The 115,343-nt window shown below is 55.1% G+C and carries 95 protein-coding genes and 2 tRNA genes (1 of these 97 running past the window's edge); 44 read left to right on the forward strand and 53 right to left on the reverse strand.

Annotated elements, in window-relative coordinates:
* Positions 1-1,476, reverse strand: a 1,476-nt coding sequence (locus tag H8E27_04625; GenBank protein ID MBC8324891.1) for a hypothetical protein, incomplete at its 3' end; no start/stop codon positions are given.
* 174 nt (positions 1,477-1,650) lie between these two features.
* On the opposite strand from H8E27_04625, the gene H8E27_04630 reads away from it, so the two are divergent.
* Positions 1,651-1,742: transfer RNA gene (locus H8E27_04630), tRNA-Ser, on the forward strand.
* Between the two features lie 24 nt (positions 1,743-1,766).
* A complete protein-coding gene (locus tag H8E27_04635) occupies positions 1,767-2,741 on the forward strand; it encodes an amidohydrolase family protein (protein MBC8324892.1) in 975 nt (324 codons plus the stop codon).
* Here the strand turns inward: H8E27_04635 and H8E27_04640 are convergent.
* Positions 2,738-3,847, reverse strand: coding sequence for an alanine--glyoxylate aminotransferase family protein (locus tag H8E27_04640; GenBank protein ID MBC8324893.1), 1,110 nt, complete (start codon positions 3,845-3,847; stop codon positions 2,738-2,740). The genes H8E27_04635 and H8E27_04640 overlap by 4 nt on opposite strands.
* A gap of 62 nt (positions 3,848-3,909) precedes the next feature.
* On the opposite strand from H8E27_04640, the gene H8E27_04645 reads away from it, so the two are divergent.
* Genes H8E27_04645 through H8E27_04655 form a run of 3 tightly spaced genes read left to right on the forward strand, consistent with a single transcriptional unit; the run spans position 3,910 to position 7,474 of the window.
* Entirely contained in the window at positions 3,910-5,343 is a 1,434-nt protein-coding gene (locus H8E27_04645; GenBank protein MBC8324894.1) for an FAD-binding protein, read from the forward strand.
* Positions 5,340-6,239 (forward strand): FAD-binding oxidoreductase, encoded by a 900-nt coding sequence (locus H8E27_04650; protein ID MBC8324895.1) that lies wholly within the window; start codon positions 5,340-5,342, stop codon positions 6,237-6,239. Before H8E27_04645 ends, H8E27_04650 begins: the two co-directional genes overlap by 4 nt.
* Entirely contained in the window at positions 6,236-7,474 is a 1,239-nt protein-coding gene (locus tag H8E27_04655; GenBank protein ID MBC8324896.1) for a (Fe-S)-binding protein, read from the forward strand. Before H8E27_04650 ends, H8E27_04655 begins: the two co-directional genes overlap by 4 nt.
* Here the strand turns inward: H8E27_04655 and H8E27_04660 are convergent.
* The 5 genes from H8E27_04660 to H8E27_04680 form a co-directional block, all read right to left on the reverse strand.
* The gene (locus H8E27_04660; GenBank protein MBC8324897.1) at positions 7,455-9,014 is read right to left on the reverse strand and encodes a D-aminoacylase; all 1,560 of its coding nucleotides are present in this window, start codon (positions 9,012-9,014) and stop codon (positions 7,455-7,457) included. The two genes, H8E27_04655 and H8E27_04660, sit on opposite strands and share 20 nt — an antisense overlap.
* 1 nt (position 9,015) lies before the next feature.
* Positions 9,016-9,402, reverse strand: coding sequence for a glycine cleavage system protein GcvH (gene gcvH, locus H8E27_04665; protein ID MBC8324898.1), 387 nt, complete (start codon positions 9,400-9,402; stop codon positions 9,016-9,018).
* Complete coding sequence (gene gcvT / locus H8E27_04670) at positions 9,399-10,583, reverse strand: glycine cleavage system aminomethyltransferase GcvT (protein ID MBC8324899.1); 1,185 nt, start codon at positions 10,581-10,583, stop codon at positions 9,399-9,401. The genes gcvH and gcvT overlap by 4 nt, the downstream gene beginning before the upstream one ends.
* A 19-nt stretch (positions 10,584-10,602) precedes the next feature.
* The gene (locus tag H8E27_04675; protein MBC8324900.1) at positions 10,603-11,322 is read right to left on the reverse strand and encodes a hypothetical protein; all 720 of its coding nucleotides are present in this window, start codon (positions 11,320-11,322) and stop codon (positions 10,603-10,605) included.
* A gap of 105 nt (positions 11,323-11,427) precedes the next feature.
* Complete coding sequence (locus H8E27_04680; GenBank protein MBC8324901.1) at positions 11,428-12,282, reverse strand: ParA family protein; 855 nt, start codon at positions 12,280-12,282, stop codon at positions 11,428-11,430.
* Between the two features lie 157 nt (positions 12,283-12,439).
* On the opposite strand from H8E27_04680, the gene H8E27_04685 reads away from it, so the two are divergent.
* Positions 12,440-12,634, forward strand: coding sequence for a hypothetical protein (locus H8E27_04685; protein ID MBC8324902.1), 195 nt, complete (start codon positions 12,440-12,442; stop codon positions 12,632-12,634).
* Positions 12,635-12,759: 125 nt separating this feature from the next.
* Here the strand turns inward: H8E27_04685 and H8E27_04690 are convergent, their stop codons facing one another.
* Positions 12,760-13,917, reverse strand: coding sequence for a tetratricopeptide repeat protein (locus tag H8E27_04690; protein MBC8324903.1), 1,158 nt, complete (start codon positions 13,915-13,917; stop codon positions 12,760-12,762).
* A gap of 181 nt (positions 13,918-14,098) precedes the next feature.
* On the opposite strand from H8E27_04690, the gene thiH reads away from it, so the two are divergent.
* The 7 genes from thiH (at position 14,099) to infA (ending at position 20,347) form a co-directional block, all read left to right on the forward strand.
* Positions 14,099-15,286 carry a 2-iminoacetate synthase ThiH gene (gene thiH / locus H8E27_04695; protein ID MBC8324904.1) on the forward strand — a complete coding sequence of 396 codons (1,188 nt, stop codon included), beginning with the start codon at positions 14,099-14,101 and terminating at the stop codon, positions 15,284-15,286.
* A 30-nt stretch (positions 15,287-15,316) separates the two neighbouring features.
* Positions 15,317-16,204 carry a phosphodiesterase YaeI gene (gene yaeI, locus H8E27_04700; GenBank protein MBC8324905.1) on the forward strand — a complete coding sequence of 296 codons (888 nt, stop codon included), beginning with the start codon at positions 15,317-15,319 and terminating at the stop codon, positions 16,202-16,204.
* A complete protein-coding gene (gene thiS / locus H8E27_04705; protein MBC8324906.1) occupies positions 16,204-16,410 on the forward strand; it encodes a sulfur carrier protein ThiS in 207 nt (68 codons plus the stop codon). Before yaeI ends, thiS begins: the two co-directional genes overlap by 1 nt.
* Positions 16,411-16,484: 74 nt before the next feature.
* Entirely contained in the window at positions 16,485-17,825 is a 1,341-nt protein-coding gene (gene mgtE, locus H8E27_04710) for a magnesium transporter (protein ID MBC8324907.1), read from the forward strand.
* Between the two features lie 32 nt (positions 17,826-17,857).
* Entirely contained in the window at positions 17,858-19,114 is a 1,257-nt protein-coding gene (locus tag H8E27_04715) for a mechanosensitive ion channel family protein (protein ID MBC8324908.1), read from the forward strand.
* A 92-nt stretch (positions 19,115-19,206) separates the two neighbouring features.
* The gene (locus H8E27_04720) at positions 19,207-20,010 is read left to right on the forward strand and encodes a TlpA family protein disulfide reductase (GenBank protein ID MBC8324909.1); all 804 of its coding nucleotides are present in this window, start codon (positions 19,207-19,209) and stop codon (positions 20,008-20,010) included.
* Positions 20,011-20,128: 118 nt separating this feature from the next.
* Positions 20,129-20,347, forward strand: a complete 219-nt coding sequence (gene infA, locus H8E27_04725) for a translation initiation factor IF-1 (protein MBC8324910.1) — start codon at positions 20,129-20,131, stop codon at positions 20,345-20,347.
* A gap of 9 nt (positions 20,348-20,356) precedes the next feature.
* Here the strand turns inward: infA and H8E27_04730 are convergent, their stop codons facing one another.
* Positions 20,357-20,716, reverse strand: a complete 360-nt coding sequence (locus tag H8E27_04730; protein ID MBC8324911.1) for an ApaG domain — start codon at positions 20,714-20,716, stop codon at positions 20,357-20,359.
* Between the two features lie 180 nt (positions 20,717-20,896).
* On the opposite strand from H8E27_04730, the gene H8E27_04735 reads away from it, so the two are divergent.
* From H8E27_04735 to H8E27_04750, 4 genes are all read left to right on the forward strand, one after another.
* Complete coding sequence (locus H8E27_04735; GenBank protein MBC8324912.1) at positions 20,897-22,252, forward strand: MBL fold metallo-hydrolase; 1,356 nt, start codon at positions 20,897-20,899, stop codon at positions 22,250-22,252.
* Between the two features lie 119 nt (positions 22,253-22,371).
* On the forward strand, positions 22,372-23,367 hold the full coding sequence (locus tag H8E27_04740; GenBank protein MBC8324913.1) for a hypothetical protein: 996 nt from the start codon (positions 22,372-22,374) through the stop codon (positions 23,365-23,367).
* A 134-nt stretch (positions 23,368-23,501) separates the two neighbouring features.
* A complete protein-coding gene (locus H8E27_04745) occupies positions 23,502-24,101 on the forward strand; it encodes a MotA/TolQ/ExbB proton channel family protein (GenBank protein MBC8324914.1) in 600 nt (199 codons plus the stop codon).
* Entirely contained in the window at positions 24,101-24,517 is a 417-nt protein-coding gene (locus H8E27_04750) for a biopolymer transporter ExbD (GenBank protein ID MBC8324915.1), read from the forward strand. Before H8E27_04745 ends, H8E27_04750 begins: the two co-directional genes overlap by 1 nt.
* Positions 24,518-24,560: 43 nt before the next feature.
* On the opposite strand, the gene H8E27_04755 is transcribed toward H8E27_04750, so the two are convergent.
* Both H8E27_04755 and H8E27_04760 read right to left on the reverse strand, forming a co-directional pair.
* Complete coding sequence (locus tag H8E27_04755; protein ID MBC8324916.1) at positions 24,561-25,793, reverse strand: argininosuccinate synthase; 1,233 nt, start codon at positions 25,791-25,793, stop codon at positions 24,561-24,563.
* 16 nt (positions 25,794-25,809) lie between these two features.
* Positions 25,810-27,021 carry a DUF1015 domain-containing protein gene (locus H8E27_04760; GenBank protein ID MBC8324917.1) on the reverse strand — a complete coding sequence of 404 codons (1,212 nt, stop codon included), beginning with the start codon at positions 27,019-27,021 and terminating at the stop codon, positions 25,810-25,812.
* A gap of 161 nt (positions 27,022-27,182) precedes the next feature.
* On the opposite strand from H8E27_04760, the gene H8E27_04765 reads away from it, so the two are divergent.
* Positions 27,183-27,905: a translation initiation factor IF-3 gene (locus H8E27_04765; GenBank protein ID MBC8324918.1), complete on the forward strand. Its 723-nt coding sequence runs from the start codon at positions 27,183-27,185 to the stop codon at positions 27,903-27,905.
* A 3-nt stretch (positions 27,906-27,908) separates the two neighbouring features.
* On the opposite strand, the gene H8E27_04770 is transcribed toward H8E27_04765, so the two are convergent.
* Positions 27,909-29,825, reverse strand: coding sequence for an Hsp70 family protein (locus H8E27_04770; GenBank protein MBC8324919.1), 1,917 nt, complete (start codon positions 29,823-29,825; stop codon positions 27,909-27,911).
* Between the two features lie 32 nt (positions 29,826-29,857).
* On the opposite strand from H8E27_04770, the gene H8E27_04775 reads away from it, so the two are divergent.
* A complete protein-coding gene (locus tag H8E27_04775) occupies positions 29,858-30,466 on the forward strand; it encodes a DNA/pantothenate metabolism flavoprotein domain protein (protein MBC8324920.1) in 609 nt (202 codons plus the stop codon).
* Positions 30,467-30,538: 72 nt separating this feature from the next.
* On the opposite strand, the gene H8E27_04780 is transcribed toward H8E27_04775, so the two are convergent.
* The 4 genes from H8E27_04780 to H8E27_04795 all read right to left on the reverse strand — a co-directional run bounded on the left by H8E27_04780 (position 30,539) and on the right by H8E27_04795 (position 33,724).
* Positions 30,539-30,754, reverse strand: a complete 216-nt coding sequence (locus H8E27_04780; protein ID MBC8324921.1) for a hypothetical protein — start codon at positions 30,752-30,754, stop codon at positions 30,539-30,541.
* Between the two features lie 80 nt (positions 30,755-30,834).
* The gene (gene argS, locus H8E27_04785) at positions 30,835-32,541 is read right to left on the reverse strand and encodes an arginine--tRNA ligase (GenBank protein ID MBC8324922.1); all 1,707 of its coding nucleotides are present in this window, start codon (positions 32,539-32,541) and stop codon (positions 30,835-30,837) included.
* Between the two features lie 21 nt (positions 32,542-32,562).
* Positions 32,563-33,027 carry a PTS sugar transporter subunit IIA gene (locus H8E27_04790; protein ID MBC8324923.1) on the reverse strand — a complete coding sequence of 155 codons (465 nt, stop codon included), beginning with the start codon at positions 33,025-33,027 and terminating at the stop codon, positions 32,563-32,565.
* 34 nt (positions 33,028-33,061) lie between these two features.
* On the reverse strand, positions 33,062-33,724 hold the full coding sequence (locus H8E27_04795) for a M50 family metallopeptidase (GenBank protein MBC8324924.1): 663 nt from the start codon (positions 33,722-33,724) through the stop codon (positions 33,062-33,064).
* 119 nt (positions 33,725-33,843) lie between these two features.
* Between H8E27_04795 and H8E27_04800 the strand changes: the two genes are divergently transcribed.
* The 15 genes from H8E27_04800 to fdhD all read left to right on the forward strand — a co-directional run bounded on the left by H8E27_04800 (position 33,844) and on the right by fdhD (position 53,094).
* Complete coding sequence (locus H8E27_04800) at positions 33,844-34,413, forward strand: orotate phosphoribosyltransferase (protein ID MBC8324925.1); 570 nt, start codon at positions 33,844-33,846, stop codon at positions 34,411-34,413.
* An 86-nt stretch (positions 34,414-34,499) separates the two neighbouring features.
* Complete coding sequence (gene msrA / locus H8E27_04805) at positions 34,500-35,063, forward strand: peptide-methionine (S)-S-oxide reductase MsrA (GenBank protein ID MBC8324926.1); 564 nt, start codon at positions 34,500-34,502, stop codon at positions 35,061-35,063.
* Between the two features lie 56 nt (positions 35,064-35,119).
* Positions 35,120-36,790: a hypothetical protein gene (locus tag H8E27_04810; GenBank protein MBC8324927.1), complete on the forward strand. Its 1,671-nt coding sequence runs from the start codon at positions 35,120-35,122 to the stop codon at positions 36,788-36,790.
* 29 nt (positions 36,791-36,819) lie between these two features.
* A complete protein-coding gene (locus tag H8E27_04815; protein ID MBC8324928.1) occupies positions 36,820-38,403 on the forward strand; it encodes a hypothetical protein in 1,584 nt (527 codons plus the stop codon).
* Between the two features lie 90 nt (positions 38,404-38,493).
* Entirely contained in the window at positions 38,494-40,011 is a 1,518-nt protein-coding gene (locus tag H8E27_04820) for a menaquinone biosynthesis decarboxylase (protein ID MBC8324929.1), read from the forward strand.
* Between the two features lie 10 nt (positions 40,012-40,021).
* Positions 40,022-41,356, forward strand: a complete 1,335-nt coding sequence (locus H8E27_04825) for a sulfatase-like hydrolase/transferase (GenBank protein MBC8324930.1) — start codon at positions 40,022-40,024, stop codon at positions 41,354-41,356.
* A 70-nt stretch (positions 41,357-41,426) separates the two neighbouring features.
* Positions 41,427-42,467 (forward strand): hypothetical protein, encoded by a 1,041-nt coding sequence (locus tag H8E27_04830; GenBank protein MBC8324931.1) that lies wholly within the window; start codon positions 41,427-41,429, stop codon positions 42,465-42,467.
* 4 nt (positions 42,468-42,471) lie between these two features.
* Complete coding sequence (locus H8E27_04835) at positions 42,472-43,833, forward strand: hypothetical protein (protein ID MBC8324932.1); 1,362 nt, start codon at positions 42,472-42,474, stop codon at positions 43,831-43,833.
* A 4-nt stretch (positions 43,834-43,837) separates the two neighbouring features.
* Positions 43,838-44,200 (forward strand): 6-carboxytetrahydropterin synthase QueD, encoded by a 363-nt coding sequence (gene queD / locus H8E27_04840; protein ID MBC8324933.1) that lies wholly within the window; start codon positions 43,838-43,840, stop codon positions 44,198-44,200.
* Positions 44,201-44,212: 12 nt separating this feature from the next.
* Entirely contained in the window at positions 44,213-44,680 is a 468-nt protein-coding gene (locus H8E27_04845) for a VOC family protein (protein ID MBC8324934.1), read from the forward strand.
* A gap of 46 nt (positions 44,681-44,726) precedes the next feature.
* Positions 44,727-47,888: a PD40 domain-containing protein gene (locus H8E27_04850; protein MBC8324935.1), complete on the forward strand. Its 3,162-nt coding sequence runs from the start codon at positions 44,727-44,729 to the stop codon at positions 47,886-47,888.
* Positions 47,885-49,558: an NAD(P)H-dependent oxidoreductase subunit E gene (locus tag H8E27_04855; protein MBC8324936.1), complete on the forward strand. Its 1,674-nt coding sequence runs from the start codon at positions 47,885-47,887 to the stop codon at positions 49,556-49,558. Before H8E27_04850 ends, H8E27_04855 begins: the two co-directional genes overlap by 4 nt.
* A gap of 14 nt (positions 49,559-49,572) precedes the next feature.
* Entirely contained in the window at positions 49,573-50,658 is a 1,086-nt protein-coding gene (locus H8E27_04860; GenBank protein MBC8324937.1) for a (2Fe-2S)-binding protein, read from the forward strand.
* Between the two features lie 48 nt (positions 50,659-50,706).
* Complete coding sequence (locus H8E27_04865; protein ID MBC8324938.1) at positions 50,707-52,284, forward strand: molybdopterin-dependent oxidoreductase; 1,578 nt, start codon at positions 50,707-50,709, stop codon at positions 52,282-52,284.
* Positions 52,285-52,287: 3 nt separating this feature from the next.
* On the forward strand, positions 52,288-53,094 hold the full coding sequence (fdhD, locus tag H8E27_04870; GenBank protein MBC8324939.1) for a formate dehydrogenase accessory sulfurtransferase FdhD: 807 nt from the start codon (positions 52,288-52,290) through the stop codon (positions 53,092-53,094).
* Positions 53,095-53,138: 44 nt separating this feature from the next.
* On the opposite strand, the gene H8E27_04875 is transcribed toward fdhD, so the two are convergent.
* Both H8E27_04875 and H8E27_04880 read right to left on the reverse strand, forming a co-directional pair.
* On the reverse strand, positions 53,139-54,554 hold the full coding sequence (locus tag H8E27_04875; protein MBC8324940.1) for an excinuclease ABC subunit UvrC: 1,416 nt from the start codon (positions 54,552-54,554) through the stop codon (positions 53,139-53,141).
* Between the two features lie 148 nt (positions 54,555-54,702).
* Entirely contained in the window at positions 54,703-55,272 is a 570-nt protein-coding gene (locus tag H8E27_04880) for an SIS domain-containing protein (protein MBC8324941.1), read from the reverse strand.
* Positions 55,273-55,454: 182 nt separating this feature from the next.
* Between H8E27_04880 and H8E27_04885 the strand changes: the two genes are divergently transcribed.
* The gene (locus tag H8E27_04885; protein MBC8324942.1) at positions 55,455-57,245 is read left to right on the forward strand and encodes a threonine--tRNA ligase; all 1,791 of its coding nucleotides are present in this window, start codon (positions 55,455-55,457) and stop codon (positions 57,243-57,245) included.
* Between the two features lie 79 nt (positions 57,246-57,324).
* Positions 57,325-57,591: a 50S ribosomal protein L28 gene (gene rpmB, locus H8E27_04890; protein ID MBC8324943.1), complete on the forward strand. Its 267-nt coding sequence runs from the start codon at positions 57,325-57,327 to the stop codon at positions 57,589-57,591.
* Positions 57,592-57,653: 62 nt separating this feature from the next.
* Here rpmB and smpB read toward each other — a convergent pair whose 3' ends face one another.
* Entirely contained in the window at positions 57,654-58,130 is a 477-nt protein-coding gene (smpB, locus tag H8E27_04895; GenBank protein MBC8324944.1) for an SsrA-binding protein SmpB, read from the reverse strand.
* Positions 58,131-58,175: 45 nt separating this feature from the next.
* Entirely contained in the window at positions 58,176-58,418 is a 243-nt protein-coding gene (locus H8E27_04900) for a DNA-directed RNA polymerase subunit omega (protein MBC8324945.1), read from the reverse strand.
* A gap of 90 nt (positions 58,419-58,508) precedes the next feature.
* On the opposite strand from H8E27_04900, the gene H8E27_04905 reads away from it, so the two are divergent.
* The gene (locus tag H8E27_04905; protein MBC8324946.1) at positions 58,509-59,408 is read left to right on the forward strand and encodes a polyprenyl synthetase family protein; all 900 of its coding nucleotides are present in this window, start codon (positions 58,509-58,511) and stop codon (positions 59,406-59,408) included.
* On the opposite strand, the gene H8E27_04910 is transcribed toward H8E27_04905, so the two are convergent.
* The 8 genes from H8E27_04910 to H8E27_04945 all read right to left on the reverse strand — a co-directional run bounded on the left by H8E27_04910 (position 59,405) and on the right by H8E27_04945 (position 72,874).
* Positions 59,405-60,739, reverse strand: coding sequence for an adenylosuccinate lyase (locus tag H8E27_04910; protein ID MBC8324947.1), 1,335 nt, complete (start codon positions 60,737-60,739; stop codon positions 59,405-59,407). The genes H8E27_04905 and H8E27_04910 overlap by 4 nt on opposite strands.
* Before the next feature lie 49 nt (positions 60,740-60,788).
* Complete coding sequence (locus H8E27_04915) at positions 60,789-61,688, reverse strand: rhomboid family intramembrane serine protease (protein ID MBC8324948.1); 900 nt, start codon at positions 61,686-61,688, stop codon at positions 60,789-60,791.
* Between the two features lie 3 nt (positions 61,689-61,691).
* The gene (locus H8E27_04920) at positions 61,692-63,422 is read right to left on the reverse strand and encodes a M3 family oligoendopeptidase (protein MBC8324949.1); all 1,731 of its coding nucleotides are present in this window, start codon (positions 63,420-63,422) and stop codon (positions 61,692-61,694) included.
* Between the two features lie 43 nt (positions 63,423-63,465).
* Positions 63,466-64,278 carry a hypothetical protein gene (locus tag H8E27_04925; GenBank protein MBC8324950.1) on the reverse strand — a complete coding sequence of 271 codons (813 nt, stop codon included), beginning with the start codon at positions 64,276-64,278 and terminating at the stop codon, positions 63,466-63,468.
* 81 nt (positions 64,279-64,359) lie between these two features.
* Positions 64,360-65,961, reverse strand: a complete 1,602-nt coding sequence (locus tag H8E27_04930) for a DUF885 domain-containing protein (protein ID MBC8324951.1) — start codon at positions 65,959-65,961, stop codon at positions 64,360-64,362.
* A complete protein-coding gene (locus tag H8E27_04935; GenBank protein ID MBC8324952.1) occupies positions 65,951-70,174 on the reverse strand; it encodes a glycogen debranching enzyme N-terminal domain-containing protein in 4,224 nt (1,407 codons plus the stop codon). The genes H8E27_04930 and H8E27_04935 overlap by 11 nt, the downstream gene beginning before the upstream one ends.
* 75 nt (positions 70,175-70,249) lie before the next feature.
* A complete protein-coding gene (locus H8E27_04940) occupies positions 70,250-71,692 on the reverse strand; it encodes an adenosylhomocysteinase (GenBank protein MBC8324953.1) in 1,443 nt (480 codons plus the stop codon).
* Between the two features lie 9 nt (positions 71,693-71,701).
* On the reverse strand, positions 71,702-72,874 hold the full coding sequence (locus H8E27_04945) for a methionine adenosyltransferase (protein ID MBC8324954.1): 1,173 nt from the start codon (positions 72,872-72,874) through the stop codon (positions 71,702-71,704).
* 99 nt (positions 72,875-72,973) lie between these two features.
* Between H8E27_04945 and H8E27_04950 the strand changes: the two genes are divergently transcribed.
* Positions 72,974-73,903 (forward strand): metalloregulator ArsR/SmtB family transcription factor, encoded by a 930-nt coding sequence (locus H8E27_04950; protein MBC8324955.1) that lies wholly within the window; start codon positions 72,974-72,976, stop codon positions 73,901-73,903.
* Between the two features lie 4 nt (positions 73,904-73,907).
* On the opposite strand, the gene H8E27_04955 is transcribed toward H8E27_04950, so the two are convergent.
* The 7 genes from H8E27_04955 to H8E27_04985 form a co-directional block, all read right to left on the reverse strand.
* A complete protein-coding gene (locus H8E27_04955) occupies positions 73,908-75,251 on the reverse strand; it encodes a DUF1552 domain-containing protein (protein MBC8324956.1) in 1,344 nt (447 codons plus the stop codon).
* Between the two features lie 109 nt (positions 75,252-75,360).
* The gene (locus H8E27_04960; protein MBC8324957.1) at positions 75,361-77,220 is read right to left on the reverse strand and encodes a DUF1592 domain-containing protein; all 1,860 of its coding nucleotides are present in this window, start codon (positions 77,218-77,220) and stop codon (positions 75,361-75,363) included.
* Positions 77,221-77,303: 83 nt separating this feature from the next.
* Positions 77,304-78,596: a DUF1501 domain-containing protein gene (locus tag H8E27_04965; protein MBC8324958.1), complete on the reverse strand. Its 1,293-nt coding sequence runs from the start codon at positions 78,594-78,596 to the stop codon at positions 77,304-77,306.
* Positions 78,597-78,696: 100 nt separating this feature from the next.
* Complete coding sequence (locus tag H8E27_04970; protein MBC8324959.1) at positions 78,697-82,008, reverse strand: DUF1553 domain-containing protein; 3,312 nt, start codon at positions 82,006-82,008, stop codon at positions 78,697-78,699.
* Between the two features lie 70 nt (positions 82,009-82,078).
* Positions 82,079-83,071, reverse strand: a complete 993-nt coding sequence (locus H8E27_04975) for a DUF3500 domain-containing protein (protein MBC8324960.1) — start codon at positions 83,069-83,071, stop codon at positions 82,079-82,081.
* Positions 83,072-83,107: 36 nt separating this feature from the next.
* Positions 83,108-86,038, reverse strand: coding sequence for a M28 family peptidase (locus H8E27_04980; GenBank protein ID MBC8324961.1), 2,931 nt, complete (start codon positions 86,036-86,038; stop codon positions 83,108-83,110).
* Positions 86,039-86,093: 55 nt separating this feature from the next.
* A complete protein-coding gene (locus H8E27_04985) occupies positions 86,094-86,543 on the reverse strand; it encodes a hypothetical protein (GenBank protein ID MBC8324962.1) in 450 nt (149 codons plus the stop codon).
* A 226-nt stretch (positions 86,544-86,769) separates the two neighbouring features.
* Here H8E27_04985 and H8E27_04990 point away from each other — a divergent pair, with 226 nt between their 5' ends.
* Together H8E27_04990 and H8E27_04995 are read left to right on the forward strand one after the other, a co-directional pair.
* Positions 86,770-87,840, forward strand: a complete 1,071-nt coding sequence (locus H8E27_04990; protein ID MBC8324963.1) for a PQQ-like beta-propeller repeat protein — start codon at positions 86,770-86,772, stop codon at positions 87,838-87,840.
* A gap of 2 nt (positions 87,841-87,842) precedes the next feature.
* Complete coding sequence (locus H8E27_04995) at positions 87,843-88,739, forward strand: sugar phosphate isomerase/epimerase (GenBank protein ID MBC8324964.1); 897 nt, start codon at positions 87,843-87,845, stop codon at positions 88,737-88,739.
* 37 nt (positions 88,740-88,776) lie between these two features.
* Here H8E27_04995 and H8E27_05000 read toward each other — a convergent pair.
* Positions 88,777-88,852: transfer RNA gene (locus tag H8E27_05000), tRNA-Ala, on the reverse strand.
* Positions 88,853-88,896: 44 nt separating this feature from the next.
* Positions 88,897-89,424, reverse strand: a complete 528-nt coding sequence (locus tag H8E27_05005) for a DUF59 domain-containing protein (protein ID MBC8324965.1) — start codon at positions 89,422-89,424, stop codon at positions 88,897-88,899.
* Positions 89,425-89,479: 55 nt separating this feature from the next.
* Here H8E27_05005 and H8E27_05010 point away from each other — a divergent pair, with 55 nt between their 5' ends.
* Both H8E27_05010 and H8E27_05015 read left to right on the forward strand, forming a co-directional pair.
* Positions 89,480-90,388, forward strand: a complete 909-nt coding sequence (locus tag H8E27_05010) for an ATP-binding cassette domain-containing protein (GenBank protein MBC8324966.1) — start codon at positions 89,480-89,482, stop codon at positions 90,386-90,388.
* On the forward strand, positions 90,385-91,695 hold the full coding sequence (locus H8E27_05015) for an ABC transporter permease (GenBank protein ID MBC8324967.1): 1,311 nt from the start codon (positions 90,385-90,387) through the stop codon (positions 91,693-91,695). Before H8E27_05010 ends, H8E27_05015 begins: the two co-directional genes overlap by 4 nt.
* 1 nt (position 91,696) lies before the next feature.
* Here the strand turns inward: H8E27_05015 and H8E27_05020 are convergent, their stop codons facing one another.
* The 6 genes from H8E27_05020 to H8E27_05045 form a co-directional block, all read right to left on the reverse strand.
* A complete protein-coding gene (locus tag H8E27_05020; GenBank protein ID MBC8324968.1) occupies positions 91,697-93,109 on the reverse strand; it encodes a DUF1501 domain-containing protein in 1,413 nt (470 codons plus the stop codon).
* Positions 93,110-93,147: 38 nt separating this feature from the next.
* Entirely contained in the window at positions 93,148-93,795 is a 648-nt protein-coding gene (locus H8E27_05025) for a redox-sensing transcriptional repressor Rex (GenBank protein MBC8324969.1), read from the reverse strand.
* A 69-nt stretch (positions 93,796-93,864) separates the two neighbouring features.
* The gene (locus tag H8E27_05030) at positions 93,865-96,258 is read right to left on the reverse strand and encodes a DUF1553 domain-containing protein (GenBank protein MBC8324970.1); all 2,394 of its coding nucleotides are present in this window, start codon (positions 96,256-96,258) and stop codon (positions 93,865-93,867) included.
* Complete coding sequence (locus tag H8E27_05035; protein ID MBC8324971.1) at positions 96,228-98,198, reverse strand: PQQ-dependent sugar dehydrogenase; 1,971 nt, start codon at positions 98,196-98,198, stop codon at positions 96,228-96,230. The genes H8E27_05030 and H8E27_05035 overlap by 31 nt, the downstream gene beginning before the upstream one ends.
* A gap of 220 nt (positions 98,199-98,418) precedes the next feature.
* A complete protein-coding gene (lpxB, locus tag H8E27_05040; GenBank protein ID MBC8324972.1) occupies positions 98,419-99,552 on the reverse strand; it encodes a lipid-A-disaccharide synthase in 1,134 nt (377 codons plus the stop codon).
* Entirely contained in the window at positions 99,549-100,574 is a 1,026-nt protein-coding gene (locus H8E27_05045) for a Gfo/Idh/MocA family oxidoreductase (GenBank protein ID MBC8324973.1), read from the reverse strand. Before H8E27_05045 ends, lpxB begins: the two co-directional genes overlap by 4 nt.
* A gap of 105 nt (positions 100,575-100,679) precedes the next feature.
* Between H8E27_05045 and H8E27_05050 the strand changes: the two genes are divergently transcribed.
* On the forward strand, positions 100,680-101,651 hold the full coding sequence (locus H8E27_05050; GenBank protein ID MBC8324974.1) for an NAD(P)-dependent glycerol-3-phosphate dehydrogenase: 972 nt from the start codon (positions 100,680-100,682) through the stop codon (positions 101,649-101,651).
* Positions 101,652-101,659: 8 nt separating this feature from the next.
* Here H8E27_05050 and thrH read toward each other — a convergent pair whose 3' ends face one another.
* The 6 genes from thrH to H8E27_05080 form a co-directional block, all read right to left on the reverse strand.
* On the reverse strand, positions 101,660-102,256 hold the full coding sequence (gene thrH / locus H8E27_05055; protein MBC8324975.1) for a bifunctional phosphoserine phosphatase/homoserine phosphotransferase ThrH: 597 nt from the start codon (positions 102,254-102,256) through the stop codon (positions 101,660-101,662).
* Between the two features lie 187 nt (positions 102,257-102,443).
* Positions 102,444-102,782: a P-II family nitrogen regulator gene (locus H8E27_05060; GenBank protein MBC8324976.1), complete on the reverse strand. Its 339-nt coding sequence runs from the start codon at positions 102,780-102,782 to the stop codon at positions 102,444-102,446.
* Positions 102,783-102,817: 35 nt separating this feature from the next.
* Entirely contained in the window at positions 102,818-104,221 is a 1,404-nt protein-coding gene (gene amt, locus H8E27_05065) for an ammonium transporter (GenBank protein MBC8324977.1), read from the reverse strand.
* Positions 104,222-104,682: 461 nt separating this feature from the next.
* Positions 104,683-105,699, reverse strand: coding sequence for a glutamine synthetase beta-grasp domain-containing protein (locus H8E27_05070; protein ID MBC8324978.1), 1,017 nt, complete (start codon positions 105,697-105,699; stop codon positions 104,683-104,685).
* A gap of 54 nt (positions 105,700-105,753) precedes the next feature.
* On the reverse strand, positions 105,754-107,196 hold the full coding sequence (locus H8E27_05075) for an ammonium transporter (protein MBC8324979.1): 1,443 nt from the start codon (positions 107,194-107,196) through the stop codon (positions 105,754-105,756).
* Positions 107,197-107,221: 25 nt separating this feature from the next.
* Positions 107,222-107,560 carry a P-II family nitrogen regulator gene (locus H8E27_05080; protein MBC8324980.1) on the reverse strand — a complete coding sequence of 113 codons (339 nt, stop codon included), beginning with the start codon at positions 107,558-107,560 and terminating at the stop codon, positions 107,222-107,224.
* A 300-nt stretch (positions 107,561-107,860) separates the two neighbouring features.
* Here H8E27_05080 and H8E27_05085 point away from each other — a divergent pair, with 300 nt between their 5' ends.
* Positions 107,861-112,603: a DUF2723 domain-containing protein gene (locus H8E27_05085; GenBank protein ID MBC8324981.1), complete on the forward strand. Its 4,743-nt coding sequence runs from the start codon at positions 107,861-107,863 to the stop codon at positions 112,601-112,603.
* On the opposite strand, the gene H8E27_05090 is transcribed toward H8E27_05085, so the two are convergent.
* The 4 genes in view from H8E27_05090 to aspS are tightly spaced (each overlapping or abutting the next) and all read right to left on the reverse strand, a layout consistent with a single transcriptional unit that may run on beyond the window.
* Positions 112,600-113,361 (reverse strand): 16S rRNA (uracil(1498)-N(3))-methyltransferase, encoded by a 762-nt coding sequence (locus H8E27_05090; protein ID MBC8324982.1) that lies wholly within the window; start codon positions 113,359-113,361, stop codon positions 112,600-112,602. The two genes, H8E27_05085 and H8E27_05090, sit on opposite strands and share 4 nt — an antisense overlap.
* The gene (gene dnaJ / locus H8E27_05095) at positions 113,361-114,503 is read right to left on the reverse strand and encodes a molecular chaperone DnaJ (GenBank protein MBC8324983.1); all 1,143 of its coding nucleotides are present in this window, start codon (positions 114,501-114,503) and stop codon (positions 113,361-113,363) included. The genes H8E27_05090 and dnaJ overlap by 1 nt, the downstream gene beginning before the upstream one ends.
* Positions 114,503-115,108, reverse strand: a complete 606-nt coding sequence (gene grpE, locus H8E27_05100) for a nucleotide exchange factor GrpE (protein MBC8324984.1) — start codon at positions 115,106-115,108, stop codon at positions 114,503-114,505. Before grpE ends, dnaJ begins: the two co-directional genes overlap by 1 nt.
* A protein-coding gene (gene aspS, locus H8E27_05105; GenBank protein MBC8324985.1) for an aspartate--tRNA ligase crosses the window boundary here: on the reverse strand, positions 115,105-115,343 show its 3' portion. Its footprint extends 1,564 nt past the window's final position; the window shows 239 of its 1,803 coding nt (coding positions 1,565-1,803); the start codon falls outside the window, past its right edge; its stop codon occupies positions 115,105-115,107. The genes grpE and aspS overlap by 4 nt, the downstream gene beginning before the upstream one ends.

Genomic DNA, 115,343 nt, shown 5'->3' on the forward strand with positions numbered 1-115,343 from the left:
CTCGAGGCCTTCTTCTCCCATGCCTTCTCCCATTCCCTCGAGACCTTCTTCACCAAAACCTTCGCCCATTCCCTCCATTCCTTCAAGGCCTTCACCGAATCCTTCCATGCCTTCACCCATGCCTTCACCGAACCCTTCCATGCCTTCACCGCCGCTCATACCTTCGCCGAAGCCCTCCATGCCTTCGAGGCCTTCTTCGCCCATACCTTCCCCCATTCCTTCAAGGCCTTCTTCGCCCATTCCTTCCCCCATTCCTTCCTCAAAACCTTCCATTCCTTCACCAAATCCTTCTAGGCCTTCTTCGCCCATACCTTCTCCCATACCTTCTTCCATTCCACCTTCACCAAATCCTTCCATACCTTCCCCCATTCCCTCGAGGCCTTCTTCTCCCATGCCTTCTCCCATTCCCTCGAGACCTTCTTCACCATAACCTTCTCCCATTCCCTCGAGACCTTCTTCACCATAACCTTCTCCCATTTCTTCCCCGAACCCTTCCATGCCCTCACCCATACCTTCGAGACCTTCTTCGCCCATGCCTTCTCCCATGCCTTCGAGGCCTTCTTCGCCCATACCTTCCCCCATTCCTTCAAGGCCTTCTTCGCCCATTCCTTCCCCCATTCCTTCCTCAAAACCTTCCATTCCTTCACCAAATCCTTCTAGGCCTTCTTCGCCCATACCTTCTCCCATACCTTCTTCCATTCCACCTTCACCAAATCCTTCCATACCTTCCCCCATTCCCTCGAGGCCTTCTTCTCCCATGCCTTCTCCCATTCCCTCGAGACCTTCTTCACCAAAACCTTCGCCCATTCCCTCCATTCCTTCAAGGCCTTCACCGAATCCTTCCATGCCTTCACCCATGCCTTCACCGAACCCTTCCATGCCTTCACCGCCGCTCATACCTTCGCCGAAGCCCTCCATGCCTTCGCCGTAGCCCTCCATGCCTTCGCCGTAGCCCTCCATACCTTCGCCGAAGCCTTCCATGCCTTCCATCCCTTCGCCGCCGCCCATTTCCCCTAAACCTTCGCCCATGCCTTCGCCATAACCGCTCATTCCGCTTTCGTTTGTGCCAACTCCACCGTAGCCGCCGGTGCCTTCTTCAATTGTCGTTTGAAATTCTCCGGTGACTTCGCCGGTCAGGGTGTTCAGCCGACGATAGCCGGGAACAAATGAAGGGACTAATACAGTGGAACTTCCTGGGCCTGACACCGTTTCGGTGCCTTCGTGACCATTCGCTGCCGTGCCTGCCGTTACTGGAACTTCCTGCATCCAAGGCGGGAGTAGTACGCCGCCGCCGTAGGGTTGGCGCATTGTGGCCCGCACTCCGGTTCCGCTTACTTCATTGACATTGGGATCGGTGTTTTCGCCGCCGCCTTCGAGTCCGGGAATGGTTACCGGACCTTCCTGAGCATGCAGATTTATGACCGAAATGACGAAGATGGCGAGAGTCGCGAGAAGTGTGCGGGCTGAATTTTTCATAACCGTGTTTAGATTAGGTGGGCAGGACCATCCTGTCCACATAATTTAGGACGTTTCACTAAGTATTCCTGGTTACAATTGATACGGCATTTTTTGAAAAAAATGATACTGACGGGTTGAGGCGATGAATCGGATTGAGTCCGCTAACACCCTCGCCTACACTGCGCCCCGCGCGGAAGGGTGGCTGAGTCCGGTCGAAGGCGCTCGATTCGAAATCGAGTGAACGGGGAACCGTTCCGTGGGTTCGAATCCCACCCCTTCCGCCATTTGCCATTTTCGCCCTGTTTTCAATGAAAACCATCGATATGCACGTCCATATGGTAGGCAATGAAGCCAGTGGAAATGGCTGTTGGATTCGTGTGACGCCGGGCAAATACCCCCTCTACGCGCTGATGTTGCACAAGTTGGGCGTACCGGTGCGGGCGCTGCGGGCGGCTGATTTTGATGATTTGTACCGCGACCGGCTGCTCCATTATATACGGGATTCGGCCGTGGATGCCGTTTGCCTTTTAGCACAAGAAGCAGTTTATGACACAAAAGGCAGTTTGCTAAAAAACCACGGGAGCGCATTTGTGCCCAATGACGTCGTTTTGCGACTGGCCAAGGAGCATCCGGAATTTCTCCCCGCCGTGTCCATCCACCCTGCTCGGCCCGACGCGATGGATGAACTGAATCGCTGCCTCGACGCCGGCGCGGTGATGATGAAGTGCCTGCCCAATTGCCAGAACATTGATTGCAACAATCCGCGCTTCAAACCGTTTTGGGATCGAATGGCCGAAGCGGGATTGCCTTTTTTGGCGCACACCGGCGGCGAGCACACGCTCGAAGTGATCAATGCCGAATACGCCAACCCCAAAACTTTGCGGCTGCCACTCGAGTGCGGCGTCAACGTCATCGCCGCCCACGCCGCCACCGGCAGCGGGCCGTTTGATCCGAACTACCTTCCCACCCTCGTGCAAATGATGCGCGACCACAAAAATTTGTATGCCGATTCCAGCGCCCTCAACGTCCCCACCCGAAGCCACGGCCTGCGCCCTTGTTTGGAAAACGAACTCCTCGCTTCACGCACCGTGCACGGCAGCGATTACCCCGTGCCCACTTCTCCATCCTGGGCGTGGCTGCGGGGCCTCATCGACAGCGATCAACTCGCCACCCTCCGCAACATCCAAAACCCCATCGAGCAGGATTACCAAACCAAAGTCGCAATGGGTTTCCCAGCCGAACACTTCACGCGCATCAACCCGTTGTTGCGAACGACCGGCTAAAGCAATTCCTTCAACGCCGCCAAAACGCGGTTGACATTTGCTTCGCTGGAGGAATGGCCCATCAGGCCGATGCGCCAAACTTTTCCGGCAAGAGGCCCAAGGCCGGGGCCGATTTCGATGCCATGATCGTTGAGCAATGCTGCGCGCACGGCAGCTTCGTCAGTGCCATTGGGGATGGTCACGGCGTTGAGTTGCCAAAGTTGATGGCCTTCCTGCGAGGCGATGCCAAGGCCCATCTCGGCGAGGCCAACCCGAAGCGAATTGTGGTTGCTCTCGTGACGGGCCCAGCGGCGTTCAAGGCCTTCTTCAAGCACCAGGCGAAGGGATTCGTGCAGCGCGTAGTTCATTGAAATGGGCGCGGTATGGTGATATGCGCGTGCGCCTTCACCCCAATAATTAGCCAAAAGATTGACGTCGAGATACCAGCTTTGTACGCCTTGCGAACGCGCGCGGATGGTGTCCATCGCAGCTTCACTGAAGGAAACCGGCGAAAGTCCGGGCGGACAACTGAGGCATTTTTGGGTGCCGCTATAAATGGCGTCTACTTGCCAGTCGTCTACGCGCACAGGGCAACCGCCGAGTGAGGTGACTGCATCGAGCAACAGCAACGCGCCGGTGTCGTGCACGATTTTTGAAATGTCTTCTATGGGCGTCAGCGCGCCGGTCGAGGTCTCGGCGTGGACGATGGCGACAAGTTTGGGTTTTGTGGTTTCCAGCACAGCGGCGATCTGCGCGGGTTCAATGATCCGACCCCATTCGGATTCCACGCGGGTGACTTTCGCACCGCAGCGTTCGGCCACATCCGCCATTCGCGTTCCGAATACGCCGTTGATACCGACGACCACTTCATCGTCCGGCTCAATTAGGTTCACAAAACAAAACTCCATCCCCGCGCTGCCGGTGCCACTCACGGGAAAGGTCATTTCATTTTCCGTAAGCATCACCGCGCGCAGCATCGATTTGATTTCCTCCATCATCAAAATGAACGATGGATCAAGATGCCCCACCAACGGCCGGCCCATCGCCTCCAAAACGGACGGCGCCACATCACTGGGGCCCGGGCCAAGAAGGGTACGGGCGGGTGGAAAAAATTGTTCAACATTCATGCGCGCGCACCGTAGCCGTCCGCCTCGACACCCGCAATGGTTTTTGGCACGGTGCCTCGGCTATGGCGCACACGAACCTCATCGGCGAACTGCAATCCATCGTTGGCGTGGAGGCCGTGTTGTCCGCCGAGGAAGAATTGCTGGTGTACGAATGCGATGCGTACACTTTGGAGAAAAATTTACCCACCGCCGTGGTTTTGCCGAGTAGTACCAAGGAAATCGTGGCCATCGTAAAACTCTGCAACCGGCTGAAGCTTCCCATCATTCCGCGCGGCGCGGGCACCAGCCTCAGCGGCACGGTGTTGGCGGTGGATGGCGGTGTGATGATCGCCCTCACGCGAATGAACCGCGTGCTCAACGTCGATGCCCGAAACCGGCGCGCGCTCGTCGAAGCCGGCTGTGTCAACGCGTGGATCACCCGCGATGCCGCGCCGCACGGACTCTTCTTCGCGCCCGATCCTTCCAGCCAATCCGCCTGCACCATCGGCGGCAACGTGGCCACCAACTCCGGCGGCCCGCACACGCTCAAGAATGGCGTCACCACCAATCACGTGCTCGGATACGAAATGGTATTGGCCGACGGCACGGTGGAATGGCTCGGCACCGAGCCGGATGGCGGCGAGAAATTGGACGGCTACGATTTGCGTGGCGCGGCGATTGGCTGCGAGGGAATGTTCGGCGTGGTCACGCGCGTGCTCGTGCGGCTGATGAAAACGCCGCCTGCGTTCAAAACGTTCCTCGGAGTATTTGAAAGTGTGGATGACGCCAGCCAGGCCGTCAGCGACATCATCCGTGCAGGCATCGTGCCCGGAGCGTTGGAGATGATGGATCAGCTCATCACTCAAGCTGTGGAGGAGGCGTATCACTTCGGTTTCCCGCTTGATGCCGGCGCGGTGCTCATCGTGGAACTCGATGGCTTACGCGACGGCATTGAGGCGCAAGGCAAACAGGTCGAAAAAATTTGCCACCAACACAACGCGCGCGAAATCCGCGTGGCCAAGGATGACACTGAGCGCGCCGCAATCTGGAAATGCCGTAAACGCGCCTTTGGTGCCATTGGCCGGCTCAGCCCAAACTACGTCACGCAAGACGGCGTGGTGCCGCGCAGCAAACTGCCGGAGATTATGCGCTTTATCCGCGCCACCAGCGAAAAGCATGGCCTGCGGATCCCGAATGTTTTCCACGCGGGCGACGGAAACATTCATCCATTAATTTTATATGATGAACGCAAGCCGGGCGAAACCAAACGCGCGTTGGCCGCGGGTCACGATATTTTGGAAAAGTGCATCGCGCTCGGCGGCAGCGTCACCGGCGAGCACGGCATCGGCGCGGAGAAAATTGATTTCATGCCCAAACAGTTTTCGGCCGACGACCTCGACGCCATGAAAATGCTGCGCCACGCCTTCGACCCCGGCCAACGCTGCAACCCGCACAAAATATTCCCGGGCGGCAAACGCTGCGCAGAATTCGCACCCCGCAAACAAGCCCACGCATGACCCTTACCCCGAACAACATCGAGCAACTTCGGGAACAACTTCCGAATGCAACGGCGGTGAAGGCCTTCGACTTGTCAGCCATTGGCGAGTTGATTAAGCACGTGCCGGAAGATATGACGGCGACGGTGCAAGCGGGAATGAACTTGAGCGATTTCCAAACACAACTGGCGCTGCAAAACCAATGGCTGCCGGTGGATCCGCCCTGCCCAAACACGCTCTCCATTGGTGCACTACTCGCGGGCAACGCCACCGGCCCGCGCCGGTTTGGCTTTGGCTCCGTGCGCGATTGGCTGATTGGCATCGCGGTAGTGTTACCCGATGGACGGCTGGTTCGCAATGGCGGCAAGGTGGTCAAAAATGTCGCGGGCTTTGATTTGTGCAAACTGTTCGTCGGCAGCCGCGGCACGCTCGGGGTGATTGTGGAGGCCACATTCAAATTACTTCCCAAACCCGAAGCGGAAGTGTTTCTCAAAAAAGAATGTGCCTCGCTCGATGACGCGGAGGATTTACTGCAGAAACTTTGGGAATCGGATTTACAACCGCACGTGCTCGACCTCCATCGTCTCGATGGGCACCCCGTCAACTTGGTGACCGGCTTTGCAGGCGCGCGCGCGGATGTTGAGGCACAAACAAAAGCCGCCAGCAATCTCGGCCTGCTCAAGGAAACCAATCTGGATTACGACACAGCATTCCAGCTCACCGCGCACGGGACCGAGTCGGTCGCACCCGCCGATACAATCAGTTTCCTCCGTTCAATACCCAACTGCGATTTTGCCGCGCGCGCGGGCAATGGAGTGGTTCATTTGCGTGGCCGGCGCAGCGAACACGAGCCATCCGCTTTGGAGCGACGCATCAAAGACACCTTCGATCCCAAAGGCATTTTGCCCACGCTATGATCGAGCCTTTCATCGACGAAGATAAGTCGCTCGCTTGCGTGCACTGCGGCCTGTGCCTTTCGGCCTGCCCCACGTATTTGGAAACCGGCAATGAAAACGATTCGCCGCGCGGCCGCATTTATCTGATGCGCGCCCTACAATCCGGTCGCCTGCCAATGGAGGCCACCACCGTCCGATCCATCGACCGCTGCCTCGGCTGCCGCGCTTGCGAAAGCGCGTGCCCCAGCGGCGTGGAATACGGCTACCTCCTCGAGCACACCCGCGATCACATCGAGCACCACCACCGGCGCGGGTGGTTCCAAACCCTTCTGCGCCGCATCGCCATCGAACAAGTGCTCCCCTTCCCCAACCGGTTAAAACTGGCATTGTTCTTCGGCAGGCTAATGAAGCGGCGACCCTTCATTTGGTTCGCTCCCCGAATGGCGCGCGAGGCGTTGGAATTGGTTCCCGAACATTCTCCCGCATCGAGAACCCCAAAACAAAACCCCGCCACCGCCCAACCCGCGAGTGGGCAAGTCGGCTTCATCGAGGGCTGCGTGATGCAGGTGATGTTTGCCCGCACCAACGAAGCCACCGTGCAATTGCTCAATCAAGATGGCTGGGACGTGCACTGCCCCGAAGGCCAAGCTTGCTGCGGCGCGCTCTACGCGCACTGCGGCCAGCTCGCCAAAGCCCGCGCTTGCGCCCGCCGCAACATCGCCGCCTTTGAATCGCAAAACCTCAAGGCCATCATCATCAACGCCGCAGGCTGCGGCAGCACCTTAAAAGAATACGGCCAGCTCCTCGCCGACGATCCTGAATGGGCCGAACGCGCCACTGCCTTTAGCGCCAAGGTCAAAGATTTGACCGAGTGGATTTCCCAAGAGACAGGAAACAAGAATCAGAAACTGGAATGCAAAGTCACGTATCACGATGCGTGTCACTTGGCGCATCCACAAGGGATCACACTTGAACCACGAGCACTCGTCCAAGCCGTGGCGGGAGCAAACTTTGTCGAATTAAACGAAGCGGATGTGTGCTGCGGCAGCGCCGGAAGTTACAACCTCACCGAACCGGAAATGGCCGCGCGCCTGCAGAAACGAAAAACCAAAAACATCCTCGCCACCGGCGCCGACATCGTGGTCACCACCAACCCCGGCTGCCTCCTCCAAATCCAAGCCGGCCTAAAAAAAGCCAACCCAAAAATCCGCGTGATGCACATTGCGGATTTTCTGTCTAATTCCCTCGCCGAATAACCTGACCGGGACCGGCGGCATTGTGGCGATCATTTTCGACCACTGCTTTTCCATTCACCAAAACTAAGCGGAAGCCGGTGGCGTATTGGTGGGGGGCTTTGAAGGTGGCGTTGTCTTTTATTTTGGCGGGATTGAAAACGACGATGTCAGCGGCGAAGCCTTTGCGGAGTTCGCCTCTGCCTTTGAGTTGGAAGGTGCGGGCGGGGAGGCTTGTGAGTTTGCGAATGGCTTCTTCGAGCTTGAGTTGTTTTTGGTCGCGCGCGTAGCGGGCGAGGAAGCGGGCGGCGTTGCCGTAGCCGCGCGGGTGTGGCACGCCGACTTCAAAGGCGCGCACGCTGCTGTCGCTGGCGAACATCGTGTGCGGATGACGCAGGAACGCGCGCGCGTCGTCCTCGTGCATTCCATGGAAGACCGCGCTTGCGCCGCCGTTCATTTCCACTTCAAAGATGAGTGAGATTTGGTGATCAAGGTCATGGTTGTCGTAGCGCAGCTTGGCGGCTTCTTTGACATTGAGGCCGTTGAGGCGTTGATCTTTTTTGTAATAAGCAATGACGGCGTATGCGTAATCCTCGCGTTGGCGATGACGCAGGCGGTCTTTCATCCAAGCAACAGTTTCGCTGTGAATTTTGGCGTTGGTGATGCGTTGAGAAAATGCTTTTGCCCCTCCGACGATCAATGCGTCGGGCAGCAACTGGTGGAGGCTCGTGCTCGATGCGGTGTAGGCGTATTGATCGTGTGTGAGGCGGATGCCTTCGGTGCGAGCGCGATCGAGGCGGGCGAGCAGTTGCGGATGCTTGCCCCACATTGGACGACCGGCGAGTTTGAGATGCGAAATGTGCGCGGGCAATTTGGCTTGCGCGGCGATGGTGCAGACCTCGTCGATGGCATTGAAAATATTGGTGCCTTCACTGCGTATATGGCTCGCGTAAATTCCACCGTGAGCGGCGACGGTTTTGGAGAGGGCAACCAGTTCATCGGTTTTAGCAAAAACACCGGGCAGATAAATGAGACCGGTGGACATTCCCAACGCCCCGTCTTCCATTGCCTTGGCGATGTGTTTTTGCATCACGGCCAATTCCGTCGCATTGGGCGGGCGGCGGATTGAGCCACCCATCACCTGGCCGCGCACGGTTCCGTGGCCGATGAGACTGGCGATGTTGGGGGAGAATCCATTCTTCTCAAGCTTGGCATAAAACTCGCCGAGGTTGAGCTTCGATGAGCCGCAGTTGCCGAGCACCAAAGTCGTGACGCCCATTCGCAGAAAGTTTTCCGCCTTCGGATGGTAGACGATGTTCTCGGCGTGGGTGTGGACGTCGATGAAACCGGGGGCGATCGCGAGCCCGTTGACGTCGATGATTTTTCGCGGGCCACCGGCGCGGGCTACATTGCCGATGGCGATGATGCGACCGTTTTGGATGGCGACATCGCCTTTGAATGGCGCGCGTCCGGTGCCGTCGTAAACCAAGCCGTTGCGCAGGACGAGATCCGGCGCGGCGTTTACGCTAAACGCAAAACAAAGAGTGGCGAGAAGCACCCGCATTTTAGGCCTCGCCGATTTGGGCGGCGTAGCCGGCCGCATCGAGGAGGTGGGCGGTGTCGGGTTCGCCGTTGAGTTGCAGTTTGAAAAACCAACCCTCATCGAAGGGGCTGTCGTTGGCGAGCTCGGGGGTGTCCGCGAGTGCGGCGTTAATTTCCAGCACGGTGCCGCCCACCGGCGCGTAAAGGTCGCTGGCGGTTTTTACGGATTCCACCACGGCGCAGTTGTCGCCCGTGGCAAGCACGCGACCGGCCTCGGGCAGCTCCACGAAGACCACATCGGTCAGCTCGGCTTGCGCGTGGTCGGTGATGCCGATGGTGGCGGTGTCGCCCTCGATGCGAATCCATTCGTGGCTCTTGGCGTATTTCAGGTTGTCGGGAATGTTGCTCATTGTTTTTTGTATAAAGGTTTTTTGCAAACGGTCGCGGGGTAACGTTTCCCGCGAATGGAAATATCAATGACGGTGCCTTCCCGCGCGCGGTCGATGTGCACTTGCGCCATCCCGATGCCGCAGCCGAGCGAGGGGCTTTGCGTGCCACTGGTGACCACGCCGATGACCGGATCCGTTTCCTGCGGCTTAAGTCCAGCGTGGGCGACGGACCACACTTCTTTTCTGGCTTCGAGATTATTGTACACTTCGTAACCCTGACGCGGAGGCGGAGAATTGCCGTTCATTTTGAAGGCCACGATTTTCTTTTTTGGGCGCTCGTCTTTTTGTTTCATCAACGCGCTGCGGCCGGTGAATTTGCCTTTGTCCACCTTCACAAAATAACCGCATCCCGCCTCGATGGGCGAAAGCGATTCGCTAAGTTCGTGCCCGTAAAGCGGATAACCCATCTCCAGCCGCAACGTATCGCGCGCGCCCAATCCGGCGGGCACAATGCCGTGGGGTCGACCGACTTCCAGCACTTGATCCCACAACGCCGCAAGCTGTTCATTGGGCGCGATGATTTCAAAGCCTTCTTCGCCGGTGTACCCTGTGCGCGCCACATACACTTCCCCCGAACCAAATCGCCATGCATCCACTTGATTTTTCACAAGATCGCCTGGCCGCGCTGCGCTGATGAGTCCATCGCCGTGGAAGAGTTCGTCGATAAACAAAAGCGCCGCCGGGCCTTGCACGGCAACGGCGCCGATTTGAGCCGATTGATCTTCCACCTTCACCCTACGATCCTCGCCGCGATTGCTCGCCTGAAATTCCAGCCAATGAAGATCGGCGCTGATCCGCGTGGCGTTCACCATCAACAGAAACGCCTCGCTCGCGATGCGGTAAACGTAAAGGTCATCAACCACCCCGCCGCTCTCGTTGCACATCAACGTGTACTGGCCTTCGCCCACGGCGAGCAGCCCGATGTCATTGGTTAGCGCTTGGTTTAGAAACTCAGACGCGTGTGCGCCGCCCACCCAGATTTCGCCCATGTGCGAAATATCAAACACGCCCGCCGCCGCGCGCACCGCCTGATGCTCGGCCACGATGCCAGCGTATTGCACCGGCATTTCCCAGCCGCCAAAATCAATGCAGCGCGCGCCCAGCTCGAGGTGTTGCTGATAGAGTGGCGTACGCTTTGGCATGACAATTTAACCCGCGGGATTATCCCCACTTCTCGATCATCATTTGCTCTTTGCCTACGCCAAGGCCATCCCGCACCAGGTTGGTGGCGAAATCCACGAGCGCGTTCGGGCCACACGCGTAGAAAATTGTGTTCTCCAAATCACCGACTTGCTCCTTCACCCAAGCCGAATCAATACGCCCGCGACGGCCTTCCCACGGATCGTTATCGGCAAGGCGAGTGCAGGTGACGAGGAATTCAAAATTGGGGTTCTCCTTTTCCAGCTGACGAAATTCCTCATCAAAAATCACATCGTGCGTTGTACGCACGGAATAAAGCACTGTGATTTTTGTAGCCAACTTCAACTGCGTGGCTTCGCGCACAAACGCGCGGAACGGCGTCACGCCCGAACCACCAGCAACGCAAATCAAATGTTTATCCGGCGGGTCAAGCACCGGCAGAAATTTACCCGTCGGCTCGATGACCCACAGAGAATCGCCCTCCTCCGCCCAGTCCACGAGGCTGGTGCCCATTTTACCATCGCGTTTGATGGTAATTTCGAAATGGCCGCGGTCCAGCGCACTGCTCGAGAGCGAATACGCGCGTTTATACTTTTGCTTGTGCGGCCAATAAACGGTGATGAACTGCCCCGTCAAAAAATCCACCTCGTAACCCTCCGGCCATTTCAGGCGCAGAGTTTTTGTGTCAGGCAACTCCATCGTTGCCCGTTCTATCTCCATTTCTACTCGTAGCTTGGCCATTTAAAAAAGTTTAGACAAATAAACACACCCCACCGACGGTTAATCAATTATGGATTCACCAGCCCGTGAAGCGCGGGCGGAGTGTCGGCAAACGCGCGGCGCGCTTCAAGCCTGATTTTGTAGTGGCTCAGGATTTTGCAGCGTAGCTGCCTCCACCACATTCGCCGGTGGAGCCTCAGCCTCGGCAGCTTTGAGGCGTTGCGCCACCTCCGCAGCGAGCACATCATATGCCGCCGTGCCTAAGCCATCCGGATCGTAATACAATGCAGGTTTGCCGTGACTCGGCGCTTCCGCCAAACGCGTGGCGCGCGGGATGGTGGTATCGAAAATCAATTCTGAAAAATGCTCGCGCACTTCCTCCAACACCTGTTGCGAAAGGCGCGTGCGACCGTCGTACATCGTCATCACGATGCCCAGAATGTGCAGCCCCGGATTATCGCCCGTGTCGTGCATTTGTTTGATCAGGCGCGTTACCATCGAGATGCCTTCCAGCGCGTAGTACTCGCACTGTAGCGGAACCAAAACACTATCCGCCGCCGCAAACGAATTCAGCGTTAACGACCCAAGCGAAGGTGGGCAATCGATTAAAATCACGTCATACACATTTGCCATTTTCACCGAATCCAACGCGCCCTGCAGTCGGTGCAAATGATCTTCCATTCGCGGCAGATCAATCTCCGCCCCGCATAAATCCACCTCACTGGGAATCACCGAAAGATTAGGAAACTCCGTGCGCACGATTTGATCCGTCAGCAACGCATCGCCGACGAGCACTGGATACGCACTGCCGCCTTCGCGTTTTTCCACACCCACGCCACTGGTTGCATTCGCCTGCGGATCCAAATCCAAAAGCAGCACGCGCTGTCCTTGATTTGCCAAACACGCGGCAAGGTTGATTGATGTTGTGGTTTTCCCAACCCCTCCCTTTTGGTTGGCCACGGCAATAATATGAGTCGCCATACCCGAAGGGTAAAAACCCCGCCCCCATTCACCGAGTAAAACTTATGCACGGCATATTTGGTAGAGACACGCAGAATCACATCCCTGCCATCATCCCAACTTATCCACAAACGCGAATAACCCATCCGTTGGCACGTGTTTTGCTCAAACGGTCGCCATGAACGATAACATCGATTTACAGGGGGAAAATGACGGAATTATTCAAAACCCGCGTGAACTTCACGCGGGCAGCGCAGAATCCACACAAGCCACCCAAGCCCCATCCAGCAAGCGCTTCGAGATGATGCTCGCCGGCGCCGCCTCCCTCACCCTCGTCGCCTTCCTCCTCGCCCTCTGGAAAATCATCGCTTAAAGCACGGTTAGGCAAAGGAAAATACACAAGAAAGCAGGATGTTCAGGATTTTTTTGATCCTATCCATCATAAACATCGTTGCTCAATAGCGCCCCATCTTCATTTCATCTGGGACCCAGCTTAAATCACTCCCCCATTTTCGCCAGCACGGCTTTGGATTGAAGCAGATGAGGATGGGTGGGCAGCAGGGTTCGGATTTGAATTGCGTGGGCGCGATGGAAGAGGCGTTTGGCTTCCGCCACCTGCCCGAGGCCTTGGCGGGCTTCGCCCATTAGGTATTGCGTACGTGCGAGGTTGGGATGATTGGTTGCAATTCCCAGCTTCAATATTTCGGCCATGTGCTCTTCGTGCATGCGCAATGCTTTCTGATATTGCTTCTCCGCCAACAATAAGTTTCCGCAAACGCGAAGGAAATTAGAACGGTGATTGCCAAATTGCTTACCAGTTGGATCATCTGTTTTCAGAATGGCTTCGGCACGGGCAAGCAGTGCGTTGGCTTCCTTCAAATCCGGCTCGGGCCGCTGGATGCAGAGCTTAGCCGTATTGCAAAAGATCAGGCTCATCTGCAAGTGCTGTTCCCCGTAAATTTTGATCCCCAACGCCATTGATTTCTCCATAAACTCCATCGCCTTGCGATGCTCCCCTTGTTTGGCGAGGGCTTGGGCAAGGTTATTATACACCAACGGGATGCCTACCCCTTCGGCACCCTGCAACACCAAAACGATGCCAAGTTGTGTTTGAAAATAGGCGAAAGCCCGTTTGAAATTTCCAATATCCGAATACGAAGCGCCTAATTCTCCATAAGCTGTGAGCACCGGATTGGAGGTTGGTCCAAAATGTTGAAGCCAAATGGGCAGCGCGGCCAATAGATGTTTTTGGCGGGCCGCAAAATCACCGCGTCGACTGGATTCATGCGCAAGTTGCGTATAGCCGTCCGCGATGTTGGGATGGTGTGGGCCGAGATGACGCAACCAAATAACCAGCACCGCCTCCAAATGTTTAGACGCCGCCTCGTGGCGACCCATTTTCCGCAAGGTCCGGCTCAGCCCATACCGAATGTATGCCACCTGCCGCCAGCGTGGTTTGGGCAATGCCTCTTCCTTCGACAATGCTTCAGCAAAGAATTCCTGCGCCTGCTTGTACCGGCCACTGTCATAGGCGGTTTTGGCTTTGAACATCCCAAAACTCATCTCCGGCGTAGGATCAGCTTTGGGATCCGGATTAATGATTGGCAGCGCGAGTGTTGCGGGCGGAGCTGTGGTTAAGGTTTTAGCGGGATTCAAGGGGCGCGGAGCACCACACCCGGCCAAGCCACCGGCAAGAAAGGGAATTAGGATTAGAGCATTTGCTTTCATCGCCCCCACCTTAACACGACCAGCCGGAATTAGCCCCATTGATTATTTCGGGTTGTTCATTGATGGAATCAATATTGCCCGCGACTGGACAGCTGAAGCGCTTTGCCTTATGGCTCGGTGCGTGACTTTTTTGGATGAGTTTAATGAGCTGGATGTGGCGGGGCTGCGGATGGTGGCTTTGGAGGCGGAGGAGCCGGTGGTTTTGGATAGTGTGCACACGGGACGACCGACGTTGCGGGATTTTGCGCATTTGATTTCGCCGACGGGGGCGAGCCATTTAGAGGCGCTGGCGGGAAGGTCACGCAGTATTACGCAGCAGCGGTTTGGGAAAACGATTCGGTTGTTTGCGCCGCTTTATCTTTCCAATGAGTGCATCAATAATTGCAGCTACTGCGGGTTCTCGCGCGATAACGCGATCTTGCGCGTAACGCTTTCGCTGGAGGAAGTGCGGCGCGAGGCGGCGGCGCTGGCAGCGCAGGGGTTTCGCAATGTACTGCTGGTGGCGGGCGAGCACCCGAAGTTTATCTCCAATGGTTACCTGCGGGAATGCGTGGGGGCACTGCACGAATCGGTGCCAAGCTTGTCGCTGGAATTGGGGCCAATGGAAGAGGACGAATACCGTCCATTGGCCGCCGCGGGTGCGGAGGGTTTGGTGGTCTATCAGGAAACGTACGACCGTGCGGCGTACGCGGAATTTCACACGTCGGGGCCCAAGCGCGATTTCGATTGGCGGCTGGCCACGGCGGAGCGCGCGTATGCGGGGGGCTTCCGGCGGCTGGGCATCGGCGCGCTGTTCGGCCTAAGCGATTGGCGCGCGGAAGCGCTCGCGCTGGCCGCCCACGCGCAGTGGTTGCTGCGGCATTGCTGGAAGGCGCAAGTGACGTTGTCGCTACCGCGCCTGCGCCCCTGCGCAGGAAGTTTTGAATCCCGCGAATCGTTAAGTGACCGCGAGCTGACGCAGTTGATTTGCGCGCTGCGGATTTTCCTGCCCGACGTGGGGCTCGTGCTATCGACCCGCGAACCGGCAGCCCTGCGCGACGGGCTGATCCCGCTGGGGATCACAATGATGAGCGCGGGCAGCCATACGGAACCGGGCGGCTACACCGGCGCGGGTCGCGAAAATTTACATCACACCGAACGCGGTCGCATTGTGGAATTGGCCGAGGGTTCCAGCGAATGGGCCACGCAACAATTTGAAATCGCCGATGAACGCAGCCCCAAAGCGGTGGCCAAACAAATCAGCGCGCTGGGTTATGAGCCAGTTTGGAAAGATTGGGACACGGCCTTGACGGTTTAGATCTTGAGTGTATCATCCCTCCTCCCGCCGATGATTAAGCGCTTTCGCCAATATTGGAAAAACCGTACCACACGTCGACGGTTTTTGCTGGGCACCGCCGGCGGCGGTATGACGGCAATGGGCTCAGGCTACGCCTACATGCGCCTGTGGGAAAGCGGCTGGCTTGAGGTCAACCGCCGCGAGGTGAAACTCAACCCACCGCACGCGCTGGAAACGCCCATTAAGGTTTTGCATCTCTCAGATTTGCACGCCTCCAAAGTGGTGAGCCTCGCGTACCTGCGCCGCGCGCTGAAGATGGGGCTGGAATTGCAACCGGATTTAATTTGCATCACGGGCGACTTCATCACGTGGAAATTCAAACGCTACGCGGAATACGCCGAAGTGCTCTCGCAACTCTCGACCGCCGCGCCCACGTTTGCCTGCCTTGGCAATCACGATGGCGGCCCGTGGGCATCCGGCAAAATGAAACTCGGGAACGACGACGCGGGCGAAGTACGCGAACTGCTCACTGCTTCCAACATCAAACTCCTCCACAACACACACACCACGGCAACCATTCACGGGCAGGAAATCAATCTCGTTGGCGTGGGGGATTTATGGAACCGCGAGTGCGAACCGGAACCCGCCTTTGCCGGCCTAAATACCACCCGCCCCACCCTTTTACTTTCGCATAACCCCGACACCAAAGATCAGCTCGCCGCGTTCCCGTGGCAACTGATGCTGAGCGGCCACACCCACGGCGGCCAGCTTTACCTGCCGGGACTGGGTGCACCGTTGGCACCGGTGAAGAATAAAAAATTCGTGCGCGGCCTGCACCGGCTTGATACCCGCTGGCTGCACATCAGCAAAGGCGTGGGCAATCTCCACGGTGTGCGCTTCAATTGCCGCCCCGAAGTGACGTTGCTCACCGTGGCCTAATGGCGGGCCCCCTCATCGCCAACGGCCGCGAGGTGTCGGTGGAGCTCCCCTGCACGCTGGAGCAGTTTCTCGTTTCGCAAAACCAAGCACCCCGGAGCGTTGTCGTGGAGCTAAACGGCGAGGCCGTGTCGCCCTCCAATTTCGCCACACGCGAACTCGCGCCAAATGACCGACTGGAAATCGTCCGCATCGTCGCGGGTGGTTAAATCAAAACGCGAATACTCGCGCCTTGTATTTAGGCAATTTTCCGCTACCATCAACGCCCTGCGGAGCTAAAAGTATGCCTGACACCACTCCAGTTTACCTTGAGGAATTCCTCGCGCTGCACCCGGCGGATTTAGCCGACCGGTTACAACGTATGGAAGCCAAAGAGGCGCGCCATATTCTGCAGGAGTTGCCGGTGAAAAACGCCTCCGCCGCACTCACGGAACTGGAGGACGAAATTCTAGCCGGTCTGCTTGAGGAATTTCCCCCGACCAAACTCGTGCCATTGCTCAACGCAATGTACGCTGAAGAAGCGGCCGACGTGTTGGGTGAGATCGAGGAAACCACGCGCGCGAGACTGCTCCGCAAGATGGGCGCCAAAGAGGCTGCCGCCGCCAAAACGCTGCTAAAGTATCCCGAAGACAGCGCGGGCGGCATCATGAATGACCGGTTCATCACGCTGCGCTCGCACCAAACCGTCGGCGAAGGCCACCGGCGCATTCGCCAAAAACACCGCGAGCAAAAACCTTCCGACATCAATTACCTGTTTGTCACCGACAAGGAAAATAAACTCGTCGGCGTGGTCTCCATCCGTGACCTGATTTTCTCTGATGACGAAGTGAAAATTTCGGACATCATGGATCGCGAAGTCAAATACGTTCGCGTGAGCGATGATCAGGAAGAAGTGGTGCGCCGGTTCGAGCACTATCATTTCCTCGGCCTGCCGGTGCTCGATGAGGAAGGTCGCATGGCCGGCATCATCGCGGGTGACGACGTGCTCTCCATCGCCATCGACGAACAAACCGAGGACATGCAAAAGATGGTTGGCCTCGACGGTGAAGAGCGCACGCTCACGCCGTGGACGCAATCCTTCAAACGACGGCTGCCGTGGCTGTTTGTGAACCTGCTGACCGCGTGCCTCGCCGGCGCAGTGGTGGGCGTGTTCGAAGGCACGATAAAAGAATTTGTCGTGCTCGCTGTCTTCCTGCCCATCATCGCCAGCCAAGGCGGCAATGCCGGGATGCAAACGGTGACCGTCATCGTGCGCGACATGGCGCTGGGTGAATTGTCGCCCGGCGACGGCCGCAAGGCGTTATTCAAAGAACTTCTTTTGGGGTTATTGATCGGCACCATCATCGGACTAATTGTGGGATTGGTGAGTTATTTAATTGCGCCCAAGTTTGGTATCACGTCGGAAATGGGCGCGATCCTCGGCCTCGTCGTCGGCGCGGCGATGGTGCTGAATTTGCTTTCGGCCGCGCTCTTTGGCGTGCTCATCCCATTTGCGCTTAAATTTTTCCGGCTCGACCCCGCGCTGGGGTCAAGCATCCTCATCACCACCGTCACCGATGTTGCGGGCTTCTTTTTCCTGCTCACGCTGGCGAAGTGGATTCTCACGGGTTCGGCTCAGGCTTGACCCGCAAATCGATAACTGCACACTCTCCCGCCATGAACGATTGGCTCTCACGAATCGCTGTTTTGGCGTTGCTGTTCACCTTCGCCATCAGCCCCATTGCCGCCCCCACAGCCACAAACACAAACGATGTGGCCACGCAAAAAAGCGAAAGCTATAAAAAAGCCCTGGGCGAATCAGAATGGGTGCAAGCCCTTGAGGATAATCTCGGCCAAAAAATCCTCGGCATTTCCGCCTGGCAATTTATTGCGGCATTTCTCGCCATCCTTGCCGGATTGGTTCTCAAACGCATCGTCATCAAATTCATTGAGAAAAAAATCGCCGCCTTTGTAGAAAAAACCGAAGCCGAATGGGACGACCTTTTATTCGAAGCCATCATCAAACCGGTGAATATCTTCGTGATGATTGGCGCGATCCACTTGGCGGCATTTCTGCTGGTGTTCAACCTTGCCAATTTCCCCACGGCCATCATCGGCAAAAGCTACACAATCTTTCTCGGCATCGTTTTGATTTGGGGTGTGTATCGCCTCGTGGATGTGGTGGCGCATTACCTCGACGAATTGGTTTCACACAAAGACGCCGGGCTGAAAGGTCAGTTTGTGCCGCTCATCAAAAAAGCGCTGCGCATTTTGGTCATCGTCGTCGGTGGCCTCACGGTGTTGGCAACCATTGGCGTGAACATCACCGGCCTTGCGGCGTTACTCAGTGTCGGTGCATTGGCGTTTTCGATGGGCGCCAAGGATTCCGTGGCCAACCTCGTGGGCACGGTCAACATCCTTTCCGATCGCCCCTATAAAGTGGGCGACTGGATTTCTGTGGGCAGCGGCATTGATGGCGACGTGGAGGAGATCGGCTTCCGAAGCACCAAAATTCGGATGTTTGACAAGACGGTGATGACCGTCCCTAACGGAACGCTCGCCACCGAGACCATCAAAAACTGGTCACAAATGCCCAAGCGCCGCATTAAGATGACTATCGGCCTCACATACGATACCAAGCCCGACCAAATGCGCGACTTCCTCAAGCGCGTGGAAACACTGTTGCAGGAAGACGAAGGCGTAGATCAGGATTATATGCTCGTGCAGTTCACCGATTTTGGCCCCAGCTCGCTGGATGTGTTTCTGTATTACTTCGCGGCCACGACCGTATGGAAGGACTACTTGGAAACCCGCCAGCGCGTGAATTTGAAAATCATGGAACTCGTCGAAGAAATGGGGCTTGAGTTCGCCTACCCCACACAGACTTTGCATCTCAAGGGTGATGGACTCGAAACCCTCAATGACTCGGACTAAAAAAGTGCCCGCAACGCCCGCAATGCATTGAAAATAATCTGGCCATTCGCCATAATTGAGATAGGCTCGCCCTTTACCAATAAGGTTTAACTATGAAAAACACAATCCAAACCATCCTGCGCCTCGCCTTCGTGGCGATGCTTGCATTCAGCCTCAACATTTCTGCTGAGGACAAAAAACAGACGTTTAAAGACGCCGCCCAAGAATTGATCGCAAAAATCCGCCCGATGATGGCGAAAGACCGCGATGGAGCCATGAAAGCCTACCTCAAGGGTGCCCGTGAACTCACCAAGCAATTCCCGGATGAACTCAGCCCCCGCGCTATGATGCTGGAAGCCGCAACGATGAGTTCGGACGAGAAGCTCAAAAAATCTGTCATCACTGAACTCGCCGGCTTGAAGGATGAAAAATTCGCCCGCATCACTGATCGCGCTAAATCCGAACTGAAAAAAATGAACGCCCTCGGCAACCCGGTGGCCATCAAGTTCACCGCCGTGGACGGCCGCAAGGTCGACCTCTCTAAAATGAAGGGCAAAGTCGTGCTCATCGATTTCTGGGCCACTTGGTGTGGACCATGCGTCGCGGAAATTCCCAACGTCAAAAAAACCTACGCCAAACTCCACAAAAAAGGCTTCGAGATTGTTGGCATTTCCCTCGACAGCAAGGAAGATAAACTCAATGAGTTCGTGGCCGAAAAGGGCATGGCTTGGCCGCAACACTTTGACGGCAAAGGCTGGAGCAACACTATCGCCAAAGAGTTTGGCATCCGGAGCATCCCCGCAATGTGGCTGATCGACACCAATGGAAATTTGGTGGACATGAACGCGCGCCATAATCTGGAAGAGAAAGTGGAGAAACTACTGGCGGCGGGCAAAGATGCTGCGAGCGAAAAGTAACCCCAACCCACAACGCAATTCAGAACCGGCCCTTCGCGGGGTCGGTTTTTTTGTGCACTTTGTGGGTGGGTTTGGCTTGCTTTCACTTGGCCTCAACGGCAAAGTCCGCCCTTCCCGCATGGCGAAAGAAGAACCCATACAACTTGAAGGCGTTATCTCAAAGGTAATGCCCGGCACTATGTTCATGGTGAAACTGGCCAATGGCCACGAAGTGCTCGCGCATATATCCGGCAAAATGCGCAAGCATTGGATCCGCATCAGCGTTGGCGACAAAGTAACAGTGGAAATGTCGCCCTACGATTTAAGCAAAGCCCGCATCATTTTTCGGCAACGCTAACTAGGCCAATTAGGCGTAGCCAATTTCCGGATTGCCCGCCTCAGCCGGCACCACCATTTCAAAAGCGGGAATCACCGCCAACACGCGCCGACCGGTTTCGTCCAACCCAATGTAGCTGCCACTGGCCATCGCACGCCGCGAGTGGATGACGTGAAAACTGTTGTAGCTGAATGAGCCGCCCGGCCCGAGCGTGGGCATCTCCCCCACGAGCCCGTCACCCTCCACCGCCGTCACTTCACCGCTGGATTCTTTCACCACCCATTTGCGGCCTTTCAATGTGATGGTGCAATCAGTCTGGTTAGTGATGGTGATATAATAAGCAAAACAATGCGGCCGGTCCGGCGCGGTGAGCACTTGCGGTTGGTACACCAATTCATCCACCGAAACGCTTAACCCATCCAAGCTCTCGAATTCATTGCCGTCCATCGGCCCACTCAAGCCTTTGGGCGGCGCCTTGTCCATTCCATTCTCGACTAATGTGCTGCTATTTTGTAATGTGCGCGGATGGAAGTGCAGTTCTGCGGGGCAACTCGAACGACCACCGGGTCCATGTTTGTGCTCAACGTAAACGGACAGAAAATTCTGCTCGAATGCGGCCTCTATCAGGGGCGCCGAGATGAGTCAAACGATCGCAACCGCAATTTCTCATTCGATCCAGCCAGCATTGATGTGGCGGTGCTGAGCCATTCGCACATTGATCATTGCGGGAATTTCCCCAACCTCGTCAGGCAGGGCTATCGAGGAAATATTTTCAGCACGCACGCCGCACGCGATTTAGCGTCCATTATGCTCGCCGATTCTGCGCGCATCCAGGAACACGACGCCGAATACATTTCTCGCAAACGCGCCAAGAAAAACCTGCCGCCCGTGGAAGCACTTTACAGCGTGGAAGATGCCGAACGCGCAGGGCGCCAGTTTGTTTCGCTCAATTACGAACGCCCCATGCTCATCGCCGATGGCGTGACACTTACCTTTTACGACGCCGGCCATATTCTTGGCTCCGCGCAGGTGGTGCTCGATATTCGCGAAGAGGACAAAGAATTCCGCTACCTCTTCACCGGCGACGTGGGCCGCGGCGGACACGCGATTTTACGCGATCCCGTGCCGGTGGAAAATGTGGACGTGTTACACATCGAAAGCACGTATGGCAATCGGCTACACGGCGACCGCGAAATGTCTGTGGTCGAGATCGCCAAGGCCATTCGCGAGACCGCCCATCGCGGCGGCAAAATCATTATCCCCGCTTTTTCCGTGGGCCGCACACAACTCGTGGTTTACACACTCCATCAACTTGCCGAGAGCGGGGATTTGCCGGACATCCCTATCTTCGTCGACAGCCCGCTCAGCGTCAACGCCACCGAAGTATTCCGACTGCACCCCGAATGTTTCAATGAATCGATCTACCAATTCCTGCGCGAAAAACAGAATCCATTCGGCATGGAAAACCTCCAATATATTCGGCAAGTTTCACGTTCCATTCAGCTCAACCAACTCAACGGCCCGGCCATCATCATCAGTTCATCAGGAATGTGCGAAGGCGGCCGCATTCGGCATCATCTGAAAAACAACATCGAGGACCCCAAAAACCTCGTACTCTTCGTCGGCTATTGCGCCCAACACACGCTTGGCTCGCGTATTGCAAACGGCGATTCGCCGGTGAATATCTTTGGCGAAAAATATGAGGTCAAAGCGCAGGTGGCGCGCCACGACGCATTTTCCGGCCACGCGGACCGTGACGAACTCATCGCCCACGTGGAGAGTTGCACCGGTAATATCAGTGATATTTATGTCGTCCATGGCGAAGAAGAAAGCGCTCTCGCCTTTGGCGAATCCCTCGGCAAACTAAAGCCCAACGCTCGGGTCACCGTGCCCGTACGCGACCAGAAACTCACAGCCCAACATTAACTCAGCATTGCCACGCGCCCAAGATTGGGCGATATTGAGCCCCGAGGATGTCAAGCCACCCCCAACATCCATTGCCGCGAACTGAATCGAGCCACTTTACACTGGCCGCTTTGGTAACATTGGCCATACATTTCGCAGTCGTTGCGGGCGTTATTTGGGGCAAGTGGCTTGAGACACCTCCAATTTTTCATGCCACAAAACCTAAGGAACGGCTTGCCACCGTCCGCCTGTTGGCCGCACCCAAAACCGAAACCGACCCTGAGGTAAAAGATATCGCCCAAATCTTTGTCCCCGTCGACCCCAACATCGCCACCGAGCAGGCGCCCAAGGAAACGGAAAATTATTCCAATGCCAACAGCCTCGCCGCCAATCCAAAAACCGGCACAACGCAAATACCCAACCTCAAGGGCGAACAAACCATTGAACGCCGCGCCCACGCCGATGACGCCAGCGCTGCCTCCCAACAATTGGCCAACAAACCCGCCCCCGCAAAACCGCAGTCTGCACGCCCCCTGGTCGCGCCCATCATCAAACCCAAAAAACCAACACCGCGCCGCACCACGCCCCCCTCCATTGCACAGTCCGGCGAGGCGGGCTCACTCGCTCCGCTGCAGCCTTTTAATCCGCCGGATTTTTCCAGCAGCATTCCACAACCCAACCCAAAATTAAATGAACGCCGCCCACCATCTCTTGCCGAGGCGCAGTCAAAACTGGGCAATGGCACGATCGCCGGACGGCCATCGACCTTTGATGGCGGCGTGCAACGGAAAGGGCCGCACGCACTTGATGTGCGCCTCACCGGTTTTGGTGAATACGATGCGCGCTTCATCGCCACCATCAAAGCCAAATGGTACAAGCTGCTTGAAACGCGCAAACTGCGTTATCCCGGCACGGTGATAGTTGATTTTGTTTTGCACGCAGATGGCCGTATCACGGATATGAAAGTGCGCCAAAATACCATCACCAACACTGCGGCCAGCGGCATACAGGAATATTGCTGCCGCCAATCCATTCGTGGTTCAGCGCTCTTCGAAAGCTGGCCCGATGTGATGCGGCGAAAATTAAAAACCGATTCCCGCAATTGCCGAATTACTTTTAGTTATCTCATTCAATGAACCCACTCCGCGTGCGCCTCGCCCCTCTCCTTTGTCTTCTTTGCCTTACATGCGCCGTGCCAGCCACGTCTGCGCAAACAGCGGCACCTGAACCGGCTACCGAACAAACTGAGCCGCCGAAATCCAAAATGGAAATGGGCATTATCGGTATTTTAATTTTCCTTTCAGTCGTCAGCCTCGGCCTCATTGTGGAACGCGGATTGGCATTGCGGCGCGAAACAGTCATTCCATCGCCGCTCGCCAAGACCGCCAACCACTGCCGCACGCCCGAAGAACTTCTCGCCCTCCGCGCCGCGTGCAACGAGCGCCCTTCCCCGCACGGGCGATTGCTCATCGCCAGCATTGAGCACCTTGATTTGCCGCGCGAAGAAAATGCTGAACTCCTACAAACCCGCGCTCGGGCGGAAGTGGCCAAGCTGGAACGCGGCGTAGTGGTGTTAGAAATCATCACCGGCATCGGGCCGCTGCTCGGATTGGTCGGCACACTTTTCGGACTCATCACCCTTTTCCACGGAATGGGCATTGAAGGCACCGCACAGCAAACACCCATCTTCGCCCAGGGCATCAGCATCGCCCTCAACGCAACGCTGCTCGGCCTCGTGGTGGCCATCCCTTCGTTGGTGGCGTGGAGTTATTTCAATCGCCGCATCGAAACGCTCGCCATCGAAATGGAATCGCTTTGCGACGAATTCCTCCGGTCCCAATATCAACGCAACCAGCACATCGAAGGCTAATGCAATTCCGCCCACGCCAACGCCGTTCCGCGCCACCGGTGATTATCATTTCACTGATTGATGTGTTAATGGTGGTGTTAATTTTTCTCGTGGTGAGCACCACCTTCAAAGATCGCCTGCCCGCCATCGACCTTGCCCTGCCCGATTCGCGCACGCAAGACCTCACCGCCACCGGCGACGGTCCGCTCACCATCCAAATCAAAGCCAAGCCGCCGCACTGGGAGATTAACGGCAAAGTGGTGACTTCCTTTGAAATGGAACGCATTTTCCGCGCGCGTGCCGCTGAGAAGCCGGATGTGATGCTCATTATCCAATCCGACAAAGCCGCTCCCTTTGGCGCAGTTGTTACCGCCCGAGACACCGCCCGCATCGCCGGCATCACAAACGTAAGCGCTCAGGTGAAATTGCCGCAGTAATATAGCCCGGACCGGGGGTCCGGGTCCGGGCCAACGGCCCGGGCTACAAACGCCGACGCGTCTTCTGCACTTTGGCGCGAACTTTTAATCGCAACGCATTCAAATTGATAAATCCCGTTGCATCATCCTGATTATACGCTTCAGTGGGATCGGCTTCCATTGTGGCGATGTCAGGATTGTACAAGCTCACGGGCGATTGGCGCGCGGCGGTCATTAGATTGCCTTTGTAGAGCTTCAGCTTCACCGTGCCGGAGACGTTTCGCTGGCTTTCGGTAATGAGGGCTTGCAACATCTCGCGTTCGGGGGCGTACCAAAACCCGTTGTAAACAAGCTCGCTGTATTTTGGGATAAGCGAATCCCGGATGTGCATCACCTCGCGGTCGAGTGTGATGGTCTCAATTTGGCGATGAGCGAAATGCAGAATGGCGCCGCCGGGCGTTTCATACACACCGCGGCTTTTCATTCCCACGAACCGGTTCTCCACAAGATCCACGCGGCCGATACCGTGTTTGCCGCCGACCTTGTTGAGCTTGCGCATCACACCAAGCGGTGAGAGTGCTTTGCCGTTCACGGCGATGCAGTTTCCTTGTTCGAATTCAAGCGTAACGTGCTCGGGTTTGTTCGGCGCGTCCTCGGGCGACACGGAGAGTTTGAACATTCCTTTGTTTTTCGGTGCGAAGGCGTCAAACTCAATGTCCTCCAAAATGCCCGCCTCGTACGAAATGTGCAGTAAATTGCGATCCATTGAATACGGCTTTTTCGCGCTGGCCTCGACATCGATTTTGTGTTTGCGGCAATAATCGATCATCTCCTTGCGGCCAGGAAATTCGGCGCGGAAATCGGCCATCCGCCACGGGGCGATGATGTTGAGATCGGGCGCGAGTGCAGCGGTTGTTAATTCGAAGCGAACTTGATCGTTGCCTTTGCCCGTCGCGCCGTGGGCGATGGCGTGGGCTTTTTCTTTGCGGGCAATCTCAACCATCCGTTTGGCGATGAGCGGACGCGCAATGCTGGTGCCGAGGAAATATTGATCCTCATAAATCGCCCCGGCCTGCAACATTGGGTAAATAAAATCGCGGGCAAACTCTTCCTGTAAATTGTCGATGTACATTTTCGATGCACCGGTTCGCTTGGCCTTTCGGGTGAGGCCGCGCAGTTCTTCTTCCTGGCCTACATCGGCGCAGAATGCGATGATCTCTGCGTTGTATTTTTCCTTGAGCCACGTGAGCAACACCGAGGTGTCGAGCCCTCCGGAATAAGCGAGTACAATTTTCATAGTCGTTAAATCAAAATCAGATCATGTGACAAAACAGGCCGTCACGCAACTTCGGTTCAAACCAGGTACTTTTGGGCGGCATCAAACCATCAGCATCGGCGATGGCCATTAAATCTTCAATGCTCGTCGGGAACATCGAAAACGCGCAACCCGCGCCGGCATCCACGAGCCGTTCCAATTCGGCAGTGCCGCGAATGCCGCCGATGAAATCAAGGCGATCGCTCGTGCGTTGGTCTTCAATGCCGAGCAACGGCGCAAGTACGTGATTTTGCAGCAACGCGACGTCGAGTTCGTCCATCGGCGTTTCCGCGGTGGCGTGGGTGGGCTTAAAGGTGAGCTTGCGCCATTGGCCATCAAGGTAAAGGCCGAGTTCGTTTTTGCAAGTGCACTCACCCGCACCGCCATCTTGGATGTCAAAGATGATCCCCAATGCCGCCAAAAAATCTGCTGAGGATTGACCGTTCAAATCTTTGATCACGCGATTGTAGGCCAGGATTTGCATTTGATTATGCGGGAAAACAACGGTCAAAAAACGGCCACTTTCTCCCGCGCCATTGCGGGTGGCGCACACGCGCGAGGCGGCGGCGCTGCGATGATGGCCGTCGGCGATGTACAGAAAATCAATGGCGGCAAATTGCGCTTCAATTGAGGCGATATCATCGGCGTTGTCGATTACCCACGCGGTGTGCTGCACGCCGTCATCGGCGGTGAGGTGAATGGCCGGTTCGTTGGCGGTGAGGCGTTCGGCGAGGGCATCGAGATCTGCCGTGGCACGATAGGTCAGAAAGACGGGGCCGGTTTGTGAACTGAGCGCTTCCAAATGGCGCACGCGGTCATCCTCTTTGGCGGGACGGGTGAGTTCGTGTTTTTTGATGATGCCGGCGTCATATTCAGCACAACTGGCGGCGGCGACGAGACCGGTTTGGGTGTGGCCGTCCATCACTTGGCGGTAGAGGTAAAAACATGGTTGCGCATCTTGCACGAGTGCACCTTGCCCCTGGAGGAGCCCGAAGTTTTCTGCGCCCTTGGCATAGACGGGGGGGGAATACACATTGATGTTCAATTCAAGGTCAATCTCCGGTTTGCTGACGTGCAGAAAACTGAAGGGGTTGTCCTTCGCAATGGCGCGGGCTTCGGCGCTGTTCATCACATCATAGGGCAGCTCGCAGATTTTTGCGGCTAAATCGGATTTCGGACGCAGTGCGGCAAATGGTTTTAAAGTCGCCATAAAGGGCGGGACGCTAGCGGACGGACGGCACGGACGCACGCTAAAAGCAAACTTGGGTAAAATTTTCCCTTGCCACGGGCGTCTAAATGGCTAGAAAGAAAACGCATCGGCGCATTTGACCGGCCAGTTTATATGATTAACACACAACTTCAGGAACTACTTTGAGTCGTCCGTTAAAAGGCAGAGGACGGCGCTGGGAACCCCGCACGCGGGTAAACGAACGAATACGCGTACGCGAAGTGCGTGTGGTAGGAGCCGACGGCGTACAAGTCGGCGTGCTGGAAACGCGCGAGGCCATTGCGCTGGCCAAACGGCACGGGCTGGATCTCGTGGAGGTGGCGCCCAACGCCCGCCCGCCGGTGTGCCGCGTATGTGATTTCGGCAAGTACAAGTACGAAGAATCCAAAAAGAAAAAGGAGAATAAAAAGACTGCCCAAACCAATAAGGTTAAGGAAGTCCAACTCCGTCCGCGCTGCGAAAAGCACGATTTTGATTTCAAACTCACTCGCGCCATTGATTTTTTGTGTGCGGATATGAAGGTGAAAATTTACCTGCGCTTCCGCGGCCGGGAGAATGCGCACAAAGAATTTGGCTTCGACGCCGTGAAGCGTTTTGTGAAAGAATTGCAACCTTTCGGCAAAACCGACACCGCCCCACGTTTGGTTGGGCGTGGCATCACGGTTTTAGTCAACCCGCTACCGCCCAAACAACGCGCGGAGAATCCCCACCGCAAACACGGCGAGGAAATTTCAATGGACGATGAAATCCATTACGACGACGAAGAAGATACCGGCGAAGAGGAGTCCAGCGAGCCCGCCGGCGACAATCTGAACAACGCGTTCGAAAACTTGGAAGCACCTGGCAAAAAACAGGCCGAAGCCTGATCGTCAACTGAGCATCCCGCGCTGGCGCAGCACCGTTTCCATCGCGCGATCCATCATCAAATCCGCCAGCGGCAAAGTCGCTTCATCGAGCTTTGCCACGGCGGTTTTGAGCGCAGGCAAATCGCCATCCGTTTTCAGCGCGACCTCCACTGCTTCCAATCCGGAAGCGATCGATTCGGCATTATTCAATTCACCGGCAAACTCTTCCAAACCAACGCGCGCGGCTTTCACCGCCTCGCGCGCTTTGAGCGCGGCCTCGATCCACTTGCGCGCGTCCATATCTTCAAAGGCGTGCTCCACGGATTCTTCCACCATTTTTTGAACCGCCGTATCATCCACGTCCACGGCGGATTTCATTTCAAGAACTTTTTCGTATCCCGTCGCGGTGTCGCGCGCGAGCACGTGGAGAATGCCGTCCGCATCAATTTCAAACTGCACCCCCACCCGCGCCGCGCCGCGTTTGGCTGATTCAAATTCTAAATCAAATTGCCCGAGACTCCAATTGTCCACCGCCTTTTCGCGTTCGCCTTGCAACACGTGCACCAACATTTGGCGTTGACCATCCACGGCATTGGTGAACATCTCACCCGCTTTGGTCGGCACCGTCGTATTGCGCGGGATCACAACATTCATCAAGCCGCCAAATGTTTCCAGCCCAAGCGACAGCGGCGTGACATCCAGCAAAACCATATCCGTGATGTCGCCCGACAAAATTGCCCCTTGAATCGCCGCACCCAACGCCACCGCTTCGTCGGGATTTTGCGAGGTGTTCAACGTCGGCCCATCCGCTTCGTGAAACGACTCACCCAGCCGGATGTCGCCGCGCGTTTCCGCGTAATCCGCGCACTCGAACCATTCCGACACACTACGACGCACTAACGGCATTCGCGTTTGGCCACCCACCAAAATCACTTGATTCAACTCCACCGCCTTCACGCCCGCATCGGCTAACGCTTGCCGACAATGCGCGCGCGTTTGGTCAATCACCGGCGCGGCCAACGCCTCAAGCTTTTCCCGCGTGAGCACGCATTCAAAATTGGTGTCACCGGAAACAAACGGCAATTGAATCGTCGCCTCCGTTTCCGTGGAGAGCGCCACTTTCGCAGCCTCCGCCGCCTCGCGCACGCGCGCACGCAGCGTCTCATCCGCGTCGGCATCAATGTGTTCCAGCAACCAATCGACAATGCGTTGATCAATGTCATCCCCGCCGAGCCGCGTATTGCCGTGCGTAGACAGCACTTGGAAGATGCCCTCACGCAATTCCAAAACCGAAAGATCAAATGTGCCCCCGCCTAAATCATAAACCGCCACCCGCGCTTGTTCGGGCAACTTTTCCAATCCGCACGCCAGCGCGGCCGCGGTAGGTTCGTTGAGGATGCGTTCCACTGTGAAACCCGCCGCCACGCCCGCGCGCTGGGTGGCCTGCCGTTGAGCGTCATTGAAGTACGCCGGCACGGTGATGACCGCCCGCGTGATTTCAGTTTCCAAAACCGACTCGGCACGGGTCTTCAACGATTTCAAAATCTCCGCCGACACCGTTTCGGGCGACACGCTGTCTTCACCCAACTTCACCGCGAGCGGATTTCCGGTTATCGTGTAATCAACGTGCCGTTCAGTTTCCGGCACGTCGGCGGCGCGTTGGCCGATGAAGCGTTTGATGGAATAAATCGTGCGCGCGGGATCGAGCGCACGCTGTCGTTGCGCAGGCCAACCGGCGATAGGCACGCCGTCTTTCGGATAATGTACCACCGAAGGCAATAGCCGTTGACCGTCAGCATCGGCCAATAAACCCGCCATCCCCGCTTCCACCACGGCAATGGCGGAACGCGTGGTGCCAAGGTCAATGCCCACAATCGTGCTCACGCGCGGAGAGTAACGACTGGAATGATGAAATACGATTTTAGAATTCAGATTGGACATTGCGTCTCGGGCATCAGACATTCCTCAATTCAATGCACTGTCTTGTCACCGCCGGCCCCACCGTGGAGCCCATCGATGCTGTGCGCCGGTTGACCAATCACTCAACCGGCCGCCTTGGTTGCGGCCTGGCCGATGCACTTGCGCGCGCAGGGCATCGCGTCACGCTTCTACTTTCCGAAACAGCAGTGCACGCGCCTAAATGCAAAAAGGTCCATATCGTGCGCTTCAACACCACAGCCGACCTCCGCGAACAACTCGAGGCCGCTGCGGCGTTGCGCGTGAAGAGGGTGTTTCACGTGGCCGCCGTTTCCGATTTCACCGTGAAACGCCCGCGCAAAGGCAAGATTCCCACCACCGCAACATTAATGCTCGAGCTAAAGCCAACGCCGAAGCTGATTCATTCCCTTCGCAAATGGTTTCCCGATGCGTTTCTCGTGGGCTGGAAATATGAAGTCGAAGGCGGCAAAAAATCAACCGTGACCGCCGCCCGCGCCCAAATCAAAAAATGCAACACCAACGCCTGCGTAGCCAATGGCCCGGCGTATGGCGAGGGGTTTGGGGTGGTGGCCGATGAGGTAACGCATTGTGCGGATGACGCGGAGCTGTTCCGATGGGCGGGGGGAATAACCAAGGCCCAATGACCAAACCCCCAAGGAACTCCCAATTTCCAAAACCATTGTGACTTGGGCCTTGGTCATTGGCCTTGGGAATTCTTACCTCGCCTCAACCGTGTTTACAATTTGAGTCACATGCTCGGGATCCACCAATGCATGCCCATTCATTCCACCAAACCAAAAAATTAGCAACCGTGTCTCCGGCGGCGTCATCACCCAATCCAAATGCTTGACGTGATGCTTCTTTCCGTCGGCAGCATGAATTTCGCAGGGGCTGTGGCCGCGTACGGCCCCGATGACTTCTTCGTGTGTCATTAAGAACACAGTGCCACACGCTGGCCGTTTTGCCTATTTTAGAGGCACGGATTTATTTATTTATGGAATCCGTGTCAAAACTACATTATTTCGGTGACCTCGATCCCCAGCCCATCCAATCCGGTTTTCAAAACGCGGCCGGTTAATTCGCACAAGGCGATGCGGCTTTCGCGTTCAGATTCTTCGTTGGCTTTGAGGACAGGGCACGCTTCGTAAAAGCGACTGAAATGGCCGGCGAGTTCAAAGAGGTAATTGCACAGGAAATTCGGGCGATAATCGTCGGCAACCATTTCGAGGGTTTGGCCGAAATTGATTAGATGCTTGGCGAGCGCCAATTCTTCAGGCGCTTGGGCAGCGATGGTGACGTTATTGAAATCGGGCGCATCGATTTTGCGAAAAATACTGCGCACGCGCGTGTAGGCGTATTGGAGATACGGCGCGGTGTTGCCTTGAAGGGCGAGCATTTTGTCCCAGTCAAAAATATAATCGGTTTGGCGGTTATTCGAAAGGTCGGCGTACTTCAATGCGCCGAGGCCGACTACGCGGGCGATTTCGTGCCGTTGTGTTTCATCGAGGTCGGGGTTCTTTTCGCTAACCACCGCAAAGGCGCGCTCTTGCGCTTCATCAAGCAAATCAGCAAGGCGCACCACTTCGCCGCTGCGGGTTTTGAATGGCTTGCCATCGGGGCCGAGAATGGAGCCGAACCACACATGCTCTAGGCGCGCGGTGACGTCGGGCTGCCAACGCCGGAAGATTTTAAACAGTTGTTGGAAATGCAGTTGCTGGCGGCCATCGGTAACGTACACGATTTCTTGCGGCGCCCATTCAGTGAGCCGATGCTGCAGTGTGGCGAGGTCGGTGGTGGTGTAGTTTGCGGCGCCATCGCTTTTTTGCACGATCGCCGGCTTGTCAGCGAGTTGCGCGTCATCGGGGAAAAAAACCGCCATCGCGCCTTCGCTTTCTTCGGCAATTTTTTTGGAAACCAAATCCTCCACCACACCGGCGAGTTCGGGATTGTAAAAACTTTCGCCCAGCGTTTCGTCAAATTTGATGTCGAGCCGCGAGTAGACCTGATCGAACTGGACTTGCGAGAGCTCTATCATCCGTTGCCAAATGCCAAGATTTTCCGCGTCGCCGTTTTGTAATTTCACCAATTCCGCGCGCGCATCATCGCGCAGCGACTCTTCGCTATTGATGAATTTGTAAATGCGTTCGAGTTCAGCGATGGGATCGGCTTCAAGCGCGGCTTCATCGAGTTGAGTTTTCCAACCAAGCAACAGCATTCCAAATTGTGTGCCCCAATCGCCGATGTGATTATCGGTCACTACGCGATGACCGAGAAGGCGCAACACACGGGCGAGACTGTCGCCAAGAATGGTGGAGCGAATGTGACCCACGTGCATTGGCTTCGCGACGTTGGGCGAGCTAAAGTCCACCACCACCGTGCGCGGCGTGGTGGCGGGTGCAATGAATGGCAAGTCACTGGCGAGGGCGGCTTGTAATGCGGTATTCACCGCATCAGTCCGCAAACGGAAATTCAGAAAGCCCGGCCCGGCAATTTCCACTGGCTCGCACCATTCGGCCACATCGAGCCGGGTCACCACGTCGGTGGCGAGTTGGCGTGGATTCATCTGCCGTTGCTTGGCAAGTGCCATCAAGGCATTACTTTGGAAATCACCGTGCTTGGCATCCGCGCACACACGCACGAGCACGCGACTGACGTCGGCTACGGGCAGCACAGCGGCGGCAGCGGCTTGCAGGCGGGATTCAATTTGCCGCTGAATCACTTGGTTGCCTTTATCGGGGCGCTATTGTTTCGCCGGTTGGCTGATGATTTTAACAATCGCCTCTGCATCGCCTGCTTGTTCGAGTGATTGACGGAAGTCTTTATTGTGGAGCAGCTTGGCAATATTCGCCAGTGTGTGCAGGTGCTTTTGAAACTGACCTTGCGGCACGAGAAACAGCACCACTAAATTTACCGGCTGATTATCGAGCGCCTCAAAATCAATTCCCTCGCCTGAGCGCCCCAATGCACCGACCACTTCATCAATGAGATCCGTGGAGGCGTGCGGAATGCCGATGCCGAAGCCGATGCCGGTGCTCATTGAGTTTTCGCGTTTTTTGACCGCATCGATGATGGCCTCGCGATCTTTGGCTGCGATGGCACCACTGGACACGAGTTGATCGACCAATTCATCAATTGCCTCCCAGCGATTGGTGGCCTGCAGCGATGGCACGATGTGTTCGGCTTGGACTATTTCGCTTAGCGTCATATTACGTCGCGCGCATTCGGCACCAAGCGGGCGGCTAATTCAAGGCTGAATTGCAAGCATCCCAAGCCCGGACCGCTAGCGCAGCCAATTCACGAAACGTGTCCAACGTCCCTGCACCGGCCATTTTGACCGCATCCAGCGTATCAGGTCCCTCAATCAAATGCGGCAAACCCAGCAACAGCACCAGTGCATTGCCCAAAAAAATAATGACCGCCGAGAACAAATACCCCTGAGAAGTGAGGTCCGACTGCCGGGTATGTAAAATATGCCAAGTGAGCAGCACGTGAAATGCGTACGCCAATCCCAACATCCAGTAAAACAATCCCCACGCCCATGGCCCGTTCCAACCCCAAATCGCGCGTCCGCCCACGAACACCGCCAGCACTAGCACCACATACAACGGCACAAAATACGGCGCGAGGCTGACAAAAAAATTATCTTTTGTGACCAACACGTGGCCGCCATCGCTGGTGACTTTCATTCCTTTCACACGCCCGCCGCAAGCCATCGTGGCGGCGGCATGGGTGAATTCGTGGCCGAACACATAAATCCACATCGGCTTCGGCGCGTAATGATATAAGAGAAACATGCACCCCACCCCCGCCGTAAGCGGCGCCACCGTGGTGTCGAGCATTCCCGATTGGGAGATGAGTTGGCCCAAGGCACGCCCCACGCCCACGCACAATGGCAGCAGCAAAATCGCTGCGAATAATTTACGCCTCCTCGGCACGGAAAAACTACACCACAAAACGCCGCTTCAATCGAGACGAAAACATTGGATTGCCTCCGCCGGCTTCGCGCCGTTACCTTCCGCGGATGACACAGGAGGAAGCACTACAAATTTTCCGTGATACTGGCGCACTACTCGACGGCCATTTTATACTACGCAGCGGACTCCACAGCCGGCAGTTTTTTCAATGCGCCCAGGCGCTGCAACAAATGCCGGTGGTGGAAAAACTTGGCGCGGCCTTGGCCGATCGCGTGCGGGATGAAGCCATCGAAACCGTCGTGGCCCCCGCGATGGGGGGGTTGGTGATTGGCCAGGAAGTGGCGCGGCAACTCGGCGTGCGGTTTGTTTTTGTGGAAAAAGATGATAACGGCTCACTCGTGATGCGCCGCGGTTTCTCTTTGGCCCCCGATGAAAAAGTGCTCATTGTCGAAGATGTCATCACCCGTGGCGGACGGCTGCAGGAAACCATCGACATCGTCCGCGCCCAATCCGCCGACCTCCGCGCTGTCACCATCGTGGTCGATCGCAGCAACGGCAATTATAAATCCGATGTACCGCTGCACAGTTTGCTGGCGATGGAAGTGGAAACATTTGAGCCGGATCATTTACCGGAAGATTTGCAAGCGACCCGAGCGGTGAAGCCCGGGAGTAAATAGAGATTGCCAAAGAGCCTCCCGCATCGGAGAATTTTTGCATGAGAGCGGCGGCATTCATCACATTTTTGTTTTGCACGGGAATTTCAATGAGCGCGGATAAAGCAACGAAGCCAACCAAAACGGAAGTGGCTACATTGGGGGGCGGATGTTTCTGGTGTTTGGAGGCGGTGTTCGAGCGGTTGCCGGGGGTGAGCAAGGTGGAGAGTGGGTATGCGGGCGGAAAGACGCTGAACCCCACGTACCGGGAAGTCTGCAATGGCACTACGGGTCATGCCGAGGTGGTGCAAATTTATTTCGACCCTAAAAAGATTGGATACGACCAAATCCTCTCCGTGTTTTGGCAGTGCCATGACCCGACCACGCTAAACCGACAAGGCAATGATCTTGGCACACAATATCGCTCCACCATTATGCCGCACAATAAACAACAAACGATTATTGCGGAACAAAGCCGCAAGGAGTGGGCCAAGGAATTCAAGGAGCCGATTGTCACCACGCTAGAGCCGCTTGAGAAATTTTATACCGCGGAGGTGAATCATCAGGATTATTTCCGGCTTAATCCTGGGAATCCATATTGCGCGTTCCTGATCGAGCCTAAACTTAAGGCGCTCGAAAGCAAAAAAATCATTCCGGGGCGCCCAAATAAATAACCAAAAAACACGTTGTTTACTTGGCAAACACCGTCTAATCGGGTTGTATGAGGCCTATGAAACGCGTGATTCCGGTTTTTGCTCTGGTTCTTTCAATCTGGTTGGTCGAAGCCGTTCCGCCACCACGCCTGATTAAGGGCCCCGTGCCGCTGCCGGTGCCCCAGATTGCTATCGCCAGACAACAAATTAAACTCGGCTTCATCAACCCGGCCCAAGGAATTCCTGGCACGGTGAAAATCCCCTCCAATAATCCCCGCCGAGCGATCCCGGAGGAGCACCTGTTGACACACAATGGCGAAACATTTCGAGGAACTTTCCTTGGGTTTGATCCCGCCGAAGGGCTCAAATGGTCACACCCGGATTTCCAGCCAAGCGTGATTCATTTCCTGCCCGATCGAGTGAGTCGCCTTAATTTGAAAGTGGCCCCCTTGCCTGTACACGCAAAACACCATTCCTGCCGAGTTGAATTGTCCAACGGCGACACCGTCGCAGGTGATTTGGTAAGTATGAACAACGGGAAACTTACATTGGATACATGGTACGCCGGCAAACTTGCTATCAACACCGCGCACATCAAATCGATCAAACCCGGCGCCTCCATCTCAAAAGTTTTTTTCGAAGGACCAAAAGACAATCAAAACTGGTCTTTTAATAATCAACAAAACGGTGCGTTACCACAACAAATACTGCCCCAATTACCGATTGAGCAGCAGAAACTAATTAAAGAACGCGCTGCACAAGCGGCCAATGGGCCAACTTGGAAATTTGCCAACGGCACGTTTGAATCCACCACCAGCAATTCCATGGTGGGGCGTAAGATGAAAGAAATGCCCAAGCGCTCCAGCATTGAATTTAATGTCGACTGGACCAGCAGCCTAAGTTTGTACATCAATTTTCTCACCGACTCGCTGGCCAGCTACAGCCAGTGTAATGGATATTGTCTGCGGCTCACTCAAAGTTATATTTACCTGTACCGATACAACTTTAATAACGGCGCCGGTCGAGGCGGACGCCTAGGCAATAATGTGCGAGTAAGCCTCGCCAATTTGAAGGGCAATGCACATGTGGCACTCAAGACCGACGAAACGAAAAACACCATTGCGCTCTTCATCAATGGCACTTTGATTCAAAAGTGGGAAAACGTCGGCGAATTCCCCGAAGGCGCCAAAGGGTTGCTCTTCACTTCGCGCACCACCAACCGCATGAAGCTCAGTCGCATCCGTGTAACCGATTGGAACGGAAGCCTTCCCGACCCCAATGCCAGCCCAAAATCGATGCCGGAAGAAGATTACGTGCTATTAAAAAATGCCGACCAAATCACCGGGGATGTGCTCGGCATTGCCGCCGGCAAACTTCAATTTAAATCTGATTTTGGTGAAATGGCGATTGCGCTTGATAAAGTGGGGATCATCCATCGCGCCACAGAACGGGTAAAACCACTGCCCATAGCACCCGGAATGGAGCGGGCCATCTTCAAAGACGGAGGCAGCATGACCATGAAAATTACCGGCTGGAAGGACGGCAAAGTTACCACCACCAGCCCGATCTTCAGCGAAGCGGAGTTCGATGCCGCAGTATTTCAATCCATCGATTTCAACGATTTAACGACTAAACCGACAACCGCTGTTTCACCCCAACTTAATCCCTCACCGATGGTACCGCCAAACATTCTGGTCCCCCGCCAATTACAACAACGAGTTTTGCCTGCGCCCCGGGCCAACCCCTAAATAACTATAATACAAATTCAACTTTCACCATGAAACGAATTATATTTTTACCGGTCATCTCACTTTGCGTTGGCACCCTATTTAGCCAACCCCTGCTCAATCGGCCGCCATCGCTCCCCCCCGCACCTGCTCAACCCACCAGCACCTTCGTTGCCAGCAGCCAGACAGACCAACTGCAACTGATTCGTGGCAACGCGATGCTCGGCAAATTTCTTGGCTTTGACCCTGAAAAAGGACTCCAGTGGAATCATCCGGATATTAAACCCGATTTACTCACCATTCCCACAGACCGAATCAGTCGTATTGATTTTGCCACCAAACCGGTCCCAGCCAACTCCAAATCCCATGATGGAATCATCGAGTTTGCAAATGGAGACCGGCTCATCGGTGATGTTCTGGGAATGGAAGGCACCAAACTCCGCATCAACACTTGGTACGCGGGCGAGCTGGCGGTGGACCGCAGCGCTATCAGAACCCTTTCGCCAGGCATCATCGCTGGGTCCTCATTGTATTCGGTGCCTGTCTCGGTCAAGGATTGGAAGGAAACGCGCACCGGTTCATTAGGGTGGAAATTCGCCAATGGCGGCTTTGATTCCACGGCGAGCGGCCCGGTGATCGGCCGCAGCTTCCCCAAAATGCCCGCCAAGGCACGGGTAGAATTCGATCTTGAGTGGAAACGCGGTAGCCCGAGCGTTTACATCGGTTTCATGACCGACACCCTCACTTCGTACAGCGGGGGCAATTGCTACAGCATCCGCCTTACCGGCAGTTCAGTTTATATTTATCGGTACGCAAAGGTGAACGGCGGAACCCGAAGCCAACGCCTGCAACCCTCCAGCCGAAGTTACAGCTTCGGCAGCGGCCCCAAGAAAGTACGCATAGGCCTTTGCCACGATGCTTCGAAACGGACAGTCGCCGTAATCGTCAACGGAAAACTTGTGGGTGAATGGAGAGACACGCTGGCCGGTGCGCCACCCTTAAGTAACGGCCTGAACTTTTCCTCGCGGACCAGCAACCCGATGCGGATCAGCCGCCTCACCATCAGCCCATGGAGCGGCAACCTACCGGGAACCGGCAACGTCGCCGCCGCGGCCGGCGCAAAAGAAGATTTTGTCATGTTCGCTAACGACGACAGCATCACCGGGAAACTACAATCCATTGACAAAGAAATAATGAAATTTAAGTCCACCGCCTTTGGCGATGTAAATATCCCGCTAACAAAAGTGGGGTCGATCTATTTCGCACGCGATACGATTGTTACTCCTCCAGTCCCTGTGGATTCGGTGCGCGCCACGCTAATGGGCAGTAGCCGCATCACTGGCATCATCAAGGCGTGGAAAGGCAAACAAGTTACTCTGACTAGTCCCATCTTTGGCGAAGCCACGTTTGATGCGAGCATTTTCCGGCAGGTGCAATTCAATCTCGGTAAACCTCGAAGCGCATCCACAAACCCAAGCAAACCCAGCATCAGTTTCAACCAGATTCCAGAGGGCGATGTAGATCCGATTGGAATCGACGCCATCCAACTCAACCGCCGTGAAGTGCCGCCGGATGTCATCAGACGCCTGAAGGAAGTGCAAGGCCTCCAACGCGCCTTTCCGCGCAGGCGATAATTCCATTGATGGGTCTCCACCCCTGCCCGAATTAATCCCTGACGTCGATCGCTTCCCTCTCCCGCTTCTATTTGCTAGACTGTCTTCAGCATGGCATTTGATTCGTTTCGTGATTTTGTAAATCGGTTGGAAGCTGAAGGGGAGTTGCGGCGCATTTCCGCGCCCGTGGCCACGGAATTAGAAATCACCGAGGTGGCCGATCGCGAGATGAAAAGGCCCGGCGGCGGTCAGGCGCTCCTCTTTGAACACCCCACCGTCAATGGCAAGCCAAGCCCCATCCCGCTGGCCATCAATACGTACGGCAGCGAAAAACGTATGGCGATGGTGCTCGGTCGCGATAGCGTTGAAGATGCCGCCGCCGAACTCAACAAGCTGGTCAAAGCCAAGCCCCCCACCTCTTTCGGCGAAACATTCAACCTCCTCGGCACCGCCCTGGATCTCCGCCACGCTAAACCAACGAATGTAAAAAGTGGCCCGTGCAAAGAGGTCATTCATAAATTTGAGGACTCAGAAGACAGGAGGCAAAATCCCTCAACTCTCAACGCTCAACTTTCAACTCTCCTAAATTTCCCAATTCAACAATGCTGGCCCAAAGACGCCGGACGCTTCCTCACCCTTCCCTGCGTTGTCACCCACGACCCTGATACCGGCGATCGCAATCTCGGGATGTATCGCATGCAGGTTTTTGACGACCAAACCACTGCCCTCCATTGGCAGTTGCAAAAAGTCGCCGCCCGCCACGGTCGCCGCTATTATGAAAAAGGCGAACGCATGCCCGTCAGTGTTTTCCTTGGCGGCGATCCCGTTTACGCCTTCTGCGCCAGTGCGCCGTTGCCCGATGGGCTGGATGAATTGCTGCTCGCTGGTTGGCTGCGCAAGAAATCCGTGCCATTGATCAAATGCGAAACCAACGACCTCAAGGTGCCCGCCGATGCGGATATCGTCCTCGAAGGCTACGTGGACCCCACCGAACCTCTTCGCGACGAAGGCCCCTTTGGCGATCACACCGGCTACTACACCTTGCCCGAGCCTTACCCCGCCTTTCACCTCACCGCCATCACCCATCGCAAGGATGCCATTTATCCGAGCACCATCGTTGGCCAACCGCCGATGGAGGATTTCCATCTCGGCGGTGCCAGCGTCCGGCTATTCCTGCCGATTCTAAAAATGAATTTCCCGGAGTTGGTCGACCTTGCCCTCCCCGCCGAAGGCGTCTTTCACAACCTCGTTTTCGTCAGCATCAAAAAAACCTATCCGATGCAGGCCTATAAAATCATGCACGGCCTTTGGGGCGCGGGCCAAATGATGTTTGCCAAATACATTATCGTAGTTGATGAAGACGTGAACGTGCACGACACCAGCGAAGTCCTCTTCCGCCTCGGCGCCTGCACCGACCCCCAACGTGACGCTCTCTTTTCCCGCGGGCCCGCTGACGTCCTTGACCATGCGACTACTGAAATGGCCATCGGCAGCAAATTGGGCCTCGACGCCACGCATAAACTTCCCGGCGAATCCGGTTTCCACCGCGAATGGCCACCAATTATCACGATGGACGAGGCCGTGAAGAAAAACGTCGATTCCATTTTGAACAACCAACAAAACAAATAAATCCATCCGTATGCGAAAACTACTCATCACCACCCTGTTGTTGTTCACCGCATGGAATTCGCATGCCGCAAAACCCAACATTCTCATTATCCTTGTTGACGATCTCGGCTACGGCGACCTCTCCAGCTACGGCGCGACCGACCTCAAATCGCCCGCAATTGATTCGCTGATGGCCGCCGGGATGCGCTTCGATTCCTTTTACGCAAACTGCCCCGTGTGCAGCCCCACGCGCGCGGCATTGCTCAGTGGCACGTACCCGGATCTTGTTGGCGTGCCGGGCGTCATTCGCACGCACCCGGTAAACAACTGGGGTTGGCTCTCACCCAAAGCCGTGTTGCTCCCCAAGCCGCTCAAAACTGCCGGCTATCACACCGCCATCGTCGGCAAATGGCATCTTGGCCTTGAATCGCCTAATCGCCCCAATGAACGCGGTTTCGATTATTTCAAGGGGTTCCTCTGTGACATGATTGATGACTATTACAAACACCGCCGCCACGGCATAAATTATTTCCGCGAAAACGAAAAGGAAATCGACCCGCCCGGTCACGCCACCGATCTCTTCACCGAATGGGCCATTGATTATCTCAACCATCAAAAAGGAGGGAAGAAACCCTTCTTCCTCTACCTCGCTTATAACGCACCGCACACGCCCATCCAGCCTCCAGCTGATTGGTTGGCCAAAGTTAAGGCACGCGAAAAAAACATCACCGACCCACGCGCCAAACTCGTGGCACTCATTGAACACATGGATGATGGCATCGGCAAAGTGGTGGCCGCACTCAAAGCAAACGGCCAATACGAAAACACGCTCATCATGTTCAGCAGTGACAACGGCGGCCAGCTCAACGTCGGTGCCCAATGCGGCAACCATCGTGGCGGCAAACAGGACATGTACGAAGGCGGCCTCAAAGTCCCCGCCTGTGCCGTCTGGCCGGGGCGCATCCAACCCGGCTCGCGCAGTCAATTGCCCGCGCTTTCGATGGATCTTTATCCCACTGCCTGTGTGGTAGCCGGAGCGAAAGTGCCCGACTATGTTGAAGGCGTAAGCATCCTCCCGACATTCCTTGGCAAACCCCAAACATTGAAACGTGATATGATTTTTGTACGGCGCGAGGGTGGGCGTTTATATAACGGTCAGGATTATCATGCCTTGCGAAGAGGAGATTGGAAACTGGTCCACAACCGACCCGACGAACCCCTTCAGCTCTACAATCTTGCCACCGATCCGCTGGAGAAAAATAATTTGGCCGCCACCGAGCCTCAAAAATACAACGAACTTAAAAACACGCTCCGGGAACATTTTCAGCGTGCCGGTCAAGTGCCTTGGCAAAGGCCGTCCAAGTAAGGTAAACTCCCTGTCCGGCTGTTGCGGAAAACCAGCCGACTACGGGGTGAACGGGCAAAGCAAAACCGCAATGAAATTTTCAACATTTAACGACGCCACCGATGCGGTGAGGCAAATGATTCGCAGTGGCGAAGGCGATTTCAATCAATTGGCACTGGCGCTATTTGCACTCCAAAAAGAACACGTACCGGCCTATCGCGACCTCTGCCAAACAAAGCCAGTTACCGCAACCCATTGGAGAGAGATCCCGACCGTGCCGACCACCGCGTTTCGGGACTTAGAAATCACCAGCCTTTCTCCCGAAACACGCACAACGGTGTTTCATTCAAGCGGCACCACCGGCGCAGCCCATAGCCGTCACTGGCACAACGCATTATCGTTGGCCGTTTATGAAACATCATTGCGGATTGGGATTGAAAAATATTTAAGGCCAAAAGATTGCCAAATCCTGACGCTCACCCCTCCGCCCAATGAGGCGCCGCATTCATCGCTTTCACACATGGCTGCCACGGTGCACCCAAGCGTGATCTTCGGCGGATGCATCACGGACACCGGATGGTCCATCAATCACGAGAACACCCAACGCACTTGCAAAAAAGCAATCCAAACCCAAACCCCACTACTGATCATAGGCCCGGCATTTTCATTTGTGCATTGGCTGGATCAATTGGATTCGCCCATTGCATTGCCCACAGGCTCGCGCGTGATGGAAACAGGCGGATACAAAGGCCGCTCACGGGAACTATCAAAAACTGAATTACATGAATTGATTTCCAATAACCTCGGCGTAACCCACAATCACATCGTTTGTGAATACGGAATGTGCGAATTGAGCTCCCAAGCTTATGATCGAATTGTGGGGGAGCAAACCGCCCGCACCTTCACCTTCCCCGCCTGGGCTCGCTCTCGCGTAATTTCCAGTGAAACAGGATCCGAGGTGGATGACGGCAACACCGGATTGCTGCAAGTTTTTGACCTAGCCAACATCCGCTCCGTGCTAGCCATCCAAACCGGTGACATAGCAGTACGTCGCGGCGAAGGATTTGAACTTATTGGGCGTGCAACTCAATCCGATCCGCGCGGCTGTTCGCTGGCGTTGGCAGAAAGCTAACCTGATGGATCTGCCAAACTATTTCATCATCGACACCCAACCGGAGGCGCCTCTTTCACCGCAGTTGATCACCGAAGCGTGCCGCCAACTCAAACGCAACCGAATTCAATATTTGCGAGACTTCCCAACCGCGCACACCATTACATTGCTTGCTCAACTAGCAGAAAACTGGCAGGACGCGCTTTACCCATTCCGTATAAAGGCACTAAAAGCCGGGCAACAATCCACCGGTTTTTCTCCCGAGAGTTTAGCCCGCGGATTGGATGAATTTTTTGCGCGCATTACCGAAGACAGTTTACACAATCTTGTTACACAGGAACTCGGCGACCCGCGGCGGCTCGATGCTCCCCTGAGCACCTCCGAAGAACGCTCTGAAAATCGATCCGCCTTTGCCCGCGGTCCGGAGCTGATCGGCCACATCACCGCCGGCAATCTCCCCTGCCCTACTTTAATGAGCCTGATCCACGGACTACTGGTTGGCTCGGCACAGTTCGTAAAATGTGCAGAAAACGCGGGCTTTATCCCGCGCCTTTTTGCTCATTCAATTTACCACACTCACGCCAAGCTCGGCTCATGCATTGAGCTCGCACGTTGGTCAGGCGGGGATGATCCATTAGAAAAAGCGCTCTTCGATGAGGCCGATTGCGTGATGGCCGTGGGCCGCGATGAGACACTTGAGGCCATCCGCACGCGCCTCCCCAATGGAAAACAATTTCTCAGCCACGGCCACCGTGTCAGCTTCGGATACATCCACAAACATTGCCTTTCGCGCGCGATGGCCCGCGAGCTGGCAGCCAATGCGGCGCGCGACGTGGCGGCGTGGAACCAGCTCGGCTGCCTGTCGCCTCATGTATTTTATGTGGAATGCGATGGAGCGGTTCGGCCGGAACAGTTCGCCGAAATGTTGTCCGAGGCAATTTGCCAACTGGAGCAAACCGAACCGCGCGGTGCAATCAGCGAAGCCGAAGCAGGTGACATTGCCCATCGACGCTCCTGTTATGAAATCCGTGAAGCCCACACCGGCGATGTGCGCCAATGGAAAAGTGAAGACACCACGGCATGGACGGTGGTCTTTGAAGAGGAACCTCAATTCTCAGCATCCTGTATGAACCGTTTCGTTCACGTGAAAAGCACCTCTGATATTGATGCAACCCTCCGCGCGGCCGAGATGGTTCGCGGACAGGCTTCCACCGTCGGCCTCGCCGCACCCAAAAACGAAGCGGAAGAAATCGTGATCAAACTCGCTCACTGGGGCGTGACCCGCGTGTGCCCGATCGGCCAAATGCAAAACCCACCCGTTGGCTGGCGTCACGATGGTCGGCCGACATTGGGCGATTTGGTCACGTGGACTGATTGGGAAATGTAAATTTATGATTATGGAATTACGAAAAACATTTCAGTTCGAAGCAGCCCACTCGCTGCCCAATCTCCCGCCAGAACACAAATGCGCCCGGCTGCACGGGCACAGTTTTAAGGTGGAAATCATTGTCACCGGCGAATGCGACCCCAAATTCGGATGGGTAATGGACTACGCTGACATCAGCGGCGCATTCGATCCAATCTGGAAGCAACTCGACCACTTTCATCTCAATGAAATCAATGGCCTTGAAAACCCAACCAGTGAAAACATCGCGATATGGATCTGGGACCACCTCAAACCTCGATTGCCGTTACTCACCGGCATCGAAGTAGCAGAAACCTGCAATGCGCGTTGTGTTTATCGTGGCAAATAATTAAACTCCGTCATGGCCACGCGGTATGCTCACGTAAACATCATCGCCAATGACTGGCGCATGCTAAGTCATTTTTACGAAACGGTGTTCGACTGTGAGCCGTGGAGCAGCGAACGCGATCATCACGGGCCACATATTGATGCACTCACCGGTATGCCGGGAGCCCGGGTTCAGGGGCGGCATTTGCGTGTGCCCGGGCATGGCGAAAATGGCCCCACGATTGAAATTTTTACCTTCGCCGACAATGGCGAAAATTATCCGAAACCCCTCAACCGCCCCGGGTTGGCACACCTCGCTTTTGAAGTGGATGATGTGGAGGCCACGCGCGCACAAATCAAATCATTGGGAGGAAGGGATTACGGCGAACTCGTCACCATTGACATTCCTGGTGCCGGCCGCCTCACGTTGCTTTACATGACCGATCCGGAAGGCAACATCGTTGAATTGCAAAAATGGCATCACGACCCAGACTCCGCCTAATCCGCATTGCCCCACTGCTGGTTTTACTGTAAAACCTCCCGACCGAATGAAGACTCCCTTTTTCCTTTTGGCCATGGTGCTGATCACCACCACCGTTACGTCCAGCGCGCAATTGCCGCCACCCAATCCAAAACCCATTTCCGGCGCACGACATCCGGCCCTGAGCCCGGATGGCAAGCGGTTAGCTTTTGTCTATCGCGGCGATATTTGGATTTCAAACTCCACCGGCGGAAGAGCGATCCCGGTCACCTCCCATCTCGCCCTCGACGCCTATCCCGTGTTCTCCCCCGATGGAAACTGGATTGCATTCGGCAGCCGTCGTCACGGGCAATGGGACGTCTTTGTAATTCCCTCGCTCGGCGGCACCGCACGGCAATTGACGTGGCACAGCGGAAACGAGCTTCCCTTCGGTTGGAACAGCGACAGCAGTCGCATTTGCTTCACCGCCCGACGTGATGACATGAGATACGGAATCTACACTGTGGACGTCTCCACTTTTCGTTCTGAATTGCTCTGCGAAGATTACGCCCCGATGCAATACCCGCGGTGGTCGCCCAACGGCAAAACGATGGTCTACGGCCGCTACGGCATGCCCTGGTATCGCGCACGCTATACGGGTTCCGCCGCAGCAGAAATTTGGGTGTTGAATCTTGCAACCCAAGAGCGCAAAAAAATTCGCGGGAACGGGCATCAACATTTATATACACAATTCCTCCCGGATGGCCGACTGCTCACGGTGACCACCGGCGAAGCCACCCCTTCCGCGCCCAAGCTCAATGAACAACTTGGCAAATTTACGGACAATGATAAACGCACCCCTAATCTTTGGACGGTCGATGCAAATGGAAAAGCAACACAACTCACTCACTTCATCGGCGATGGCGTCCGTTACCCATCGGTGTCCATGAATACGGGAGATGTTGCATTCGAATACGGTCACCAAATTTGGCTGCTCAAAAAAGGCCAGGCAAACGCCAAACCAATTTCAATAATCGCCCTCACTGATCACAAGCAAAGCCCGCGGCGGCGCGAAACCCTTAAAGACGGCGTCACAGAAGCCGAACCGGCACCCGATGGCAAGAGCATGATTTTCGGCCTCAAAGGTGACATTTGGCAAATCCCCATCGCCAAGCCCACCGGGGTCGCTCGCGGTACTGCAGAGCAAGCCCGACGACTCACGCGCTGGCCGGGTGATGACTCCGATTTTTCGTGGGGTAAAGACAGTAAAAAAATCTACTTCACCTCCGACCGCGAAAACAACACACGCATTTATGAACTCAATTTAGAAACCCAAAAACTGCGACCCTTATGGAACCGCAAGGAGGACGTGGTTCGCTTACGAGTTGCCCCCGACGGCAAGCATCTTTTCTTTTGGATGGCCGGCCCCGAAGGCGGGCTGCAGCGCCTAACGCTCGCCGATGAAAAACTCAAAACCATCGTCAAACTCCCCGGCACTCACGTCCGCGGTCGCGGCGGGATTGAATATGAATGGTCACCGGACAACCAGTGGATTGCGTACACCACCCGCACCGGCGACAGCTCATACAACATTTGGATCGTGCCCGCCGATGGCGGCGAAGCGGTTAATGTTACCCGCCTTAATGCGTTCCACAGCGACCCGACCTGGTCGAAAGACGGAAAATATTTGTACTTTCAAAGCGATCGTGATGGGGAAGGACTCTACCGGCTCGCGTTGAAACCGGATGCTTTTCGAATTTCAGATGTCGACATGAAATTCCAAAAACCATCCAAACCTGTAAACGTTGATATCGATTTCGATGGCATCCACCGGCGCATCATCAAGATGTCCTCTCAGAACCCGAGCTCCGATCTCATCGCCGCCAATGACGGGAAAATATATTTTTTGGCACGAGGTGACATTTACAGCGTGTCATATGATGGCCGTGAAACCAAGAAAATCACCACCGGCGGACAACGCGTTGCCTTTCGTGTTATGAAGGATGGCCGCAAGACCACCTTTATGAAGAGCGGTGAAATGTTTATCGGAAGAATTGATGGCGGGCCAGAATCCAAAATCACCTTCAAGGCCGACTGGGTGAACGATATTAATGCCGAACGCATGGCGGCATTCAATGCGTTTTGGAAAACATTTCACCATCGGTTTTACGATGCTAACTTTCACGGTCGTGACTGGGATGCGCTACGCATTAAATATCTCAAACGCATGGGAAGCGTGGATACTCCGATGGAGTTTTCCACCCTATTGCAAATGATGGTCGGCGAATTGGAGGCATCCCACACAGAAGTCAGTGCGCCCCCGGAATCCGCTAAGCCCAGCACGCCCCATCTCGGATTCACCATTGATCACACCCACCGCGGTTTGGGGTTAAAAATAAAAACAGTTCCGAAGGGCGCACCGGGTTCGTTTGAAAAAACCAGGATCAAACCTGATGAATATGTCATTTCAATTGACGGCTCCATGGTGGACGCCAATGAACGCTTGTACAGCCTTCTTAACGCACGGGGGAATCGTATCGTCGAGTTTTTAGTAAACGACAAGCCACACAAAAGCGGCGCGCGCAAAGTACGCTACCAACTAATGTCGCAAACGGAATGGACTGATTTAAATTATAAAAACCGTGTATCCGCTACCCGCCGCAAAGTGGAAACCGCCAGCAAGGGCAAGATTGGGTATCTACATATCGCCGCGATGAGCTCCACAGATAAAACCCGGTTTGAGCGTGAAGCCTACGAATACATCCTTGGCAAGGACGCAATGATTTTGGATGTGCGCAACAATCGCGGCGGCAACATTTCCGACACCCTGATTGACTGGCTCGAACGCAAGCCGCATGGCATTTATCAATCACGCGATCTATCTCCCGAAGTAGCACCCTACCGTGTCTGGAATAAACGCGTCATCGTTCTGATGAACGAGCACAGCTATTCAAACGGTGAAATGTTCCCGTACGCCATGCGCCAACGCGGCCTTACTGAAAAGATAGTAGGCATCGCCACCCCGGGCTATGTGATTTGGACTTCAGGATTCTCATTGCCCGGCGGTTTCAAAGCCCGCATCCCGGGCAAAGCCGTTTATCGTATGGATGGCTCCAATATGGAAAATAACGGCGAGAAACCGGACGTGCGCGTGTGGATCACACCCGACGAATGGGCTGCCGGAAAAGACCCTCAACTGGTAAAAGCGCTGGAATTGCTTGAACCCAAGCCCGCCACAATAAAACCGTGAACCAGCCAACGGACACGGAACTCATCCGGCTATGGCGCGATGAGCCCGCGCCGTTGCTGCCTTTGCTGCACGCATTTCAGAATCGTGATGGATGGCTGAGCGAGAATTCATTGCGCAGTATTTCCGAGGGCCTGAAAATTCCACTAGCGGAGTTGTTCGGTACCGTCACGTTTTATCATCACTTTTCCCGGAAAGAAAACGGGCAAAACAAACCGCGCGTGTGCGATGGGCCGGTATGCCGTTTTCGAGGGACGCAAAATATACTGGAATCATTAGACGCCAAACCCATGCCCTGCGCTGGTCGGTGCGATGGGCCGATCCCTGTTCTCAAAGGAAATCAAGTGCTTATCGGTTGCGAAGCGAATGACTTGAACCTGTTACCCTCGCCTTTACCGCCGCCCAATCCCAGCGGGATTGAGGAATGCGTATTCGCGCACATTCGCGAGGAGGGCCGCGCCACGATTGAGGGCTATCAAAAAACCGGCGGATACGAAGCACTCGAAAAAACATTGACCGATTCGCCTGAATCTTTAGTGGCACTCATCACTGAAAGCAAACTCGCCGGCCGTGGCGGCGCGGGATTTCCTACGGGTAAAAAATGGGAAATGGTCGCTCAAGCGGAAGGCCATCCAAAGACCATCGTTTGTAACGCGGATGAAGGTGAGCCAGGCTGCTTTAAAGATCGCGCGTTGCTGGACTACGACCCGCACGCCACCTTGGAAGGAATGATTCTCGCCGCGTACGCCACCGGCGCAACGCGCGGTTTCATTTACTTGCGCTACGAATATCCCGACACGATGGGCACCCTCGAGCGCGCCATCGCGGAAGCAAAAACCGCTGGATTGCTCGGCCAAAACATCGCCGGCAAAGAGGGATTTGATTTTGAAATTCATATTCGACGCGGGGCGGGTGCTTATATTTGCGGCGAGGAAGGTTCGCTGCTCAACAGCCTCGAAGGCAAACATCCCTTCCCGCGCAATCGCCCGCCCTTCCCCGTCACACACGGCTTTGAAAATTTACCCACGGCGGTTAACAACGTGGAAACTTTTTCCGCCGTGCCACCCATCGTAAACCACGGCGCGAATTGGTATCAATCGCTCGGCCTCGGCGGGCACGCCGGCACCAAAGCCATCAGCCTTTCCGGTGACATTCAACGTCCCGGCAATTACGAAATACCCTTTGGTCTACCTCTCAAAACACTCCTGTACGATTGGGCTGGCGGACCGCTCGCGAGGCAATCCATCCAAGCCGTGAGTATGGCCGGATTGTCCGGCGGATTTCTCGGCGGCAGCGATCTCGACGAAGTCACGCTCGACGAACCCTCCATCCGCTCCAAAGGCGCATTTCTTGGCGCAGCGGGCATAATGGTTTTTGATGACCGCCGCAACATGGTCGATGTCGCCCACAATGCAATGGCCTTTTTTGCGGAAGAATCCTGCGGCAAATGTTTTCCCTGCCGCATCGGCACCCAACGCCTCACCGAACGCCTCAATGGTTCCGCCAGTGCTGCCACGGAGATCGAATGGCACAGCGAGGTTGATGACATCGGCGACACAATGATGGCCACCAGCGCGTGTGGCCTCGGGATGGCTGCGCCCAACATTACGCGCAGTTTGCAAAAATATTTTCCCGATCAAGTCTCCACACACTTGCAATCAGTTTCCCAATAACGACAATCCGCAAAATGAACGCAACGGCTGAAATCAAAACACAAACGCTGACACTCGATGGAGACGAAGTGCCATTTCGTGAAGGCGAAACGATTTACGAAGTCGCCCAACGCGCCGGACGCGAAGTCCCGACTTTGTGTTATGATGCACGCCTCGAAGCTTTCGGAGCGTGCCGATTATGCGTCGTACAATTAGAAGGCGCGCGCAACCCCGTCGCCTCCTGCACCACACCCGCCGAGGCCGGAATGGTGGTGCACACTTCCACCGAGGCGATAGAGAAACACCGACGCACGCTTCTGGAATTGGTCGCCTCAGAAAACCCTGATTCCACCATCGACCCACTGCGCGGATTTGCTTCACAGGAATTGAACGTGTTGCTCGATCGACACGAAGTACAGCCCGGTCGTTTTACGGGGGAGCATTCAGGCACAACCAGTGGCGACGACAATCCGTTTATCCTGCGCGATTATGATCATTGCATTTCCTGCTACCGTTGCGTGCGCGTGTGCGCAGAGCAGGAGGGCGACCACGCGATCACGATGATGAATCGTGGATTTGATAAACAAATCACCGCCGAGTTCAACAACCGCCTCAAGGAAAGCGCCTGCACCTTCTGCGGCCAATGCGTGCAAACCTGCCCCACCGGCGCGCTGGGCGACCGCAAAGCAATGCGCGCGGAATCCCTGCCAGGTAAGCTGGAAAAGACGCGCAGCGTGTGCCCGTACTGCGGGGTTGGATGCCAAGTGGATTTGCTTTCTAAAGAAGACAAATTGGTTGGGATTCAACCCGCGATGGATGGCCCCGCCAACGAAGGCGCGCTCTGCATCAAAGGCCAATTCGCATTCGATTTCGTGCAGCACGACGATCGCCTCACGAAACCACTCGTGCGCGGCGACGATGGCGAACTTCACGAAGTGGATTGGAACACCGCACTGGATCGCGCCGCCGAGGGCTTCCGCAAAGCGCTCGAGGAACACGGCCGCCACGCGATTTACGGTGTGGCTTCTGGCCGCGCACCCAGTGAGGCCGCGTATACGATGCAGAAATTTATCCGCGCTGGGTTTGGTACGAATCAGATTGATAATTGTAGTCGTGCTTGACACGCCCCCACGGTCGCCGGTCTGGCGGCCACCATCGGGCGCGGAGCTATGTCCAACCCCCTCGCGGACATGGACAAACCGGACGTAATTTTCTGCATCGGCACCAATATGACCGAGTGCCATCCGGTCGCTGCCACGCGCATTAAAAAAGCCCTCAAGCGCGGCGCAAAAATGATCGTCGCCGATCCCCGCAAAATCCCGCTCGCGGGAATGGCGCACCTGTATTTGCCTTTACGTGTGGGCTCGGATGTCGCGTTGCTGCTCGGCATGGCGCACGTAATTTCCCGAGAAAATTTGACGGATAAAACGTTCATCGCCGAACGCACAAAAGGCGCCAATGAATTTCTTGAGCACCTGAAAAACTTTACTCCCGAATGGGCCGCCGAAATCACCGGGCTCAACCCCACTGACATCGAGGAAGCCGCACGGTTGTACGGCGGCGCGGATCGCGGTGCGATCTTTTACACACTCGGCATCACCGAGCACATTTGCGGCGTGGATAATGTGCAGAGCCTTTGTAATCTTGCGTTGATGACCGGGAACCTCGGACGCGAAGGCACAGGCATCAATCCCATGCGCGGGCAAAACAACATTCAAGGCGCAGGTGATTCCGGCGCGGTGCCGGCTAATTATCCCGGCTTTCAACCAGTGAATGATCCCGATTGCCAAAAGAAATTTGCAAAACTTTATGGCCGTGCGATTGATGCAGAAAAAGGCATCACCAAAGTCACTGCCCTGAATGAATGCGGCAAATCTATCCACGCGATGATTATCAATGGCGAGAACACCGTGGTGTCCGACCCCGACCGCGCCCATTGCCAACACGCGCTCGAGTCGCTCAACCATCTCGTGCTCATCGATATTTTCCGCACTGAAACCGCCGAGCTGGCCGATGTGGTTTTACCCGCCACTGCCTTTGGCGAAACCGATGGCGTGTGTGTGAACACCGAACGCCGCGTACAGCGCCTCCGTCAGGCCGTGCCGCCGCAGGGCGAAGCGCAACCGGATTGGTGGATTGTTTCACAAATTGCCCAGCGACTCGACATCCCCGGTTTCGAATTTGAATCTGCCAAAGATGTTTTCAATGAACTCTGCGATCTTTCGCCAATCTACGCGGGGCTCGATTGGGACCGCATCGAAAACGCCGAGTACCAATGGCCCGTGCCGGAAAATGATCATCCCGGCACACCGATACTGCACGAAGGTGAATTCAAAAACGGCCGCGGCCTGTTCAGCATTATCAACTACCGCGACCCCGCCGAGGTGGTGGACGACAAATATCCTCTATGGCTCACCACCGGTCGCCGACTGCAAGCCTACCACACGCGCACGCAAACCGGGCGCTCAACGGGCATCGATTATTTATTGAATGAAGAATCACTGGAGGTTCACCCGGATGACCTCACTGCACTTCAACTCACTGATGGCGGTTTTGCCAACCTCACCAGCCGTCGCGGCACCGTAAAAATTCGCGTGCGTGCCTCCGGCCAATCACCACCCGGCACGGTATTTTGTAGCTTCAGTTTCAACGACGTCCCCGTGAATATCCTCACCGGCTCCGGCTACGATCCCATCACCGAAACCGCTGAACTGAAAGTCTGCGCCGTGCGCGTGGAACCGGCATAAAAAATGGGAGAATCTAAGTCAATCGAGATTCAACGCTGGAATGGCGACACGCTTAATCCTGCAGAAACTGACACCGTGGCCACCGAGGAGCCGCTGGAAATTCGTGTTCGTGGACGGAGCATTGCCATCACGATGCGCACACCGGGGCACGACGAAGATTTAGCAGCCGGATTTTTAGTCACGGAAAATATCATTCAAAACCGGCGGGATATCAGTGAGATCGCACACTGTCGCGAGGGCGAAGCGGCGCAACTGCGTAACACAATGAATGTTTTTCTGACGCCGGATGTGGAGGTGGATTTCGGGCAACTCACGCGCCATTTTTTCGCCAGCTCCAGCTGTGGCCTTTGCGGCAAAGCGAGCATTGATAGCGTGCATCAACATTTTCCCCCGGTGGTAAACCAATCAGAGGTGAACGCCAAAATGCTGGCTGCGTTGCCGGATAAACTTCGCGTGGCTCAGCCCACTTTTGACCAAACCGGCGGACTGCACGCGGCAGGGCTGTTTTCGATGGAAGGATTTCTCACCGTCAGCCGCGAAGATGTCGGGCGGCACAACGCGGTGGACAAAGTGATCGGCAATGCGTTTTTGGATCGTGTGGATTTATCACAAAGCATTTTGTTGGTAAGCGGCCGCGCTTCATTTGAAATTATGCAAAAATCACTGGCCGCACGCATTCCAATCGTAGCGGCCGTGTCCGCACCTTCATCCTTGGCAGTGGAATTTGCACAGGACAGCGGGCAAACACTGGCCGGATTCGTCCGAGGGAAAACGATGAATGTTTATGCGGGAGCGCAGCGAGTGCAGTAGGGCGTGCTCCCCGAGCGCGCAATGGCGGGATCGGAAAAACCGCTCTACCGATCATTGCGGGCGTCCAGATACTCCCGTAAAGATTGCGCGCCTTTCACCCCAAAACCGGACACCTCGGAAATTTGTTCCACAGTTGCTTCGCGCAATCTTTGGAGGCTCCCAAAATGTTTTAGCAACGCCGCTTTGCGACTGGCCCCGATGCCAGGGAATTCGTCCAGCACGCTTTCGGAAATTTTTTTGAGGCGCAATTCAACATTGAAAGTGTTGGCGAATCGATGGGACTCGTCACGAACGCGTTGGAGAAGTTTCAAAGCGGCGTTGTCTAAGCCCAATCGCAGCGACTCCATTTCGTTGGGGCGATGGATTTCTTCGAATTCTTTAGCCAGTCCGATAGCGGGAATGTCAGCCAAACCCAGCTCCTCCAACTCTGCGGTGGCGGCGCTGAGCTGGCCTTTACCCCCATCAATGAGGATGAGATTTGGCATCGGACGTTTTTCTTTTTTAAGGCGTGCGTACCGGCGACTGACGGCTTCGGCCATACAGGCGAAATCGTTCTGAGATTTTACGGCCTTCATTTTGTAGCGGCGATACTCGGAATTAGCTGGACGGCCATTGCGGAAGACAACCATCGACGCAATCATAAATGTGCCGCTGATGTTCGATATATCAAAACCCTCAATGCGCGCGGGCGGTTCGGCGAGGCCCAATTCTTTGGCGAGTTGTGCGAGGTCACGATCGGGGTCGATGGCGAGAGGAAGTTCGTTGGGAAGGCGATGGTAGCGGGTGGTTTTGCGTGTGGTATCCCGAAGCGCGTCAATTTGATCACGTATTTTTGCGGCGCGTTCGTAGTCGCGTGATTCGGCGGCTTTGTGCATCGCGGCCTCGAGTTGGCCTAGTATTTCAGCGCAGTGGCCGGTTAAGAAATCGCAGGCGTTTTCAACCTGCATTCGGTATTGCTCACGGGTGACTTTTTCAATGCACGGTGCGCTACACACTTCGAGGTGCCCATAAAGGCAATGTTTGTATTCGTGCTCATCAGGAGTGAAGGGCTTGCAACCGCGTAAATTGAATTTGTGGCGCGCGAGCTCGAGCGTCCGTTTAAGAGCGGTCCCGCTGGGGAACGGGCCGAAATAGCGCGCGTTGTCGTCTATCTTCAGCCGCGTAAGAGCGAAGCGCGGGATCGGATCGTTGAGGTTCACCTTGAGCATTAAGTAGCGTTTGTCATCACGGAAGCTGACGTTGTAACGCGGTTTGTATTGCTTGATGAGGCGACTCTCAAGTAGCAGCGCCTCGGCCTCACCCTTCACGACGTGCACATCGAAATCATGAATGCCCTCAACCAGCGCGCGGAATTTCACATCCCAACTCATCCGGCGCGAGGGATGAAAATATTGGCTCACGCGCTTGCGAAGGTCTCGCGCTTTACCAACATAAATGACCGTGCCCAGCCGGTCTTTCATCAAATAAATGCCCGGTTTATGCGGCAGCTCACTGACCTTACTGCGAATGGCGTCGGTGGCAGGCATTGTTGGGATGAGCGGTTTGCAGTGAGCGGTGAGCAGTTTTTGGGCGCACTGCTAACAGCTCACCGCTTACTGCTCACCTCATTCACTCCGCCCACTCAGGGTTTTCTATGAAAGCGTAGCAAATCATATGGGCTATGCCCATTTGGCAATCCTCGGCGCGGCCGTAGTGAGTTTCATCGATGACGATGCAATTATCGGCGAGGTCGGCAAGCTTGCCGCGTTTGCCACCGATGAGGGCGATGATATTCAGGCCCTTTTCCTTTGCCCACTCGCAGGCGGCAATGAGATTGGGGGAGTTGCCGCTCACGCTCATCGTCAGCACCACATCGCCTGCCTCGGCGTAATTTTCGAGTTGGCGGCGGTAAATGTCGTCATATCTGTAATCGTTGCCAATGGCGGTCATCCAACTCACGTTGTCATTAAGACTAAAAACTTTAAACCGTTTGCCTACGGCATCCGACGAGCCCTTGCCAAGGTCGGTGGCAAAGTGCGAGCAGTTCGATGCACTGCCGCCGTTGCCGAACACAAAAATCTGGCCGTCATTTTTTAGCGCCTCCTTCACTGTCTCGATGGCGGCGGCCACTTGGTCCACGGGGATGGTGTCGAGCGCCTTTCGCTCGGCGGCGATGTAATCAGAAATCCACTCCTTCATCGGCGAAGCGTATCCCAAATATGTCGCGGAGTCAGCCCAAAAGGGAGACAGGGATTTTACGAATTCGCACGGATTCTAACCATTTGTGTAAAGCCGTGAAATCCGTGTCTTAAAATGACTCAGCCGTGGTTGCCCCCAATTTTCTTTTCGCAACCCTGTTTTTACGCTACACAACGCGGCGAATGGAAGGTGCTAAAAATGAGGTGCAGCGGAAAACGCTGGAGGAGCGGCGGGAGATGGATGGGCTGTCGCGCATTCGGCATTCGTGTGCGCACGTGCTGGCTACGGCGGTACTGCGGATATGGCCGGAGGCAAAACTGGATATCGGGCCGCCAACGGATGAGGGGTTTTATTACGACTTCGATTTGGAACATCGCTTCACACCCGATGATTTTGAAAAAATCGAGGCGGAAATGACGAAGGTGGTAAAGGAAAATCAGCCCTTCGAGATATCCGAGATGACACGCGACGAAGCGAAGGCGCATTACGCGAAACTGGAGCAACCGTTCAAGCTGGAGCGGATCAATGACATTCCGGAGGACGAACAAATCACCTTTTATCGCAATGGCGAATTTTTTGATTTATGCGCCGGCCCACACGTGCCACGCACGGGAAATGTAAAAGCGTTTAAATTACTGCGACTGGCGGCGGCGTATTATCGTGGCAACGAAAAGAACCCGCAGTTGCAACGCATTTACGGCACGGCGTTTAAGAACAAAACGCAGCTCAACGAATGGCTTGAGATGCGGGAAGAAGCGGCCAAGCGCGACCACCGAAAAATTGGTCGCGAGCAGGGCTTGTTTACGCTGTCGCCGTTGGTGGGGCAAGGTTTAGTTTTGTGGATGCCCAAAGGCGGCATCGTGCGCTCGGAGTTACAAAGCTTTATGCAGGGCGAGTTAACGCAGCGCGGATACAATCCAGTGTTCACGCCGCACATTGGCAGCATTGAGCTTTACAAAAAATCAGGGCATTTCCCGTATTACAAAGAGAGCCAGTATCCGACGATCACAGCGGACGAAAATGAGGAGTATCTCCTCAAGCCAATGAACTGCCCGCATCACATCCAAATTTTTGCGGCGCAGAAACACAGCTATCGCGAGCTCCCCATTCGCCTGGCTGAATTTGGTACGGTGTACCGATACGAACAAAGCGGAGAACTGAGCGGCATGACGCGTGTGCGCGGGTTAACGCAAGATGACGCCCATCTTTTTTGTATGCAGGAACAGGTGGAAGCAGAGATTCGCGACACGGTCGATCTCACACTTAAAACGTTGAAGACCCTCGGCCTCGATGATTTCCGCGTGCAAGTGAGTCTGCGCGAACCGGGCAGCGACAAGTACACCGGCGACCCCGCCCACTGGGACGCCGCCGAAGCCACGCTCGCTCGCGTGGCGACGGACATGAATATCCCGCACGATACCGTGACAGGCGAAGCGGCGTTCTACGGACCGAAGCTCGATTTTATGGTGAAGGATTGCCTTGGCCGCGAATGGCAACTCGGCACGGTGCAGCTCGATTACAATTTGCCCGAGCGATTTGGTCTCGAATACGTTGGCGCGGACAACACCGCGCATCAACCCGTGATGATTCACCGCGCTCCCTTCGGCAGCTTCGAGCGCTTTATGGGCATTCTCATCGAGCACTTTGCCGGCAACTTTCCACTGTGGCTCGCGCCCGAGCAAGTGCGCGTGCTGCCGATTACCGAACACCAAAATGAGTACGCCGGGCAAATTCTCGACCGACTCAAAAATGCCGGCATCCGTTGCGGCGCAGATTTTTCCGGCAACAAAGTCGGCGGCAAAATCCGCGATGCCGAGATGAACAAAGTCCACACGATGCTTATCCTCGGCAAAAAAGAGCAGGAAACCGCCAGCGTCGCCCTCCGGGTCCACGGCCAAGGCGACCAGGGCGTGAAACCGATTGAAGCCGCATTAACGGACATTCAAGCTGCGATTTCCTCCAGAAGCCTGTAAATTGACGCAAATAGGGCTTGCCAGTTCGGCTTGGGCTGGTATTCTCCGCGCCCCAAACAGAAAATTGAGGGAGAACATTATGGCTAGAGTTTGTAAAATCACCGGAAAACGCCCACACGTCGGCGGCACTATTTCCCGCAGCGGTAAGGCGAAAAAAGAAGGCGGCATTGGCCGTCACGTCACCAAGGTTAATAAGCGCCGGTTCATCCCCAACATTCAGCGCGTGAAAATCATCACTGAGAATGGCACGGTAAAATACGTCCGCGTGGCCGCCAGTGCTATCAAGAAAGGCCTCATCACCAAGGCGCCCAAGCGCAACTGGAAGAAGCCTGAAGAAAAGGCTTAAACGCACATCTAATGCATTTCCAACGCGACTGGACATAGCCGCGTTTTTTTGTGCCTGAAATTTTAACGCCCCTTCACCGAATGCATCATCACTCGCCGAAGATTGCGATCGCTTTCGCGTTTTTTGATGGTTTCGCGTTTGTCGGTCTTGCGTTTACCTTGGCCAATGCCAAGCAGGACTTTTACCAACCCCTCTTTCCAGTATAATTTAAGCGGCAAAATGGACAGCCCTTTGGCTTGGGTCAATCCCTGCAAACGATCAATTTCCCGACGGTGCAGCAAAAGACGGCGCGAAGCTGTTGGCTCGTGATTGTGCCGGTTGCCGTGGGTGTATTCGTCGATGTGGCAATTCATCAGCCAAAGCTGGCCATTGTTATCCACTCGAGCGAAGGCTTCGCGAATTTGCCCCTTGCCGGCGCGAAGTGATTTCACCTCGGTACCCCGCAGCACCAATCCCGCCTCGAGCGTTTCGGTGATTTCATAATCCCGTCGCGCCTTGGAGTTAGTGATGATATCCATACTGGCTTTTTTCGCAGGCATAAAAAAGGCCGGAATAAATCCGGCAAACAAAATCTGGAGCGCCGGTTATTTGCGACGCTTCTTGGCTTTCTTGACCTCAGAAGCCATCTCTTCATCGAGGATGGAGTATTCCATTTTTTTCTCCACCAACTCCGTCAGCGCCATATCCGCCGAGCCCAGCATCGGGGCATCAATCAACGGTCGGCTTGAGCCGGAGTTGAGCTGGCGCACGCGCGCGGACACAAGATTGATGAGGATGTTCGGGTTCCCCACTAAAGTCACCGCTTCGTTGCAAAGTTCTGTATTCATTAAAGGGGCTGGAAAATACAGGCTCCAGCAGAAGGTGCAAGCAGAAAATCGAGCATTGCCGCAGCCGCGCCCAGGCATTAAAACCCTCGCGTGCCTGAAAACCGCGCTTTTAACCTCAAAAATTACGCCCGACAACGGGCTAAACAAGTCGACCGCGCACTCGGCCAACACCTCCCCACCGCCCGCACCAAGCCCGCCACGCTCCATCAGGCCATGCGATACAGCCTATTTGCCGGCGGCAAACGCATTCGCCCCATCCTGACCCTTGCTGCCGCCGAGGCATGCGGCGGGAGTGTCGGTGACGCGATGCCTCTGGCGTGTGCCATGGAATGCATCCACACTTACTCACTCATCCACGATGATTTGCCTTCGATGGACAACGACGATTTCCGCCGTGGGCGCCCCACCAGCCATAAGGTTTACGGCGAGGGCATTGCTGTGCTAGCGGGTGACGCGCTACTCACTCAGGCTTTTGAAATTGCTGGCAAAGCCCGTGGCTGGCCACGCTATTCTCACGCCGCTCTCATCGCGGAGATCACCCATACCGCCGGATCGCTCCAGCTCATTGCTGGGCAGGTCGCCGATCTAGAAGGCGAGGGCAAAAAACTCTCCCTCCCTCAGTTGCGCTACATCCACGAACGCAAAACCAGCGCACTGCTCACCTGCTCCGTCCGTCTCGGCGGAATGAGCGCCAACTGCCGCCCCGCCCAACTCAAGGCACTTTCGGATTTCGGGTACCATATCGGCCTTGCCTTCCAAGTCATCGACGACATTCTCGACTGCACCCAAACCACCGAGCAACTCGGCAAAACCGCCGGCAAAGACGCCGCCACCGCCAAGGCCACCTACCCCGCCATCGTGGGTCTGGAGAAATCCAAAAAAATCGCCAGCCAACTCACCGCCAAGGCCTTTGCCGCACTCAAGCCGTTCAATGGCAAAGCCACCGCATTGGAAGCCATTGCGGAATATCTGCTGAAGCGGGACACTTAAAGCCCCAGTTTTTTGAAGCGCGCGTTAATGTGTTTTTGGTGGAATTCCACCGAACACAATTTTTCCAGCTCGCCGGTTTTGAAATGTTTGGCCACGTTGGGGTCGGCCATCAATTGATCAAGGAAACTGGCGTCATCGCGACCGGCATGTTTTACCGCCCACGTTTCCATCGCAGCGACTTGCACCAACGAATACGCGGCCTCGCGGGTGAGCCCTTTTCGGATGAGGGCGAGCAAGACGGTTTGGCTGTTCCACATGCCGAGGCTGAGGCCCAAATTTTTTTGCATATTTTTCGGGTACACATTCAAGCCGTCCATCATTCGTTGGAGCAGCGAGAACATATAATCAAGCAGCGTGCAGGAATCGGGGAAGATGATCCGCTCCACGCTGCTGTGGGAAATATCGCGTTCGTGCCAGAGGGCCACGTTTTCCATCGCAGCCAACGCATTGCCGCGCAACACGCGGGAAAGCCCGCTAAGACGCTCCCACGTGATGGGGTTGCGCTTATGCGGCATCGCACTACTGCCTTTTTGACCTTTGGTAAATGGCTCTTCAGCCTCCAACACTTCGGTGCGCTGCAAATGGCGGAACTCCACCGCCCAACGCTCGATGCTCGCGCCAACTACAGCGATGGCGCTCATAAACTCAGCGTGGTTATCGCGTTGCACCACTTGTGTGGCAAGCGGGGCAACTTTGAGGCCGAGTTTTTTGCAGACATAATTTTCAATGCGCGGCGGCAAATGTGCGTTGGTGCCCACAGCACCGGAGAGTTTGCCGATGGCGGCCACTTCTTTACAGCGCTCTAGTCGCTGCAGCGCGCGGCCAAACTCATCGTACATCAACGCCATCTTCAACCCAAACGTGGTGGGCTCAGCTTGAATGCCGTGGCTCCGGCCAATGCAAACAGTAAACTTATGTTTGCGCGCCTGTTTGGCAATGGACTTGCGGACTTGCTTCACATCGGCAATGAGAATCTCTGTGCTTTGCTTCATTTGCGCGGCGAAGGCGGTGTCGACGATGTCGCTGGAGGTCAGCCCAAAATGCAGCCATCGACTGGCCTTATGATTGATCTTTTCGGCCACCGCGGTGGTGAAACCAATGACATCGTGATTGAGCGTGCGCTCGAGTTTCTTTTGGCGCCGGACAAGCGCCGGCAGATTGGCGAAACATTTTTCTGCCCCCACCCTCATCTTCGCGAAGTCGGCTTTGGGCACGACTCCCTCTTTTACAAGAGCTTCGCTGGCATGCATCTCGATCTGCAGCCAGAGGTTAAGCTTGTTTTCGTCAGTCCAAATTGCCCGCATTTCGGGCTGTGAATAGCGCGGTATCATCTGCAGGGAGAATAAAGCAGGAAGATAAAGCGCGTCGAGCGCAAGTCATTCACGGTTGCCTTTTTGCGGCTTTGGCAAGTGCATCCCGCTCCTTGTCGGTGAGGCTGTCCATTCCCTTTGCAGAAATCTTGTCAAGAATGGAGTCGATATCTTCCTCAACAAATTCAACTTTTTGCACCTTGCGTTTGGAAGTACGACGTGGGTAAGCCCGTGCGCCGCCGTCAATGGTCACCACTTTGCGTTCCTGCCAGCGTTCGCGTAACCGTTGCCACCACGGCTCCGCCCCAGCCAAAGTACCACCCTGAACAAATGCCAAAATGAAAAGCACACCCCCAAGCAGTCCGCCCAAGTGCGCCCCATGCGCCACGAGCGGGCCTTGGCCGCCCAGAATTTTCCGTTGCGTCAGGACACCCAACACACCGATCACCGCCAATGCGATGAGCAGATATTTTGCACGAATGCGCACGGGGATGATGAACATCAAAAGAATAGTCATCTCACGATTCCACTGCAAAACCGCAAAAGCCGCGATCAACCCGAAGACGCCCGCGGACGCACCCACCACACCGCTGGCGGGATTGATTTCGCCCCAAGCCAAACCGCATTGCACCAAGCCCCCAATAATGCCCGAAAGGAGATACATCAAGAGCATGCGGTTTTTTCCTAATGCTTCTTCGATAGGTTTGCCAATCATCCAAATCATCAGACAGTTGATGATGATGTGAAATAGATCGCCATGCAAAAACTGAAACGTGAACAATTGGTAAACGTGGCCCTGTTTCAGCAACTCCGGAACCAAAGCCAAGTTTGAATAAAACCCTTCTACCGTAAACTGCAAAATGAAGCAGAGCACGTTGGCAATGATGAGCCATCCCCACATGGGGGTTCCATCGCGCGTGGTTTCCGGTTGCCAATCCGGTTCGCGCATATATGGCCGGTCATCAAGCATGGGTTACTTTAACGCAGCCAGCTCGGTTTGCACCAGTTCTATCAGCGGCTTGAAGGCATCGGTATCAAAACTAAATGGAGCACCGGCGGCTTGGAAGAGTTCCGGCAAGGGCCGCGAGCCACCCAGTGCGAGGGCGTTTTTATAATCAGCCAGGGCTTTGGCGCGGTCGCCTTTGCTGTTTTTCCACACCCACAACGCGCCGAGCTGGGCGATGCCGTATTCGATGTAATAAAACGGAATGAGAAAAATGTGGAGCTGCCGATGCCATAGTTTGAGGTGAGATTGCTCGTGGCCGGCCCAGTCAATGTCGCCACCGAAGCGGGCGCGCAGCTCCATCCATTGGGCGTCGCGCTCTTCGCGCGTGTGATCGGGGTGCGTGTAAATCCAATGTTGAAACGCATCGACCGTGGCGATCCACGGGAAGATGGTGATGATCCCCTCGAGGTGTTCGCGCCGCGCGCGTGTGGCTTCTTCTTCGCCGTAAAATTCCTCGAGATGCTCGTTGCCAATCAGTTCCATGCTCATCGAAGCGACCTCGCAAAATTCCAGCGGCGCGTGCTGGTAATGATGAATGTCCTCATCCTGAGCCGCCAGCGTGTGGAAGGCGTGGCCGGCCTCGTGGAGGAGCGTTTCCACATCGCGCTGCAGGCCCACAGCGTTCATAAAAATAAATGGCAGACGCGCCTCGGGGAGACTGCTTTGGTATCCACCGGGTGCCTTGCCTTTGCGGTTGGCAAGATCCAGCAGCTTATGGTCGCGCATCGTTTGGAAGCCACCGGCCAATTCGTCGTCGACGTGATTGAAAATATTTTTGGTGCGCGCCACCATATCGTCCACTTCAGTGAATGGCTTCAGCGGCGACCGGCCCAGCGGATCCACGCCGGTATCCCACGGGCGCAGTGTATCAAGTTGCATTTGCTCGCGGCGCTCGGCGAGCAGTTGATTGTACAACGGCATCACCAACGTCTCTACGGCTTCGTGAAACTTAAAGCAATCGTCCGGCTGATAATCAAAGCGCCCTTTGGAAAGGTGCTTGAACTCGCGGTAATCCTTGAAGCCCGCGTTGGCGGCAATCTGCACGCGCAGCGCCATCAATTTTTCAAACTGCTCATCGCAGGCATCCGCCACTTCGAGCCGTTTGTTGGCGACTAACTCCCAAGCTTCTTGGCGCAGCGCACGATCGTTTTCCTGTAAGTACACACCCATCTGCACCAGCGTTTTTTCTTCGCCCTGAAACTCGACGGTGAGCGCGCCCATCATTTCCTGATATTCCTGACCGAGCTTGGTTTCCTGCGTTTCCAGCGGCACATTTTCCTCGCGGAACAATTCCACGTACGACGCCCAATCGCGGTCGAGCACTTCGTAACGAGTCTCGGGCAAATTGCAACGCTGCGGATGTTCCACAAACAATTTGGACAATTGAAAAAATTTCTCCTTCATTCCCGGCTCGATGTTCTCCACAAAATCGAGGTAGCCCTTCTTGGCGTCTTCATTGGAAGTGTGGCACGTCATCGCGATGTACCGACGTGAGCCATCTTCATCGAGGATCGCGCTCAACTCGCTGACTTCCAAAATCCACGCCTCGAGATCAGCCGCCGATTCACAACTGCCAATGCGCTCGGCGAGTTGATCAAAAAACGGCTCGATGGTATTCCAGCTATCAAGCTTGAGATCTGTCGGCACGAATGCGCGCGGTTTGTAAGGGGCGAGTATTCCAAACGGCAATAATTCCATGCGCGGGACGATGTCAAAATGCCCGCCAGTTGCGAGCCAAAAATCAGTCAGCACGCCGAATCCAAACCCCCGTGTGCCGCCAACGCTCCCGCAATTGCTCAGCCGAAATCTCCATTCGACCGGAAAGCGGATCACCCAAAATCATTTTCCCATCTTCCTCACCCAGCCAAGCCACCCAGTGATCCATCATAAAACCGTATTTGATGCGAAGCAGCACCGAGCCCTCTTTCGGCAAATCCGCCAGCGAATCGAACCAGCAATACTCCGCCACCACACCATCGCGCTCGTGCAGCCGGTTGATTGCCCGCGCCAATTCATCCGGCTCCGTGCCCGTAAAATGCGTGGTGTGCGCCGCCACCGCCAGCGCGCCTTCGCCCGAGTCCACTCCCAATCGTCGCAACCCCGTCACCGCCGAGGCCGGGCCGCAGGTGTAATCGCTGGTCTGCGCACACACCTCCCCGTTGCCGTGCCAACGCGTTTTCATCGCCGTCAATTTACCGCGCAACATGGCCGACGCGATAAAAGGCACCAGTGAATTGATCGCTGCCAAAACCATCATCACCGTGATGAGTTTGCGAAGATTATCCGTAGAGAGTTTTGGCAAAATCGTGGTGAACAGCAGCGTCACCGCGCCGCCCATCAAAACAAACTCGGTGCGGCCCGCCATCAGCCAAGTAATGGGCGGCAGAAATTCCACCTGCTGAAACCGCCGCGCAGCGCCAAAGGCAAGAATGAACGCAACCGGAATCGCATAACCCAGTGCCCACCAATGTCCCGGCAATTTTTGCGCGCGCAAACCCAAACGCCAACCGCCAATGGACAGCGCGATTGCGATGAGTGTCAAAAGCAAATTCATGTGTGTAGCCATCGTAGCCCGGGCCGGTGGCCCGGGTGGTTTCCAAAAGTCATTCAACCCGGGCCAGCGGCCCGGGCTACATTAATCCAACCCGTATTTTTCCAGCCAACTTTGCGGCAGTGTGCCGAAGGAGAGCAGCCAATCGTTGAATTTTTTCAGGCTCCAACCGCGTCCCTGCACTAAGCGCTTGTGGAGACGTGCGTTTTCCAGGCGACCGAGCCAGTAGCTCATCGGCACAGCGGGCGAGCTGGTGTACCAGTTTACATCCGCCTCGGCGCGGGCTTTTGTGAAGCCGATATGCCGTTGTAAATGTTTCACGCCTTGCTCGTAAGTGTAGCGGCCCGATTGCAGCCGCAAATCAACGAGGATACGATGCGCGCGCCAGAGGGCATCGTGGAGTTGGATAATTTTTGTCCACGGCGATTTATCAATTTTCAAATCGGTCATCATTTGTTCGCACCAAAGCGTCCAGCCCTCATAAAACACCGCGTGCGCAAACAGCGGTCGCCACTTGCGCGCGTGAGTATTGGCGGTGACGAATTGCAGATGATGCCCCGGATATGCCTCATGCGCGGAGGTTAGCGAAATCCCAAAGTGCTGTTGCACTTCAGCTAATTTATCCGCCGCGTTGGTTTTGGTGAGGCTCAAATCGTTCACCCAAAAAATACCGCGCTGTCGTTTCTCAAATGGCCCCGGCGAGGAATAGGCCGCCGTCGGATATAAGTGCCGCATAAACTCCGGAACCAATCGCACTTGCAATTCGTCGCCCTTCGGAAAACTCACCGCCTTTGCCGCCTTAAAGCCTTTCGCTACGCGATTGGTTTCCGCCCGATACACCTCCAGCAATTCGCCGCCCGGATTCCATTCCGCACGCGCCTTTTCAATTATCGTCTTCGCCGATTTGCCTTTGCCATACTTTGCGCAAGCAGTTTTCACCAGCCCTCCAATCCGCTCCGCCTCTGCCAAGGCCACCGCTTCCACTTGACCGAGCGTGTAATCAAGCCCCAATTCGTCGCGTACTCGTCGTTGCAAACGGTCCGCGCCCAATGCGAATGAGTTGCGCGGTGCCAACGGCCGCGCCATCACCGCATCGTGATAACGCCCCACGGCACGTTGAGCAGAGGCGATCAATGAGGCATCCTTTGCACCCAAAAATGTTTTCACCGCCCCAAACAATGCCCCCGATCCCGCAACGGATTGCTGCATAATTTTGCGCCAGACGCGTTCGGGACGATCAATCATTTTGGCCGACTGCGCCAAATAACGGGGAGCCTCCTTGAGCAAACTGCGCACATTTCGCTTCGCGCGCGCGGGCTCATCCTCACCGCGCTGCAATTCATGCAGCAGCACGCCAAAAACACAATCTACCGCATCCGGCTCCAGGCGATGCAGTCCGCGATCATAATCCTCGCACTCGGCCAACAACATAGCCCGCAATGCGAGCCGATCTAAATGCTGTTCCGCGCTCAATTCCTGCACGGCCAAGTCTTCCAGCTTAGAAAGCGCCTTTTGGCGCAACACCTCCCCCTTCCTTGCCGCTGCTAATCCGGTTCTGCCCAATTTACCTTCGCCTGCCCGCAAACCGAGCGCATTGGCCCAAACTGGATTCTCCCGCAGAGCAGCCTCAAAATATTCATCGAGAATGCCTTCAAACCGATTTTGTGTTTCGTTGCTATTTTTCATTTAATAAATTCCAAACCCGAAATGCTTCTGACACGCTCCAAGCCTGCGCGTCGCAACCGCGTTGCGTGTGCGGCGCGTCGCCGTCGAGCACTTCGGGCAAATGCCCAAGGCAGCCTTCATTGAGCAACGGTTCCACGGACAACAAATACGACCGTGCGGCTGCCACACTCTCTGGCGAAAAATCCCACGCCCTCACCAGTGCTTCGCAGAACACTGGCAATGGCCAAACCCATGCCGTCCCGTTATGATAAGCCGGTTTGCGCCGCGTGTCTTCGTCTCCTTCGTAACGACCCCAATATGGCTCTTGCGGATTGTTTAGCAAATCGCCTTCACCTGTCCGCACCGGCAGTGGCGGCTCCACCGGCAAGGGTGCCAGGGATCGCACCGCGCCGGGCACCACCAAATACCGCTGCGCTGCCGCTACCATTTCGCGTGCCGGTTTACCCGTCACTTCGCCCAGCGCCACCGCCAAAAGCCCGTTGCTCCGCAGTGCATTATCCGGCTTGGCTTCGGAGGCACCCATGTTTGGCGGAGCAATCAACTGATCCGCCAGCCAGTCGTTTTCAATTTTGAAAAGTGATTGGAATGATGCCTCCGCCTTTTCCAGCAACGCTTCCCATTCACCACCCAATTGACGAAGCAGCCGCAGCCACAGTGCTTGAATTTCCACAGGGTAACCCTCGCGCGGCGAACCTGCAGGGTGGTTGGTATCCATCCACGTGAAATGGGTTGGACTCCAAATCAATCCGCTCGCGGTGTCCATGCGAATACCATTCGGCGTTCCATCGCGGTAGTGCAGGGCAAAGGATTGCAGCACACCCAACACCGAACGCTCACCCGCGCGCAACTGATTTAAATCAACCCCAGTCGCAGCCAATTCTTCACATACAACGCCAAACCATAATGGCGCGTCGGAAGTTTCGCGATTAGTCGAATCGTCGCCGCGCAATGAGTTTGGCAAGGTGCCGTTTTCTTCCAAAGCGGCGTATGTCACCACGAGGTCGCGCACCTCATCGATCATCCCTGCCGCCAGCATTCCTCGCGCGACGATGAGCGTGTCGCGGCCCCAATCAAGAAACCACGGGTAACCCGCAATTACGGTTTTGCCGGTGCCACGCTGGACGATGAATTTTTCCAACGAGTTTTTGAGGCGGGCGGCAAACCGATTCGCATGCTCGTCACTCCATTGAGAGTCGTCACCATGGAGAGGCGAGCTTTTGAATCTGCCGACGCTCGTTGTTAGCCTCACACTTTCACCCGGTGTCAACGGCAATTCAAACCAACCCGGGCTACAAGCATCTCCGCTTGGCGCGTGGCCGCGACTGGCCTCGACTGGATGGGCGATGTCACGCACCCATTCAAACTCGTGATGATAATTTCCGCTGCTTACCTCGACGGTCAGTCGCGTTTCAGGCGATGCCTCGAAGGCAAAACCGATTTCATTTGGAAGTTCACGGACGTGTTCCTCAAAATATTGATAAGCCGCATCGCTCAAATGAGTTTCAGAATGAAAATCACGGTTTTCGATGTCCACCCGAACGGTCAGGAAAAACGATTTATTTTTTGAAAGTGCAGCGCCTTGCGTGGGTTGGCCATACATTCGACGAAACTCCAGCACCGTCGCATTCGCACCCGACGGCATCGCGGCGGTCAGTTCAACTTCCACTGTGCGATTGTCACCCGCGCTGATAAGGAACCGCCAGCGAGCCGGCGGGCCGGGCTGGAATTGGAGGAGGTTATCCGCATCGAGCGGTGTGATGAACCCATCAGCGACGGCCCACACGCGGGCGCGCTTGGCGAGCACGGTGCGGTTGACCGGCAAGGAGTTGTGCAGATTGGCGGCAAGCAGGCAATCGTACTTGGATTTAATACTACCCAAGTCCACCGCCATCCGCGCCATCGCACCGTGTCCGTTGGTGAGGAGCGCGATGGGGCTTTCGGTGGGTTCAGCTTCCGCGCGCACCACCGCTGCGTTAAAAGGCTCGTCGGCGGGCTGGTTATTCAGAAACAACAATTCCCCACAAATCGGCTCGGGTTTTTCATTGAGTCGGCGCATCATCAAACGCGCGCCTCCAGTAAAGTCTGGCGGAAAAGCAGCCGCGTGCCCGTCACCCACCGGCACCGATTCGGCGTGATGGGATTCATCCAAACTCACGCGGAACGGCTGCTCATCGCGCAACAACAACCAATGGCCGTGTGGCACGGGCAAAATGCGGGAGGCATCTGCCGCACGCCACGTGGTGATTTGCGGATAGCCAGTGCGTTCCATCGCGGTTTTAATTTCCACCAACAAGTCGGTGGCATTCGCGTCCATCCAGCTGATGGCGGCCAGAAATTTTTCAGGATCGTCTGCCACTAATTCAGACAAAGCGGCCCAGTCGTACGGTCCAATTTCTTCCGGCTCGAAAACCGTGGCCAGACATTGTATCGCCCACGCAACACGTGCGCGCGCTGTGCGATAGTCGGTTTTCAATTCAGATTCACTCGCAGCGAGGCAAAAGACTTGACCGGGTTGCATTTTGAAATGGACGTGGTCGGACAGCCACGCCACACCCATTGGTGAACCGCCGAGCAGATCGATCCAGCTTTCGTCGGCGGGCATTTCGACACGTGGGATATGCCATTCGTGCGGCGACTCAGAGTCGCTGTTGATTAGCACCACGACTCTCTCGCCGCAGCTTGAAGTTCGTTCCAGTGCAAAAATTGGAGAGTCATCCGGAGTAAGGCGCTTGAATGTAGCGCCATCGCGAAAACAGGGGTGATGAGAAAGCAATTCATTCAAGCGCGCCAACTCGGCGATCAGGTTTTCCTCGCTGCCCCAGGCGAGCCCGCGGGCGTTGTGGACGTTTACGCGTTCGTCGGCGAGCCACTCAACGCCGTTAGTGAAGGCGAACCCGCCGTTGACACTGGTGAGCGCGCAGAGGCGATTGCGCATGAGCGACCACACGCGGCCGCGTTCGGCGAGGCGCGGGTTGTCGTGGGTTTCGCTGTAATTAACGAGCGTGCCGATGCGGGGGCTTTGCAGCAGCGCGTGGTCGAGGTAGCCGGAAATATTGTCGCCGTTGTATTCCTGAAACAGCTCGGAGTAGGCCCATTGCATGCCGCCTTGGGTGAGGAGGTTTTCGGTGTCCTCCCAACCACCGCCGAGGCCTTCGAGCAGGAAAATGGTGTCTGGAAATTCCTCACGGACGCGCGCGATGATGTAACGCCAAACGGGCATCGGCACTTTGTACCCGGCATCGCAGCGGAATCCATCGACGCCGCGACGGCACCACGTGAGGAAGGCTTCGGCGAGATGCTCCCACAGCCCGCGATGATGTGGCTCCAGTTCGACGAGATCACCCCACGTGTTTCCCCACGCGCCGGGGCTTGCGAATTCGCCGTTGTCTTCGCGCAGAAACCACTCGGGATGTTCCTCCTGCAACGTGCTGCCCCAGCCGGTATGGTTGATGACGAGATCGAGAAAAAGTCGCCCGCCGCGCGCGTGAACAGCATCGGTCAGTTCGCAAAACTGCTGCACCCCCGTAGCGCGTTTATCAAACTGCACGAGCGCGGGATCGATGTCGGTGAGATCGCCGCAGGCGTACGGGCTGCCGAAACGGCCCATCCGTGCGTAAGTAGTGGGCGTGGAATTAACTGGCAACATATGTAGTATGCGACAACCGAGGGTGTCCATGATATGAGGCAGTTCGGCGATGACGTCGCGAAATGTCCCACTCGGCGGGATGACGGCATAACCTTCATGATCGAGTTTTTGGATTTGCTCGTTGCCATCGCGAGCGGTGGTTTCACGCGCGGTTTTGTTCGGACCGAACATGCGCGGGAAACAACAGTAAATTGTGTTCGCGCAACGCGCATCATTGGGATGCACGGAAAGCCCAAAATTTTCACCCTGTGGCCAGTGCTGTTGGCCGTCCGAATCAACGGCGTACGCCTTTGCCTGAAACCACCCCACCTCGGCCAACGCGAATTCGACCACCCACTCATCGCCCTCGAGCCGCATCGGGACATCGCGCCACGACGCCTCAATTTGAACTTCGTGTTCTTGGATTTGGCGAATAATGCCATGCCGCAAGGATGCCGCGCGACCAATGTTTGTGCGCAAAAAAACCGAATGCGTTCCCGCCGCGCCGGACAGCGTAAATCGCAACCGATCGCCGACGTATCGAACCAGCCGCTCGCCGGCTGCGGGTTGCATTTGCAAATCTCCCATACGCGGCGATTCAAGCCGATTTTAAGTGAGGCTGGAAGCTTGGGTTATTAGATGGGCTTGCGAGTCCGTACGCGACTAATACCGGTAATGTTCCGGTTTGTAAGGCCCCCCGACGGGCACGTTGATGTAGTCCGCCTGCTCCTGAGAAAGCTGCGTGAGCTTGGCTCCGAGTTTGTCGAGGTGCAATCGTGCCACTTCCTCGTCCAATTTTTTATCCAACAAATACACGCCCACCTTGCGATCAGGATTTTTCCGGATGTCAATCTGCGCGATCGTTTGGTTGGTAAAACTGTTGGACATGACAAAGCTCGGATGACCCGTTGCGCAACCGAGATTGATGAGACGGCCTTCGGCCAACAAATAAATCGAGTGTCCGTCGGGAAAAATGAAGCGCGTAACGGGACCGCCCGGGATGGAGTCGTCCTTGATTTCTTCGCGCGTGACGCCTTCCATTTCGCTGAGCGCGGCCACCTGGATTTCATTATCAAAATGTCCGATGTTACAGACGATAGCTTGATCTTTCATCCGCGCCATCTGATCGGCGGTGATGATGTCTTTATTGCCGGTAGTGGTAACGTAAATATCCGCGATTGGCAGTGCGTCTTCTACCGTCGTCACTTGATAACCCTCCATGCACGCCTGCAACGCACAGATGGGATCGACCTCGGAAACCAATACCCGCGCGTGTTCGTTCGCGAGTGCCGCTGAGGACCCTTTGCCCACGTCGCCATAGCCGCACACCATTGCCACCTTGCCGGAAACGAGCACGTCCATCGCACGCTTGATGCCGTCCACCAGCGAGTGTCGGCAACCATACACGTTATCGAATTTTGATTTGGTCACTGAGTCGTTGACGTTGATTGCCTGGAAGAGCAACTCGCCCCGCTCTTCCATTTGCAGCAAGCGATGCACTCCGGTGGTCGTCTCCTCTGACACACCTTTCATTGCCTTCGCTACCGGCCCCCAATGCCCGGGCTTGCCGGCATATACCTTTTTCAACAGTGCCTTGATGACCGCTTCCTCTTCGCTCTCAGAATCGCTGTTCACCCAATCGCTGCCATTCTCCAAATCCACGCCTTTGTGAATGAGCAAAGTCGCGTCGCCCCCGTCGTCCACAATTTGATCCGGCCCGGAACCGTCCGGCCACGTGAGGGCGTTCCAAGTGCAGTCCCAGTATTCCTCAAGCGTTTCGCCTTTCCACGCAAACACCGGCACGCCCGCAGCCGCGATCGCCGCGGCGGCGTGTTCCTGCGTGGAATAAATATTGCACGAGCACCAGCGCACATCCGCACCGAGCGCGACGAGCGTCTCGATGAGCACCGCTGTTTGAATCGTCATGTGCAGCGAGCCCATTACCTTCACTCCCGCAAGGGGTTGCTCAGGCCCGTACTTTTCGCGCGTGGCCATAAGTCCCGGCATTTCCTTTTCGGCTATGTCGATTTCTTTGCGGCCAAAATCGGCCAAGCCGATATCACGCACTTTGTAGTCTGTTTTGGTTTCTTCGCGTGTCGCAGTCATTATGAATCTCTATTGAACAGCCTTTTTCAAAGCCGCAACTTTATCAGTCTTTTCCCAGGTGATATCTTTGTGCTTCTTTCCGAAGTGACCGTAATTCGTGGTAAGCCCATATATCGGCCGAAGCAATTTGAGTTGCTTCACGATGTCCGCCGGTTTGAAATTAAATACCCGATTGACCGCCCTCAGAATTTTTGCCTCGGACACTGTGTTCGTGCCAAAAGTTTCGACGTGCACCGAAACCGGTTTCGGATACCCAATCGCATACGCAAACTGAATTTCACAGCGCGCAGCCAACCCGGCGGCCACAATGTTTTTGGCAACGTAACGCCCCATATACGCCGCGCTGCGATCCACCTTGCTGGGGTCTTTGCCGCTGAATGCACCACCGCCGTGGCGCCCCATTCCCCCGTAAGTATCAACGATGATTTTACGACCCGTGAGCCCGCTGTCACCTTCAGGCCCGCCGACCACAAATCGTCCGGTGGGGTTGATGAGTAATTGTGTATCGCGCGCGAGCATTGGTTTTGGGATAACTTTTTCGATGACTTGTTTGGTGATAAAATCCCGAATGGTTTTGTTTGTAGCGCTCTCCGCGTGTTGCGTGGAGACGACTACACTCGTCACTTTCACCGGCTTGTCGTTTTCGTAGCGGATCGAAACCTGCGTTTTGGCGTCGGGCCGCAGCCATTTGGCTTTGCCCGCTTTGCGCAACTTGGTGAGCTGGCGTCCAAGGCGATGCGAATACATGATTGGCGCGGGCATCAATTCTGGCGTTTCGTCACATGCGAAGCCAAACATCAACCCTTGATCTCCGGCGCCCTGCTCCGCCGTGGCTTTACCGGCTGCTTTTTTGGCGTCCACGCCCTGGGCGATGTCCGGGCTTTGGGCGGTGAGGTAATTATTGATGAACACTTTGTCCGCGTGAAACCCATCGTCATCATTCACATAACCGATGCCGCGAATGGCAGCGCGGATGACTTGTTCGTGATCGAACTTCGCCCGTGTGGTGATTTCGCCGCCCACACACACGATATTGCTCTTCACAAAGGTTTCGCACGCCACACGACTGTGCTTATCCTGCGCAAGGCACGCATCAAGGATGGCATCGCTGATGGTGTCGCACACCTTGTCCGGATGCCCTTCGCCGACGGATTCAGATGAGAAAATATAACTGTTGGCCATAATTTGTTTGGAATAGTCGGACGAATCATATTACGCATTGACGTATCCGGATGGGATGATATATAAAATCACCCAGCCGTCAACCGGTTTTTATCAACAATGACGCAAACACTCAAATGCCTGAAAGCTCTTGGAGACGCGACACGCGTCCGTTTGGTGGCGTTGTTGCAGCGCGAAGAGTTATCAGTGAATGAGTTGCAGCAAATCACTCGCCTCGGCCAATCTCGCATTTCAACGCACCTTGGGCTGCTGCAGGAAGTGGGGCTATTGGCGTCGCGCAAAGAGGGCAAGCGCAGTTTTTACTGCATCAACCCCAAGGCCCCCACAGAAGCGAATGCCTGCCTCGAAATAGCGCTTAACGGCGCCTCAGAAATCCCCGAACACTCCACCGACCTCACCCACCTCAAGCGCGTGCTCGCTGAACGCAATGATCAAGCGAAACTCTACTTTAATCAAGTCGCCGGGCGGTTTGACCGGCAGTACGGACCGGGGCGTTCGTGGCAGGCGTTTGCCCAAACCTTGCTGCACCTTATGCCGCCGATGGACATCGCCGATCTCGGCTCCGGCGAAGGGCTACAAGCGGAGCTGCTCGCCCGTAATGCGCGCCGCGTCATTTGCGTGGATAACTCCAAACGCATCGTGGATTTTGGCCAGCGTAAAGCGAAGAAAAATGGGCTCAAGAACCTGGAGTTTCGACACGGCGATATTGAGAATCCGCCGCTCCGCGCCAAGAGTGTGGATGTGGCGTTACTCAGTCAGGCGCTGCATCACGCCGAGCATCCCGAAAACGCCATCGCCGCCGCGCATCGCATCCTGCGACCGGGCGGACGGATTTTGATTCTTGATTTGTTGGAACACGATTTCGATCAGGCACGCGAATTATACGGTGACCGTTGGCTCGGCTTCCCACAAAACAAACTGCACGAATGGCTTGGATCGGTGAAGTTTAAAAAAATCGAAGTCAACGAAGTTGCGCGCGAAGCCGAACCGCCACATTTTCAAACCCTACTGGCAACGGCAGTAAAGTAGCAACCTACAGCAACCCCTTAAGCCGGCCAGTGCTATCACCCATTCGCTGCGCAGGCGCACCCATAATGTCGAGCATGTTAAGGAACAGATTTGCCATCGGCGTTTCTTTAGGATAAACGGCATGACGCCCGGTCTTAATCGTGCCGTTAGCGTTACCCGCAAGCAACACGGGCAAATCATGATGAGTATGGCGATTACCATCCCCAATCGCGCCGCCATAAACAATCATGCTGTGATCGAGTAACGTCTCGTCGCCTTCTTTAATACTCTTCAAACGATCGAGAAAATGCGCGAAGAGTTCACAATGGTAACGATTGATTTTTATGAGGTCCGAAATGTTCCGGCTGTTATTACGGTGATGGGATAGGCTGTGGTGCCCCCCCTTGACGCCGAGGTGGGGATAGCTACGATTATCGCCATCGTGCGCGAGAAGATACGTGGCGATGCGTGTGGAATCGGTTTGGAATGCCAAGGCCATCATATCGGCCATCATGCGCACGTGCGCGCCAAAATCACGCGGCTTACCGGTCGGCTTGCTGAAGCCTTCAGGCAATTCCACGGAGGCAGTCGGTGAACCGGTGACTCGCTTTTCGAGTTCCCGCACGGAGGTGAGATATTCGTCGAGCTTGCGCTTGTCGGTGTAGCCTAGTTTTTTTTCCAACGCCTTGGCGTCTTCCAACACAAAATCGAGGATGCTCTTTTTGTAACGCTCCCGCCGGATGCGGTTTTCGTTTTTCTCGTGGTGATTGCCGTTGCTGAAAAGCCGCTCGAAAACCAAACCCGGATCGGATTCCGGCGGCAATGGCGTGCTCTCACTTTTCCATGCGAGATTAAATTGATACGCGCAACTGTAACCCGAATCGCAATTACCGGACATACGCCGACCGTCACTACTGAGTTCCAACGAAGGCAGTCGCGTTTTATTGCCAATGATCTGCGCGGCCAATTGATCCACCGAAACCCCCACGCGAATATCCGCACCGGATGTCTTGCGCGCTTGGCAGCCGGTGAGGAATGTCGCATTCGCCCGGGCATGGTCTCCTGCACCGTCACCATTGGACCGCGCCTTGGTGTGTGCCAATCCGCTAAGAACAAGCAAGTCCTCGCGATGGGCCTTCAATGGTTCGAGAATATGCGAAAACTGAAAATCACTCCCCTCCCCCTTCACGTGCCACTTCTCCGGAATCACGCCGTTGGGAATGTAAATAAACGCCATCCGCGTCGGAAATTTCACGTTACCCGCCGCCAAAGCCCGCGCCGGCAACATCGCATCAAAAGCCGGCAAGGCCAAAGCCGTGCCCAACCCACGCAAAAAAGTGCGCCGCGGAATATGTGTTGATCGATTCATCACTCCTTAAACTTGACGAAAGATACACCGGAATGCTTCAAAAAACAAGAAGGGAGCGGGGAACACCCAAAACCAAAGCCCCAATTACCAACCGAATCCAAACGATGGGTCATTCACCCTCTTCTCCCCTCTTCATATCAAATGGCAAACTCTTCACGATACCGTTCACCATTGTCTCGAACTTAAATCCATCGCGTTCCATTTGTTTCATAATGCCGTCGACGGCGCGTTTGTCGTAAAACTCTAAGCCGCGGCCGAGGGCAAAGGTGAGCATTTTCTCGGTGAAACAGCGCACGAAGAGGTCGCGCTTGCGGAGTGCGAGAATTTTGCGCAGACCGGTGGCGTCGCGGAATTTTTCGCCGGTGTCGAGTTGGGAGGCGGCGTTGATAGGTGCGCCGTTATCCAATGTACGCCAGCGGCCGATGGCGTCAAAATTTTCAAAGGCAAATCCGATGGGATCCATCTTTTGGTGGCACGAAGCGCACACGGGATTTTCACGGTGCTTCACCATTTGCTGGCGCAAGGTTCCCTTTAATTCTGCGGAAGAGCTCAAATCTGGAACATCATCGGGAGGCGGAGGGGGCGGCGTCCCAAGAATATTTTCGAGCACAAAATTGCCTCGCTTCACTGGCGAAGTCCGATTGGGGTCTGACGTGAGGGTGAGCACGCTCGCGTGCGTAAGCACACCACCCCGCGGGGTGCCCTTGAGTGACACACTTCGAAACTGGCCGCCCTTCACATTCTTGAGGCCGTACCAAATTGCCAAGCGCTCATTCACAATGGTGTAATCTGAATCCAAAAATTCCAACACGCTTCGGTTGCCGCGCATCACGTGCATAAAATAAAGTTCCGTTTCCTGACGCATATCAGCGCGGAGTTCATTGTTGAAAGCGCCAAAAACCCGTCGATCTGGCTGCGCTATTTCCAGATCACGTAATCGCAACCATTGACCGGTAAAATTGGCCACCAAAGCCTGTGATTTATTATCCCGCAACATTCGGCGAATTTGAGCGGCCAAATTTTTTCGCAACTGACCGCGGCGAGCCAAGCCCAGTAATTCATCGTCGGGCATGCTGTTCCAAATAAAATAAGATAGACGCGAAGCGAGTTCATATTCATTGAGCGAACGTACCGCCTTGGGGTTATTCGGTGCGCCATCAAATTCCCAACGAAATAAAAATTGCGGTGACACCAACGTAGCCGCAACTGCCATGCGGATCCCATGCTCAAAGCTGCCGCCTTCGTCCACCACCCGTTTGGCCAGCAACATCAACCGCTGCAGTTCCTCAGGTTTAACTGGCCGACGATAGGCGCGCGTGAGAAAAGCTCGCATAAACTCCTCCGCCGCGTGACGCCGTTGGTTACGTGGGATGGGATATTGAAAATAGGACTTCTGAAACGCGGTCGGGACAACCCGTTCTTCAGCATCCGGCACGGCCACGGTTTGCGCCGCTATTTTTTCTGCAGCTGCAAAATATTTTTCCAACAACAGCGGCGACATCGAAAGCACGTCACCAATATTATCGAAGCCGTAACCGGCATCGTCCGCAGGGAAATCTTTTGCCGGCTTAAAATCCACCCGCATCAAGTCCCGAATGGTGTTGTTATACTCCGCGCGATTGAGCCGCCGCACTGTTACGCGGCCGGGATCCGGTGGTGAATTGTGGTAAAAAGTGTCCAGCGTGTGCCGCGTCCAATGAACCAGTAACTCGCGTTGATTTGCATCGGGTTGCTGTTTTTTGTTTTTCGGAGGCATCTCCTTGGCAAGGACCAGCTTTCGGATTTTTTCCCAAACCTTATAACCACGATGAACATCTGACGCAGTCTTGAATTCATCCAATGAAAAATCGCCCTTTGCCTCCCCATCACCATGACAACTGAAACAGTTTTCCTTAAGAATGGGCAGGATGTTCTTCTCAAATGATACCTTCGCCAAATCCGCCGCAGTCACGGAAGCGGCAAACAGCATAAATAAAATTAAGTTGGCGAATTTCACTCCTCGAAAAGTCTACCCCACAGACGAAGGTTCATGGAGCGTTGATTCAAATTTTCTCACCCGAACAATTCCCGGACCGGCTGACCATGGTCCGTGATGGGAACGGGACGTTCGCCGGCGTAGAGGTTTTTATGGGGATTGATTCCCAAAGCGCAGTGGATGGTGGCAAAGAGATCAGGAACAGAGACCGGTTTTTCGACAATGGTTTTGCCGAGGTCATCGGTGGTTCCCACCGCACGCCCATTATGCAGCCCCCCACCGGCCAAGGCAACGGTGAACGCTTTGGATTGGTGACCGCGTCCGCCGCCGGCATCGAATTCAGGCGGGCGCCCGAATTCGCTGGAGACGACAATCAGCGTTTTGTCGAGCAGCTTGTTGGCCCTCAAATCTTTAATCAGTGTGGCGAGTGCTTGATCAAGTTGCTGGATAAGAATGTGCTGTTTGAGTTGTCCGTCGTTGTGGGTATCCCAGCCGGTGCCGTTAATAAAATTGAGATTGAACGAAACTTCCAAAAACCGTGTACCGCGCTGAATCAGCCGCCGGGCCAACAAACAGCGCTGGCCGAATTCGCCGCCATAAGCGTTACGTAATTTGGCAGGCTCGGATTTCAAATTGAACGCACTCATGAACTCCCCGCCGGCAAGCGATTGTGCCTCCGTAATTACGGCGTTGTAGCCTGCGATCGCAGCATCCTTTGCATTGCGCTTGAGGTAATCACTGCGCAATGTGTTCAGCAACCGGTCGCGATCCGTTTGCCGGGCGATGGGTATATCTTTTGGGCGGGTAAGCCCCGCCGGACCGGCCTTTGTGTCAGTGAGATACACATAGCTATGTTTCGCGCCGAGAAACCCTGGCCCGCGCGTGAGGTTTGGGTAGCCCATCACCACGTACGCGGGCGCGCTGTCCACCGCCTTGCCGCGTTCGTGCGCCACCACCGAGCCGATGGAGGGATACACAATTGTGCCACTCGTGGGTCGACCAGTGTGCATCTGATTGGTAGCCGCGGCGTGTTCGTCGATGACATTATGATTCACCGTGCGCAACAGTGAAAAATGCTCCATCAAACCCGCGCATTGTTTGAGGTGCTCGCAGACTTGAACGCCCGGAACGGTTGTGTCGATGGGATCATAATAGGAACCGGCTTTTTTGAGTTTGGCGTCGCCTTTGCGTTTGGGATCCCACGTGTCCACGTGACACGAGCCGCCACCGAGCCAAATAAAAATGCAATGCTCGGCTTTGCCTTTGGGGAATTTTTTTGGGGCCGCCAAGGCATTGGGCAACACCGCTGCGCCCAAAGCGGAAGTCGCGAGAAATTGTCGCCGGTTATAATTTGTTTCGGTCGTCTTCATCGTATTCAGTCGTTTCCGGACTCGCAAGCTCGTCCCTCCATTTCATGCACGCCATTGGAGGGACGAGCTTGCGAGTCCGTTTTGTGCATCTCACTCTTCATCACGGGATAAAAATAAATTCGGGCGAATTGACCAGTGCATAAATCACATCTTCGATTTGCTTGCGCCAGCCAGCACGCAGACGTTTCGTGGGCGGATCCCCTTCGAGCGCTAAACGCTCAAGTTCAACTTTGATGCGGTTCGAATCGGATGACAAATGATTGTTCCACGAAACGTCCAGCACCTGCTCACGAGACTCCTTTTTCTTGGCACCCTCCAAAACCCGAAAGGCAAACGTCTGGCAAATGTGATCGTGCATCATTGCGCGTTCTTTCGGGTTTGGTGGACGCGATAAGATTCGCAAATAAATTTGCTCCAACAATTCTTGAGTGTTGAATTCCTGCAGAGCCAACTCCGTAAATGCGCTGTCATCTGAAAGTTGCGTGATACGGCGACCCACGATGCCGTTGGCCATGAGGGCGGGTTGGAGAACGTTGGGTTCATGGTCGCGTTTGGTGACGGCGTCTTGCCGGGCGTCGCGCCAGCCAAAGGTTGAAAGAATATCAACAACGCTTTGCGCTTTAGGCAGAGCGAGCGAGGGCCGATCGCGTTCATTTGACAATGAAGTAAATTCCCACGCGCGGCGTGGATGACCGAGGTTTAAAAAAACATTGATCGCGCCACGACCGTTCACGTCGAGCGTGAGCATTTCTACTCCCATTCGTTTTCCCGCCACTGCATAGAGCGAATCGATGAGCTGTTCGGCCGACATACGGCGCCGGGCCGGCCCCACAAAAAGTCGAGTTTCAGGTTTACCTGCAGACGCAAACCCAACATCGATTTGCCGTTGGTACACATGCGAATTCATGATGAGCCGTGCGAGTTGCTGCAAATCATATCCACTCCTGACAAATTCATGCGCCAACCATTCCAGTAACGCAGGATGCGACGGCTTGGCCATTTCCCAATCGCCTGCGCGCTCCACAAGTCCCCAACCCAGATAACGCTGCCACACGCGATTGACGGTGACCTTGGCGAAACGATCACTCTGAATTTCAGTGATGAAGGTGGCCAATTGCGCGCGCGAGTCGGCGTGGATTGGCGCAGTGAGTTTGTTGCTTTTGAACGGCCACGCCGCTGCCACTTTGGTTCCGGGCTTGAGCGTGACTTCGACACGCGGTTTGCGGACGCCTTCGATCATTGGAACACTGCTGGTTTTCGGTACTTCGAGAGGCGCGCGCTGCAGCATGGCGGCGATACTGAATAAATCTTTCTGATTGAAATTATGAAACGGCGCGTCGTGACAACGGGCACATTTCATTTGCATGCCAAGAAAAGCCTGGCCGAGCACCTGCGCCTTGGCGGCCATCGGCACGTCGTTTTGCGTGGCCACACCGAACCCCGCCGGGCCACCGTAAAAACTACTCCCCTCCATCATCACCAATTCGGTGACGAAACGATCCATCGATTTGTTGTCCTGCAAACTTTCGTGAATCCAAAAACGAAACGGGCCGGTGTTGTTGAGTTTGGGTTTGAGAATGTTCGGATTTTCTGCCAACACATCCTGCCAGTAACCCGTCCAGTGGTCAGCCCACGCGCGATTGTTTTCTAACAGCCGATCAATCGCGCGCGCGCGGCGGCCCGGTTTTTGGTCCGCTTGAAACTGGGCGATCGTTTTTGGTGAAGGCACCACACCATTGGCGTCCAGCGAAACTCGCCGGAGAAAAGCCCAATCGTCGGTTAACGCGGCGGGACGCCGCCCCGCTGCGATTAATCGGGCATTAATGAAATGGTCGATGGCATTGTTCGCGGGATGCCCCGGAGTGCCATCTGGCACTGGAACTGATTGATTTTGGGCCACCCGTTCAAGCGTGCTTAGGTGCCGTTTTTTCCATTTTTCTGATTCCTCAATTCCAATCGTGGCGCGGGCGGCTTGATTAAACACACGAATCGCTTCCTGTGTTTTCTCGGCGTAATCAATCCAGTTGCCATCGGTCAACGCGATGTCGTGAGTCGGCGAAAGTAGTTTGAACGGTGCGCCGTCGATTGAAATGCTGACAGATAAATCGCCTGTTTCAGGTCGCTTACCTTTGCCGCCGATGAAGGCTTCCAACAGGAAAAAATGCTGACTGCCCAATGATTCGAATCCCACAACAACCTCCTGCATACCCGGCCGCAGGAAACGCGTGTGCCCTCCGTGATCTTTCGGAGCGGTGGACACTTTGCCGTGAGCGCTGGTGCTGCCGTAACCGGTTTCTAATTGTGCGATGTTTTTCCCATCCACAAACAATCGCGAACGTGTCCGCGAGCGGAGCAATATCCGATGTTTGCCTTTCGGCACATCCACCCTTGAGGCCGCACGCAATAGCAGCGAATCAGACCACTGAACAATGAGCGCCTTGGAATTGTATTTGCTCGGTATAAAGGGAATCGCGAACGACGATTGCCCGAACATCGCCTGCGCATCGGTGGCCGCGTAATTCCAATCGCTGCCCACATTTTCGTGGATGGTGATGGCTACTTGGTCAATTGGCACGTCTTCCCGCTTGAGTACAAACTCGCGGCCGGCACTGTTGAAACGGCTCGCGATGCGTTGCGGTGAAAGCGCTTGTCGATAAATCGCAACCTCATCGAGCCGTCCCACAAATGGAATCCCCGCCGGCCCCGGCGCTGACGCACCGATTCGCAATTCGTCGTCATCCACAAACGGTGCGCGATCCGTTTGGCCACCCATATCCCATGTGCCTGTGGCTGGCTTGCCGTCGAGGTAACCGCGGATGCTGTCGCCTTTGCCAAAGGTGTAGGTCACCGCAATGTGATGCCAGTCGCCGCGATCGCTCAGTGCGTCAGTGGATGTCCATCGGTGCCACGAACTCTCGCCCGAATTAGTTGCGTCACGAAATAAGAACGAAAGCCCGGTGCCGCCCTTCACGCCCACCAACCGTAACGCATAGTTTTGATTGTTGGTCGCAAACCTTTTCTGGCCCGTGCGCCCCTTGCCGATAACGTACATCATCCGCCCACCCGCCAGCGGATCCGGGGAGACCCACGCTTCCAGCGTAATTGAATCGCCCTTTGTGAAATCCAACGCGCTTTTTTTACCCGGATCAATCACCCGCACAAAGCCACCATTCGCCGTCAATTGCAGTGCCCTGTTGTCTTTGGAGAAATCAGGATAAAAAATCGGGCGCGGCCCTGACGGATGTTGAGCCGACAGTGTTGCATTTAATTTTCCGACCAAAGATTTCACCGGCAAATCAACCGACTCCCCGAAACGCCAATACGCCACTGGCTTGTCCGCCAGAATTTTTCCGGAGTAAGAATCCGCCACCGCAACGAGCGGAAGCAACGCGATGAAAAATACCCATTTCATCCGCCAGCAGTGTCGGAGTTTATGACAATAATTCAAGACCAAACGCTCCGCCGGAAAATGGCGGGCGTATTTAAGCCTTGTCGCGAATGTGGAGCCACGTGTGCACGTGCGGTTTTCCACGGAAATACCAAAGCATCGCCGGGCCTTCCACTTGCCAAACGTCCCACACTTCGTCCTTACCAATATTTTCATTTTTGTAAAAGGCGATGTGCAGATTATCGAACCCGTTTTTCTCGATGAGCTTGATTGATTCCGCCGCATCCTTTTCGCGGAACGGCGCGAGCATGTCTTTCATCACCGAACGCATGAGGCCCTGTTGATCCTTGCTCATGTCGGCGGTGCGCAGGCCGGGAAGGCCTTCTTTTTTGCCGGTGAGCTTCACCGTGCTGGTGCCTTTTTCGCCACGCGATTTGCCGAGCAGCGCTGCCTTGCGCTGCTTGCCGTCCAGCGCTTGGAAAAGTTCATTCGGTCGTTTGGCTTGGAACCAGTAAGCGTTGCCTTTGTGGTCGGCTTTTTCATTGAAGCCATCAGCGGCGTGCCCATAAAAAATCGGGCCGCCGAATGCTGCGCCGTCGAGCGAGTCGCCATCGCACCGCCGCGTGACGTGGCGACCGGTGAACACCAACTCAAACTTGCCTGTGCCCGGTTTTCCAAAAATCGCGATTGCGCTGTCATCAAAGCCGCCCGGCGAATCTTCCACCACCTGATCATAAACCGCCTTGCGATATTCGTCGCTGTGAAGGCCGTTGAAGATTTGTTTCACAAGATCGATTTGGTCATCTTCCATATCGCCAACGGCGAGTTTCTTTTGGATGTGCCAGTTGTTCTCCACGCGATTACGTAGCGGATGCTCCCACGCAAAACAAACCGACTTGCGCTGTTTTTCGCTGAGCGTTTTGTAGAGTTGCGTGGTCAACGTCTCCGGCGCGGAAAGGTTTTCGGCCAATGCATGGGCCATCGGAGCCGTGGCTGCCAAGGCCATGCCAGCACCGGCGGCTTGCAGGAATTCGCGCCGTGAAGTTTCACAGCAATCGAGAGCGTCAATGTGAGGGGTGGTTTTCATAATCATTTGAATGAGTTTGTTTAGGGGATGTGAGTACTACTTGCGACGTGCGGGGATGATTTCCAATTCGACTTTTTTCTTGGCGCGGAGAACGGTGATTCTAGTTGCCTTGCCGACCTTGATTGCGCCGAGGACGGCGGTGTAGTCGTAGATGTTTTTAATCACTTTGCCATCGAATTTGATGACGATGTCACCCCCTTTGATCCCGGCTTTGGCAGCGGGACCTCCGGCGCCGACGTCGGTAATGAGCAGGCCCTCCACATCGGAGGAGTAGTCCGGAATCACGCCGGTGTAGGCGCTCATATTTCCGCGGGCGGGGGCGGCAGTGCGCTTCACTTTGATGTAGTCAGGGCGTTTCATATCACCGGCAAGATCAAGCAGCAGGCGACCGGTGAATTGCGCGATACGCTCCATGCCTTCGTAGTTGAGCGTAGCCGGATCGTCGGTGGGCTTGTGATAATCTTTATGTAGGCCAGTGAAGATGGCGAGGGAGGGAACGCCTTTGGGATCGATGGAACCATTGTCGGTATTCTGAGGTGGAGCATTTTCCAGCTTGAGGCCGAAGCCGGCGGCAACGTTCCGTTTCTCAATGAGTTTTTTCCAAACACTGGAGGTGCCTAATCCTTGGACGATGAGTTTGTTGTTATTCAGGCGGCCCACCATATCAAGATTGACGTAAGCGGCAACCTGCTTGAACGGGATGATGGGATTTTTTGCATATTGAGCGGAGCCGATAAGGCCAAGCTCTTCGCCGGTCCACCAACAAAAGAGAATGCCGCGCTTGAATTTTTCCGGATGTTTTTTGCGTTCCTCAGCAAGCCACGCGGCCAATTCAAGAAGCGTGACTGTGCCGGAACCGTTGTCATCTGCGCCATTATGAATGCGGCCGGGGTTGCCGCCTTTGGGGTTGATGGAGCCGTCGTTGTAGCCGAGATGATCGTAATGCGCGCCGATCATTACATATTCTGGATTCTTGGTTTCCACGCCGGGCGGCAGGATGGCAATGATGTTTTTGTCGTGTCTTTGAACTTGTTTGAGGGCACTGGTGACGCGGATTTTTACACCGGGCAAATTAAACCCAAACGGGGCATGCGGGTTTTCCTTATCGAGGGCAGTTTGGATTTTTTTGAGACTCCCCTTCCCCGAGGGTGCGAGGAGTGCATCGGCGAGTTTGTGGCTGCCGGAAATGGCAACTACACCGCTACTGGCGGAGCGACGGATGTAGTTTACTGGGATCAGTTTGCCGGCGTTGTCAGAATTAGGGCCGGCAACAATGATCACGCCTTTCGCACCGTGCTTCCGCGCGAGAGTCGCTTTGAGCTGGAGCGCGGCACTGCTCATCAGTTTCCTCCGGCGTTCAGGCTTTACGTCTTCCGGCACATAACGAAGCACCAGCACCACCTTGTTGGTGCAATTGAGCCCAGCGTAGGAATCGTAACCAATCCCCGGTTTGCCCGCGACGCCAAGCCCGTAACCGGCGAAAACAACTTCCGAGTCGACGGTGTTGTTCACAGAAAAAGCCATCGGATTAAAATCTTTGCCGAGCTCAAACCTTGTCTCTTTGCCGTCCTTGCCTGTGATGACGAGTTCATTTTTACCTTTAATAATATCGACGCCGTATTTGAATGACATCGGATGCGTGTAAGTGCCCTTTGCATCGGCGGACTTAAGACCAAGTGTTTTGAGCCGACCGATAATGTACTCGCGTGCTTTGCGAATTCCCTCGGAACTGGTATCGCGGCCTTCAAATGCATCGGAGGCAATAATTTCAATTTGCTTTTTAAGGTCTCCCTCTGAAATGTCCGCCCCCAATTCGGCGGCCTTTTCTCCAGCACAATTTTGATCAATGCCGCATCCCTCCACTTCAGGTGCTACAGTGCGCTTGGGCGCCTTCCCCAACGCGGCGAGCGCGGCAGAGTGGTCCCAACGGGCGATGAAGAGTTGCGACATTTTGTCCGCCGTGCGGTTGGAGGTCCACATCAACTGCTTGCCGTCAGGGGAAAATACCGGCAACCCATCAAAGCCATCGGTATGGGTCACACGCACCGGTTTGCGGGTTCCAGCAGCATCCACCATATACACTTCAAAATTAGAAAAACCGAGTTTGTTGGATGCGAAAACCACGTACTCGCCGCTCGGATGAAAATACGGCGCCCATGACATGGCTTTGAAATCGGTGAGCCGCTGAATATCCGAGCCGTCAGTATTCATGGTGAAGACGTCAGCGGTATCGCCCTTTTTGGTGAAGTGTCGCCAAATAATGCGTTTGCCGTCCGGCGAAAAAAACGGTCCGCCATCGTAACCCTTCATAAATGTGAGACGTTTTTGGCCGGAGCCATCAGCGTTCATAATATAAATCTCCCCAAAATAAGAGACATCCACTTTGAGACGTGCCTGCTCTTTCGCTGAAAGTTTAACGTCGCCATAGGCGTCACGGATTGAACAGAACACAATCTGTTTTCCGTCCGGCGAATAGGCTCCCTCCGCATCATAACCCAGAGCGGTGGTGAGGCGTTTCGGGGCAGTGCCATCGCGCTTGAAAGAAAAAATGTCCATCTGCTCATCGTAATCCCACGAGTACCGGCGCGTCTTGCCGGAGGCGCGAAAGTCCAATTCCGATTTTTGCTTGGCCTTCGCCTCAGGATCCACATGAGAACTGGCAAAGAGAACCTCATCACAATTCGGGCGAAAAAACGCGCAGGTGGTTTTACCATGACCGGGCGACACGCGGACCACATCGCCGCTTTGCATATCCATCGTATAAATCTGGTAAAACGGATTATGTTTTTCGCGTTCGCTTTGGAAAATGATGTGCCGACCATCGGGCGAGAAATAGCCTTCACCACTTCGCCGACCTTCAAGAGTGAGCTGGCGCACGCGAGAAAGGAAATGCGCCTCGCCATTGACAACATCTGCGGCCGGAAGATTGCCACCCAGAAGGGCTAGAATCAGAATTGTTTTTTTCATAGTAAGAACACAAATGGACACGTTCACCCGGAATTTATTCAGGATTCTCCGCAGATTATTTTTTTTCAATTCGGCTAATTTTGCCAAACAAATGGCCGCCCACTTTGCCGTGTTTCCACGTGCCGGCGTATTTGTCACCATCAATCACCACGTGCGCACTGAAGGTGCCGAGGCCGGGAATGGACAGATTATCCATCGAAATCACCGGCGTATCGCCCGCCCACTTGATGGGCAAGGGCATTGGCAGCGTGATATCCGTTTTGCCATATTTCACCCGCGCACGGAACAGGAACAAATCACCCTTGCCGATTTTTTTTACATTGAGGATCGTGTACTCCTCTTTTGCCGGCGCGCCTTCCCGTCCGTCGATGGTAAACGAACCTGTAAATTTTGTACCACTGAGTTGTTTCTCCAATGCGGCGAACTTCTCCTTTTTCGGCACGTCATCGGCCCAACTCGATCCCGCGCCAATCATCAGCGCCAACATTGCTGTAAATGCTTTCATCCGCCCATCATCGGCACTCCACGCCCAGGCGCAAGCGCAATCATTGCCACTTGGCAGGAATGTCGCCTACCGCTAGAGTTTGGCCATGCAAATTCGAACTTTGATTCTTCTTGGCTGCATCCTGTTTTCAACCCTTTTGCCCGCTGAAAACTGGCCCCGTTTTCGAGGTCACAACGGAAACGGAATCTCCGCGGATGCAATTCCGGTTCAATGGAAGGATTCGAATGTGCAATGGAAGACCCCTCTACCCGGCACGGGCCATGGTTCTCCAGTGGTTTGGGGTAAAAAGATCTTCCTGTTGTGTGCCGATCAAAATACTGCTGCCCGCACCGTGGTTTGTGTGAACGCTGAAGACGGCGTGATCCTCTGGAACCACGCGCACGCCGCCGGCAAACACAAACACCACAAACAAAACAGCTTCGCCTCCAGCACGCCAACAGTCGATGGAGAACGGGTCTACTTCAGCTGGGGCACCCCTGAACAGCTTACGATCGCAACCTACACATTGGCAGGTAAACTGGCTTGGGAAACCCATCTTGGCCCGGTGAAAGGCGGACATGGGTTTGGCGCATCACCCATTCTCCACGAAGGTCTTGTTATTTTGAATAATGATCAAGACGGCGAGAGTTCGCTTATCGCGCTCGATGCCCGCACCGGTAAAGTAAAATGGAACACACCCCGCCAAAGCAAACGACTGACCTACTCCACGCCGGTCCTATTCCGTGACCAACTCATTTTCACCAACTGGACACACGGCATTACCGGCATCGACCCCGCCAATGGAAAGGTGTTGTGGGAAAACCGGGTGTTCCCCGCTGCCTCAAATGAACGCGCCATTGGCTCACCCATCGTCGCTGGCAATTTAGTGATCGGTTCATGCGGTTTTGTTACCAAACTCAAACACGTCGTCGCCCTGCGGCCCAAAGGCAAATTGATGGAAGAAGTGTGGCGCATTGAAAAAAGCGTGCCGCATATTCCCACCCCACTGGTTTTGGGCGAAAATATTTTTCTTTGGAACGACCTCGGCGTGGTAACTTGCGCGGAAGTCGCCACCGGTAAAATCCGCTGGAGCGAGCGCGCCATTCGCAGTGGGAAATTTTTTGGAAGCCCCGTGGCTGCCGATGGAAAAATTTACTGCGCCGAGGCCAGCGGAACCATCGTCGTTCTTCGCGGGGACGGCGAGTTTGAGCCATTAGCCCAAAATGACCTCGGTGAAACCTGCCACTCCACCCCTGCCATCGCCAATGGAGCGATGTATGTTCGAACTTACCAAACCCTCTTCTCGATCAGTAAATGACCATGCAAACTCGCCGTAATTTTCTGCAAACCGCTCCGGCCCTCGCTGCACTCCCGGTCATCGCGGAAGACAAAAAACTCCCCAAAGATGAGGGCCTCACTTTGGGCTTTAGTTTGTACGGGATGAAAACGCTAAAGACCGGCGATGCGCTTATGCGACTGAATGCGATTGGATACGATTCAGTGGAGTTTTGCCTCCACTCCGGCTGGGATACCGCGCCGGACAAACTGACCGCGCAGCGACGGCGCGCATTACGCGCGTTACTTGGGCACTTCGAGCTGACGCTCACAGCATTGATGGTGAACTGCAGCCTCGCGGGAAACCAAAAACCGCACCACGAAACACTCAAACAAGCCGCGCAAGTAGCACACGACCTCGCGCCCGATTCACCGCCACTGATCGAAACGGTGATGGGCAACGGCAAATGGGATGCCGTGAAAAATCAGTTTCGCGATCACCTCGGCGGCTGGGCGGAAGTTGCCAAAAAAACGAAGACGCTTCTCTGCATAAAACCCCACCGTTTCGGCGCGTGCAATTTACCCGAGCACGCCGTGTGGCTGTCCGAACAAATCAAAAGCCCATGGGTGAAACTCGCCTATGATTACAGCCACTTCGCCCATCGTGATTTGTCCCTGGAAAAGACCATCCAACTTATGATGCCGCACACGCGCTTTATCCACGTGAAAGACACCGTGCTCAAAGAGGGCAAGCCACGCTTTGTGCTCCCCGGCGAAAGCGGCCAGATCGATTACCGCAAACTCCTCCGCCTCGCCCACAAGGCCGGTTACCGCGGCGACATCAATGTCGAAGTCAGTGGTCAAGTTTGGAGCCAACCCGACTACAACCCCATCGCCGCCGCCCTAAAAAGCTACCGCCACCTGGCCCCGGCGTTTGAATAGAAAAACCCCCGCCAAAATGACGGGGGTTTTGAATTTATGGTGGAGCCGAACAGAATCGAACTGATGACCCCCACAATGCCATTGTGGTGCTCTACCAACTGAGCTACGACCCCACGGAGGCGCGGAGTATGCGGATGCTTTAGGTGGGCGTCAAGCCCTACATCCCAAGCGTCTCACGACCCGCATCGCTGATCATGCCTTGGTTCCACGGCGGATCCCAAACAATTTCCACATCAGCGGAAGCCACGCCCTCGAGCGTAAGAATTTTGCTTTGAGCATCCGCCGCGATCGTGGGGCCCATGCCGCAACCTTGAGCGGTGAGCGTCATCTTCACGGATACTTCCGTGCCTTCGCTGCCTTCCCCCAAAGCGGTATCATAAACAAGACCGAGGTCGACGATGTTCACAGGGATCTCCGGATCGTAACATTGCTTCAACATCGCGAGCACGCTTTCGACAGTCACCGGCCCATCAGCTGCATCAGCGCCAGCCGCCGCGGCCACGTCGAGCCCAAGCGCATCAGCATCCTGCGCGCCAACCCGAAATAGCCCCACCCCTGCTCGCACGGTGTATGTGCCGCCAAGAGTTTGAATGATGTCCACCCCCGTCCCTTTGCCGAGCGTAATGGTGTCACCGCCGGGTATTTGTACTGCATCACAGTCACGTTTAAGCTCAACCGATTCCATACGCGGAAAGTAACATATGCTTTCCGGCGCGACAAGATTGCAGTAATCTCGGTGGGTGGATGTCATTCAACTACGGAAGGTAAGTAAATCGTTTGGCGATTTAAGCGCGGTGGATGACCTTTCGCTGTCCGTGCCCCGCGGGTGCATCTACGGCTTCATCGGCCCCAATGGTTCCGGAAAAACCACCACCCTGCGAATGTTGATGAGTATTCTCCGGCCGGACACCGGTGCGGTGGAGATCCTCGGTGAACTCAATCCGCCCGCAGCCAAGGATTCTGTGGGTTACCTCCCTGAGGAACGCGGCCTCTACAAAAAAATGAACGTGCGCCGCCTGTTGCGCTATTACGGCAAACTCAAAAACGCCGGCCCGCAATTGGACGCCCGCATCGACGAATGGCTTGAGCGCATGGCCCTCACCGATTGGGCGGAAAAATTAGTCGAAACCCTCTCCAAAGGCATGGCACAAAAAGTGCAATTCCTTTCCACCATCATCGCCGAGCCAGAAATTATCATCCTCGATGAACCCTTCTCCGGACTCGACCCCGTAAACCTCGAGGTGCTCCGCGAAGCGGTGGTGACCCTTCGCAAAAACGGCGCCACCATCATCTTCAGCACCCACGACATGGCCGTAGCCGAGCGCATGTGCGACCGTATCCTCATGATTTATAAAGGACACAAAGTGCTCGACGGCACACAGGAAGAAATCCAAACCGAGTACGGGCAGGACACCCTCCGCATCCGCACCACCGCCGGCGCGGCCGCGCTCAAGAGCTTGGACGGGGTGGAAGACGTACGGGATCACGGCCAGTTGCAGGAGGTGCGCTTCACCGGCGACACCCAACAACTCCTTCACAAACTGCTCGCCCTCACTGAAGTGCACCACTTCGAACAAACCCGCCCTTCCCTGCACGACATTTTTGTACGCATTGCCAAGCCCGAACCGGATGAGGAGGAAACGCCATGAATAAAATGCTCCTCATCGCGAGCAACGAATTCTCGGCGTTCGTCCGCTCCAAAGCCTTTATCATCAGCGTGCTCTTCGCGCCGGCGATCATGGGCGTTTCCGTGCTCATCCAAAAAGCGGCGAACGACCACGTGGACACCACCGAACGGAAATTTGCCATCATTGATTCCAGTGGTCAACTGGCCAACCCACTCATCACGGCAGCCCACGCACGGAATGATGCACTCGCGGCCACGACCGATCGCCAAGCGCTGGGCGGCCCCTTCACACCAGAGCTTGCCCAAGGCCACCCATTGCCTGAACTTCGCCTCAAATTATCCGAACGCATTCGGAGCGGGAACCTCTTTGCCTTTATCGAAATCCCCGCGAACATTTTACAAACCAACGCGACACCGGACGCCGTCCGCTATTTTTCCGATGAGCCCACCTATCGCGACCTACCGCGCTGGTTGAAGCAAACCCTCACCGCCGAAGTCCGTGACCGGCGTTTTGCCAGCGCACGCATCTCCCACGCGGCTCGCCAATTGTTTCGCCAGTTGGATGTTTCAGTGAACATCGAACCTATGGGGCTGGTGGAACTCCATTCCCAATCCGGCCAAATTGAAGACGCCCAAAAAGTCGACAAAATCCGCGCCTTCATCGTTCCCATTGCGTTGATGGTTTTGATGTATGTCATCGTACTCACCAGCACCCCCAACATCCTCAACTCCGTGCTTGAAGAAAAAATGAGCCGCATTAGCGAAGTCCTTCTCGGCTCCGTTTCGCCCACCCATTTGATGCTCGGCAAACTCATCGGCTGCCTGTGGATCGCTGCCATTCTTGCCTTCCTTTATCTCGGCAGCGCGCTGACCGCCGCCCACTATCACGGCTATGGCGATGCCGTGCCCCCGGCGCTCCTCGCCTGGTTTGCCGCGTATCTGCTGCTTGCCATTTTCTTTTTCGGATCCCTCTTCATCGCCATCGGCGCGGCCTGTACTGATATCAAAAGTGCTCAAGCCGCGATGATGCCCGTAATGATGCTGGTCATCATGCCGCTAATGGCTTTCCCCATTATTTTGAAGAACCCAAACGGCAACCTCGCTGTGGGGCTCTCTTTGTTTCCACCTGCCACGCCCTTGATCATGACCCTCCGCATCGCCCTCCAGCCCGGGCCGCCGCTTTGGCAACCCATTCTCGCGCTGGTGCTCACTTGTGGAACCACGCTGGGCATTGTTTGGGCGGCAGGCAAAGTGTTTCGCACCGGGATCCTGATGCAGGGAAAATCCGCCAGCCTCCGCGAAATGTTGCGCTGGGTTCTAGCGAAATAAATCAGGAAATAATCTCATGCGCCACGTTGCCGTGCACATCAGTGAGCCGAAAGTCGCGCCCCGCGTGGCGAAAGGTCAATCGCTCGTGGTCAAACCCCATTAAGTGCAAAATCGTCGCGTGCAGGTCGTGAACGTGCATTTCATTTTCCACCGCCTTAAATCCAAATTCATCGGTGGCACCATATGCCATCCCGCCGCGCACGCCGCCGCCGGCCAACCACATACTGAACCCGTGATGATTGTGATCGCGCCCGTTGATTTTTCCCGCATTTGATCCGGCCTTGGGCAGCTCCACCGTGGGCGTACGGCCAAATTCTCCGCCCCACATCACCAGCGTATCCTCAAGCAAACCGCGCTGTTTTAAATCAGTCAGTAACGCCCCAATTGCCTGATCACATTGCCTGGCAAGATTGCGATGATTCACCTCAATGTCATCGTGATTATCCCACGGCTGGCTGTCACCGTGCCAAACCTGCACGTAGCGCACCCCGCGTTCCACCAGCCGCCGAGCGATGAGAATTTGCCGCGCCTGCGTGGTGTTGCCGTATAATTCGCGGATGCGTTTTGGCTCGCGATTGATGTCAAACGCATCGCTCGCTTCCATCTGCATACGGTACGCGAGCTCAAAGGAATGAATGCGTGCTTCAAGCTGCGCTTCATTTTGGCGCGCCTTCGCGTGACGTTTATTTATGCGGCGCAACAAATCCAGCTGCCGCCGTTGTTGTTCCAGCGTCATTCGCGGATTACGGATGTGCTGGATTAAATCTTCAACCTTGCGTTTGCGCGTATCGATATAAGTCCCTTGAAATGCCCCGGGCAAAAACGAGCACTGCCAGTTTTGAGATTCCTGAATCGGATAACCGGGGCACATCGCAATGAAGCCCGGCAGGTTTTGGTTTTCCGTACCCAATCCGTACGTGAGCCAGGATCCCACGCTCGGTCGGGTGACAATGGATTCGCCGCAGTTCATCAGCATCAACGACGGTTCGTGATTGGGCACATCCGCGCGCAAACTGCGCAGTACGCAAATATCATCCATATGCTTCGCCGTATGCGGAAAAATCTCGCTCACCGGCAAACCGCTTTGGCCGTGCCGCTTAAATTTGTACGGCGAAGGCAACGCCGCACCGGTCTTCCGTTCGGTGGGTAAATTAGGGGTCGGCAACATTTTGCCGGCGTACTTTGCCAAGGCCGGTTTGGGATCAAACGTGTCCACGTGTGATGGCCCGCCGTTCATAAATAAATGAATGATGCGCTTGGCGCGCGGCCGGAAGTGCGATGCCTTGGGCGACAGCGGATTCGCCTCGGCCAGCATGCCGCCCAACCCAAGTGCGCCAAGCCCAATGCCGGCGCGCGCTAAAAAATCCCGGCGCGTGTAGCCGAGATGTTCCAAATTGAAGGGATGATTCCCCATCGGCAAAAGATCGCGCGCGCGCCGCAAAAAGTCGACTCTTACTGTTGAATAAAGTAGCTGAGGTTTTCCAATTCGATGGCCATGTTCACATTATTCACCGTCACCTCGTCAGGCACCTGCAACACGGTGGGCGCAAAATTCATAATCCCCGTTACGCCCGCCGCCACCAAATCATTGGTCACTTCCTGAGCCTCCTCCGGCGGCACACAAAGAATGGCCATCCGCACGTGATTTTCAGTGATGTACCAACTCAGTTTTTCCATCGGTAAGATCGGTTGTTTCACCCGCTTGTCCCGCTGGCGATCGTGCTGCACATCAAATGCCGCGTGCACACCAAACCCTTCCTTTTCGAAGCCGCGATACGAGAGCAACGCCTTGCCCAGATTGCCAACGCCGACCAAGACCACCGGCTGCAGATGATCCGTGCCCAGTAAATCCGCGATCATCTGAATGAGTTGTTCCACATCGTAGCCCAACCCGCGCGTGCCGAATTGGCCGAAGTACGCCAGATCCTTGCGCAATTGCGGCGATTTCACTCCGGCCGCTCCCGCCAACGCCTCGCTGCTGACGGTTTGAATTCCATTGGCCAACAGCCGCTGCAAACAACGCGTATAAATCGACAATCGATAAACCGTTTTACGCGGAATTTCCGGTCGCGCATTGCGCCCATTTTTTTTTGCAGCCATTTGTGGATATTCTTTGATGAAAGAACCCTCATCTTCTCGAACAGAACCGTGAACGGTCAAGGCAAATGGTTAATCTACAAACCCAAATTCATTGGAAAGAAATAAGATCTGCGCTAATTGATTGAAGGCATTGCTTTGATCAATTCCATCAGAACGGATCAGAAATTTTAAGGCGTCTAAAAGTTCCAATTCAGTCGGTTCGCGCTGCAAAATCCTCTGGTACAAACTCTTCACTTGCGCCTGGCCGTACGGTGCCTTGATCGTGATCGACACACGTATCTTCTCCGATTGTGCCGCAAGAAAAGGGCTGTTCATTAAAAATAATGCCTGTTGCGGCACGGTGTTTTCATACCGTTTAGGGCAATGCGTATCCGGGTTGGCAAAATCAAAAGTTCGAAACAGCGCAGGTAAATTTTGGCGGTCGATGAATCCATACACCGTGCGGCGTGGTGGGGATGGATGCTGAGTAATGTTCACCGGCCTGCCTCCCAGCGTGCGATCAAGCTGGCCGCTGGCCTGTAAAATGCCGTCGCGCATCGCCTCAAAGGTGAGCCGTTGCCGGTTCATTTTCCACAACAACGAATTGGCGGGATCAACGCGGAGGTATTCCGGCCGAATATTGCTGGACTGTTGATAGGTGGCGGAAAGCATGATTTGCCGTTGAAGTTTTTTAATAGACCAACCCTCACTCACAAAACGCGCGGCTAACCAATCAAGCAACAGCGGGTGCGAAGGCGGTTGTGCGCGCAGGCCAAAATCGCTGGGGGTGGCAACCAGTCCATGGCCAAAGTGATGCGCCCACACGCGGTTCACCAGCACCCGCGCGGTGAGTGGGTTTTGGGGATCCACAATCGCCCGCGCCAATTCCAGCCTTCCGCTGCCTTGGGTGAAGGACTTTCGATCTGGAGAAAAATGCTCGAGAAACCGCCTCGGCACTGTTGCGCCACGATTGCCTTTATTTCCCCGCACAAAAATGTATGGCTCCGTTGCCCGCGGATTATCCAGCAAAACGTGGGCCCGTGGCGGCGCACCCGGATGCGTCGCGGCGAGTTTACCTAAACTGCTGCGGCGGTTTTTCAATGTATTGCGTTGGCCGAACAGCAAGCTGTTTGGGTCCCCCTCGGCCAACGTCTCGGGCACATCGGCAGGAGTCCCCTTCGCGTGCAACACTTGTCGGATGGCTTCCCAGTTTGGATCAACTAACGCGACCGCATTTGGGTTTTCCTTACGCAGTGCAATCCATTTACGCTCCACTTCCACAAACAAGTCACTGTAAATCTTCAACTGCGCCGTGCGATTCGTCGCCCGTTGCACCAATGGATTCCCCGCCCCCTCCAATTGGTGCCAGGCGAGAAACACGGGATGTTTTTCCACCTTCCACCTCGCCAGTGCGCGCTGCCAATTCAATGCGGAAACAATGTTTAGCTTTCGTTTGGTAAGCAACTGCACAGCAGCTTTTTTGTCGAGCCCCCGTGTTTTCACATCGTGAACAGCCGCGAGGTAGCCACCTGCTCGACGCCGCAATTCCGCGCGTCCTTTGGCGTAAGTGTCGCGGATTAATTGATCAATGACCGCTTGCTGGCGTTTCCGCTCCTTCAAATATGCCGCGTGCTGTGGCGGCAGCGATCCTTTCCCGAGCAACGGCAATTCCTTCGGCTCATGACTGCTGGCGAACACGCCATGAAGTGAGTAATAATCTGCCGTTGGAATGGGGTCATACTTGTGATCATGACAGCGCGCGCAGGTGACCGTGATTGCCATAAATCCGCGCGTCACCACGTCGATACGGTCATCAATAATATCGTCTTGCCGATTCAAAAACCGCCGGCCCAAAGTGAGATATCCCATTGCCGCGAGCGGACGTTTGTCTTCCCCAAGATCAAGTTGGTCGGCGGCCATTTGTTCGAGAACAAAACGATTGTACGGGAGATCTTCATTAAACGCACGCACGACGTAATCGCGATATGTGTACGAATACGGATAGAGCCGATCAACGCCCACTCCCACGTAGCCCTTGTTGTCTGCATACCGTGCCACATCGAGCCAATGCCGTGCCCAGCGTTCGCCGTAATGCGGGGAAGCAAGCAGTCGATCTATGAGCTTGGGCCACGCCTCCGGTGAATCATCCGAAACAAACGTTTGCACCTCCGCAAACGACGGGGCCAAACCAGTGAGGTCCAGATAAGCACGCCGAATTAAAGTGCGCCGATCCGCCCGCAGGGAAGGCTCCCAACCCTTGGCCTCCAACCGAGCCAGCACAAACAGGTCTACCGGCGTGCGCGCTCGGTTTGAATGCTTCACTTTGGGCGGTACAATTTTTTCCACCGGCTGAAATGCCCAGTGGTTTTCCACCTGTTCGGCGGTCGATAATGGGGGCGTGATGGCACCCTGCGCGAGGACAGCTATAAACCCTAAAACTGAAAAGGCCCGAATCATTTGATTGGTTTTTGTTCGGCAATCCATTTGGCAAGTAATTGAATCCATTGCGGATCGGGCCCCGTTGCGCCGACGGGTGGCATCCGGCCGAGGTCGGAGCGAATGACGCGCTGAAGCATCACCGAATGAGCGGGATCCCCCGGGGCAATGATGCGCGCTTTGTCGCCTAAACCATAGCGGTTGTGCACCGGTTCCGCGCCCAGAGTTTTGGTGGCGTCCAACGCCAGATGATGGCTGAGTAACATTTGAGCGTTGCCGCCGCCGGCGTTTACGTGACACGTCGCGCAGTTCACCTGCCAATACGCACGCACCCGCGCGGTGCGATCGGCTTTTGCATCGTACGGATTTGCGAAACGTTTTTGGACGGACTTTCCATCCGAACCATAATTTTCAGCGCGAACTCCGCTGACCAAACCGGACTTTCCCAAAACCTGAATTTGGTTGGCCTTAAATTTGCCGTAATCGTGCTGCCGATTGAGCTGCAATTCTGTGAGACTCAACACAAATCCCGCCGCGCGTCCGTGGCACATCATGCACTCGGCGCGGCTCGGGATGCGCCACTGTTTGCCATTAGCCAGCGCGCGGTCCGCACCTTCATTTGCCACGAGCGTGGCATCGGTTTGAGCTTTATTCCATTCATAACTGTATCCGAGCCACTCGTTTTCTTGTTTGATCAACAAACGCGTCTCGATGCGTTTCCCCTCGCGCGCAAGCGTTTGCATCAACACCGTCCCATCGGGCCCCTGCCAACCGCGATTGCCCCCGAATCGCAGTTGCCCATTGCCCGGCAGCGCAAAATGATGAGTGGCCGTCGCACCATCGGTCCAGTGCGGCACGTTGATGGAATAAGCGATCACGCCGGGTGCGGTTTCGTGTTTGGCGGTTTTGCTGAATAATCCAGTTTGGCTGAGTGCGCGCGGGAAATTGCTGCGGCGTCCCACGGCGGGATTGGGTTTGAGGCGATGGAATCCGGAGTGATCGTCGATGACAAGCAAGTTGCCGCGCGTATCTGTGGCAAACCCGGTGATGCCAAATGAGGTGTCAGCAATTTCTGCGTGCCACGTCACTTGGGTGCCGTCGTGTTTGCCGGCCCAGATTTTCCCAGTCGAGTAATCGCCGTAGATATAAGCGCCGTTGAGCTTGGGCAAAATGTTGCCGTAATAAACGATGCCGCCGGTAAGCGATCGGGATTCGCGATGGTGATGCTCAAAGGTCGGCTTGGTGAGTTTACCGGGGCCAAGCTTGCGCTCGAGATAAAACGGGTGGCTTCCCTCGTACAAACTCCAGCCATAATTGGCGCCGCGCTCCACGCGCTTCACACTCTCCCAGTGATCCTGCCCGTTCTCCCCAACCCAAATCGCGCCGGTGCGCTCGTCACAAGTTAATCGCCATGGATTGCGAAAACCAAGTGCCCAGGTTTCCGGCGCGGCCTTGGGCGTTTTCAAAAAAGGATTGTCCGGCGGTATGCCATACGCGCGCTCGCCCGTCGGGCGATCCACATCGATGCGCAACAGCTTGGCCAGCAACAAGTCGATGCGCTGGCCGGTGAGGTTTTCGTCCGAATCACTGGTGCCATCACCGGTGGTCAGGTAAAGCATTCCATCCTTACCAAAAACCACACCGCCACCGTCGTGCCCGTTCGAATTCCATTTGATAATCACCTTCCGTGATGCAGGATTAATACGATGTGTTTTGCGATCCATCGTCCAGCGCGACACGAGGCAATTCTTGGCCTTGCTCCCCTCACCACGGCGAGGACCGTTGGTGTGCAAAAACACAAACCCGTTCTGCTCGAATTTTGGGTGAAAACAAAACCCATAAATAAGCCGGTTTGTGAGCGACAAACTCTCAACTTGAATTGTCGCCTTTGGCGTGTCGCGAAATACCCACAATTTAGAAATCGAACCCTTCTCCTCACGATGATCCGCGTAGGCCAACAAATCTTGGGTGCCCGGCAAACGCTTCATTTCCAAAGGCTTTTTAACCGGCAACCCCGGCCACACTTTTTCTGTGATGTACGGCAAAGGCGGCTCCGGGGTACCGATAAGCTTACCCCCCTGCCACTCCACGCGTGGGATTATGTTGGTTTGCCCCGATACGGCAAATTGGCAAATGAATAACAATACAAATGAAAACCGCATAGAAGGATTCAGCCCCCGTGTCATAAATCTGTCAAACCCGAAAATGCTAACCCTCATCCAACAAGCGCAACACTGCCTTGGCCGCCCGGAGCGGTGCGCCTTTTTGTCCGAGGCTTTGGGCGATTTGATTGAGATCGGCGCGAAGGGTTTTGCGGCGCGCGGAATCCTCAACAAAACGATTGGCTTCCCGCGTGAGATTATTAGGCGTGGCGGCGCGTTGGATGAATTCGGGAAACACCTCACGCCCAGCCAATACGTTGGGCATGGCGATGTGTTTGACTTTCACGAACAAGCGGCCGAGCAGATAAGTCACCCAAGAAGTTTTATAAAGCACCACCGTGGGCACGCGGAACCACGCACATTCGAGGGTGACGGTGCCGGAAGAAGCAATCGCAACGTCGGCCTCGGCGAGGGCTTCGTGCAGCCCGCCGATGCGCAGATCCCAATCAGCCACGGCGGGAGTCAATAGGCGCGCTTGCGCGGCGATCGAATCGTTGGGGAATACGATCATTGGCTCGGCGTTCAACTTGCGCGCAGCGCCGGCCATCACGGGGAGATGGCGGCTGATTTCCTTGGCGCGACTTCCGGGAAGAAGTAACAGCCGCGGTGGATCGTGCAGCTCATCCGGTTCGCGAAATTCCAAATCCGGATAACGATCGCACAGCGGATGGCCGACAAACTCGACCGGTAACCCGGGCGCGCGCCGGGCGTACCATTCTTTTTCAAACGGAAAAATGCTGAGCAACAAATCGACGTCGCGGGCGATTTGATGCACTCGCGAGGAATGCCACGCCCAAAGTTGCGGGCTGATGTAATAAATAATTCGCGGCCGCCAATCGGTCCCGGCGGCGCGTTGGCGCAGGGCGCGCACGAAGCGTAAATTGAATCCGGGATTATCGATGCAAATGATCGCGTCGGGCTTGCGCTCAAATGCGAGGTCAAGGAGCTGATCAAAGAAGCCCTTGAATTTACCGTAATTCCGGACGGCCTCCCAAATACCGACCACCGCGTGCTCGGTCAAATCCAGCGCGAGATCCACGCCGGCGGCTTGCATTCTGGGGCCGCCCGCGCCGAACGCTTCCACTTCGCCGCCCTCTTTGCGCAACGCCTCGAGCAACTCAACCGCCAGCGTGTCGCCGCTGGTTTCGCCAGCCATGAACATGATGCGACGGGCGCTCATGCGGTTTCGAGTTCCTGAATTTGTCGGGTGATTTCCAGCGCCACATCGAGCGCTTGCTTGGCGGATTCGCCGCTGACTTTCGGCGTTTGCTGCTCACGCACGCAATGGGCAAAGTGCCGCAGCTCCTGCAACAGCGGATCATCCTTTTCAATGGGCACCGGCTCGCGCACCACGCGTTTGCCGCCGAACTCGCTGACAATGGCAGTGTCTTTGGCGTGCAAAAGTTTTTTCCATAAACTGGATTCCGTCTCGCCGTCGCGCGCGATGCGGTAAATGTAGCCTTCTTGTTTTTGATAATCGAGCGACACGTAACTGGTTGTTTCGCCGCCGCTGAACACACGGATTTTCCGCATACTTTCGGGGCTCACACGGCTGGCGGTGAGGTTGGCCACGCATCCGTTTTCAAACTTCAACCGCGCATTGGCAATGTCCTCCGAATCGCTCAGCACAGACACGCCCACGCCATCGACCGATTGCAGCGGTGAATCCACGAACGCCAACACGATGTCGAGATCGTGAATCATGAGGTCCAGCACGACACCAACATCGAGGCTGCGCTTGGGGTACGGCGACAGGCGGTGCGTCTCGATAAAGCGCGGCTCGCGCGCGACGTTTTGCAGATAATCAAAAACCGGATTGAAGCGTTCGATATGGCCCACCTGCAGCACACATTTATTTTCGCGCGCAAGTTCCACCAACTCAGTCGCTTGCGCGGTGGTGTCGGTCATTGGTTTTTCCACAAGCACATGGCGCCCCGCGCGCAACAGTTGGCTGGCCAAATCAAAATGAGTGATCGTGGGCGTGACCACATTCACCGCTGCCGCCGCATAGATGGCGGCCTCCACGGAGGGCAGCACGGGCACGCCGTATTTTGCACCGATGGTTTTGGCGCGGGCGGGGTCCGCATCGTAGAGCCCCACAAAATCCACCACGCCTTCGCGCGCCAATCCGGCGTAATGTTTGGCGTGGTGTTGACCGAGGGAACCCACACCCAACACCGCCACTTTTAATGCATCCGACACGCGGGGAGGTTCAGGGTTTGTCGCACGTCATTCAAGGTTAACCTTGAACCGCGCAGCAAGAACCCCGAACCTCCGTGCGTGGACATCCCAAAAACCAGCAACCCCATGCGGATCACCGTGCTTGGCGCGGGCGCGTGGGGCACCACACTGGCGAAGATCGCCCACGAAGCCGGGCACGAATTAACGCTCTGGGGCCATCCTGAACGCCTTGCAGGAATGGCTTACAAAAAAGAAAACACCGAATATCTCCCGGGCGTGACCCTGCCCAATGCTTGGCGACTGGAGGCCGATTGGGAAACAGCGCTGGACAAAGCCGAGGCGGTGATTGTCGCCGTGCCGTCCGCGTCCTTTCGCGCGGTGGCTGCTGGCCTCGATGGATTTAGTGGCATCGCCGTCACCGTTACCAAAGGCATCGAACACAAAACCGGTCTGACGATGGGTGGCATCCTCAATGAAACCGCGCCCGAGGCGGCCGTCGTCGCCCTCTCCGGCCCATCGCTTGCGGCGGAAGTGGCGCGCAACATTCCAACTGCATTGGTGGCCGCTAGCGAAGAGGAAGCCAACGCCGCTACCGTGCAGGAATGGCTGCACCGCCCCACCCTCCGCATCTATACCAGCACCGATGTGCTGGGCGTTGAGCTGGGCGGCGCATTAAAAAACGTCATGGCCATTGCCGCCGGCGTTTGCGATGGCCTTCAACTGGGTGACAACGCCAAAGCCGCGCTCATCACCCGCGGCTTGCGCGAGATGCGGCGGCTCGGCAAAGCCGCCGGTGCGCAACCCAATACGTTTAACGGCCTCAGCGGTATGGGCGATCTGACGGTCACCTGTTTCTCCAAACAAAGCCGCAACCGCACGCTCGGAGAACGGATCGCCAAAGGTGAACCGCTGGACAAAGTGCTCGCCTCGGCCACGGCCGAAGGGCATCCCACGGCAAAATCCGCGCGCGCGTTGGCCAACACATTGGAAGTGGAATCGCCCATCATCGAGCAAGTATACACGATGCTTTATGAAGACAAAGGCCCAAAAGAAGCATTAAAAGAATTAATGATGCGCGAACGGCGCGGGGAAGATTGAAGTAATCGTCAATCAAAAATCAATTCCATCAATGCTGCATAATCCGTCACTACGGGGAATTGCGGGAACTCTTCAATCACATTATTCGGCGCACGAAACAAAACCCCTTGGTCGGCTTCGGCGAGCATTGTGGTGTCGTTATAGGAATCACCGGCGGCGATGACGTGATAGTTCAGTGATTGAAAAGCGGCCACACTTTTTCGTTTTTGATCCTGCTGACGGAGATGATAATTGATGATCATATCGTCTCGCACCTCAAGTTGATGACAAAAAATCGCAGGCCAATCCAGCTGGCGCATTAGCGGGTTGGCGAATTGCAGAAAGGTATCCGAGAGAATGACCAGTTGCGTTCGCGCGCGTACTTCGTCGAGAAATGCTTTTGCCCCGTCCATCGGTTCGAGCGTGGCGATGACGGCTTGGATGTCGCTGAGCTTAAGATTATTTTCCGCCAGCAGATCGAGGCGATAGCGCATCAGCACATCATAATCCGGCTCATCACGGGTGGTGCGGCGCAGGGCGTCGATGCCGGTTTTCTCGGCAACAGCAACCCAGATTTCCGGCACCAAAACACCTTCGAGATCCAATGTAACGATCGTCTGTTTCACGGGCGAGTTGATACCGAGCGAGGCGAGTGACGGCGAGAAAAAAGCACCGCGCGGGTCCGCAAACCCGCGCGGTGTGAATGGAATTCTTTAGTTGAGGTTGAGGCCCGGCATGCTGGTCTGGCCGATCCAGCACACCGGGCGCCCATTCCCTGTTTCCCTGCCTGCCGAAACAGGCAAGAACCCTAATTTACACGGCTTCCTCGCCGGTTTCGTCCGTACGAATACGGATGGCTTGCTCGACGGGCAGCACGAACACTTTGCCGTCGCCGATCTTGCCGGTTTTTGCCGAGGCGATAATAGCCTTGCTGGCCGCTTCCACTTGGTCATCGCCCACGACGATTTCCAGTTTGATCTTGGGCAGGAAATCCACCGTGTACTCGCTGCCGCGATATACTTCGGTGTGACCTTTTTGGCGGCCAAACCCTTTGACCTCCGTCACCGTCATTCCCGCCAGGCCTTCCTCGGCCAGCGCATCCTTCACCTCATCGAGCTTGAAGGGCTTAATAATTGCTTCGATTTTTTTCATAGGATAGTTCCTTTCGTTTCAATTCCATTGCTCGTTTAGTGATCCGCTGACGCCGTGAATTCCGGGTAAGCTTCCTGTCCATGCTCAGAAACATCCAAGCCGGCGATTTCTTCTTCCTCGCTCACACGCACGCCCATGATGGCCTTAATTGCGCCGAAGACGACGATTGAGAAGACAAAGGCCGCAACACCCACCAAGGCAATGCCCTTGATTTGAGACGCCAACACGACGCCCGACCCTTCAATCTGGAAGTAATAGGCGGCAAGGATTCCCCAAATGCCACAAGTGCCGTGAACGGAAATGGCTCCCACCGGATCGTCGATCCCGGCTTTGTCCAACGCGATCACTGAGAAGACCACAATAACGCCGGCGATCAAGCCGATGATTATTGAACTGCCTGGCAACACGATATCCGCGTTAGCCGTGATGCCCACCAAACCGGCCAAAGCACCATTGAGGCCCATGGAAAGATCCGGTTTGGAAAACACAATCCACGAGACGAGCGCTGCGGAAATTGCACCCGCAGCCGCTGCGAGCGAAGTGGTCGTGAACACCAAGCCCAAAGGCCCGGGGTTGGCACTCAGCACCGAACCGCCGTTAAAGCCGTACCAACCGAACCAGAGCAACAGCACACCAATCGTTGCCAGCGGCAAATTGTGTCCCGGAATGGGTTTGGGGTTTCCGTCTTTGTCGTACTTGCCTTTGCGAGGGCCGAGAATCAACACACACCCCAAGGCAGCAAAGCCACCAAAGGCATGAACGACAGCGGAACCGGCAAAGTCTTTGAAACCGATTCCGGCCAAAACACCGCCGCCCCAATGCCAGGAGCCAACAACCGGATAAGCAACGCCAACCAAGAGTGTGGCGAAAATCAAAAACGATGTTAGCTTCACCCGTTCAGCAACCGCACCGGAAACAATCGTCGCCGCTGTGGCTGCAAACATCGCTTGGAAAATGAAATCACCAAAACCCGTCATGCAAAGATCGAGCCCGCCGTAGGAAAAAGTGGATCCACCTTCAGCATTCAAATCGCCGATCATGCTTCCCCAGCTAAACCAACCGTTAAAGGTTCCTCCGTCAGCTATTAAATCACCTGGATAATGGGTGTTAAACCCGAACAAAGCATAGGTAATGAGGCCAATGGAAATGATGAACAGATTTTTAAATAAAATGTTCACAGTATTCTTGGAACGCGTTAACCCCACTTCCAATGTGGAGAATCCCAAGTGCATAATAAACACCAGCGCTGCGGCCATCACAGTCCAGAGCATTGAGGTGGTGAAAAAGGGAAATGCCTCCGCATCATCCTTTTCGGCCGCCACAACTTCCTGATACTTCTCAAGTTGCGTTTGCTCGGGCTCCGCGGGCTCCTTTTTCGATTCACCGTCTACTGGTGCCTCGGTTTTTGCATCGCTGCCTTCGCCTTCAGCCTGAGCCATTAACTCCGGTGTGAAGCCCGCGAGGGGCACGATTAGAAACAGCCAAAGTAAGAGGCTGCGTTTGATTGGGTTTGTCATTGTTTTCATTGTTTTACTGCGTTGGTTGGATGGACCTCGATGGGAGGCTCAATCCGTTCATAAATGTCCAAGCGCACTCTAGCGTACAGCGTGCCAAGTGTTCCGTTTTTCTATTCATATATTTTATGGTTACCATAAGTTTTAGTTATGCCTGATTCTTCATCTTGTTTTTAGCGGGTACAATTGAATCGTTTGTTTTTAGGAATAGCCGATTTGGGGGAGGTAATAATTTGTTTTCATTTTTATTCGCCCAATCGGATTGCCGGTATTTTGCAGGAGTGGATAAAATGCGACAGGCCCGCTGCCAAATCAGAACAAGAAAAAAGGCCGACGGTTACCCGTCGGCCTTGGAATGTGTTGATTAGCCTTTTGGCGTTCGCGATTTAGGCGAGTGCCTTTTTGGTGGTCTTGATGATCACCGCGGCGATTTTATAGGGGTCGCCATTAGATGCGGGACGACGATCTTCGAGGCGCCCTTTCCAGCCATCCTGAATGGTGGCCACGGGGATGCGGATGGAGGCACCGCGATCGGACACGCCGTAGCTGAATTTGTCGATGGATTGTGTTTCGTGCAACCCAGTGAGGCGACGGTCGTTATCCGCGCCGTATACGGCGATGTGTTCTTCGATATTCTTGCCGAATTCCTCGCAGATTTTGGTGTGCACCTCTTCGCCGCCGGGATCACGCATAGCGCCGCAGGAGAAGTTGGCGTGCATGCCGGAGCCATTCCAATCGCCTTGGACAGGCTTGGGATGCCAGTCGACAGCGACTCCGTATTTCTCGCCGGTGCGCTCCAGAAGATAGCGGGCGATCCAAATTTGGTCGCCGCAGTCGGCCGCGCCTTTGGCGAAGATTTGGAATTCCCACTGGCCCATCATCACTTCGGCGTTGATGCCTTCGACGTTGAGGCCGGCCTCGAGGCAAAGGTGCAAATGTTCGTCCACCAAATCGCGGCCGACGGTGTTGCGTGCGCCCACGGACGTATAGAACGGACCTTGCGGGCCGGGGAATCCGTTTTTCGGAAATCCGATGGGGAGGTTGGTGTCGGTATCGATCAGGGTATATTCCTGTTCAAGGCCAAACCAAAAATCCTCGCTGTCGTTATCGATCGTGGCCCGCCCGTTGGATTCGTGCGGGGTGGCATCGGCGTTGAGCACTTCGCACATCACGAGCCAGCCATTGCCGCCAAAGCGATCGGGGTCCGGATAAACGGCGACGGGTTTCAGCAGGCAATCCGAATCATTCCCTTCGGCCTGTTCGGTGGAGGAGCCGTCAAAGGACCACTCTTTGGCGTCTTCCAACTTGCCGCTGAAATTTTCGCGAACGAGTGTTTTGCTGCGGAGGCTCTGCGTGGGCTTATAGCCATCGAGCCAGATGTATTCCAACTTATGTTTACTCATTTGTTTTGCTGTATCTGTTTTTTGTTAAACGGCTTTCGCCAATAATTCTGTGGGTTAAAGCGCGTAACCATCCTCGCCGTGATCCTTCACGTCAAGCCCTTGCATTTCAGTTTCTTCATCCACCCGAATGCCGCCGCAGAGCGCATCGGCAATTTTAATGGCGATGTAGGTAACGACCGAACTCCAGATGATCGTAACGAGTACGCTCATCAACTGGCCGCTGAATTGATTCTTAATAATCTCGCGGCCCTCATCGGAGAAGGCAAACACACCGGTGAGCAACGCGCCCACAATGCCACCCACGCCGTGGACGCCGAAGACATCAAAGCTGTCATCATAACCGAGCTTTTGCTTGAGGCTGGTCGAAGCCCAATAGCAAACCAAGCTGGCACACCCGCCGATGGCAATCGCCGCCATCGGGCCCACAGTTCCGGATGCAGGGGTGATGGCCACGAGACCGGCAACCGCGCCGGTAGCTAAACCAATGGCGGTGGGTTTCCCTTTACCGCACCACTCAATCATCATCCACGTGAACGCGGCGGCGGCAGTGGCCACTTGGGTGACGAGCTGCGCCATGCCGGCCTGGCCACCTGCAGTCAAAGCACTACCGGCGTTGAATCCAAACCAACCGACCCACAAGAGCGCTGCGCCGATCAGCACGAAGGGCACGTTATGCGGCGGCATTGGGGTGTCGGGATACCCCTTGCGCTTGCCCAACATAATGCACGCAACGAGTGCGGCCACACCGGCGTTAATATGAACAACCGTGCCTCCGGCAAAATCAATGGCTTCCCAAGTGGTGGCCAAATAGCCTCCACCCCAAACCATATGCCAAATTGGGCAGTAGGAAAAAGTGAACCAAATGGTCAGGAAAATCATCACTGCGCTAAACTTCATTCGCTCGGCAAATGCCCCGACGATGAGGGCCGGGGTGATGATGGCAAAGGTCATTTGGAAAGTCACAAAAACAGATTCCGGAATGGTGTCACTCATTGAGCCGGTGGTCAGCCCCTTAAGAAAGAGCCCGGAAAAATCGCCAAATAATTTTCCGTCACCGGAGGACGCGAATGAGTATCCGTAAATCACCCAAAGCAATGACATCAGCGCGGTGACGGCAAAGCACTGGACCAGCACCGAAAGCACATTCTTCTTTCGGGTGAGGCCGCCGTAAAAAAGCGACAAGCCGGGGACGGTCATCAGCAACACCAGCGCGGTGGCCACGATCATCCAAGCGGTGTCGCCAGAGTTAAAATAGGGATCAATTTTAAAGCCGTTCTTGGCAAGCTTATCGTCACCATCTAAGCCGGAATACTTTTCGGCCATTGTTTTGCCATCCAGCCAGGCATCAGCTTTATTTTTTTCGCCGGCTGCGGTTTCTTTTTCTTCTGCTGTCAACTGCTCCTCAGCAGTATTAGCTTCCTCGGCGAATGTTTCAAAAGGCAGGCTTCCGGCAAAGAGCGCCAGCGCCATAGTCAAAATCGGGAAAAGTTTTTTCATGGTACAGGGAATTTAAGGGTTAAGATTAAAGGGCTTCGTCACCTTTTTCGTTGGTGCGAATTCGGATGGCTTCGTCGATGGTGCTGACAAAGATTTTGCCGTCGCCGATCTTGCCGGTTTTAGCGCTCTCGGCTACGGCTTTGATGGCGGCTTCGAGGTTGTCATCGGTCACGGCGACTTCGAGTTTGATTTTGGGAAGAAAATCGACGGTGTATTCACTGCCGCGATAGATTTCGGTGTGGCCTTTTTGGCGTCCGAATCCTTTGACTTCCGCGACAGTCATCCCCTCAATGCCGACTTCGGCGAGGGCATCCTTCACTTCCTCGAGTTTGAATGGCTTAATAATTGCCTCAATTTTTTTCATTTGCTGTGGTTCTCCTGCCCGCGTTGGCCAGTTACCGGTAAAGCTGCGGGCAGCCGCACCAGTGAATTGCAGGGCAATCCAAGAGTCTTAAGCAGCCCGTGTGCCAACCGGAAAGACAAACCGAAACCGTCATATTTCAGGCGTTTCTTTGTGTTTTTTTTTAAATCCATTTAATGGACAGCCCAACGGCTATCGGTTTTTATCCAGACTGTTGATTTTTGTGCAGGAATAACTTTGGTTCGACAAAGTGAAGTTTCGTCCAGAAAATCACGTTTTGGAGGTGAACCTCGGCAAACAACTATGAGCAAAGGCAAGCGCGGCAAAAAACGGTTCCCCAAGCCTTCGCAAGCCTCGCCGTCGGTTCCACAGGAATTGCTGCCCGATGAGCCGGAAGCGGTGCCTGAACCCGAGCTGGTTTCCCCCGCCCAACCCACCTCCTTTTTCCGCCGATGCGATTGGTTGGCATTTACGCTGGCTACGTTGATTTCGTTTGGCGTTTATTTTTACACCCTCGCCCCGGATCTCACGCTGGAAGATTCCGGCGAACTGGCAGTGGGCTCGATGTATGCCGGTGTGCCGCATCCGCCGGGTTATCCGGTTTGGACACTTTACACTTGGGCATTCACCCAATTGCCCTTTGGGAATATCGCTTGGCGCGTCGCGCTCTCCTCCGCGGTAGCCGCAGCGCTCGCCTGCGGGTTGCTCGCGCTGATGGTTTCGCGAACCGCCCAATTGATGCTCAAGAGCATCGAAACATTTCGGGAGGTGAAAGAGCGTCAACGCGATCTGATCGGCCTCGCTTCCGGTACAGCCGCAGGTTTGCTATTGGCCTTCAACGGATTCATGTGGAGTCAGGCGGTGATTGTGGAAGTGTACACGCTTGGCATTTTCACGTTTATGGCCGTATTGGCGCTGATGATGCGATGGTATTTTCGCCCAACCCAACGGTGGCCACTTTACCTCGCCTATTTCTGTTTTGGCCTATGCTTTGCAAATCACCAAACCTTGCTGCTAGCCGCTGTAGGTATCGAAGCGATTGTGCTGCTAGCCGACCGAAAAATAGGGAAAGATTTTTTGCTTTGTAATTGCGGGGTGTATATCTTGGGGCTGTTCGCCACCCTGCCTGCAGAAGGCGCGCCTCCGGACAGCGAACCGGGCGTGTTCATCCTTTTCAATACCGTGGGCGTAACTATGTTTGCCCTGTTGCTGGGGATGATGCTTTACGACCGAGGGAAGCAATACGTCCTCAAGGGGTCATTGAATCCGACAAACCTAACCGCAATCACCGTGTCCGCAGTGGCTGTGTACCTGCTTTCCGCCGGAGCGTTTGGCTGGGCATGGGGTTCGTTTTTTGATGACAATAAATTCTCAAGTGCCGCCAACGCGGTGAAAGTGTGGGCTTTACTCAACGCGTTGCTACTCGGAGCGCTGGCCCTGTTTTCGTGGCTAAAAAACGGGGGCAACCCAAATACTCCGCCGCTGCTACGCCATTGGATGCCCTTGCTCAATACCCGCGCAGCTTGGCTGCTGGGAGCTGCATTTTATTTGTACATGCCCATTGCTTCAATGACCAACCCGCCGATGAACTGGGCCTATCCGCGTACCGAACAGGGTTTCAAGCACTCCTTCTTTCGAAAGCAGTACGACAAAATTGAGCCTTCAAATTTAACGCGGATATTTTTTGACCGCAACTACATCGCGCCGCGCCCAAACAACCCCTCACCCCGCACCCAGTTCAACGGCGGCCAAGCTTACGTTTACCTGGAGGAAGCCGCGCAGGAATTCAGCATGAGTTATTTGGCATTAGCATTCCTTCCAATGGCGTTCCTCCCGTGGATGGCAATCCGAGAGCGCCGTTGGATAGCGGCTCTCACCGGCATTTTCATTTCCTTCACACTCATTTTAATTTTCCTGCTCAACCCCACCGCGGATGAGCAGAACCGGCACTTATACAAAGTGTTTTTCACAGCCACGCATATTTTCATCGCGCTCGCCGCCGGGCTGGGCACAGCCCTTGTCGCCGCCACGCTGACTTCGCGCAACCGGGAGCTTGCTATTGGATTAACAGGATTTCTCTCACTGCTCGTCATTTTGGAAATCATTCAAGCGGTTGACACGTTCAAAGCCACAGATTTCATCATCCCGCAATCCGCAGCGGTGATCGGGCTGTCGCTCATTTTTCTGTTACTCCTTTGCGCAGTGGGCCGATTGGCCGGTCCCAAATCATTCCGCAGCAGCTTGCTGGCGCTGGGCGTTGGACTCATCATTTTACTTCCCATACGCCCGGCGCTTTCCAACTGGGCGGTGAACGAACAGCGCGGTCATCTCTTTGGCTATTGGTACGGCCACGATATGTTTACGCCGCCCTTTAAAATTTTTCCAGAAATGGACAAGGACGCCATTCTATTTGGCGGCACCGATCCGGGGCGCTTTGCGCCGACGTATATGATTTTTTGCGAGAGCTTTATCGCGGCCAAATACAAGCGCGATAAGAATTTTGACCGGCGCGATGTGTATATCATCACCCAAAACGCGTTGGCCGATGGGACTTATCTGCAATACATCCGCGCCCATTACAACCGCAGCGCACAGGTGGATAAGGAGGATAAGGATTTTTTCCGCAGCCTCGCCGACAAACTGGACCCTGATGAAGCCAAGACGGCTGACGACCGCAGGGATGTCCTCGAACGCCGAAGCACGCTTTATATGCTCACGCTGCTTGGCTTATTGGTGGGCGCGGGAATGCTCGTTCATGCTTCAATCCTGCGAAGGGACGAGGAGAACCACCGCGAATCACTCGGCGCGTTTCGGTGGGGGGGCTTGGTTATTCTGGGTTCACTGTTGATGTTGCCGGCAGCGGCGAAATCCGTACTGCACAAAGCAGACGGGATTTTAACCGGTGTGGGTCAGCGCGTTGAGCAAGCCCGCCGTGACCGCGGAGTGTATCCCAAGAACGAGATCCACACGCCCTCAACGTTAGATAACCAAATTGCGTTCAACGATTATTTGCAGGACGCCATGCGCCGGATGGCCCTCGGACAACTCGCCCACAACGAAAATGTAACGCTCAATTTCCCATTCCAATGCCCAAAATGCGGCACCGGCCATTTAGTTTCCGTCGACCGAAACCGATTGGAGCTCTACCGACAAATGACGGTTCAGGGCGGGCTTCTCTGCCCCAATGACCAACAGTTCATGCCCACCCCATCCAGCCCGCAAATGCAGGTGCGCGGCACCGGCTCGGTGATGGCAATTAATGCTCTCCTCACCAAAGTCATTTTTGAAACCAATCCAGCCCACTCATTTTATGTGGAAGAAAGTTACCCGCTTCAGTGGATGTATCCATACATCACCCCGCATGGAATTATCATGAAGCTCGAAGCGGAACGCGAATTTGAAATCACCGCCATTACCCCTGCCCCGTTGAACCCAACCAATGCCCCCGTACAATTGGCCGTGGGCGATGAGCTGACCTTGCCACCCGGGCCTGACCAAGATTCAATAAAACCGCTGACGCCGGCAAAGTTTTTTGTGTCTTCAATCCAAACCAACGGAATGCCCTCAGCCATCCGAATTGAAGATGGCGGGCGGTTCGAGTTGTCGCCCCCTGAACTTTTATTTGTCACCGGCGAACGCACAAACGTGGCCAGCCTCAAGGTGAAGATGGAGCGCATCCCCAATGCCGCCGCGTACCAAATTATCCAGGCTGAAGTTGACCCAAAAATGGCAGGGTTCAACTTTCAGAAAAACGAAGTGCTGCAGGTTTTTGATTCCATTATCTCGGGCAGCTTACAGATCAAACAACACGCCCGATTACGTGTCACCGAAGTCAACTCGCAAACCGGCATTGCCCAAGTAGAAATTATCCAGGGCGGACGGTACGTTTTGATGCCTCCGCGCCACATCAACCTCCACGCGGCCAACGGCGTTCCGCTTCGCATGGAAATCCAGCCCCGACGGATCCCCAAATACACCGAACTGTCTGAAGCCATGCTCGCCCGCGATCGAAAATTTTGGGACGAATATTCCAAGCGCCTCATCGGCGATGCCATCAATGAAACCATGACTGTTGAGGCCATTTGCCAGTGGGTTGAAAAAACCCATCTCCGACGCAACCTCGACGGATTTAACGGAGACCCCCGATTTCTGCGCGATCAATTGGCTCAAAAAGGGTTTTCAAAGCTGCGCGGCTCCATCGGCAACATTTACGCGTGGCGAATGCGGCTTTCACCCGTTGGCAGCAAATTACGCGCTCGCTATGCCCGCGAGGCCGAATACGCCTACCGACAAGCCTTCGCCTTCGGCCCCATCAGCCCTGAAGCGGTGATTCGCTACACTGCCCTCCTCGGCGAACTCGGGCGGCATCGCGACGCGGTGCACGTCACTCTCGCCTTCCAAAAACTCGACCCTCATTTTCCGCAGACCAGCCAAATGATCGAGCAAGCACTCGAACGAGAGATCGCCCTCCACGCAGCCGCTCATGAAATGGAGAAGGCTTTGGAATCCGCTGAATTCCTGCAGCAGTTAGTGCCCAATCCGCGTTACAAACAACTCGTGGAATCGCTGAAAGACGCCATCAAGGCGAAACAAATATACCTCGACCGATTTAATCGCGATCCTGGAAATGTGGATCATTTTAACATGGCCGTGGATGTCACCGTCCAATCACGCAAACTGCAATTGCTACCGGCCTTAATCGATCGGTTCAAATCTAACATGATCCGTAACGAACCCAACCTCGCCGCCTTGGCGCGAGCCTACAACTTCACCGAAGATTATTCGAACAAGGAAAAAATCTACCAGGAGATGGCCACCCTAATTCCAAATGACCCCGTGCCCTGGTATGACCTCGCCAATGTACAAATGCGGCTGAACAAAACCAATGCCGCCGCAAATTCACTCCTCAAATCTCTCACACTATATTCAGCCTCCGGCACCACTAATCAATATGATATTCCCTCATTCACCCGAACCAATGCTGTTTTGGCTCCGCTGCGTGAGCGACCGGTAATTCAGAAATTGCTGGAACCGAAAGAAGACTAGCCCGCGAGCGGGGCATGCGGTGCCTGCATATCGTAGTTCAACACCGAAAGGCAATAAAGCGCCGCTGTCTCACTGCGTAAAATTGCGCGGCCCAACGTAATCGGATGCGCCCCACCGGAAAGAATCTCGTTACTCTCCTCCGGCGTGAAATCGCCTTCCGGCCCAATCCACACACCGATGGATTCTGGCATTGCGCCCCGCTCGGTTAAGTGTTCGAAAATGTATTCGCGCGGATGCCGGGTGCGACCCTGCAAACTCGCGATCAAAGGAAGATCAAATGATTCGCCGCGTGCCAGAAATTCACGTGGTGTCACTGGCGGCTCAATCACCGGCAACCACGGGCTACCGCATTGCTTGATGGAATCAATCGCAATCGCGCGCCATTTGTCCACCTTCGCCACGCCATCCTCCACTTGCGCGACTGAGCGTCCCGCCGCGAGCGTCACCACCCGATGCACACACAGCTCAGTCGCCTTTTGGATAATAAAATCCATCGATTTCCCTTTCGTCATCGCCTGCAACAACGTGATGCGATACGGCAAAGGTTCGATGCGGTTTTGCTGCTGCACCACCAACCGCGTCGAGCGTTTATCAACCACCGCCGCAGTGCACATAAACTCATTCCCCGCGCCATCGAGCACGGCCACGCGTTCGCCTTCGCGCACGCGCAGTACAGTCGCGGCGTGGTGGCTTTCGCGTTCATCGAGCGTGAGCTCGCCTTCGGTCACGCGTTCGGGAGGGAGATAAAAACGGTGCATTAGTTGAAAAGATTGCGGGCTTTTTCGAAGAAACTTTTACTCTGCGGATTCACGTCATCCCCGCATGAGTTGGCAAAATCCTGCAGCTTGGCTTTTTGTTCTTTATTGAGACGCGCGGGCACCTCCACAGTCACCCGCACGTTGAGGTCCCCGGTGCCGTAACCCTGCAGATTTTTCACACCGCGTCCTTTGAGGCGAAACGTCGTTCCCGTTTGCGTGCCCGCCGGAACTTTAATGCTCGCACTGCCCGCCAGCGTGGGCACTTTCAATTCGCCGCCCAGAGCAGCCGTCACAAAACTAATCGGTACTTCGCAAATTAAATCATCCGCGTCGCGATCAAATATCTCGTGTGGTCGCACGTGCAAAACCACATATAAATCACCATTCGATCCGCCGCGCAACCCCGCTTCACCATTGCTGGAACTGCGCAAACGCGTTCCCGTATCCACTCCCTCGGGGACTTTTAATGTAATCGCACTCTTCTTCTCCTTGCGTCCGCCGCCCCGGCAATCGCCACAGGGTTTTTCCAAAACCGTACCCAACCCATCGCAATGCGGGCAGGTTTGTTGCATCCGAAAAAACCCGCGTTGCGTAACCACCTGACCTTGTCCATTGCAAGTGCCGCATTGTTTGCGCCCACTCCCTGAAGCCGCACCGGATCCGTCACATTTTTTGCAGCGATCCAGTTTAGTGATTGTGATTTTCTTTTCGCAGCCAAGCACGGCATCCTCAAAATCAATTTCCATATCGTAGCGCAAATCCGCGCCCCGTTGCGCTCCGCTGGGATCACGGCGTTGTCCACCGCCTCCAAAGAGTTGGTCAAAAATCCCACCACCCCCTCCCTCGCCAAATACCTGATTAAACAGATCCGATGCATCCACGCTCCCATGAAACCCGCCACCACCACCGCCGCCGGCTTCAAACGCAGCATGGCCCATTTGATCGTAAGCAGCTTTTTTTTGGTCGTCGCTCAGCACTTCGTATGCCTCGCCAACTTCCTTAAATTTACCCTCAGCACTCTGGTCATCGGGATTTTTGTCCGGATGAAATTTTACGGCCTGCTTGCGATACGCTTTTTTAATTTCAACCGCATCCGCATCTTTGCCCACACCGAGCACTTCGTAATAATCACGCTTAGCCATTAGTTTTCTGTGGTCTCAGCTTCCACAACCGGCGCGGCGGCCACGATCACTCGGGCCGGACGCACAAGCCGATCGTTGAGTTTATAACCGCGCTGCACTTGCTGCAGCACCGTGCCTTCCGCCGCCTCGGTGGTATGCTCTTGAGAAATGGCTTCGTGCAAATTGGGGTCGAAGGACTCGCCCACCGCCTCCACCGTATTCACGCCGGAATCCTTTAGCACACCGAGGAGTTGATCATAAATCATTTGCACGCCATCACGAATGGCCGGATCCGCCTTTTCGGCCGCGGCAAGCGCCATTTCAAAATTATCCAGCACCGGCAGCAGTTTTTCCAACAAACTTTGATTTGCGAATTGGCGCGCCTCATCTTTCTCACGTTGAGAGCGTTTGCGGAAATTTTCAATATCCGCCGCCTGGCGCACGTGGCGGTCATTGAGTTCATCAATGATGACCTGCGCTTCCTTCAGTGTTTTGGGCCCGACGGATTCGTTTTCCTCATCAGCCTCTTGCTCGGCTTTTTCGGCGAGGCGCTTTTCCAGCGCGGTCAATTCCGGTTGTTCAACGGATTGCTTGTCTTTGTCTTTTCCCATGTTCCAGAATTTCATTCGGCTTTCTTGGCCACTTTTAAATCAATGTGTAAATCGCGCAATTGACGCGCCTCCACGGCCGCGGGACTATCGGTCATCAGACACGAACCCTTTGCGGTTTTCGGAAATGCGATTACATCGCGAATGCTATCCGCGCCGCAAAGCAACGCGATGAGCCGGTCGAAACCCAACGCAATCCCACCGTGCGGTGGACAGCCGTACTTGAACGCTTCTAGCATATATCCAAAACGCG

The sequence above is a fragment of the Limisphaerales bacterium genome, from assembly GCA_014382585.1.
In the GTDB taxonomy this organism is placed as follows: Bacteria; Verrucomicrobiota; Verrucomicrobiia; order Limisphaerales; family UBA1100; genus JACNJL01.

Bases quoted from the DNA above. Each gene is read 5' to 3' on its own strand.
- H8E27_04885 (MBC8324942.1), top strand. From the start codon at position 55,455: ATGGAAGGTGCTAAAAATGAGGTGCAGCGGAAAACGCTGGAGGAGCGG.
- H8E27_04920 (MBC8324949.1), bottom strand. From the start codon at position 63,422: ATGGAATTATTGCCGTTTGGAATACTCGCCCCTTACAAACCGCGCGCA.
- H8E27_04820 (MBC8324929.1), top strand. From the start codon at position 38,494: ATGGCATTTGATTCGTTTCGTGATTTTGTAAATCGGTTGGAAGCTGAA.
- H8E27_04810 (MBC8324927.1), top strand. From the start codon at position 35,120: ATGAAACGCGTGATTCCGGTTTTTGCTCTGGTTCTTTCAATCTGGTTG.
- H8E27_04975 (MBC8324960.1), bottom strand. From the start codon at position 83,071: ATGAAAACCACCCCTCACATTGACGCTCTCGATTGCTGTGAAACTTCA.
- H8E27_04995 (MBC8324964.1), top strand. From the start codon at position 87,843: ATGCAAACTCGCCGTAATTTTCTGCAAACCGCTCCGGCCCTCGCTGCA.
- H8E27_04755 (MBC8324916.1), bottom strand. From the start codon at position 25,793: ATGAAAATTGTACTCGCTTATTCCGGAGGGCTCGACACCTCGGTGTTG.
- H8E27_04745 (MBC8324914.1), top strand. From the start codon at position 23,502: ATGGGCATTATCGGTATTTTAATTTTCCTTTCAGTCGTCAGCCTCGGC.
- H8E27_04790 (MBC8324923.1), bottom strand. From the start codon at position 33,027: ATGACGCTAAGCGAAATAGTCCAAGCCGAACACATCGTGCCATCGCTG.
- H8E27_04880 (MBC8324941.1), bottom strand. From the start codon at position 55,272: ATGAAGGAGTGGATTTCTGATTACATCGCCGCCGAGCGAAAGGCGCTC.
- H8E27_04960 (MBC8324957.1), bottom strand. From the start codon at position 77,220: ATGCTGTTTGCCGCTTCCGTGACTGCGGCGGATTTGGCGAAGGTATCA.
- fdhD (MBC8324939.1), top strand. From the start codon at position 52,288: ATGGGAGAATCTAAGTCAATCGAGATTCAACGCTGGAATGGCGACACG.
- gcvH (MBC8324898.1), bottom strand. From the start codon at position 9,402: ATGAGCAACATTCCCGACAACCTGAAATACGCCAAGAGCCACGAATGG.
- queD (MBC8324933.1), top strand. From the start codon at position 43,838: ATGATTATGGAATTACGAAAAACATTTCAGTTCGAAGCAGCCCACTCG.
- H8E27_04680 (MBC8324901.1), bottom strand. From the start codon at position 12,282: ATGGCGACTCATATTATTGCCGTGGCCAACCAAAAGGGAGGGGTTGGG.
- H8E27_04655 (MBC8324896.1), top strand. From the start codon at position 6,236: ATGATCGAGCCTTTCATCGACGAAGATAAGTCGCTCGCTTGCGTGCAC.
- H8E27_05020 (MBC8324968.1), bottom strand. From the start codon at position 93,109: ATGGGGAATCATCCCTTCAATTTGGAACATCTCGGCTACACGCGCCGG.
- H8E27_04930 (MBC8324951.1), bottom strand. From the start codon at position 65,961: ATGAAAAATAGCAACGAAACACAAAATCGGTTTGAAGGCATTCTCGAT.
- H8E27_05085 (MBC8324981.1), top strand. From the start codon at position 107,861: ATGAGCAAAGGCAAGCGCGGCAAAAAACGGTTCCCCAAGCCTTCGCAA.
- H8E27_04685 (MBC8324902.1), top strand. From the start codon at position 12,440: ATGAACGATAACATCGATTTACAGGGGGAAAATGACGGAATTATTCAA.
- thiS (MBC8324906.1), top strand. From the start codon at position 16,204: ATGGCGGGCCCCCTCATCGCCAACGGCCGCGAGGTGTCGGTGGAGCTC.
- H8E27_05080 (MBC8324980.1), bottom strand. From the start codon at position 107,560: ATGAAAAAAATTGAGGCAATTATTAAGCCATTCAAACTCGAGGAAGTG.
- H8E27_04860 (MBC8324937.1), top strand. From the start codon at position 49,573: ATGAACGCAACGGCTGAAATCAAAACACAAACGCTGACACTCGATGGA.
- H8E27_04715 (MBC8324908.1), top strand. From the start codon at position 17,858: ATGAACGATTGGCTCTCACGAATCGCTGTTTTGGCGTTGCTGTTCACC.
- H8E27_04950 (MBC8324955.1), top strand. From the start codon at position 72,974: ATGACGCAAACACTCAAATGCCTGAAAGCTCTTGGAGACGCGACACGC.
- H8E27_05025 (MBC8324969.1), bottom strand. From the start codon at position 93,795: ATGGCTGCAAAAAAAAATGGGCGCAATGCGCGACCGGAAATTCCGCGT.
- H8E27_04935 (MBC8324952.1), bottom strand. From the start codon at position 70,174: ATGGGAGATTTGCAAATGCAACCCGCAGCCGGCGAGCGGCTGGTTCGA.
- H8E27_04750 (MBC8324915.1), top strand. From the start codon at position 24,101: ATGCAATTCCGCCCACGCCAACGCCGTTCCGCGCCACCGGTGATTATC.
- H8E27_04845 (MBC8324934.1), top strand. From the start codon at position 44,213: ATGGCCACGCGGTATGCTCACGTAAACATCATCGCCAATGACTGGCGC.
- H8E27_05030 (MBC8324970.1), bottom strand. From the start codon at position 96,258: ATGGATTGCCGAACAAAAACCAATCAAATGATTCGGGCCTTTTCAGTT.
- H8E27_05060 (MBC8324976.1), bottom strand. From the start codon at position 102,782: ATGAAAAAAATCGAAGCAATTATTAAGCCCTTCAAGCTCGATGAGGTG.
- H8E27_04720 (MBC8324909.1), top strand. From the start codon at position 19,207: ATGAAAAACACAATCCAAACCATCCTGCGCCTCGCCTTCGTGGCGATG.
- H8E27_04635 (MBC8324892.1), top strand. From the start codon at position 1,767: ATGAAAACCATCGATATGCACGTCCATATGGTAGGCAATGAAGCCAGT.
- H8E27_04925 (MBC8324950.1), bottom strand. From the start codon at position 64,278: ATGAATTTGCTTTTGACACTCATCGCAATCGCGCTGTCCATTGGCGGT.
- gcvT (MBC8324899.1), bottom strand. From the start codon at position 10,583: ATGCCAAAGCGTACGCCACTCTATCAGCAACACCTCGAGCTGGGCGCG.
- H8E27_04650 (MBC8324895.1), top strand. From the start codon at position 5,340: ATGACCCTTACCCCGAACAACATCGAGCAACTTCGGGAACAACTTCCG.
- H8E27_04955 (MBC8324956.1), bottom strand. From the start codon at position 75,251: ATGAATCGATCAACACATATTCCGCGGCGCACTTTTTTGCGTGGGTTG.
- thiH (MBC8324904.1), top strand. From the start codon at position 14,099: ATGGCTCGGTGCGTGACTTTTTTGGATGAGTTTAATGAGCTGGATGTG.
- H8E27_05015 (MBC8324967.1), top strand. From the start codon at position 90,385: ATGAATAAAATGCTCCTCATCGCGAGCAACGAATTCTCGGCGTTCGTC.
- H8E27_04850 (MBC8324935.1), top strand. From the start codon at position 44,727: ATGAAGACTCCCTTTTTCCTTTTGGCCATGGTGCTGATCACCACCACC.
- infA (MBC8324910.1), top strand. From the start codon at position 20,129: ATGGCGAAAGAAGAACCCATACAACTTGAAGGCGTTATCTCAAAGGTA.
- H8E27_04900 (MBC8324945.1), bottom strand. From the start codon at position 58,418: ATGAATACAGAACTTTGCAACGAAGCGGTGACTTTAGTGGGGAACCCG.
- grpE (MBC8324984.1), bottom strand. From the start codon at position 115,108: ATGAAATTCTGGAACATGGGAAAAGACAAAGACAAGCAATCCGTTGAA.
- mgtE (MBC8324907.1), top strand. From the start codon at position 16,485: ATGCCTGACACCACTCCAGTTTACCTTGAGGAATTCCTCGCGCTGCAC.
- H8E27_04660 (MBC8324897.1), bottom strand. From the start codon at position 9,014: ATGCGGGTGCTTCTCGCCACTCTTTGTTTTGCGTTTAGCGTAAACGCC.
- H8E27_04945 (MBC8324954.1), bottom strand. From the start codon at position 72,874: ATGGCCAACAGTTATATTTTCTCATCTGAATCCGTCGGCGAAGGGCAT.
- H8E27_04825 (MBC8324930.1), top strand. From the start codon at position 40,022: ATGCGAAAACTACTCATCACCACCCTGTTGTTGTTCACCGCATGGAAT.
- smpB (MBC8324944.1), bottom strand. From the start codon at position 58,130: ATGCCTGCGAAAAAAGCCAGTATGGATATCATCACTAACTCCAAGGCG.
- H8E27_05070 (MBC8324978.1), bottom strand. From the start codon at position 105,699: ATGAGTAAACATAAGTTGGAATACATCTGGCTCGATGGCTATAAGCCC.
- H8E27_04835 (MBC8324932.1), top strand. From the start codon at position 42,472: ATGGATCTGCCAAACTATTTCATCATCGACACCCAACCGGAGGCGCCT.
- dnaJ (MBC8324983.1), bottom strand. From the start codon at position 114,503: ATGGCTAAGCGTGATTATTACGAAGTGCTCGGTGTGGGCAAAGATGCG.
- H8E27_05035 (MBC8324971.1), bottom strand. From the start codon at position 98,198: ATGAAGCGTTTGCCGGGCACCCAAGATTTGTTGGCCTACGCGGATCAT.
- H8E27_04915 (MBC8324948.1), bottom strand. From the start codon at position 61,688: ATGCTTGATGACCGGCCATATATGCGCGAACCGGATTGGCAACCGGAA.
- H8E27_04800 (MBC8324925.1), top strand. From the start codon at position 33,844: ATGACACAGGAGGAAGCACTACAAATTTTCCGTGATACTGGCGCACTA.
- H8E27_04760 (MBC8324917.1), bottom strand. From the start codon at position 27,021: ATGGCGACTTTAAAACCATTTGCCGCACTGCGTCCGAAATCCGATTTA.
- H8E27_05005 (MBC8324965.1), bottom strand. From the start codon at position 89,424: ATGGAATCGGTTGAGCTTAAACGTGACTGTGATGCAGTACAAATACCC.
- H8E27_05050 (MBC8324974.1), top strand. From the start codon at position 100,680: ATGCGGATCACCGTGCTTGGCGCGGGCGCGTGGGGCACCACACTGGCG.
- H8E27_04985 (MBC8324962.1), bottom strand. From the start codon at position 86,543: ATGAAAGCATTTACAGCAATGTTGGCGCTGATGATTGGCGCGGGATCG.
- H8E27_04815 (MBC8324928.1), top strand. From the start codon at position 36,820: ATGAAACGAATTATATTTTTACCGGTCATCTCACTTTGCGTTGGCACC.
- H8E27_04910 (MBC8324947.1), bottom strand. From the start codon at position 60,739: ATGATACCGCGCTATTCACAGCCCGAAATGCGGGCAATTTGGACTGAC.
- msrA (MBC8324926.1), top strand. From the start codon at position 34,500: ATGAGCGCGGATAAAGCAACGAAGCCAACCAAAACGGAAGTGGCTACA.
- H8E27_04875 (MBC8324940.1), bottom strand. From the start codon at position 54,554: ATGAAAGACCGGCTGGGCACGGTCATTTATGTTGGTAAAGCGCGAGAC.
- H8E27_04830 (MBC8324931.1), top strand. From the start codon at position 41,427: ATGAAATTTTCAACATTTAACGACGCCACCGATGCGGTGAGGCAAATG.
- H8E27_04980 (MBC8324961.1), bottom strand. From the start codon at position 86,038: ATGAAAAAAACAATTCTGATTCTAGCCCTTCTGGGTGGCAATCTTCCG.
- rpmB (MBC8324943.1), top strand. From the start codon at position 57,325: ATGGCTAGAGTTTGTAAAATCACCGGAAAACGCCCACACGTCGGCGGC.
- yaeI (MBC8324905.1), top strand. From the start codon at position 15,317: ATGATTAAGCGCTTTCGCCAATATTGGAAAAACCGTACCACACGTCGA.
- H8E27_05090 (MBC8324982.1), bottom strand. From the start codon at position 113,361: ATGCACCGTTTTTATCTCCCTCCCGAACGCGTGACCGAAGGCGAGCTC.
- H8E27_04780 (MBC8324921.1), bottom strand. From the start codon at position 30,754: ATGACACACGAAGAAGTCATCGGGGCCGTACGCGGCCACAGCCCCTGC.
- H8E27_05075 (MBC8324979.1), bottom strand. From the start codon at position 107,196: ATGAAAAAACTTTTCCCGATTTTGACTATGGCGCTGGCGCTCTTTGCC.
- H8E27_04865 (MBC8324938.1), top strand. From the start codon at position 50,707: ATGTCCAACCCCCTCGCGGACATGGACAAACCGGACGTAATTTTCTGC.
- H8E27_04675 (MBC8324900.1), bottom strand. From the start codon at position 11,322: ATGGCCAAGCTACGAGTAGAAATGGAGATAGAACGGGCAACGATGGAG.
- H8E27_04770 (MBC8324919.1), bottom strand. From the start codon at position 29,825: ATGTCCAATCTGAATTCTAAAATCGTATTTCATCATTCCAGTCGTTAC.
- H8E27_04735 (MBC8324912.1), top strand. From the start codon at position 20,897: ATGTTTGTGCTCAACGTAAACGGACAGAAAATTCTGCTCGAATGCGGC.
- H8E27_04645 (MBC8324894.1), top strand. From the start codon at position 3,910: ATGGCGCACACGAACCTCATCGGCGAACTGCAATCCATCGTTGGCGTG.
- H8E27_04940 (MBC8324953.1), bottom strand. From the start codon at position 71,692: ATGACTGCGACACGCGAAGAAACCAAAACAGACTACAAAGTGCGTGAT.
- lpxB (MBC8324972.1), bottom strand. From the start codon at position 99,552: ATGAGCGCCCGTCGCATCATGTTCATGGCTGGCGAAACCAGCGGCGAC.
- H8E27_04970 (MBC8324959.1), bottom strand. From the start codon at position 82,008: ATGAAATGGGTATTTTTCATCGCGTTGCTTCCGCTCGTTGCGGTGGCG.
- H8E27_04775 (MBC8324920.1), top strand. From the start codon at position 29,858: ATGCACTGTCTTGTCACCGCCGGCCCCACCGTGGAGCCCATCGATGCT.
- H8E27_04640 (MBC8324893.1), bottom strand. From the start codon at position 3,847: ATGAATGTTGAACAATTTTTTCCACCCGCCCGTACCCTTCTTGGCCCG.
- H8E27_04965 (MBC8324958.1), bottom strand. From the start codon at position 78,596: ATGAAGACGACCGAAACAAATTATAACCGGCGACAATTTCTCGCGACT.
- amt (MBC8324977.1), bottom strand. From the start codon at position 104,221: ATGGCTCAGGCTGAAGGCGAAGGCAGCGATGCAAAAACCGAGGCACCA.